Origin of the sequence: Cellulomonas gelida (genome assembly GCF_006538725.1) — a bacterium.
Classification (GTDB): Bacteria; Actinomycetota; Actinomycetes; order Actinomycetales; family Cellulomonadaceae; genus Cellulomonas; species Cellulomonas gelida.
In genome coordinates this window covers 1-114267 of the sequence record NZ_BJLQ01000010.1, presented here as the reverse complement: position 1 = coordinate 114267, position 114267 = coordinate 1, and the positions used below count along the sequence as shown (strand labels likewise).

99 protein-coding genes, 1 tRNA gene and 1 pseudogene (1 of these 101 only partly in view) are annotated in these 114267 nt (G+C 74.6%); 44 read left to right on the top strand and 57 right to left on the bottom strand.

From position 1 onward, the window contains the following. Window positions 1-56, top strand: partial view of an ArsR/SmtB family transcription factor gene (locus CGE01nite_RS06820; protein ID WP_141369806.1) — the 3' portion only. It extends 547 nt beyond the left edge of the window; only the last 56 of its 603 coding nucleotides appear in the window; its start codon lies off the left edge, out of view; the stop codon is at window positions 54-56. Between the two features lie 19 nt (window positions 57-75). On the opposite strand, the gene CGE01nite_RS06815 is transcribed toward CGE01nite_RS06820, so the two are convergent. The 10 genes from CGE01nite_RS06815 to CGE01nite_RS06770 form a co-directional block, all read right to left on the bottom strand. Next, complete coding sequence (locus CGE01nite_RS06815; RefSeq protein ID WP_141369804.1) at window positions 76-1989, bottom strand: FtsX-like permease family protein; 1914 nt, start codon at window positions 1987-1989, stop codon at window positions 76-78. Next, window positions 1986-2729 (bottom strand): ABC transporter ATP-binding protein, encoded by a 744-nt coding sequence (locus tag CGE01nite_RS06810; RefSeq protein WP_048343579.1) that lies wholly within the window; start codon window positions 2727-2729, stop codon window positions 1986-1988. Before CGE01nite_RS06810 ends, CGE01nite_RS06815 begins: the two co-directional genes overlap by 4 nt. A gap of 119 nt (window positions 2730-2848) precedes the next feature. Next, window positions 2849-3511 (bottom strand): response regulator, encoded by a 663-nt coding sequence (locus tag CGE01nite_RS06805; protein ID WP_082156434.1) that lies wholly within the window; start codon window positions 3509-3511, stop codon window positions 2849-2851. Between the two features lie 65 nt (window positions 3512-3576). After that, window positions 3577-4860 carry a sensor histidine kinase gene (locus CGE01nite_RS06800; protein WP_141369802.1) on the bottom strand — a complete coding sequence of 428 codons (1284 nt, stop codon included), beginning with the start codon at window positions 4858-4860 and terminating at the stop codon, window positions 3577-3579. Window positions 4861-4946: 86 nt separating this feature from the next. After that, window positions 4947-6134, bottom strand: coding sequence for a galactokinase (gene galK, locus CGE01nite_RS06795; RefSeq protein WP_229747375.1), 1188 nt, complete (start codon window positions 6132-6134; stop codon window positions 4947-4949). Beyond that, the gene (galT, locus tag CGE01nite_RS06790) at window positions 6131-7309 is read right to left on the bottom strand and encodes a galactose-1-phosphate uridylyltransferase (RefSeq protein WP_141369800.1); all 1179 of its coding nucleotides are present in this window, start codon (window positions 7307-7309) and stop codon (window positions 6131-6133) included. Before galT ends, galK begins: the two co-directional genes overlap by 4 nt. Next, a complete protein-coding gene (locus CGE01nite_RS06785) occupies window positions 7306-8202 on the bottom strand; it encodes a DeoR/GlpR family DNA-binding transcription regulator (RefSeq protein WP_141369798.1) in 897 nt (298 codons plus the stop codon). Before CGE01nite_RS06785 ends, galT begins: the two co-directional genes overlap by 4 nt. A gap of 82 nt (window positions 8203-8284) precedes the next feature. Further along, window positions 8285-9433, bottom strand: a complete 1149-nt coding sequence (locus CGE01nite_RS06780; protein WP_141369796.1) for an Mrp/NBP35 family ATP-binding protein — start codon at window positions 9431-9433, stop codon at window positions 8285-8287. 125 nt (window positions 9434-9558) lie between these two features. Next, complete coding sequence (locus CGE01nite_RS06775; RefSeq protein ID WP_048343585.1) at window positions 9559-10128, bottom strand: DUF1003 domain-containing protein; 570 nt, start codon at window positions 10126-10128, stop codon at window positions 9559-9561. Further along, entirely contained in the window at window positions 10121-11443 is a 1323-nt protein-coding gene (locus tag CGE01nite_RS06770; protein WP_048343586.1) for a magnesium transporter MgtE N-terminal domain-containing protein, read from the bottom strand. The genes CGE01nite_RS06775 and CGE01nite_RS06770 overlap by 8 nt, the downstream gene beginning before the upstream one ends. Window positions 11444-11667: 224 nt before the next feature. On the opposite strand from CGE01nite_RS06770, the gene CGE01nite_RS06765 reads away from it, so the two are divergent. Next, on the top strand, window positions 11668-13608 hold the full coding sequence (locus CGE01nite_RS06765; RefSeq protein WP_229747376.1) for a pectate lyase-like domain-containing protein: 1941 nt from the start codon (window positions 11668-11670) through the stop codon (window positions 13606-13608). Between the two features lie 206 nt (window positions 13609-13814). Beyond that, entirely contained in the window at window positions 13815-14510 is a 696-nt protein-coding gene (locus CGE01nite_RS06760) for a YflT domain-containing protein (RefSeq protein ID WP_229747377.1), read from the top strand. A gap of 3 nt (window positions 14511-14513) precedes the next feature. Here CGE01nite_RS06760 and CGE01nite_RS06755 read toward each other — a convergent pair whose 3' ends face one another. Continuing rightward, window positions 14514-16112 (bottom strand): aminopeptidase P family protein, encoded by a 1599-nt coding sequence (locus CGE01nite_RS06755; protein ID WP_048343589.1) that lies wholly within the window; start codon window positions 16110-16112, stop codon window positions 14514-14516. A gap of 48 nt (window positions 16113-16160) precedes the next feature. Here CGE01nite_RS06755 and CGE01nite_RS06750 point away from each other — a divergent pair, with 48 nt between their 5' ends. Both CGE01nite_RS06750 and CGE01nite_RS06745 read left to right on the top strand, forming a co-directional pair. Beyond that, window positions 16161-17000, top strand: coding sequence for a PHP domain-containing protein (locus CGE01nite_RS06750; protein WP_141369794.1), 840 nt, complete (start codon window positions 16161-16163; stop codon window positions 16998-17000). Between the two features lie 33 nt (window positions 17001-17033). Continuing rightward, the gene (locus CGE01nite_RS06745; RefSeq protein ID WP_048343591.1) at window positions 17034-17654 is read left to right on the top strand and encodes a MarC family protein; all 621 of its coding nucleotides are present in this window, start codon (window positions 17034-17036) and stop codon (window positions 17652-17654) included. An 82-nt stretch (window positions 17655-17736) separates the two neighbouring features. Here the strand turns inward: CGE01nite_RS06745 and CGE01nite_RS06740 are convergent, their stop codons facing one another. After that, complete coding sequence (locus tag CGE01nite_RS06740; RefSeq protein ID WP_371857573.1) at window positions 17737-19563, bottom strand: DEAD/DEAH box helicase; 1827 nt, start codon at window positions 19561-19563, stop codon at window positions 17737-17739. A gap of 338 nt (window positions 19564-19901) precedes the next feature. On the opposite strand from CGE01nite_RS06740, the gene CGE01nite_RS06735 reads away from it, so the two are divergent. Next, complete coding sequence (locus CGE01nite_RS06735) at window positions 19902-20672, top strand: ferritin-like fold-containing protein (RefSeq protein ID WP_141369792.1); 771 nt, start codon at window positions 19902-19904, stop codon at window positions 20670-20672. 81 nt (window positions 20673-20753) lie between these two features. On the opposite strand, the gene CGE01nite_RS06730 is transcribed toward CGE01nite_RS06735, so the two are convergent. Both CGE01nite_RS06730 and CGE01nite_RS06725 read right to left on the bottom strand, forming a co-directional pair. Beyond that, window positions 20754-20978, bottom strand: a complete 225-nt coding sequence (locus tag CGE01nite_RS06730) for a DUF3107 domain-containing protein (RefSeq protein ID WP_048342481.1) — start codon at window positions 20976-20978, stop codon at window positions 20754-20756. 148 nt (window positions 20979-21126) lie between these two features. Then, window positions 21127-21792, bottom strand: coding sequence for a TetR/AcrR family transcriptional regulator (locus tag CGE01nite_RS06725; RefSeq protein ID WP_053071590.1), 666 nt, complete (start codon window positions 21790-21792; stop codon window positions 21127-21129). Between the two features lie 48 nt (window positions 21793-21840). On the opposite strand from CGE01nite_RS06725, the gene CGE01nite_RS06720 reads away from it, so the two are divergent. The 3 genes from CGE01nite_RS06720 to CGE01nite_RS06710 all read left to right on the top strand — a co-directional run bounded on the left by CGE01nite_RS06720 (window position 21841) and on the right by CGE01nite_RS06710 (window position 29559). Continuing rightward, the gene (locus CGE01nite_RS06720) at window positions 21841-22797 is read left to right on the top strand and encodes a DUF3152 domain-containing protein (RefSeq protein WP_141369790.1); all 957 of its coding nucleotides are present in this window, start codon (window positions 21841-21843) and stop codon (window positions 22795-22797) included. 91 nt (window positions 22798-22888) lie between these two features. Next, window positions 22889-26122 (top strand): UrvD/REP family ATP-dependent DNA helicase, encoded by a 3234-nt coding sequence (locus tag CGE01nite_RS06715; RefSeq protein WP_229747378.1) that lies wholly within the window; start codon window positions 22889-22891, stop codon window positions 26120-26122. Window positions 26123-26214: 92 nt separating this feature from the next. Beyond that, on the top strand, window positions 26215-29559 hold the full coding sequence (locus CGE01nite_RS06710) for an ATP-dependent DNA helicase (protein ID WP_443090453.1): 3345 nt from the start codon (window positions 26215-26217) through the stop codon (window positions 29557-29559). A gap of 96 nt (window positions 29560-29655) precedes the next feature. On the opposite strand, the gene CGE01nite_RS06705 is transcribed toward CGE01nite_RS06710, so the two are convergent. Continuing rightward, window positions 29656-30639, bottom strand: a complete 984-nt coding sequence (locus CGE01nite_RS06705; protein WP_141369786.1) for a phosphotransferase — start codon at window positions 30637-30639, stop codon at window positions 29656-29658. A gap of 234 nt (window positions 30640-30873) precedes the next feature. Here CGE01nite_RS06705 and nudC point away from each other — a divergent pair, with 234 nt between their 5' ends. Then, window positions 30874-31914 (top strand): NAD(+) diphosphatase, encoded by a 1041-nt coding sequence (gene nudC / locus CGE01nite_RS06700; RefSeq protein ID WP_141369784.1) that lies wholly within the window; start codon window positions 30874-30876, stop codon window positions 31912-31914. A 66-nt stretch (window positions 31915-31980) separates the two neighbouring features. Here nudC and CGE01nite_RS06695 read toward each other — a convergent pair whose 3' ends face one another. Next, window positions 31981-32241, bottom strand: a complete 261-nt coding sequence (locus CGE01nite_RS06695) for a mycoredoxin (protein WP_048343358.1) — start codon at window positions 32239-32241, stop codon at window positions 31981-31983. A gap of 149 nt (window positions 32242-32390) precedes the next feature. Between CGE01nite_RS06695 and CGE01nite_RS06690 the strand changes: the two genes are divergently transcribed. From CGE01nite_RS06690 to CGE01nite_RS06680, 3 genes are all read left to right on the top strand, one after another. Then, window positions 32391-34421, top strand: a complete 2031-nt coding sequence (locus tag CGE01nite_RS06690) for an ATP-dependent helicase (RefSeq protein WP_141369782.1) — start codon at window positions 32391-32393, stop codon at window positions 34419-34421. 209 nt (window positions 34422-34630) lie between these two features. Continuing rightward, window positions 34631-34828: a hypothetical protein gene (locus CGE01nite_RS06685; RefSeq protein ID WP_141369780.1), complete on the top strand. Its 198-nt coding sequence runs from the start codon at window positions 34631-34633 to the stop codon at window positions 34826-34828. Between the two features lie 133 nt (window positions 34829-34961). Next, on the top strand, window positions 34962-35294 hold the full coding sequence (locus CGE01nite_RS06680) for a WhiB family transcriptional regulator (protein ID WP_141369778.1): 333 nt from the start codon (window positions 34962-34964) through the stop codon (window positions 35292-35294). Here CGE01nite_RS06680 and CGE01nite_RS06675 read toward each other — a convergent pair. Beyond that, a complete protein-coding gene (locus CGE01nite_RS06675; RefSeq protein WP_141369776.1) occupies window positions 35227-36474 on the bottom strand; it encodes a TOMM precursor leader peptide-binding protein in 1248 nt (415 codons plus the stop codon). The genes CGE01nite_RS06680 and CGE01nite_RS06675 overlap by 68 nt on opposite strands. A gap of 147 nt (window positions 36475-36621) precedes the next feature. Further along, window positions 36622-36780 carry a DUF5679 domain-containing protein gene (locus tag CGE01nite_RS06670; protein ID WP_013883019.1) on the bottom strand — a complete coding sequence of 53 codons (159 nt, stop codon included), beginning with the start codon at window positions 36778-36780 and terminating at the stop codon, window positions 36622-36624. 273 nt (window positions 36781-37053) lie between these two features. Here CGE01nite_RS06670 and CGE01nite_RS06665 point away from each other — a divergent pair. Continuing rightward, window positions 37054-37638, top strand: a pseudogene (locus CGE01nite_RS06665) (SprT-like domain-containing protein); the annotation flags it as partial. Between the two features lie 157 nt (window positions 37639-37795). Here CGE01nite_RS06665 and CGE01nite_RS06660 read toward each other — a convergent pair. Then, window positions 37796-39178, bottom strand: coding sequence for a zinc-dependent metalloprotease (locus CGE01nite_RS06660; RefSeq protein WP_082156316.1), 1383 nt, complete (start codon window positions 39176-39178; stop codon window positions 37796-37798). A gap of 125 nt (window positions 39179-39303) precedes the next feature. On the opposite strand from CGE01nite_RS06660, the gene CGE01nite_RS06655 reads away from it, so the two are divergent. Further along, window positions 39304-40401, top strand: a complete 1098-nt coding sequence (locus CGE01nite_RS06655; RefSeq protein WP_141369772.1) for a Rossmann-fold NAD(P)-binding domain-containing protein — start codon at window positions 39304-39306, stop codon at window positions 40399-40401. 74 nt (window positions 40402-40475) lie between these two features. Beyond that, window positions 40476-41693, top strand: coding sequence for a YlbL family protein (locus CGE01nite_RS06650; RefSeq protein WP_229747380.1), 1218 nt, complete (start codon window positions 40476-40478; stop codon window positions 41691-41693). Window positions 41694-41721: 28 nt separating this feature from the next. Here the strand turns inward: CGE01nite_RS06650 and CGE01nite_RS06645 are convergent, their stop codons facing one another. Next, entirely contained in the window at window positions 41722-42291 is a 570-nt protein-coding gene (locus CGE01nite_RS06645) for a PPA1309 family protein (RefSeq protein WP_141369770.1), read from the bottom strand. Window positions 42292-42485: 194 nt separating this feature from the next. On the opposite strand from CGE01nite_RS06645, the gene CGE01nite_RS06640 reads away from it, so the two are divergent. The 4 genes from CGE01nite_RS06640 to CGE01nite_RS06625 all read left to right on the top strand — a co-directional run bounded on the left by CGE01nite_RS06640 (window position 42486) and on the right by CGE01nite_RS06625 (window position 48512). After that, the gene (locus CGE01nite_RS06640) at window positions 42486-45512 is read left to right on the top strand and encodes a UPF0182 family membrane protein (RefSeq protein ID WP_141369768.1); all 3027 of its coding nucleotides are present in this window, start codon (window positions 42486-42488) and stop codon (window positions 45510-45512) included. A 233-nt stretch (window positions 45513-45745) separates the two neighbouring features. After that, the gene (locus tag CGE01nite_RS06635) at window positions 45746-46756 is read left to right on the top strand and encodes a metal ABC transporter solute-binding protein, Zn/Mn family (protein ID WP_141369766.1); all 1011 of its coding nucleotides are present in this window, start codon (window positions 45746-45748) and stop codon (window positions 46754-46756) included. 2 nt (window positions 46757-46758) lie between these two features. Then, on the top strand, window positions 46759-47553 hold the full coding sequence (locus CGE01nite_RS06630) for a metal ABC transporter ATP-binding protein (RefSeq protein WP_218022605.1): 795 nt from the start codon (window positions 46759-46761) through the stop codon (window positions 47551-47553). 53 nt (window positions 47554-47606) lie between these two features. Beyond that, window positions 47607-48512 carry a metal ABC transporter permease gene (locus tag CGE01nite_RS06625; protein ID WP_048343208.1) on the top strand — a complete coding sequence of 302 codons (906 nt, stop codon included), beginning with the start codon at window positions 47607-47609 and terminating at the stop codon, window positions 48510-48512. A 15-nt stretch (window positions 48513-48527) separates the two neighbouring features. Here CGE01nite_RS06625 and CGE01nite_RS06620 read toward each other — a convergent pair whose 3' ends face one another. Further along, on the bottom strand, window positions 48528-48932 hold the full coding sequence (locus CGE01nite_RS06620) for a Fur family transcriptional regulator (RefSeq protein ID WP_287892768.1): 405 nt from the start codon (window positions 48930-48932) through the stop codon (window positions 48528-48530). Window positions 48933-49010: 78 nt separating this feature from the next. Then, window positions 49011-49544, bottom strand: coding sequence for a type 1 glutamine amidotransferase domain-containing protein (locus CGE01nite_RS06615; RefSeq protein WP_048343206.1), 534 nt, complete (start codon window positions 49542-49544; stop codon window positions 49011-49013). Between the two features lie 119 nt (window positions 49545-49663). On the opposite strand from CGE01nite_RS06615, the gene CGE01nite_RS06610 reads away from it, so the two are divergent. Continuing rightward, the gene (locus CGE01nite_RS06610) at window positions 49664-50497 is read left to right on the top strand and encodes a hypothetical protein (RefSeq protein ID WP_141369762.1); all 834 of its coding nucleotides are present in this window, start codon (window positions 49664-49666) and stop codon (window positions 50495-50497) included. A 45-nt stretch (window positions 50498-50542) separates the two neighbouring features. Here CGE01nite_RS06610 and CGE01nite_RS06605 read toward each other — a convergent pair whose 3' ends face one another. Genes CGE01nite_RS06605 through CGE01nite_RS06580 form a run of 6 tightly spaced genes read right to left on the bottom strand, consistent with a single transcriptional unit; the run spans window position 50543 to window position 58315 of the window. Next, on the bottom strand, window positions 50543-51238 hold the full coding sequence (locus CGE01nite_RS06605; protein WP_048342066.1) for a response regulator: 696 nt from the start codon (window positions 51236-51238) through the stop codon (window positions 50543-50545). Then, window positions 51235-53751, bottom strand: a complete 2517-nt coding sequence (locus CGE01nite_RS06600; RefSeq protein WP_141369815.1) for a DUF4118 domain-containing protein — start codon at window positions 53749-53751, stop codon at window positions 51235-51237. The genes CGE01nite_RS06605 and CGE01nite_RS06600 overlap by 4 nt, the downstream gene beginning before the upstream one ends. A gap of 32 nt (window positions 53752-53783) precedes the next feature. Further along, a complete protein-coding gene (gene kdpC, locus CGE01nite_RS06595; RefSeq protein ID WP_141369761.1) occupies window positions 53784-54431 on the bottom strand; it encodes a potassium-transporting ATPase subunit KdpC in 648 nt (215 codons plus the stop codon). A 1-nt stretch (window position 54432) separates the two neighbouring features. Next, window positions 54433-56562: a potassium-transporting ATPase subunit KdpB gene (gene kdpB / locus CGE01nite_RS06590; protein ID WP_141369760.1), complete on the bottom strand. Its 2130-nt coding sequence runs from the start codon at window positions 56560-56562 to the stop codon at window positions 54433-54435. Beyond that, window positions 56559-58220 carry a potassium-transporting ATPase subunit KdpA gene (gene kdpA, locus CGE01nite_RS06585; RefSeq protein ID WP_229747381.1) on the bottom strand — a complete coding sequence of 554 codons (1662 nt, stop codon included), beginning with the start codon at window positions 58218-58220 and terminating at the stop codon, window positions 56559-56561. The genes kdpB and kdpA overlap by 4 nt, the downstream gene beginning before the upstream one ends. Before the next feature lie 2 nt (window positions 58221-58222). Continuing rightward, window positions 58223-58315, bottom strand: coding sequence for a potassium-transporting ATPase subunit F (locus tag CGE01nite_RS06580; protein ID WP_141369758.1), 93 nt, complete (start codon window positions 58313-58315; stop codon window positions 58223-58225). A gap of 344 nt (window positions 58316-58659) precedes the next feature. On the opposite strand from CGE01nite_RS06580, the gene CGE01nite_RS06575 reads away from it, so the two are divergent. Beyond that, complete coding sequence (locus CGE01nite_RS06575) at window positions 58660-59484, top strand: alpha/beta fold hydrolase (RefSeq protein ID WP_048342085.1); 825 nt, start codon at window positions 58660-58662, stop codon at window positions 59482-59484. Window positions 59485-59539: 55 nt separating this feature from the next. Here the strand turns inward: CGE01nite_RS06575 and CGE01nite_RS06570 are convergent, their stop codons facing one another. From CGE01nite_RS06570 to CGE01nite_RS06545, 6 genes are all read right to left on the bottom strand, one after another. After that, window positions 59540-59782 (bottom strand): hypothetical protein, encoded by a 243-nt coding sequence (locus CGE01nite_RS06570; RefSeq protein ID WP_048342063.1) that lies wholly within the window; start codon window positions 59780-59782, stop codon window positions 59540-59542. A gap of 90 nt (window positions 59783-59872) precedes the next feature. Continuing rightward, entirely contained in the window at window positions 59873-61240 is a 1368-nt protein-coding gene (locus CGE01nite_RS06565; protein WP_141369757.1) for an alpha-amylase family glycosyl hydrolase, read from the bottom strand. Window positions 61241-61331: 91 nt separating this feature from the next. Then, entirely contained in the window at window positions 61332-63482 is a 2151-nt protein-coding gene (locus tag CGE01nite_RS06560; RefSeq protein ID WP_141369756.1) for an alpha-glucuronidase, read from the bottom strand. A 150-nt stretch (window positions 63483-63632) separates the two neighbouring features. After that, entirely contained in the window at window positions 63633-64391 is a 759-nt protein-coding gene (locus CGE01nite_RS06555; protein WP_048342061.1) for a hypothetical protein, read from the bottom strand. After that, a complete protein-coding gene (locus CGE01nite_RS06550) occupies window positions 64388-64954 on the bottom strand; it encodes an RNA polymerase sigma factor (protein ID WP_229747382.1) in 567 nt (188 codons plus the stop codon). Before CGE01nite_RS06550 ends, CGE01nite_RS06555 begins: the two co-directional genes overlap by 4 nt. 70 nt (window positions 64955-65024) lie before the next feature. Next, window positions 65025-65723: a TetR/AcrR family transcriptional regulator gene (locus tag CGE01nite_RS06545; protein ID WP_141369754.1), complete on the bottom strand. Its 699-nt coding sequence runs from the start codon at window positions 65721-65723 to the stop codon at window positions 65025-65027. Window positions 65724-65891: 168 nt separating this feature from the next. Between CGE01nite_RS06545 and CGE01nite_RS06540 the strand changes: the two genes are divergently transcribed. Next, on the top strand, window positions 65892-68438 hold the full coding sequence (locus tag CGE01nite_RS06540) for an MMPL family transporter (protein ID WP_141369753.1): 2547 nt from the start codon (window positions 65892-65894) through the stop codon (window positions 68436-68438). 23 nt (window positions 68439-68461) lie between these two features. Here the strand turns inward: CGE01nite_RS06540 and CGE01nite_RS06535 are convergent, their stop codons facing one another. From CGE01nite_RS06535 to CGE01nite_RS06510, 6 genes are all read right to left on the bottom strand, one after another. Beyond that, window positions 68462-68824, bottom strand: a complete 363-nt coding sequence (locus tag CGE01nite_RS06535; protein ID WP_048342083.1) for a PRC-barrel domain-containing protein — start codon at window positions 68822-68824, stop codon at window positions 68462-68464. Further along, window positions 68811-69227, bottom strand: coding sequence for a hypothetical protein (locus CGE01nite_RS06530; protein ID WP_229747383.1), 417 nt, complete (start codon window positions 69225-69227; stop codon window positions 68811-68813). The genes CGE01nite_RS06535 and CGE01nite_RS06530 overlap by 14 nt, the downstream gene beginning before the upstream one ends. Further along, the gene (locus CGE01nite_RS06525; protein WP_048342056.1) at window positions 69224-70453 is read right to left on the bottom strand and encodes an Nramp family divalent metal transporter; all 1230 of its coding nucleotides are present in this window, start codon (window positions 70451-70453) and stop codon (window positions 69224-69226) included. The genes CGE01nite_RS06530 and CGE01nite_RS06525 overlap by 4 nt, the downstream gene beginning before the upstream one ends. A 31-nt stretch (window positions 70454-70484) precedes the next feature. Beyond that, a complete protein-coding gene (locus tag CGE01nite_RS06520; RefSeq protein WP_141369751.1) occupies window positions 70485-70946 on the bottom strand; it encodes a hypothetical protein in 462 nt (153 codons plus the stop codon). A gap of 66 nt (window positions 70947-71012) precedes the next feature. Continuing rightward, on the bottom strand, window positions 71013-71870 hold the full coding sequence (locus CGE01nite_RS06515; protein ID WP_141369749.1) for an SDR family oxidoreductase: 858 nt from the start codon (window positions 71868-71870) through the stop codon (window positions 71013-71015). A gap of 202 nt (window positions 71871-72072) precedes the next feature. Continuing rightward, on the bottom strand, window positions 72073-72243 hold the full coding sequence (locus CGE01nite_RS06510; protein WP_048342054.1) for a CsbD family protein: 171 nt from the start codon (window positions 72241-72243) through the stop codon (window positions 72073-72075). A 228-nt stretch (window positions 72244-72471) separates the two neighbouring features. On the opposite strand from CGE01nite_RS06510, the gene CGE01nite_RS06505 reads away from it, so the two are divergent. Continuing rightward, entirely contained in the window at window positions 72472-74601 is a 2130-nt protein-coding gene (locus CGE01nite_RS06505) for a SpoIIE family protein phosphatase (RefSeq protein WP_141369747.1), read from the top strand. A gap of 54 nt (window positions 74602-74655) precedes the next feature. Here CGE01nite_RS06505 and CGE01nite_RS06500 read toward each other — a convergent pair whose 3' ends face one another. Together CGE01nite_RS06500 and CGE01nite_RS06495 are read right to left on the bottom strand one after the other, a co-directional pair. Continuing rightward, window positions 74656-75231 (bottom strand): TetR/AcrR family transcriptional regulator, encoded by a 576-nt coding sequence (locus CGE01nite_RS06500; protein WP_141369745.1) that lies wholly within the window; start codon window positions 75229-75231, stop codon window positions 74656-74658. 1 nt (window position 75232) lies between these two features. Further along, window positions 75233-76216, bottom strand: a complete 984-nt coding sequence (locus tag CGE01nite_RS06495; RefSeq protein WP_141369743.1) for an NAD-dependent epimerase/dehydratase family protein — start codon at window positions 76214-76216, stop codon at window positions 75233-75235. 169 nt (window positions 76217-76385) lie between these two features. Here CGE01nite_RS06495 and CGE01nite_RS06490 point away from each other — a divergent pair, with 169 nt between their 5' ends. Genes CGE01nite_RS06490 through CGE01nite_RS06475 form a run of 4 tightly spaced genes read left to right on the top strand, consistent with a single transcriptional unit; the run spans window position 76386 to window position 79525 of the window. Next, window positions 76386-76874: a toxin-antitoxin system HicB family antitoxin gene (locus tag CGE01nite_RS06490; RefSeq protein WP_141369741.1), complete on the top strand. Its 489-nt coding sequence runs from the start codon at window positions 76386-76388 to the stop codon at window positions 76872-76874. Window positions 76875-76885: 11 nt separating this feature from the next. Then, window positions 76886-77725: a DUF4097 family beta strand repeat-containing protein gene (locus tag CGE01nite_RS06485; RefSeq protein ID WP_141369739.1), complete on the top strand. Its 840-nt coding sequence runs from the start codon at window positions 76886-76888 to the stop codon at window positions 77723-77725. 34 nt (window positions 77726-77759) lie between these two features. Then, on the top strand, window positions 77760-78740 hold the full coding sequence (locus CGE01nite_RS06480; RefSeq protein WP_141369737.1) for an ATP-binding cassette domain-containing protein: 981 nt from the start codon (window positions 77760-77762) through the stop codon (window positions 78738-78740). Then, window positions 78737-79525, top strand: a complete 789-nt coding sequence (locus tag CGE01nite_RS06475; protein ID WP_141369735.1) for an ABC transporter permease — start codon at window positions 78737-78739, stop codon at window positions 79523-79525. Before CGE01nite_RS06480 ends, CGE01nite_RS06475 begins: the two co-directional genes overlap by 4 nt. 33 nt (window positions 79526-79558) lie before the next feature. Here CGE01nite_RS06475 and CGE01nite_RS06470 read toward each other — a convergent pair whose 3' ends face one another. Together CGE01nite_RS06470 and CGE01nite_RS06465 are read right to left on the bottom strand one after the other, a co-directional pair. Then, the gene (locus tag CGE01nite_RS06470; protein ID WP_141369733.1) at window positions 79559-79816 is read right to left on the bottom strand and encodes a type II toxin-antitoxin system antitoxin; all 258 of its coding nucleotides are present in this window, start codon (window positions 79814-79816) and stop codon (window positions 79559-79561) included. Further along, window positions 79813-80769: an SPFH domain-containing protein gene (locus CGE01nite_RS06465; RefSeq protein ID WP_048342048.1), complete on the bottom strand. Its 957-nt coding sequence runs from the start codon at window positions 80767-80769 to the stop codon at window positions 79813-79815. Before CGE01nite_RS06465 ends, CGE01nite_RS06470 begins: the two co-directional genes overlap by 4 nt. 119 nt (window positions 80770-80888) lie before the next feature. On the opposite strand from CGE01nite_RS06465, the gene CGE01nite_RS06460 reads away from it, so the two are divergent. Then, window positions 80889-81503 carry a DNA topoisomerase subunit B gene (locus CGE01nite_RS06460; RefSeq protein WP_141369731.1) on the top strand — a complete coding sequence of 205 codons (615 nt, stop codon included), beginning with the start codon at window positions 80889-80891 and terminating at the stop codon, window positions 81501-81503. Between the two features lie 584 nt (window positions 81504-82087). Here CGE01nite_RS06460 and CGE01nite_RS06455 read toward each other — a convergent pair. Both CGE01nite_RS06455 and CGE01nite_RS06450 read right to left on the bottom strand, forming a co-directional pair. Beyond that, window positions 82088-82161 (bottom strand) — tRNA-Met (locus CGE01nite_RS06455). A 19-nt stretch (window positions 82162-82180) separates the two neighbouring features. Then, window positions 82181-83191, bottom strand: a complete 1011-nt coding sequence (locus CGE01nite_RS06450; RefSeq protein WP_229747384.1) for a DMT family transporter — start codon at window positions 83189-83191, stop codon at window positions 82181-82183. 70 nt (window positions 83192-83261) lie between these two features. Between CGE01nite_RS06450 and CGE01nite_RS06445 the strand changes: the two genes are divergently transcribed. After that, window positions 83262-84185 (top strand): LysR family transcriptional regulator, encoded by a 924-nt coding sequence (locus tag CGE01nite_RS06445; protein ID WP_082156210.1) that lies wholly within the window; start codon window positions 83262-83264, stop codon window positions 84183-84185. A gap of 11 nt (window positions 84186-84196) precedes the next feature. Here CGE01nite_RS06445 and CGE01nite_RS06440 read toward each other — a convergent pair whose 3' ends face one another. The 3 genes from CGE01nite_RS06440 to CGE01nite_RS06425 all read right to left on the bottom strand — a co-directional run bounded on the left by CGE01nite_RS06440 (window position 84197) and on the right by CGE01nite_RS06425 (window position 87929). Beyond that, window positions 84197-85741, bottom strand: coding sequence for a DUF2079 domain-containing protein (locus CGE01nite_RS06440; protein ID WP_229747385.1), 1545 nt, complete (start codon window positions 85739-85741; stop codon window positions 84197-84199). 91 nt (window positions 85742-85832) lie between these two features. After that, window positions 85833-86825, bottom strand: a complete 993-nt coding sequence (locus tag CGE01nite_RS06430) for a hypothetical protein (RefSeq protein ID WP_048342034.1) — start codon at window positions 86823-86825, stop codon at window positions 85833-85835. Between the two features lie 147 nt (window positions 86826-86972). Further along, window positions 86973-87929, bottom strand: a complete 957-nt coding sequence (locus CGE01nite_RS06425; protein ID WP_141369723.1) for a DUF4349 domain-containing protein — start codon at window positions 87927-87929, stop codon at window positions 86973-86975. A gap of 489 nt (window positions 87930-88418) precedes the next feature. Here CGE01nite_RS06425 and CGE01nite_RS06420 point away from each other — a divergent pair, with 489 nt between their 5' ends. Continuing rightward, on the top strand, window positions 88419-88850 hold the full coding sequence (locus CGE01nite_RS06420; RefSeq protein WP_141369721.1) for a hypothetical protein: 432 nt from the start codon (window positions 88419-88421) through the stop codon (window positions 88848-88850). Here CGE01nite_RS06420 and CGE01nite_RS06415 read toward each other — a convergent pair. Continuing rightward, the gene (locus CGE01nite_RS06415) at window positions 88783-89847 is read right to left on the bottom strand and encodes a DNA-3-methyladenine glycosylase 2 (RefSeq protein WP_141369719.1); all 1065 of its coding nucleotides are present in this window, start codon (window positions 89845-89847) and stop codon (window positions 88783-88785) included. The genes CGE01nite_RS06420 and CGE01nite_RS06415 overlap by 68 nt on opposite strands. Before the next feature lie 35 nt (window positions 89848-89882). Between CGE01nite_RS06415 and CGE01nite_RS06410 the strand changes: the two genes are divergently transcribed. Further along, window positions 89883-90392: a DsbA family protein gene (locus tag CGE01nite_RS06410; protein WP_141369717.1), complete on the top strand. Its 510-nt coding sequence runs from the start codon at window positions 89883-89885 to the stop codon at window positions 90390-90392. A 208-nt stretch (window positions 90393-90600) separates the two neighbouring features. Then, entirely contained in the window at window positions 90601-91407 is an 807-nt protein-coding gene (locus CGE01nite_RS06405) for an SDR family NAD(P)-dependent oxidoreductase (protein WP_229747386.1), read from the top strand. Here the strand turns inward: CGE01nite_RS06405 and nhaA are convergent. Further along, window positions 91380-92906, bottom strand: coding sequence for a Na+/H+ antiporter NhaA (gene nhaA / locus CGE01nite_RS06400; RefSeq protein WP_082156208.1), 1527 nt, complete (start codon window positions 92904-92906; stop codon window positions 91380-91382). The two genes, CGE01nite_RS06405 and nhaA, sit on opposite strands and share 28 nt — an antisense overlap. Beyond that, window positions 92903-93763 (bottom strand): polyphosphate kinase 2, encoded by an 861-nt coding sequence (ppk2, locus tag CGE01nite_RS06395; RefSeq protein WP_048342029.1) that lies wholly within the window; start codon window positions 93761-93763, stop codon window positions 92903-92905. The genes nhaA and ppk2 overlap by 4 nt, the downstream gene beginning before the upstream one ends. Before the next feature lie 174 nt (window positions 93764-93937). On the opposite strand from ppk2, the gene CGE01nite_RS06390 reads away from it, so the two are divergent. The 6 genes from CGE01nite_RS06390 to CGE01nite_RS06365 all read left to right on the top strand — a co-directional run bounded on the left by CGE01nite_RS06390 (window position 93938) and on the right by CGE01nite_RS06365 (window position 102974). Further along, a complete protein-coding gene (locus CGE01nite_RS06390) occupies window positions 93938-94342 on the top strand; it encodes a TOBE domain-containing protein (protein WP_141369713.1) in 405 nt (134 codons plus the stop codon). After that, on the top strand, window positions 94339-95205 hold the full coding sequence (gene modA / locus CGE01nite_RS06385; protein WP_141369711.1) for a molybdate ABC transporter substrate-binding protein: 867 nt from the start codon (window positions 94339-94341) through the stop codon (window positions 95203-95205). The genes CGE01nite_RS06390 and modA overlap by 4 nt, the downstream gene beginning before the upstream one ends. Next, window positions 95202-96029, top strand: a complete 828-nt coding sequence (locus CGE01nite_RS06380; protein ID WP_082156140.1) for an ABC transporter permease — start codon at window positions 95202-95204, stop codon at window positions 96027-96029. The genes modA and CGE01nite_RS06380 overlap by 4 nt, the downstream gene beginning before the upstream one ends. Further along, complete coding sequence (locus CGE01nite_RS06375; protein ID WP_141369709.1) at window positions 96026-97285, top strand: ATP-binding cassette domain-containing protein; 1260 nt, start codon at window positions 96026-96028, stop codon at window positions 97283-97285. The genes CGE01nite_RS06380 and CGE01nite_RS06375 overlap by 4 nt, the downstream gene beginning before the upstream one ends. Before the next feature lie 138 nt (window positions 97286-97423). Next, window positions 97424-98812: an MFS transporter gene (locus CGE01nite_RS06370; RefSeq protein WP_048341518.1), complete on the top strand. Its 1389-nt coding sequence runs from the start codon at window positions 97424-97426 to the stop codon at window positions 98810-98812. Between the two features lie 10 nt (window positions 98813-98822). Then, window positions 98823-102974 carry a bifunctional nitrate reductase/sulfite reductase flavoprotein subunit alpha gene (locus CGE01nite_RS06365; RefSeq protein WP_141369707.1) on the top strand — a complete coding sequence of 1384 codons (4152 nt, stop codon included), beginning with the start codon at window positions 98823-98825 and terminating at the stop codon, window positions 102972-102974. A 21-nt stretch (window positions 102975-102995) separates the two neighbouring features. Here CGE01nite_RS06365 and CGE01nite_RS06360 read toward each other — a convergent pair whose 3' ends face one another. After that, window positions 102996-104606 carry a molybdopterin-dependent oxidoreductase gene (locus CGE01nite_RS06360; protein ID WP_141369705.1) on the bottom strand — a complete coding sequence of 537 codons (1611 nt, stop codon included), beginning with the start codon at window positions 104604-104606 and terminating at the stop codon, window positions 102996-102998. Between the two features lie 207 nt (window positions 104607-104813). Here CGE01nite_RS06360 and CGE01nite_RS06355 point away from each other — a divergent pair, with 207 nt between their 5' ends. After that, entirely contained in the window at window positions 104814-105281 is a 468-nt protein-coding gene (locus tag CGE01nite_RS06355) for a hypothetical protein (protein ID WP_141369704.1), read from the top strand. Window positions 105282-105298: 17 nt separating this feature from the next. Here the strand turns inward: CGE01nite_RS06355 and CGE01nite_RS06350 are convergent, their stop codons facing one another. The 4 genes from CGE01nite_RS06350 to CGE01nite_RS06335 form a co-directional block, all read right to left on the bottom strand. Further along, a complete protein-coding gene (locus CGE01nite_RS06350) occupies window positions 105299-105745 on the bottom strand; it encodes an HIT family protein (protein WP_141369703.1) in 447 nt (148 codons plus the stop codon). 29 nt (window positions 105746-105774) lie between these two features. Further along, window positions 105775-107010 (bottom strand): ABC transporter permease, encoded by a 1236-nt coding sequence (locus CGE01nite_RS06345; protein ID WP_141369701.1) that lies wholly within the window; start codon window positions 107008-107010, stop codon window positions 105775-105777. After that, on the bottom strand, window positions 107007-107987 hold the full coding sequence (locus CGE01nite_RS06340; protein ID WP_048344300.1) for an ABC transporter ATP-binding protein: 981 nt from the start codon (window positions 107985-107987) through the stop codon (window positions 107007-107009). Before CGE01nite_RS06340 ends, CGE01nite_RS06345 begins: the two co-directional genes overlap by 4 nt. 64 nt (window positions 107988-108051) lie before the next feature. Continuing rightward, window positions 108052-108597 (bottom strand): DUF1697 domain-containing protein, encoded by a 546-nt coding sequence (locus tag CGE01nite_RS06335; protein ID WP_141369699.1) that lies wholly within the window; start codon window positions 108595-108597, stop codon window positions 108052-108054. A gap of 266 nt (window positions 108598-108863) precedes the next feature. Here CGE01nite_RS06335 and nirB point away from each other — a divergent pair, with 266 nt between their 5' ends. From nirB to CGE01nite_RS06315, 4 genes are read left to right on the top strand one after another with little or no spacing between them, the layout of a single operon-like run. Continuing rightward, entirely contained in the window at window positions 108864-111413 is a 2550-nt protein-coding gene (gene nirB / locus CGE01nite_RS06330) for a nitrite reductase large subunit NirB (RefSeq protein WP_304364754.1), read from the top strand. Continuing rightward, the gene (gene nirD / locus CGE01nite_RS06325) at window positions 111410-111835 is read left to right on the top strand and encodes a nitrite reductase small subunit NirD (RefSeq protein WP_141369695.1); all 426 of its coding nucleotides are present in this window, start codon (window positions 111410-111412) and stop codon (window positions 111833-111835) included. Before nirB ends, nirD begins: the two co-directional genes overlap by 4 nt. After that, window positions 111832-113112 carry a uroporphyrinogen-III C-methyltransferase gene (gene cobA / locus CGE01nite_RS06320; protein WP_048344297.1) on the top strand — a complete coding sequence of 427 codons (1281 nt, stop codon included), beginning with the start codon at window positions 111832-111834 and terminating at the stop codon, window positions 113110-113112. The genes nirD and cobA overlap by 4 nt, the downstream gene beginning before the upstream one ends. Then, the gene (locus CGE01nite_RS06315; RefSeq protein ID WP_141369692.1) at window positions 113109-114251 is read left to right on the top strand and encodes a uroporphyrinogen-III synthase; all 1143 of its coding nucleotides are present in this window, start codon (window positions 113109-113111) and stop codon (window positions 114249-114251) included. The genes cobA and CGE01nite_RS06315 overlap by 4 nt, the downstream gene beginning before the upstream one ends. Window positions 114252-114267 lie beyond the last annotated feature (16 nt).

Below are 114267 nucleotides of genomic sequence, written 5' to 3'. Positions count from 1 at the left end.
TCTCGATGCACGAGGACGTGCAGCGACGGCGGGAGCCGGGTCCGCTGCCCGGCTGAGGCGACGGACCCGGAGCGCTCACGAGTCGTCTCGCCCTCCCGCGAGCGAGTCCGACCGTTGAGCCCGTGCGACGGTCGCCAGGGTGCACACCACGGGGATCGCGAGCACCGCGGCGGACAGCAGGCCGGTCGTCGCCAGGTCGACAGCGGGCAGCGCCGGTCCGAGCAGCCCGAACGTGGCGCCGAGCACCGCCGGCAGCACGGCCAACGCCCCGATGGTCCACGCGCTCGCACCCGTGACGACCGCCTCCAGGAAGGTCGTGCCGAGCAGCTGGCGCCGGGTGGCGCCGGTCCGGCGCAGGAGCAGCAGCTCGGAGCGGCGCCCGGCCGTCGCGAGCACGACGGCGTTCGCCGCACCGATCCCTGCGAACGCGAGCAGCAGGAGGACGAGCACCGACGAGAGCCGGGTCCCCGCCGCGGACGCGTCGGCTACGGCCTGGACGTAGGCGTCGACGTCCTGCACGAGGAGCCCCGTGCCCGCCAGCGCTCCGACGACCGACTTCGGGGCACGCGTCCCGAGGAGCAGCGCGTCGGGCGTGGTGGTCACGCCGGCCTCCCGCAGGGCCTCGTCGGAGGCGAGCAGCGGTCCGAGCGCGAGGCCGCGATCGTAGACGGCGACGACCCGCGAGGTGTGCACGGTGCCGTCGTGCCGCCACGTGAGGGTGCCGCCGAGGCGCACGCCGAGCTCGAACCGCGCGTCGGTGCTGACCGCGACCGTCCCGGGCTCGGCCAGGTCGGCGAGCGAGCCGTCGACCATCCCCGGGTCGAGCACGTCCGGGCTCGTCGCTGCGGGGAGCACGCGCATGCCGGTCGACTCCCACGACAGCGCCGAGCCGAAGGTCTCGTCCTCCTCGGTACGCACCTGCGCGGGCACAGCGGACAGGGGCGTGACGGTGACGTCGTCGAGCGCGCCGACGGTGGCGACGTCGGCGGGCGTCAGCCCCGCCGGACCGGTGACGACGAGGTCGGCGCCGACGGCCTGCGTGAGCTGCTGGTCGGTGGCGAGCGTGACCGCCTGGTTGACGCTCGTCTGCACGGTGCCGACCGCGAGCATGAGCGCGAGCGGCACGACGACGGTCGTCAGGCGGCGCGAGAACCCGCGGACGTTGGCGAGCGCAAGCCGGGTCGTGGCACTGGTGCGTCCGCCGCTGCCCAGCCCGGACACGCGGTCGAACGTCCAGGCCACGAGCACGGGGCCGGCGAGCGCGGCTGCGGCGACGAGCAGGAAGGCCGAGGTCGCAGCGGTCGCGGCCCCCATCGTCCCGGGGATCAGGACCGGGGTGCACGCGACCACGACGCCGCCGAGAGCCAGCACGAGCGCGGCCGTGCGGCGCACCCGGCCGACCTCACGCGACTCGACGCGGCTGTCGCCGACGGCGGCCGTCGGTGACAGCCGCAGGGACTCGCGCGCGGCGATCCGCGCGGCACCCAGCGCGGTGGGGACGAGCAGCAGCGTCGCACCGAGTACCGGGAGCGGTGCGAGCAGCGGGTCGACGTGCGGCACGACGAACCCCGCGTCCTCGAGCACGGGCCTCAGGAACCACGCGAGCGCGATCCCGGCCGTCGCGCCCACCGGGGCGGCGACGAGCGTGACGGTCAGCACCTCACCGTCCACCAGGCGCCGCACCTGACGACCGGTCGCGCCGACCGCACGCAGCAGCGCGAGCTCGCGACGACGCTGGCGCAGCGCGAGCGTCACGGTGGCCGCGACGACGAGCACGACGAGCGAGAGCGCGGTGCCCGCGAACGACGTCGACAGCGCGACCAGCTCGAACCCGTGCGCGTCGTCCGCACCCGCGGACAGCCCCGCGACCAGGAGCCAGCCGGTCATGGACAGCAGCGCGGCCGCAAGGCCGAGCACGAGGGAGGTGGCGACCATGCTGCCGCGGTGGGCGCGCACCCCGCGCCGGGCGAGGAACCACATGCCGGTCATCGCCCCAGCTCCAGCATGCGCGCGTTGACGCGCTCGGCGGTCGGAGCCTCGAGGACGTCCGCGATGACCCCGTCCGCGATGAACAGCACGCGCTCGGCCGTGGCGGCCACGCGGCTGTCGTGCGTCACGAGCACGACCGTCTGCCCGAGCGAGGCCGCCGTGTCCCGTAGCAGCTCGAGCACCTGGGCGCCGCTGCGCGAGTCGAGGGCGCCGGTGGGCTCGTCGGCGAACACGACGTCGGGCCGGGTGAACAGCGCACGCGCGATCGCGACGCGCTGGGCCTGCCCTCCCGACAGGTGGCCCGGCAGCCGGTCCTCGAGCCCGGCCAGCCCGAGCGCGGCCAGCAGCTGAGCCTGCCAGCGCTGGTCCGGCGCGCGGCCGGCGAGCAGCACCGGCAGCGCGATGTTCTCGGCGACCGTCAGGTGACCGATGAGGTTGTACGACTGGAAGACGAAGCCGATCCGGTCGCGGCGGAACCGCGTCAGCGCGTCGGGCGGCAGGCCCGTGAGGTCCTGCCCGCCGACCGCGACGCGCCCGCTCGTCGGGACGTCGAGGCCCGCGGCGCAGTTCAGCAGCGTGGACTTGCCCGAGCCGGACTGCCCCATGACGGCGGTCAGGGACCCGGCGGGCAGCGCGATCGAGACGCCGCGCAGCGCGTGCACGTCCGTGGCGCCGTGGTAGGTCTTGTGGACGTCGGTGAGCTGGACCGAGACGTCGGTCCTCGTGGTGGTGGTGGTCATCGTGGGCTCCTCGTCCTGCGTGATGTCGCCCTCACGCTAGGAACCGGGAGCCCACCGTCACGAGCCTCCGACGACGGCACTGCGAGGCTTGCATCCTTCGATGCAAGCGCCCGCGGACGTCAGCCGCCGAGCTCGACGATGCCGTTCTGGTACGCCCAGACGACGGCCTGCAGCCGCGACCGCACCCCGAGCTTCGGCATCGCCCGGGCCAGGTGTGACTTCACGGTCGAGACCTCGACGACGAGCGTCGCGGCGATCTCCTCGTTGGACATCCCTTGGGCGAGCAGGAGCAGGATGTCCAGCTCGCGCGGCGTGAGGAGCTCGGTCGCCCGCGCTGCGGTGACCGGCTGCGTCCGCCGCCGCGTGACCACCTCGCGGAGCACGCGCTTGGTCAGCGCGTTGGCGAGCATGCCCTGTCCGGCGGCGACCGATCGCACCGCGTCGACGAGCACCGCGGGCTCGGCGTCCTTGAGCAGGAACCCCGACGCGCCCGCCTCGAGCGCGCCGAACAGGTACTCGTCGACGTCGAACGTCGTGAGGATCAGCACGGGCACGGGGTCCTCGACGTCCGGTCCGCACAGCTCGCGCGTCGCGGTGATGCCGTCCGTGCCGGGCATGCGGATGTCCATGCACACGACGTCCGGGCGCAGCGACCGGGCGAGCTCGACGGCGGTCGCACCGTCGGCGGCCTGCCCGACGACCGTGATGTCCGGTTCGGTGTCGAGCATCGTGGAGAGCCCGGTGCGCACGAGCGCCTGGTCGTCGGCCACGACCACGCGGATCGTGGCCGTCGGGCCGGTCGCGCCGAGGTCGGACGTGAGCACGGTGCGCGCGGCGATCGGGTCGGTCACGGGGCGTCGCCCTCCGGGGTCGTCGTCAGGTCGGCGGACGGTGCGGCGAACGGCACCGTGAGGCGGACCTGCCAGCCGCCGTCGCCCGTCGGACCGTACCGGAGGCGCGCGCCGGTGACCTCGGCGCGTTCGCGCATCCCGACGAGCCCGTAGCCCGGGTCGTGCCGAGGTGGCTCCTGGTCCTGCGGCGGCGGGCCGTTGCGGACCGTCACCTCGAGGCGGTCGTCGGTCCGCGCGTCGAGGTGCACCTCGCACGGTGCCCCGGGTGCGTGCCGGCCGGCGTTCGCGAGCGACTCCTGGACGGTCCGGTAGACGACGAGCTGGGCGAGCGGCCCGAGCGCGCCCGAGGCGGCGAGCTCGTCGAGGGGGCCCTCGCGCCGCAGCGTCACGTCGAGACCCTGTCCATGCGCGGTCGCGACGAGCTCGGCGACGCCCGTGAGCGTCTCCATCCGCACGACGCCCGCCTGCTCGGCCGGTGCGTCGTCGTCGCGCAGCAGCACGACGAGGTTGCGCAGGTCCCGCAGCATGGCGGTGCTCTGCTCGCGGACCTGCGCCACCGCGACCTTCGCACCGGCCGGGTCGACGTCGATCTGGCGGCCGATCGCGCCGCTCATCACGGCGATGCCCGACAGGTGGTGCGCGGCGATGTCGTGCAGCTCGCGGGCCATCGCGGTGCGCTCGCGCTCGACGGCGACCCGCACGAGAGCGTCGTGCTCGCGGGCGCGCGCGGCCAGCGAGTCGGCCTGGGCCGCGCGGGCCTCGCGCCGCGCCCCGACGAACGTCGCGACGAGCACGGGCAGGCCGACGGTCCCCGCCGCCTGCACGAGACCGCCGGTGATCGCGATCGCGACCTCGGTCCCGATGCGCAGCTCGCTGCCGACGACTCCGGCGGCCACGAGCAGCCCGGCGGCCACGAGTGCGGGCACGGTGCGCGACTGCCTCCCGTGCAGCGCGACCTCGTAGGCGGCCACGAGGACGGCCACCAGGCACACGCCGATCCCCTCGCCGAGACCCGCCAGCGCGGGGACGCCGACCGCGACCGCGACGAGCACGCGTGCGTCCGCGTGCGGCCGGGACGCGAGCGCCACCGCCTGCAGGAGCACGACCACGACCGCCCACCACCACAGCGGCGTGCCCAGCGCGGGCATGCCCACGACTCCCGCCGGGTCCGCGGCGTGCAACATCGCCGCCACCACGAGCAGCACCACGGCGATCGCCGCGCACGCCGCCGGGACGGCGAGACGCGCGGGGCGCGGACGGCGGTGAGCGGGGTCGGTCACGGAGTCACGATAGGGGCGCGTGCCGCCCCGGACACCTGCCGCGCGGGGCGAGACGCCGGCCGCACACGGCGAGCAACGGCCGTGGGTCAGGCCACGAACGCCGGCGGGCGGAGCCCCGCGTCGCGGAACGCGGCGTCCACCGCGTCCGCCACGGCCTCGACCGACCCGGCCTCGACGAGCGCGATCGCCGAGCCGCCGAAGCCGCCGCCGGTCATGCGCGCGCCGAGCGCGCCCGCCGCCCGGGCGGCCTCGACCGCGACGTCGAGCTCGCGGCACGAGACCTCGTAGTCGTCGCGCAACGAGGCGTGTGAGGCGTCGAGCAGGGGACCGACGTCGCGCAGGCGGCCCGCGTCGAGCAGCGCGACGAACTCCTGCACGCGCGTGATCTCCGCCAGCACGTGCCGCACCCGGTGCATCCGCACGCCACCCTCGGGGGTGCCGTCGTCGAGGGTCGCCAGCGCGCTCGCGGCCCGCGCGGGTGAGTCCGTCAGCTCCCGCAGCGTGGGAACGCCGAGCAGGGCGGCTGCCTCCTCGCACGTCGCACGCCGGGCCGCGTACTGACCGTCGACGAGTGCGTGCTCGGCCCGGGTGTCGATGACGAGCAGCGCGAGGCCCTCGGACGCGGGGTCGAACGGGACGTGCCGCACCGACTGGTCGCGGCAGTCGAGGAGCAGCGCGTGGCCGGGGACGGTGCGCAGCGCCGCCGCCTGGTCCATGCCGCCCGTGGGCGCGCCTGCGATCTCGTTCTCGGCGCGCACGCAGTCCGCGGCGAGGGCGGCGCGGTCCTGGGCGAGCGCACCGACCGCGTCGAGCGCGAGCGCGACCGAGCAGGACAGCGCCGCTGACGACGACAGCCCCGAGCCGACGGGCACGCACGAGTCGACCGCGACGTCGAAGCCGGGCACCGCCAGCCCGCGCTCGCGCAGCGCCCACGCGACCCCGACGACGTACGCGGTCCAGCCCTCGACGGTGCCGGGCGCGACGCCCGCGAGCTCGACGGTCACCGCGTCCGTCGGGTCCCACGCCGAGACGAGCCGCGCGGTGTCGTCGTCCCGGCGCCGCAGCGCCGCGTACGTGCGGTGCGCGAGCGGGACGGGCAGGCACAGCCCGCCGTTGTAGTCGGTGTGCTCGCCGATGAGGTTGACCCGGCCGGGCGCAGACCACACGCCGTCGGGCGCCGTGCCGTACGACGCGGTGAACGCGTCCGTCGCGCGGTCCCGCCCGGTCGCCTCGTCCCAGGCGTGCACCCAGGTCGTCGCGCGACCCGCCGTCACGCGATCTCCTGCAGCCGACGCGCGATGCGCTCGGGCGTGGTGTCGCAGACCCACGCGGCGACCCCGGACTCGACTCCTGCGAGGTACTTGAGCTTGCCGGGCGCACGCAGCACCGAGAACAGCTGCAGCGACAGACGCCAGTCCTCGCGGCCCTGCCGCGCGGGCGCCTGGTGCCAGCCCGAGACGTACGGCAGCGGGATCGCGGTCTCGTCGTCGACGAAGTACAGGTCGAGCCGCCGCAGCAGCTCGAGGTAGGTCGTCGCGAGGTCGGCGCGCTCGTCGTCGGTCAGCGCCGGCAGGTCCGGCACGTCGCGGCGCGGCACGAGGTGCACCTCGACGGGCCAGCGCGCAGCGAACGGCACGTACGCGACCCAGTGCTCGGACTCGAGGACCACGCGCGTGCCGTGGCGCAGCTCGGCGTCCAGCACGTCGCGGCCCAGGAGCCGGCCCGTGCGCGCGCGGTGCTCCTGCGCGGTCGCGAGCATCGTCGCGGTGCGCGGCGCGAGGTACGGCAGCGCGTAGATCTGCCCGTGCGGGTGGTGCAGCGTGACGCCGATCTCCTTGCCGCGGTTCTCGAACGCGAACACCTGCTCGACGCCCTCGGTCGCGTTCAACGCCTCGGTGCGGTGCACCCACGCCTCGATGATCGTGCGCATGCGTCGCGGGCTCACGGTGCGCAGCGACGCGGTCGCGTCCGACGAGAAGCACACGACCTCGCAGCGGCCCGCGGCCGCCCGGGTCTGCCAGAGCGTCTCGTCGTCCAGGAACGTGACGTCGTCGGACACGCCCGGCACGCGCAGGAGCGAGGGGAAGCGGTTCTCGAACGCGACGACGTCGTAGTCCTCGGCCGGGATCTCGCCGTCCTGGTACGCCGCGCCCGGCTTGGCGGGGGCCAGCGGGTTGGCGTCCGCGGGCGGCAGGAACGTGCGGTTCATCCGCTGCGCGGCCATCGCGACCCACTCGCCGGTCAGCGGGTCGCGGCGCAGCTCCGGGCCGGCCGGCAGGTGGCCGTCGGCGTCGGGCGCGAAGCGGTCGGGGAGCGGGCGAGGGTCGTCGAGCCGTCGCGTCGCCGCGCCCGAGACGTAGGGCTCGGAGTCGTCGAAGTAGAGCAGCTCGCGGCCGTCCGCGAGGCGTGTGGAGGTCACGCGCACGCGCGCGCTCGTGTCGAGGCTCATGCCGGGTGCTCCTGGGTGGCGGGGCGGAGGTCTGCCGTGTTGCCGGGTGCTGCTGTGTCGTCGGGTGCCGTGTCGTCGGGTGTCGTGGCATCGGGCGCCGTGTCGTCGGGTGAGGACGCGGCCGCGACCGTCTGCAGGCGGTCGGTGAGCAGGCGGCGGGCGGCGGCGGGAGCCTCGTCGTCCATCACGACGAGGTCCACCTCGTCGAGGTCGGCGATCTTCGCGAGCCCGACGACGCCCCACTTGGTGTGGTCGGCCAGGACGGTCGTGGCGGCGGCGCAGCCCATGAGCGCGCGGTCGGTCGCGGCCTCCGCGAGGTTGGGCGTGGTGAGGCCGGACTCGTCGAGGCCGTGCACGCCGAGGAACGCGCGGTCGACCCGCAGCAGCCCGAGCGACGCGTCCGCCACGCGTCCGACGAGCGCGTCGGACGGCGTGCGCACGCCGCCCGTCAGCACGACCTCGAGCCCGTGCGGCGCGACCGCCCGGTGCAGCGCGTCGGCGATCCGCAGGCCGTTGGTGACGACGGTGAACGGCCGCAGGCCCGCGTCCTGCGCGATGAGCTCGGCGAGCCGGTAGGTGGTCGACCCCGCGGAGAGTGCGACCGTCTGGCCGGGCTCGAGATCGGCGTGCGCGGCGTGCGCGATCGCGGCCTTCTGCGGGCCGCTGTGCTCGACCTTGACGTCGAAGCCGGGCTCGTCGGACGCGCGCGTCCCCTCGGGGGCGACCGCTCCGCCGTGCACGCGGCGCACGAGCCCGGCGCGCGCGAGCTCGGCGATGTCGCGCCGGATCGTCATGTCGGAGACGCCGAGCTCGACGACGAGGTCGGAGACGCGTGCGGCGCCGTGCTCGCGCACGGCCGCGAGGATCAGCTCTTGTCGTTGAGTCGCCAGCACTCGAACATCGTCGCACATGACCCAACAGAAACAAACAGGACTGCGGTCCCGGGGTGGTGCGCGTCGAGCGAGCGCCCGGGCGTCAGCGGCCCGCGGGGGACAGGCCGAGCGAACGGCCCGCCAGGCCGCGCCGACGCTCGCCGAGCGACCGCGCGATCTGCAGCAGGGCCGCGGCGGCGGGGGAGTCCGGGTCGCTCAGGACGACGGGCGTGCCCTCGTCGCCGCCCTCGCGCAGCGCGACGTCGAGCGGGATCTGACCCAGCAGGGGCACGTCACCGCCCGTGAGCTCGGTGAGCCGCTGCGCGACGCGCGTCCCGCCGCCCGAGCCGAACAGCTCGAGCCGGGAGCCGTCGGCCTGCTCGAGCCACGACATGTTCTCGACCACGCCGACGATCTGCTGGCGGGTCTGCACCGCGACCGAGCCGGCCCGCTCGGCGACCTCGGCCGCCGCGTCCTGCGGCGTGGTCACGACGACGATCTGCGAGCCGGGCAGCAGCTGCGCGACCGAGATCGCGATGTCGCCGGTCCCGGGCGGCAGGTCGAGCAGGAGGACGTCCAGGTCGCCCCAGAACACGTCCGCGAGGAACTGCTGCAGCGCGCGGTGCAGCATCGGCCCGCGCCACACCACGGGCTGGCCGGGTGGCACGAACATGCCGATCGAGACGACCTTCACGTCGTGCGCCACGGGCGGCAGGAGCATGTCGTCGACCTTGGTCGGCGGACGGTCCACGCCCAGCATGCGGGGGATCGAGAAGCCGTAGATGTCCGCGTCGACGACGCCCACGCGCAGGCCGTCGGCGGCCATCGCGACCGCGAGGTTCGCCGTGATCGAGGACTTGCCGACGCCGCCCTTGCCCGACGCGATCGCGAACACCTTGGTCAGCGACGAGGCCTGCGCGAACGGGATCGTCGGCTCGGCGTCCGTCCCGCGCAGCAGCCGGCGCAGCTCGGCGCGCTGCTCGGCGCTCATGACGCCGAGCTCGACCGCCACCTCGGTGACGCCGTCGACTCCCGACGCGGCCGCCGTCACGTCGCGCGTGAGGGTGTCCTTGAGCGGGCACCCGGACGTCGTCAGGTCGAGGCCCACGACCGCGCGGCCGTCGGTGACCTGCACCGAGCGCACCATGCCGAGCTCGGTGATCGGCCGGCGGATCTCAGGGTCCATCACGGAGGCGAGCGCGGCGCGGACTGCCTCGGTCAGCGAATCGTCAGTCAGGGGCACGACGACCATGCTAGGTCGGTCCTGGCGCACCTCGTCCGGGCCGTCCGGCCCTGGTCGGGTACGGCAGCGACCAGGCGGCCCGTGCGGCAGCGACCCGGGCCTCGTGCGGCGAGCTCAGGGGCCGTGCGGCGAGGTCAGGTGCCGCTGCGGCGGCGCTCGGGCTTGCGCTCGTTCCGGGTGCGCTGGTCGGCCTTGTCCGCCGGTGCGGTCTCGTCCGCCTCGTCCTCGTCCTGCTCGGCGACGAGGTCCTCGAGCAGGTTGCGCAGCTCGGAGCGCACGAAGTCGCGCGTCGCGACCTCGCCGAGCGCGATGCGCAGCGCGGCCATCTCCCGGGCCAGGTACTCGGTGTCCGCCAGGTTCCGCTCCGAGCGCTGCCGGTCCTGCTCGGCCTGCACGCGGTCGCGGTCGGTCTGCCGGTTGGCCGCCAGCAGGATCAGGGGCGCGGCGTACGACGCCTGCAGGGACAGCATGAGCGTGAGCGCGGTGAACCCGTTCGCGGCCTTGTCGAAGCGCAGCTCCTCCGGACCCCACGAGTTCCAGCCGAGCCAGACGACGCAGAAGATCGTCAGCCAGAAGATGAACGACGGCGTCCCCAGGAACCGCGCGATGCTCTCCGAGACGCGGCCCGCGGCGTCCTGGTCGGTCGTCGGGCGCGGCAGCAGCGAGCGCCGCGACTCGCGCGGTTGGTCCAGGCGCTCAGCCACGGCCCACCGCCGGCTTGGCCGCGACGTGCCGCGGCGCGAGCTTGCCCACGACCTTCACGCCGTGCTCCTCGTCGTCCTGCTCGCGCCAGTCGGCGGGCAGCAGGTGGTCGAGGACGTCGTCGACCGAGACCGCGCCGAGCAACCGCTTGTCGGCGTCGACGACGGGCAGCGCGAGCAGGTTGTAGGTCGCGAGCTGGCGGGTCACGGCCAGCAGCGGCGCGCCCGCCTCGACGGGCTCGATGTCGGTGTCGACGACCGACCCGATCGGCTCGTGCGGCGGCTCGCGCAGCAGGCGCTGCAGGTGCACGACGCCGATGTAGCGGCCCGTGGGCGTCTCGAGCGGGGGGCGCACGACGAACACCATCGAGGCGAGCGCGGGCGCCAGGTCCTGGCGCCGCACGTGCGCGAGCGCGGCGGCGATCGGCGTCTCCGGCCCGAGGATCACGGGCTCGGTCGTCATGAGGCCGCCCGCGGTGTTGTCCTCGTACGCGAGCAGGCGCCGGACGTCCCGCGCCTCCTCGGGCTCCATGAGCTCGAGGAGCTCGGCCGCCTGGTCCTCGGGGAGCTCACCGAGCAGGTCAGCGGCGTCGTCGGGCTCCATGGCCTCCAGGACGTCGGCGGCGCGGCCGAGCTCGAGGCCCTGCAGGATCGCGACCTGGTCGTCCTCCGGCAGCTCCTCGAGCACGTCGGCGAGCCGCTCGTTGTCGAGCGCCGTGGCGACCTCGAGGCGGCGCGTGGTGCCCAGGTCGTGCAGCACGTCGGCGAGGTCGGCGGGCTTGAGGTCCTCGTACTGGGCGAGCAGCAGCTCGGCGCCCTGCTGCCCGGCGGCGCGTGCCAGGCCCGTGACCTCGCCGATCGTGACGAGCTGGGTCTCCCCGCGGCGGCGCAGCAGGCCCCGGTGGCCGGGCACGACCCGGCGCACGAACAGCTTGGACACGATCCAGTCGTTGTTCCGCTGGAGCTCGATCGCGACGTCCTCGATCGTCGCCGAGCCGGTGCCGTCGACGAGGTCGACGGTGCGGTCCAGGAGCTCGCTGACGACGAGCGTCTCGAACGCGCGCTGCTCGAAGCGCCGCATGTTCACCAGCCCGGTCGAGATGACCTGGCCCGGGTCGATCGCGGTCACGCGGGTCAGCGGCAGGAACACGCGCCTTCGCCCGGGCACCTCGACGACGAGGCCCACCGCCCGCGGCGCCCCCTTGGGGCGGACGAGCACGACGACGTCGCGCACGCGGCCGACCTGGTCACCGAGGGGATCGAACACCGTGGTGCCGGCCAGGCGTGCGACGAACACCCGGGTGCCGACGCTGCTCACGCGGTCAGCCTAGACGCCCGGGCCGCGAGCGCACGCGACGCCGCGACCTGCGGCGCGACGATCGTCGCCCGCGGTTCACCTGCTGGACGACCGCGCGCCCGGCAGCGCGGCGGCCGGTGCGCGGCAACCACGGCACGGACACGTGTCACCTAGGACTTACCGACCGGTCGGTCAGTGTGGTTGGCTCCGGTATGTCCGGTTGAGCTCGACGGAGAGGATCACCCGTGCACCACCACAGCCCTGCGCCCACCCGAGGCCGACGACGTCGTCGGACCGCGCTGGTCGCGATCACCGCCCTCACGCTCGCGGCGACGCTCTCGTCGTCGCCCGCCCTCGCCGGTCGCCCGGGACCCGGTCCCGGCCACGGCCCGACCACGCCCGACCTGGGCCGCAACGTCGTCGTCTTCGACCCGTCCATGCCCGTGGCCGACATCCAGGCGCGCGTCGACGCGATCCACGCGCAGCAGGTCGACAACGAGATGGGCACGGCCCGGTACAGCCTGCTGTTCCTGCCGGGCGAGTACGGCACGGCCACGCAGCCGCTGCAGCTCAAGGTCGGGTACTACACCGAGGTCGCAGGCCTCGGGGCCTCGCCCACCGACGTCGTCGTGCACGGCAAGGTCGAGACCTACAACCGCTGCCTGTCCGACGACCCCGCCAACCCCAACTGCCTCGCGCTGGTGAACTTCTGGCGCACGCTGTCGAACCTCACGATCGACATCGAGGCCGCGGGTCAGGACGGGTGCCGCGCCTCGGCCAACTTCTGGGCCGTGTCGCAGGCGGTCTCGCTGCGGCGCGTCAACGTGCTCGCGGCCGAGGGAGACCCCGGCTTCTCGCTCATGGACTACTGCACCGCCGGTCCGCAGTACGCGAGCGGCGGGTTCATCGCGGACTCCCGGTTCGGCGACGTCGTCAACGGCTCGCAGCAGCAGTGGCTCACGCGCAACAGCGAGGTGCGCAGCTGGTCGAACGCCGTGTGGAACCAGGTGTTCGCGGGCGTCGTGGGCGCCCCGGACGACGCGACGTTCCCCGCCCCGCCGTACACGACGCTCGAGACGACGCCGGTGAGCCGCGAGAAGCCGTTCCTGTTCGTCGACGCGCGCGGTGCGTGGAACGTCCGCGTGCCCGCGGCGGCGCAGGGCACCCGCGGCATCACCTGGGCGAACGGCATGACGCCCGGGCGGTCGCTGCCGCTGCGCGACTTCTACGTCGCCCGCCCGGGGGACCCGGTCCACCGGATCAACGCCGAGCTCGCGCGCGGCAAGCACCTGCTGCTCACGCCCGGCGTCTACGACATCGACCGCAGCGTCGTCGCCAAGCGTCCCGGCACGGTCGTGCTCGGGCTCGGGCACGCGACCCTGACCGCTGCGCGTGGCGCGGTGCCGCTCGTCGTCGAGGACGCGCCCGGCATCGTGGTCGCGGGCGTGACGATCGACGCGGGTCCGACGAAGTCGCCCGTGCTGCTGCAGGTGGGGCGCCACGCCCACGGCCCGAAGCACCATGCGAAGGGCCCCGACCGCGCCGAGGCGCGGCGCGACCCGATCACGCTCAGCGACGTGTACTTCCGCGTCGGCGGGCCGCACCGCGGCAGCACCGATGTCGCGCTGCAGATCGACGCGGACGGCGTCGTCGTCGACCACACGTGGGTGTGGCGTGCCGACCACGGCGTCGAGGGCTTCACCGAGGGCGTCAACGGCGACACCGAGCGCTGGCGCACCAACCGCGGGCGCGTCGGCGTCGTCGTGAACGGCGACGACGTCACCGCGACCGGGCTGTTCGTCGAGCACTTCCAGCAGCACAACCTCGTCTGGAACGGCGAGCGCGGCCGCGTGGTGCTGTTCCAGAACGAGCTGCCGTACGACCCGCCCACCCAGGCCGACTGGACCAAGCCGGACGGCACGCTCGGCTGGGCCGGGTACAAGGTCGGCGACCGGGTCCGCACGCATGAGGTGTGGGGCGCCGGCGTGTACGTCTTCAACCAGAACAACCCCTCGATCGTCACCGAGCGCGGGTTCGAGGTGCCGAGGCGGCCCGGTGTGCGGCTCCACCACGTCATGACGGTCAACCTGAGCGCCGGCACGATCCGGCACGTCGTCAACGACGTGGGCGCGCAGGTCGACAACAGCAACACGGGCACGCCGTCGTTCGTCACCAGCTACCCGTGACCGCCGGGACAGGGCCACGACCGCACCCACCCGTGGCCCTGTCCCACCACCCCCACCCGCCACCCAGCGGTTGCTCGGGCCCCGTGCCCGGATAGCCGGAGCATCCGCTGGGTCGGGCGGTGGGAAGGGGGTGCGCGAGCGGTGCGTGACTGGCGTGTGCCGCGGGCGCCTGGTCAATCCCCAGGTCGGCGGGGGAGGATCGCCCCATGTCGTTCACCGGCCAGTCCCGCATCCCGCGCACGCCGACCCCGCCGCAGGGCGAGACGGTCGCGCGCTACGACACCTACGTGCAGGCGCAGAAGGCCGTCGACCACCTGGCCGACAAGTCGTTCCCCGTGCAGATGGTCACCATCGTCGGGACCGACCTGCAGATGGTCGAGCGCGTCACCGGGCGGCTGTCGTACCCGCGCGCCGCGTCCGGGGGCTTCGTCTCCGGAGCGTGGTTCGGCCTGTTCGTGGGTCTGCTGCTGTCGCTGTTCTCCGAGCCCGGCGGCGCGAGCCTGTTCCTGCCCGCGATCCTGATCGGCGGGGCGTTCGGCCTGCTCTTCTCGGTGCTCACCTACTCGTTCACGCGCGGGCGGCGTGACTTCACCTCGGCGAGCCAGATCGTCGCGTCGTCGTACGCGGTGCTGTGCCACGCCGAGAAGGCCCACCAGGCGCGTCAGCTCCTCGCGGAGATCGGGGGCGTCGTCTCGGGGTGGCCCGCGCGGCCGGTCCAGGACGCGCCCGTGCCGCCGGTGAGTGCGCTGCCGCCGACGACGACCACGCCTACGACGACGACGCCTACGACGACGACGCCCACGACGAGCACGCCTGCGGCGACGCCGCCCGTGAGCGCGCCGCCGCCGGCCACGCCGGACGCGACCGGGGGGACCGGGACGACCGCCGGCCCCACCGCCTGAGCGTCAGCGGCCCAGCAGCCCCGCCATCCACGCCTCGACGGCGTCCGGGTCGCGGGGGAGGGCCGCGGACAGGTTCTCGTTGCCGTCGGGCGTGACCAGGACGTCGTCCTCGATCCGCACGCCGATGCCGCGGTACTCCTCGGGCACCCGCAGGTCGTCGGACTTGAAGTACAGGCCCGGTTCGATCGTGAAGACCATGCCCGGCTCGAGCACGCCGTCCAGGTAGAGCTCGGCCCGCGCCTGTGCGCAGTCGTGCACGTCGATGCCGAGGTGGTGGCTCGTGCCGTGCACCATCCAGCGCCGGTGGTGCTGGTTCTCGGGCAGCAGCGACTCCTCGGCGGTGACCGGCAGCAGCCCCCACTCGTCGAGCCGCGCGGCGATGACCTCCATGGCGGCGTCGTGCACGTCGCGGAACCGGGCGCCCGGCACGGCGACGGCGAACGCGGCGTCGGCCGCGTCGAGCACCGCCTGGTACACCCGGCGCTGGACCTCGGTGAACGTCCCGTCGATCGGCAGCGTGCGCGTGACGTCGGCGGTGTAGAGCGAGTCGACCTCGACGCCGGCGTCGAGCAGCAGGAGCTCGCCCGCGCGCACCTGGCCGTCGTTGTCGATCCAGTGCAGCGTCGTCGCGTGGTCGCCGGACGCGGCGATGGTCTCGTACCCGACTGCGTTTCCCTCCTGGCGCGCGTGCCCGACGAACGTGCCCTCGACCACGCGCTCGCCGCGGGCGTGCTGCTGCGCGGCGGGCAGCGCGCGGACGACCTTCTCGAAGCCCTCGATGGTCGTCGCGACGGCGAGCCGCATCTGCTCGACCTCGTACGCGTCCTTCACGAGCCGCAGCTCGGACAGCGCCTCGACCAGGTGCTCGTCGCGGTCCGTCTGCTCCTGCGCGCCGCGCTCGGCCTCCTGCCGGCGGATCTCGTCGATCACGGCCTCGACGCCCGCGTCGACGTCGGGCACGACGAGGACCTGCACACCACCGTCACCGACGTCCTTGGCGACCGCGTCGCGCAGCTCGTCGATGTGCGCCGTCGCGATGCCCGTGAGCGTCTCGAGGTCCTCGAGCGTCGGCCGCGCTCCGACCCAGAACTCGCCGTAGCGCGAGTCGGAGAAGAACTCGCTCGTGTCGCGGCCTGCGAGCGGACGCATGTAGAGCACGGCGTGATGGGCGCTGCCGTCGTCGCCCGCACCGTCCTCGACGGGGTGCAGCACCAGCACGGCGTCCGGCTCCTGCTCGACGCCCAGGCCGGTCAGGTGCGCGAACCCGGAGTGTGGGCGGAACCGGTAGTCCGTGTCGTTCGACCGCACCTTGAACGTCCCGGCCGGCACGACGAGCCGGCGGCCGGGGAACACGGCGGACAGTGCGCTGCGGCGGGCCGCGGTGTGGTCGGCCGCAGCGGCGCGCGTGACCTGCGACGGCGGGCGGGGCGCCCAGCCGGACGTCACGAACTCGAGGAACGCGGCCGAGCCGGGGCGCTGCGAGCGGTTCGAGCCGCGCTCCTCGATCGGCTGGTCCTCGTTCCAGGTCTCGTCGCTGCTCGGCTCGCTGCTCGTCCGGTCGCTGCTCGTCCGGTCGCTGCGCGCTGCGGTGTCGTCCGTCATGCCGTCATCTTCCCACCGCCCGCGGACGGCGCCGGATACGGTGCCCGTGTGCGCATCGACCTGCACGCCCACTCGTCGGCGTCCGACGGCACCCAGACCCCCGCCGAGCTGGTCGCCGCGGCGGCGGCCGCGGGGCTCGACGTCGTGGCGCTCACCGACCACGACACGACGGTCGGCTGGGACGCCGCCGCGCGCGCCGCGCGCGACGTGGGCATCGCCCTGGTGCGCGGCACCGAGGTCTCCGCGCGGTGGCGCGGGGTCAGCGTCCACCTGCTGTCCTACCTGCAGGACCCCACGCACGAGGCGCTCGTGCGCGAGCTCGAGCGCACGCGCGACGCGCGCCTCGGCCGGGCCCGGCGGATGGTCGAGCTGCTCGCCAGGGACGTGCCGATCACGTGGCAGGACGTCGTCGCGCAGTCGGACGACGCCGTGACGGTCGGGCGGCCGCACATCGCCGACGCGCTCGTCGCGAACGGGGTCGTGCCGACCCGCGACGCCGCGTTCGCGCGGCTGCTGCGCGCCGACGGCCCGTACCACGTGCCTCACTACGCCCCGGACGCGGCCGACGCGGTGCGCGCGATCGTCGCGGCCGGCGGGGTCCCCGTGTTCGCGCACCCGGGCGCCGACGCGCGCGGGCGCATCGTCCCCGACGAGACGTTCGACGAGCTCGCGGCAGCGGGCCTCGTCGGGCTCGAGGTCCATCACCGCGACCACTCACCCGCCCAGCGCGAGCGCCTCACCGCGCTCGCGGGCCGGCTCGGGCTGCTCGTCACGGGTGGCAGCGACTATCACGGTGCAGGAAAGCTGAACGAGCTGGGGGAGAATCTCACCCGGCCGGAGACCCTGGCCGCGATCGAGGAGCGTGGCACGAGTGAAGTCGTCCGGTGAGCAGACCAGCGCGCTGAACAAGGCGGTGCGGTGATGGAGTTCGTCGACCTGAGGTTGTTCTCCTCGGTGTTCATCACGCTGTTCGTGATCATGGACCCGCCCGGGACCGTGCCGATCTTCCTCGGCCTGACGGGCGCGATGACGCGCAAGCAGCGGAACAAGGCGGCCTGGCAGGCCGTGGCCGTCGCCCTCGGCGTGATCGTCTCGTTCGCCGTGTTCGGCCAGTCGATCCTGTCGTACATGCACATCTCGCTCGCGGCGCTGCAGGCCTCGGGCGGGCTCCTGCTGCTGCTCGTCGCGATGGAGCTGCTGACCGGGAAGATGGAGGAGGCCCAGGCCTCCCCGAACAACAAGGTCAACGTCGCGCTCGTGCCGCTCGGCACGCCGCTGCTCGCCGGGCCGGGCGCGATCGTCGCGACGATGGTCTTCGTCAAGCAGACCGACGGCACGGCAGCCGACGTGCTCGCGATCGCGCTCGCGGTCGTCGCCGTGCACGTGTGCCTGTATCTGTCGATGCGGTTCGCCAACCTCATCCACCGGGTACTCAAGGACTCCGGGACCATCCTCGTGACCCGCATCGCCGGTCTGCTGCTCGCCGCGATCGCGGTCCAGCTCATCGCCGACGCGGTCACGGCGTTCATCCAGGACGCCTGAGGCTCGGACCCGAGCCACCCGCGCACGACGACGCCCCCGGGCCGCCAGGCGGCTCGGGGGCGTCGTGGGTTCGTGCGGGGTGTCAGGCCTGCTCGGGCGCCGCAGCGGCGTCGGCGGGGCGACCGCCGCGCGTGCGACGACGGTTGCGCGACCGGGGCGCACGGGCCTCGCCCGAGCCCGGCTCGCCCGCGGCGGCACCGTCGGTCCCCGCCGTCGGGCGCTCGTTCGCGCCGGAGTCGGCGGTCGTCGTGCCGGCGTCGGCGCCGCCGGCCGCACCGCGCCCACGGCCGCCACGACGACGGCGACGACCCTCGCCGGAGCGCTCGCCCGTGCCGTCCTCGCGGGGCTCACGCGGTTCGCGCGGCTCCCGCGGCGCACGTGCCTCGCGCGGCTCGCCCGACGACGACCCACGGCCACCGCGGCCCGAGTCGCGTCCGCGCTCGCCGCTCTGGCCGCGACCGGCCGACGTGCCACCCTGACGGGTGCGCTTGCCGGTCTCGCCGAGGTCCTCGAGCGTCTCCGCGGCCAGGCCCTCGCGGGTCTGCTGCGACTTCGGCAGGCGTCCCTTGACACCCTCGGGGATGTCGAGGTCCGTGTGGATGTGCGGCGAGCTCGAGTACGTCTCGACCGGGTCGGGGATCCCGATGCCGAGCGCCTTGTCGATCAGGCCCCAGCGCGGCGTGTCGTCCCAGTCGACGAACGTGACAGCCGTGCCCTTGTTGCCCGCGCGGCCCGTACGGCCGGTGCGGTGCAGGTACGTCTTCTCGTCCTCGGGGCACTGGTAGTTGACGACGTGCGTGACGTCCTCGACGTCGATGCCGCGCGCGGCGACGTCGGTCGCGACGAGCACGTCGACCTTGCCGTGGCGGAACGCGCGCAGCGCCTGCTCGCGCGCGCCCTGGCCCAGGTCGCCGTGCAGCGCGCCGGCGGCGAAGCCGCGCTCGTTGAGCTCGTCGGCCACCTTGGCTGCCGTGCGCTTGGTGCGTGCGAACACGATCGTCAGGCCGCGGCCACGTGCCTGCAGGATGCGCGCGAGGAGCTCGACCTTGTCGAGCGCGTGCGCACGGTACGCGACCTGCTTGATGTTCTTGACGGTCTGGCTGCCGTCGTCGTCGGGGTCCTGCGCGCGGATGTGCGTGGGCTGCGACATGTAGCGGCGGGCCATCGCGACGACCGGGCCGGGCATCGTCGCCGAGAAGAGCATGGTGTGGCGCGTCGCCGGGGTCGCCGCGAGCAGCGTCTCGACGTCGGGCAGGAAGCCCAGGTCGAGCATCTCGTCGGCCTCGTCGAGCACGACGGTGCGCACGTGCGAGAGGTCGAGGTGGCGCTGCTTGAGCATGTCGATCATGCGGCCGGGCGTCCCGACGACGACGTCGACGCCCGAGTTCAGCGCGTCGATCTGCGGCTCGTACGCGCGGCCGCCGTAGACCTGCACGACGCGCACCGCACGCCGCGCGGACGCGGTCGCGAGGTCGCCCGCGACCTGCACCGCGAGCTCACGCGTCGGCACGACGACGAGCGCCTGGGGCTTGCCCGGCGCGCGCAGCTGGTCGTAGCCCTCCTCGTCGCGCGCGACGATGCGGTTGAGCAGCGGGACACCGAAGCCGAGGGTCTTGCCGGTACCGGTCTTGGCCTGGCCGATGATGTCGTGCCCGGACAGCGCGACCGGCAGGGTCATCGCCTGGATGGGGAACGGGTGCGTGATGCCCGCGTCGGCGAGGGCCTGGACGATCTCGGGCCGGACGTCGAAGTCGGCGAACGAGGCGTCCACGGCCTGCACCGACGACGCGGTGCTGACGAGCGGGCGGGTCGAGGGGGCGGCGAGCGCCGAGGCGTGCTCGCTCGTGGGGGCGCTCTCGGGCGCGTCGAGGGTGCCGAGCTCGTCGGCGGGCAGGTGCGTGTTGGTCACGTTGGACTCTTCGGTGCAGGTGGCGGGCACGCGCGGTCCGGGTCGGGCGTCGCCGTCAGGGGACGGGTCGCGCGCGCCGGGCGCTGCGGAGGCGCCACAGGTGGCCGGCAGCCGATCGCGGATTTCGACTCGCGGACGACGCCCCGAGCGGGGCAGTGCGAGATGGTCGTGGCCGACCGGGCAACCGATGTACCCCACCAGCGTAGCCGACGAGCGTGCCGTCCCGGCCGGTGCCGCTCGTCACACGCCGCGTCGCGGCTGGCCCGTCGTGCGCGTGGGTGACGGGCGAGACACCGCCAACCAGGCCACCCGGGCGCGACCCGCTCTACGATCGACGGATGAGCAACGCCGCCGAGCCCACGCCCACCGACGCGCCGTCGACCTCGTCGCCGCAGCCGGCGACCGCGCCCCAGGCCAGCACGGCGGACGTCCTGGAGCTGCTCGGCCTCGTCGCCCAGCTCGAGCACGTGGCGTTCATGCGCCTCGCGTCGGACTGCGCGATCGCGCCCGACGCCGTGCAGGCGCTCGCCCTGTCCCGGTTCGCCGCCGCGGCCGTCGAGCGCCGCGACCGCGTGCTCGCGCGCGTCAGCGAGCTCGGTGCCGACCCGGCCGCGGTCATGGGGCAGTTCGACGACGTGCTCAGCGAGTTCGACGCCCGCACGCAGCCGAGCACGTGGTGGGAGCGGCTGCTCAAGGCGTACGTGGGCTACGGCGTGGCGGACGACTTCTGCCGGCTCGCGGCGCAGGGTCTCGACGACCGCTCGCGCACCGTGGTGCTCGAGGTCCTCGACGACGCGTCGCACGCCGAGCTCGCAGTCGCCGAGCTGGACGCAGCCGGCTCGGGGGACGGGGCGCTCTCGTCGCGGCTCGCGCTGTGGGGCCGCCGGCTCGTCGGTGAGGCGCTCGGCACGGTGCAGCGACTGCTCACGCAGCGCCCCGGCCTGGAGCGCCTCGTGCGCGCGGGCTCGGTGCAGGAGCCGGATCAGTCCGACGCCGCCCAGCAGGCACAGGTGACCGGTGCGGCCACGCCCAACGCGCCCGCGAAGATCTTCGGCGAGCTCACCGCGCAGCACACGCGTCGCATGAGCCGCCTCGGCCTCACAGCCTGATCGTCCCGCCCCTCGGGGCACGAGCGGTCGTCGGCGGGAGCCCGCCCGAGGGTCCTCGGACGAGCCCCGCCGCAGCGCCCGTCAGATGGAGCCGAAGCCCACGCGCGGCTTGGTCTCGGCGCCGATCTCGACGTACGCGAGCGTCGCGGTCGGCACGACCACGCGACGGCCCTTGCTGTCCGTGAGCTCGAGCGCGGACTTGCCGGCGAGAGCGGCGGCGATCGCGGCGGACACCTCGTCGGCCGTCTGGTCGCTCTCCAGGGCGATCTCCCGCGTCACGTTCTGCACGCCGATCGTGATCTCCACGCCGTTCCTCCCGTCGTCGGCCACCGCGGCCGTACGCCGACGATCCTAGGCCGGTGCGCCGCGCGGCTCGCGCGTGTCCGCGACCAGCGAAAACCGGTGGGTTCGCCGCCTCGTCGTCGGCCCGCGTCCGCGCGTCAGCGGCGCGACGTCACTCGTCGTACTCGAGGTCGGGGCGCAGCAGGCCCTGGACGCCCGCCCACGCGAGCCGCGTCACCAGGTCGACCGCGTGCTCGGGGTCAGGTGCGTCCGGGCTGCGCAGGCGGTGCGTGGCCGCACCCTGCGCGAGCGAGATCAGCGAGACCGCGACGACCGTGCAGTCCTGCGGCGGCAGCCCCGTCACGCGCTCGAGCACCGCGGCGCACCGCTGTGCGGCCACCGACGACGCGTGCTCGACCCGCGCGCGCACGTCGTCGTCGTGCGTCACGTCGGACTCGAACAGCAGGCCCGAGGACTCGCCCGCGACCTCGACGAAGGTCATGTAGGCCCGCACGATCGCGGCGATGACCGCCTGACCGTCCCCGCGGTGCACCGGACCCTGCTCGATCGGCTGCACGGCCTCCTCGACCGCGCCCAGCAGGTCGGCACCGCACCGGTCGACGACCGCGAGGTAGAGGTCGAGCTTCGACGGGAAGTGGCGGTACAGGACCGGCTTGCTCACGAGCGCGCGGTCCGCGATGTCGTCCATCGAGACGTGGTGGAAACCCTCGATCGAGAACAGCTCCTGCGCGATCGCGAGGACCTGAGCACGCCGCTCGCCGCCCGACATCCGCACGCTGCGCGGACGAGGCGTCGAGGCGTTCGAGTGCTCGGCCATGCGGCGCATGCTAGCCATCGAACGTTTCATCAGTGCGACGATGTCCGCATGAGCCAGGCGACCGTGCACCGATCGGGTGACCCGCGCCGCGGCCGTGGACCCACCCGGAGGTCGCGGCGCGCCGCCGCGCGCACCCGTCGTCGGGGTCTGGCCGCGCTGGTCACCGCGACGGCGCTCGTCGCCGGGGCCGGGACGGGATGGGCCGTGGCGGGCTCGTCGCGCGCGGGATCCGCAGCGGTGGCGAGCATCGCCGAGGCGACCTCGCTCGTGGTGGCCGACGACGTGCAGCGGGTGCGCTCGTCCGCGGTCGCGCGCGGCGACGGCCACCGTGACGTCCCGACCGAGCTCCCGACGCCCGTGGCGGCGCCGTCCGACCTCGACGCGTCGCTCAGCGCGGGACGCGAGCCGGTCCCGGCCGTGACGCTGCCGCCGGGGCTCACCGCCGACGACCTCGCGGCCGGGCTGCTGGGGCGCGACGTGCCCGTGAGTGCGTCGGGTGATCTCGTCGTCGTGCCGGGGTCCGCGAGCGGGCCGGGCACCGGCGCGGTCAAGCGCGTGCGGGTCGAGGTCGAGGGCGGGCTCGCGGTCGACGGCGAGCGGTTCGCGGCGTTCGTCATGGCGACGCTGAACGACCCGCGCGGCTGGGGGGCCGACGGCTCGGTGTCGTTCGACCGCACCGACTCCGACGCCGACCTGCGCGTGGTGCTCGCCTCGCCGGACCTCGTCGACGAGCTGTGCGCGCCGCTGGCGACCAACGGCAAGGTCTCGTGCGGCCGCAACGGGCACGCGGTGCTCAACCTGCTGCGCTGGGTCGAGGGGTCGCCGGCGTACGGCGACGCGCTCTCGCCGTACCGGAACTACCTCGTGAACCACGAGGTCGGGCACCTGCTCGGCCACCCGCACCAGCGGTGCCCCGGCCCGGGTCAGGTCGCACCGCTCATGCAGCAGCAGTCGTACAGCGTCACCCCGTGCACGCCGAACCCCTGGCCGCACCCCGAGAGCTAGTGCGCGGCTCGAGTGAGTGGTGCCCGTGCTGCGGTCTGGGTGAGCGGTGCCGGTGCGGTCGGTGTGGGTGGGGCGTGATGGGATGCGGGGCGTGACCACGAACGCGCCCGTGCTGCGCCGGCCCGCGTTCGCGGACGGGCCCGGCTGGGGCCCCGGCGCGTCGGTCGAGCTGGACGAGGTGCAGCGGGCCGCGGTCGCGTGGGCGCGTGACGTGGGCGCCGGCCGTGCCGGGGCGGACGACGAGCGCGCGCTCCTGGTCCTCGGCGCACCCGGCACCGGTCGGTCGACGGTCGCGCTCGAGGCCGCGGTCGCCGCGGTGCACGCGGGCCTGCGCCCCGACGAGCTCCTGGTGCTCGCGGCGACGCGACGCGGTGCGGCGGACCTGCGGGACCGGCTCGCGGCGCGCCTACCGGTCACGTCCGGCCGGCCCCTGGTCCAGACTCCCGCAGCGGCAGCGTTCGCGGTGCTCCGAGCGCGTGCGGTCTGGCTCGGGGAGCACCCACCCACGCTCGTGTCCGGCCCCGAGCAGGACCTGGTGCTCGCCGAGCTGCTCGCAGGGCACGCGGCCGGTGAGGGCGCGGCGATCGACTGGCCGCCCCGTGTGCGCGCCGAGGCACTCGGTGTGCGCGCCTTCCGCGACGAGCTGCGCGACCTGCTGATGCGGGCCGCCGAACGCGGGCTGGGGCCGGCCGAGCTCGACGCGCTCGGCCGCGAGCACGGCCGGCCGCAGTGGTCGGCGGCCGCGCAGGTCTACACCGAGTACCTCGACGTGCTCGACCTGCGTGCGGGCACGCCCGATGCGGGGACGCGTCTCGACCCCGCGGTCGTCGTGGCCGAGGCGGCGCGCGTGCTCGCGTCGTGGGAGCGGGACGTCCCGGGTGCGCGCGCGCCGGGCTGGCGGCTGGTCGTCGTGGACGACCACCAGGAGAGCACCTCGGCCACCGCGGCGTTCCTGTCGGTCCTGGCGGACCGAGGCGCACGCCTGCTCCTGACGGCGGACCCGGACACCGCCGTGCAGACGTTCCGCGGCGCCGAGCCGTCGCTCGTCGCACGGTCCACGTCGCCGCGCGGGCCGGGCGTGGGCGAGCTGGGCGCGCGACGGCTCGTCCTGCCGGTCGCGTGGCGGCACGCCGGCGCGCTGCGCACGGTCGTCGAGCGCGTCGCCGACCGGATCGGCACGGTCGGCGTCGCCGCGCACCGCAGGCCGGCTCCCGGCCGACCCACGGATCCGGCATCGCCCGAGGCCGTGCGGGTCGCGATCCTGCCGAGCGGTGCGCAGGAGGCCGCGTTCGTGGCGCGCGAGCTGCGGCGTGCGCACCTGCACGACGGGGTCGCGTGGGAGCGGATGGCCGTGATCGCGCGCTCGGGTGCGCAGGTGACCGCGCTGCGGCGGGCGCTCGCCGGCGCCGCCGTCCCGGTCACCGTCCTCGGCAGCGACGTGCCCCTGCGCGACGAGCCGGCGGTACGGCCCCTGCTGGACGCGATGGCCGTGGCGTGCGGGACGGCCGAGCTCGACGCGGTGCTCGCGGCCCGGCTCGCGTGCTCGCCCTTGGGCGCGCTCGATCCCGTCGGCCTGCGCCGCGCACGGCGCGCGCTGCGGGCCGAGGAGCTCGCGGGCGGCGGTGGTCGCACGAGCGACGCGTTGCTCGTCGAGGTGCTCGACGAGCCCGGGCGCGCCGCGACCCTGCCGCCGACCGTGGCCGGGCCGCTCGAGCGGCTCGCGCGCGTGCTGCAGGCGGGGCGGGCCGCTGCCGCACGGTCCGGTGCCGACGCCCAGGGGGTCCTGTGGGCGCTGTGGGACGCGGCCGAGTGTGCCGAGCCGTGGCGCCGCGCAGCGCTCACGGGCGGGGCGGCCGGCGAGCGCGCGGACCGTGACCTCGACGCGGTCGTCGCGCTGTTCCGCGCCGCCGAGACGTTCGTCGAGCGCATGCCGCGCACGTCGCCGGGCGCGTTCGTCGACTGGCTGCGGTCGCAGGACCTGCCGTCGGACTCGCTCGCGCCACGGGCACGCCGGGCGGCGGTCTCGGTGCTCACGCCCGCGGGTGCGGCCGGCGGCGAGTGGGACGTGGTCGCGGTCGCGGGCGTGCAGGACGGCGTGTGGCCGGACCTGCGCCTGCGGGACTCGCTGCTCGGCGCCCAGGCGCTCGTCGACGTCGTCTCCGGCAGGTCCGCGCAGGGCTCGTCGGTGCCGGACGCCCGCGCGGCCGTGCTGGCCGACGAGCTGCGCTCGTTCGCGGTCGCCGTCTCGCGTGCACGTCGCTCGCTCGTCGTGACGGCCGTCGCGGACGCCGACCAGCAGCCGTCGCCGTTCGTCGACCTCGTCGAGCCGCCCGGGGCGGAGGCCGACCACCGGCGCACGCAGGTCGAGCCCGCGCTCGACCTGCGCGGGCTCGTGGCACAGCTGCGGGCCACGCTCGAGGCGGCCGCGCAGCAGGGCGTGGAGCCGGACGCGGGGGCCGTGCCGGCGCTCGCGGACCTGGCCGCGCGCGGCGTGCCGGGAGCGGACCCGAGCCGCTGGCACGGGCTCGCCGAGCCCAGCAGCACCGCCCCGCTGTACGCACCCGACGAGCCCGTGCGCGTCTCGCCGTCGAAGCTCGAGACAGCGCACCGGTGCGCGCTGCGCTGGGCGCTCGAGGCCGCGGGCGGCAGCGCCGGGACGAGCGGTGGGCAGTCGCTGGGCACGCTGGTGCACGAGATCGCCCAGGCGCACCCGAATGGCACGCACGCCGAGCTCGCCGCGGCGCTCGACGAGCGCTGGGACACCCTCGGGCTCGGCTCGGGCTGGCCCGCGCGCGCGACGCGCGCGAAGGCGGACGCGATGATCGAACGCCTCGCCGGCTACCTCAAGGGCGCGGGTGAGGCGCTCCTGGTCGAGTCGGACTTCCGGCTGCGCACCGAGCGCGCACTGGTGCGCGGCAGCGCCGACCGCATCGAACGCGACCTCGAGCACCCCGACCAGGTCCGGGTCGTCGACCTCAAGACGGGCGCGAGCCCGCCGTCGAAGGACCAGTCGGCGCAGAACCCGCAGCTCGGCGCGTACCAGCTCGCGGTCGACGCGGGGGCGTTCGCGGCGCTGCCGCCCGGCACGACGAGCGCGGGTGCGCAGCTCGTGTACCTCGGGACCGGCAAGACTGGCGCCGTGCGCGAGCAGGAGGCGCTGGGACCCGAGGAGGACGGGCCGTCGTGGGCGCGCACGCTCGTCGACGAGGTCGCGGAGAAGATGGCGGGCTCGGCGTTCACCGCGACGGCGAACGACCAGTGCGACCGTTGCCCGGTGCGTCGCTCGTGCCCCGTGCGGGCCGAGGGCGGACAGGTGGTCGCGTGACGGACACGACGCAGACCTCGGCGGCCCGGGCCACGGTGCCCGAGGGGCCGGTGCCTGACGGGCCGGTGCGCGAGGGGCTGGCGCACGACGCGCTGGTCCCGGGGCCTCGCGCGCCCGAGCCGGTCGAGACCGGTGTGCCGCTCGTGGGAGCGGAGCAGATCGCGCGCCTGCTGGGACGCGACCTTCCGACCGCGGAGCAGCGCCGCATCATCGAGGCACCGCTCGAGCCGGTGCTCGTCGTCGCCGGTGCGGGCTCGGGCAAGACCGAGACGATGGCGGGCCGGGTCGTGTGGCTCGTCGCGAACGGACTCGTCGAGCCGCAGCAGGTCCTCGGGCTCACGTTCACCCGCAAGGCGGCGGGCGAGCTCGCCGAGCGCGTGCGGCTGCGGCTGCGGCGCCTCGCGCGTGCCGCGGCGGAGGCCGGCGTCGTGCTGCCGGGGCGGGCGCACCTCGACGACGACGTGCTGGGCGGGCGCCCGACGATCTCGACGTACAACGCGTACGCGGCCTCGCTCGTGCGGGACCACGCGCTGCGGCTCGGCATCGACCCGTCCGCGCGCCTGCTCGGCGAGGCCGCGCAGTGGCAGCTCGCGAGCGAGGTCGTCGAGGCGTGGCAGGAGGACCTGGAGATCGACGCCGCGGTGTCGACCGTCGTCGAGGCGGTGCTCTCGCTGTCGGGCGCGCTCGACGAGCACCTGCTCGACCCGGCGGCGGCGCAGGACGGCATCGCGCGGATCTGCGAGGACATCGCGGCGACCCCCGCGGGCGAACCTCCGCGCGCGCCGTACGCGGAGGTGACGCGGCTCGTCGGCTCGCTCGCGCAGCGTTCGCGCCTGCTCGACGTGGTGGCCGCCTACCGGGCACGCAAGCGCGCGAGCGACGCGATCGACTTCGGCGACCAGGTCGCGCTCGCCGCGCGCCTCGCACGTGAGGTGCCCGAGGTCGGCGCCGCGGAGCGCGACCGGTTCGCGGTCGTGCTGCTCGACGAGTACCAGGACACGTCGTACGCGCAGCTGTCGTTGCTGTCGGGGCTGTTCGGCGACGGCCACCCCGTCATCGCGGTGGGCGACCCCCACCAGTCGATCTACGGGTGGCGCGGCGCGAGCGCGGGCGGCCTCGAGCGCTTTCCCACGACGTTCCGGCGTGCCCCGGCCCACGGTGGGGGACCGGCCGAGGTGCTCGCGCTGTCCACGTCGTGGCGCAACGACGTCGCGGTGCTCGACGCCGCGAACCTCGTGGCCGCGCCGCTGCGCGCGGGCGCGACGCGCGTCGCCGTCCCCGAGCTCGCCGCCCGCCCGACCGCGGGGCCCGGCCGGGTCGACGCGCTCCTGACGCCCACGGTCCTGGACGAGGCGCAGGCCGTCGCCGAGTTCGTCGCTGCGCACTGGCGGGCCGCGGGTCACGGCCCGGGCGGCGGGCGGGTCAGCGCCGCGGTGCTGTGCCGCAAGCGGTCGCAGTTCGGCGCGCTGCGCCGGGCGCTGCGGGCCCAGGGGCTGCCGGTCGAGGTCGTCGGGCTCGGCGGGCTGCTGTCGACGCCGGAGGTCGTGGACGTGGTGGCGGCTCTGCAGGCGGCGTACGACCCGTTGCGCGGCGACGCGCTCGTGCGGCTCGTCACCGGGGCGCGCACCCGCCTCGGGGCGTCCGACCTGCACGCGCTCGCGGCGTGGGCCGCCGAGCTCGCGGGGCAGCGTTCGGGCCGGGCACCGGGCGTGGAGGTCGACGTGATCGACGAGCGCAGCATCGTCGACGCGCTCGACGACCTCCCTCGCCCGGGATGGCGCAGCGTGGACGGCCGCTCGCTGAGCGATGCCGGCCGCGCCCGGCTCGGCGAGCTCGCGGCGCTGCTGCGCACGCTGCGCGCGCACGCGTACCTCGCGGTGCCGGACCTGGTGGCCGAGGCCGAGCGCCTGCTGGACCTCGACATCGAGGTCGCGGCGCGCGCGAGAGTGGGTGTGGGCCGCGCGCGAGCGCACCTGGACGCGTTCCGCGACGTGGCGGTCGACTTCGCCCGCTCGGTCGACGCGCCGACCCTCGGGGGCTTCCTGTCCTGGCTCGAGGCCGCCGACGCCCGCGAGAACGGTCTCGAGATGCCGGTCACCGAGCCGGATGCGGACGCGGTCCAGCTCATCACCATCCACGCGGCCAAGGGCCTCGAGTGGGACGTCGTGGCGGTCGCGGGGCTCGTCGACGGCGTGCTGCCCGCAACCGCGACTCAGGGCAAGGAGGGACCGAAGGACTCAGCGTGGCTCGTCGGCCTGGGCGAGCTGCCCTACCCGCTGCGCGGCGACGTCGACGACCTGCCCCAGCTCGCCTACGCGGGAGCGGAGAGCCCGAAGGAGCTCGAGGAGCGCCGCAAGCAGTTCCTGCGCGACGCGGGCGAGCACGAGGTCGCCGAGGAGCGCCGCCTCGCCTACGTGGCGCTGACCCGCGCCAAGAGCCGCCTGCTGCTGACCGGTGCGTGGTGGGGCGACGGCAAGACCGTGCGACGACCCTCGACGTTCCTCCTCGAGCTCGCCGAGGCGGGCCTCGTCGACACCGAGGGGTGGGCGGGGGAGCCCGCCGCGGGCGAGGCCAACCCGGCCGCGAGCCAGGTGGTGACGGGCGTCTGGCCGGCTGACCCGTTCGCGCTGGAGGACGGCCCTGGCCGGCGGCCCGCGGTCGAACAGGCCGCGGGGTGGGTGCGCGCGGCGCTCGCCGACGCGCGTGGGGAGTCGGCGGGCGACGAGCGGTCCCCGTGGGAGACCCTGGCCCGCACGTTGCTCGACGAGCAGCGGGCCGCGCGCCAGTCGTCGGGAGTGGTCGAGCTCCCCTCGCACCTGTCGGCGTCCGCGCTCGTGCGGCTCGGCGCTGACGCGGGCGAGTTCGCGCGCGGGCTGCGCCGGCCGGTCCCGCCCGAGCCGTCCGGCCGCGCGCGGCTCGGCACGCGGTTCCACGCATGGGTCGAGGGCTACTTCGGCGCGGCCACGCTCGTCGACCTCGACGCTCTCCCGGGGGCGGAGGACGACGACCTGGACGGTCCCGACGACGTCGACGTCGACGAGGCGCGCCTGCGCGCTGCGTTCCTCGCCTCACCGTGGGCGGACCGCCGACCGCTGGAGATCGAGGCCGACGTCGAGACGCACGTGGCGGGGTACGTGCTGCGCTCGCGGATCGACGCGGTCTTCCCGGCGGCAGTGGGCGACCCGGTCGATCAGGGCGGCGTCGTCGTCGTGGACTGGAAGACGGGCGCTCCGCCGCGCGACGAGGCGACGCGCGCGGCGCGGGAGCTGCAGCTCGCCGTGTACCGACTCGCGTGGTCACGCCGGTCGGGGACGCCGCTCGACCGGGTCGCCGCCGCGTTCCACTACGTCGCGAGCGGCGAGACCGTGTGGCCCGCGCGCCTGCTCGGCGAGCGCGAGATCGCCGACCTGCTCGTCGCGGTCACGGAACCGGCCTGACGCCTCGCATCACGGCCCTGGGCCGGCCGCATGCGTGAGGCGGGGCCACCTGTGACCGGGACTCACCCGTGAGGCGGGCGCAGCAGTGACGTGGGCTCAGGCGTACGACGAGACCGCGGCGACCGGGGCGGTGGGTGCCTCGTCGTGCCAGATGTTCTCGGCCGGCGTCGTGCGCGTGTGCTCGTCGAGGTCCTCGAGCATGGCCACGGCGTCCGCGACGACGTCCTCGTTGCCTGCCCGCACGCCGTACAGCAGCCACCGCGCCAGCGCGAGCTCACCCGCGAGCAGAGCGCGCTCGGTCAGGTGCGGGTCGAGCAGCTCGGTGCGGCGCAGCTGGTACGCCTCGAGGATCGAGTCCGCGGCGTCCGGCGGCGCGGCGACGAGCAGCCACGACAGGTCGTCGGCGGGGTCGGCCACGCTCGCGTCACCCCAGTGCAGGATGCCGCTGACCTCACCGCCGCGCACGAGGATGCGCTCGTTGGTCAGGTCGCCGTGCACCACCGTGGGACGGAACCGCCACAGCGCGACGTCCTCGAGGCGCTCCTCCCACCGGCGCAGCAGCGTGGGCGGGACCTTGCCGGTGCGGGCGGCCTCGTCGACCTCGGCCTGCCGCCGCTGGCGGTACTCGCCCGCGTCGTAGACCGGCAGGCCGGCGTTCTCGACGACGTTCGTCGGCAGCTCGTGGACCGCGGCGATCGCTCGCCCCAGCGACGCGCACAGGCCCGGTCCGGGCTCGAGGTCGGCCACGTCGAGCGTGTGGCCGGGGATCTCGGCGTGCACCGCGGCGCGGCCGCCCTCGGGCAGGTGCGCGAAGCCGACGGGCGCGGGCACCGCGAACGGGAGGGTGCCGTCGTGCACGGCGCGGTCCAGGCCGGCGAGGAGCTCGACCTCGGCCTCGAGCGCGGCGCCTGCGGCGGCGTGCACGGGGGCCCGCACGACCCAGCGTCCCCGGGCGGCGTCCACGACGACCGCGATGTCGAAGTCGGTCCCGGGGTGCGCGGGTCGCCGGACGTCGAAGGCGTCCAGGCCCGGCACGGCCACCGTGGCCAGGGCGGCGAGGGCGAGCGGGGATCGAGGCACGTGCTCAGCGTAGGCGGCGCGCGGCGCGGACACGTGCACACGCCGCGGCGTGTCCGTCCCATTCGTCCTGACTTGATGATCGCGCGGCCGTAGGTCGTCGGTGCCTCGAGGTCACGGCGTCGCCGGGCGGACGCGGGAGCCGCGCGCGGTGCGCGGGCGCCACGGACGCGCGGCGCCACGACGGGGCCACGGACGCCGCGCGAGGAGGGAGCGGCGCACGCGTACGGTGGCGCGGTGAGGTCGGACGAGCTGCCCCTGTCCCGTGCGGTCGTCGACCGCGGCGCGCACCTGCGCGACGAGCACCACCTGGCCGCGTTCCTGGCCACCAGCACGACGCGCGTGGTGCTGGTGCGCGAGGGCCGTGTCCCCGTGGACGGCACGGGTGCGCTCGTCCTGAGCACGGTCGCCGACGCGCGTGCGACCTCCGGACGCACGGACGAGGACCCCTGGCTGCTCCTGGGCGTCGACGACGAGATCGCCTACCTGGGCCTGCGGGTCGCGGGCAGCCCGGACGAGACCACGGACCTGCCGCGCGAGGGCAGCCCGGCCGATCGCCTGGTCCACGCGACGACCGCATCGACGCACGCCGCGTCCTCGCGGTCCGACGAGCAGCACGCGCACCACGCGCCGCCCGCCGCGCGTGAGGCGGTGCGCTGGGCGTCGCCCCGCGAGATCGGCGCGGCGCTCCCGGCGCGCGACGCGGGGCTCGTCACGACCGCGGTGGCGCTCGACGCGTGGCACGAGCGGCACCCGCGCTGCCCGCGCTGCGGCGGCCCGACCCGCGTGACGCAGGCCGGCTGGGTCCGGGCCTGCACGGTCGACGGCTCGGAGCACTACCCGCGCACGGACCCGGCGGTGATCATGGCCGTCCTCGACGCCGACGACCGGCTGCTCCTCGGGCACGCGCGCGCCTGGGCCCCGGCGCGGTACTCGACGCTCGCGGGGTTCGTGGAACCGGGGGAGTCGCTCGAGCACGCGGTGCGCCGCGAGGTCGCCGAGGAGACGGGCGTCGTCGTCGGCGACGTGACGTACGCCGGGAGCCAGCCGTGGCCGTTCCCCGCGTCGCTCATGGTCGCGTTCGTCGGCCGCGCGCTGACCACCGACGTGCAGGTCGACGGCGTCGAGGTCGAGCTCGCGCGCTGGTTCACGCGTGACGAGCTCGCGCGCGCGATCGTCGACGGCCACGTCATCCCGCCGTCGTCCTCGTCGATCGCGCGGGCGTTGATCGAAGACTGGTTCGGCGGTCCGCTGCCTCACACGACGGCGACGTTCTGACGGTCGCGGACGACAGTCCCCCGTCGTCCGCCACCTCGGCTGCGGCCTCGTCCGCGACCCGCGGGCTCAGGACAGGCGGCTGCGGACCTCGACGAGCGAGGGGTTCGTCGCCGCCGAGCCGTCCGGGAACAGGACGGTCGGCACGGTCTGGTTGCCGTCGTTGAGGGAGGCGACGAGGTCGGCCGCGTCCGGGTGCTGCTCGATGTCGACCTCGGTGTAGCCGATCCCGGCCGAGTCCAGCTGCGTCTTGAGCCGGCGGCAGTACCCGCACCAGGTGGTCGAGTACATCGTGATCGTGCCGGGGGCGGGCAGGGCCTGGGTGGTCATGGGTCCTCGTCGTTCCTCGTCGGGTGGGTCGTCAGGAGGGTGGTGCCGGACACCGTCCACCCGTGCCAACCACGGACGCCCCCGGGGGATTCCGCGGCCTGTGCGTGAGCGCGGCGACGTGTGGGCGACGCCTGCGAGACTGTGCGGCGATGTCCCCCGACGACCTGCTCACCGCGCTCGATCCCGAGCAGCGTGCCGTGGCGACCGCGCTGCGCGGTCCGGTGTGCGTGCTCGCGGGCGCGGGCACGGGCAAGACGCGCGCGATCACGCACCGCATCGCCTACGGCATCCGCACGGGCGTGTATCGCGCCGACCATGTCCTCGCCGTGACGTTCACGGCGCGTGCGGCGGGTGAGATGCGCACGCGGCTGCGCTCGCTCGGCGCGTCGGGCGTCCAGGCACGCACCTTCCACGCCGCGGCGCTGCGCCAGCTCACGTTCTTCTGGCCCAAGGTCGTCGGCGGCGCGCCCCCGCGGCTGGTCGAGGCGAAGGCGCAGGTGGTCGCCGAGGCTGCGCGCCGGGTCGGCCTGCCCGCGGACCGCACGGGCGTACGGGACCTCGCCAGCGAGATCGAGTGGGCCAAGGTCAGCCTCGTCGTGCCCGACGAGTACGCGGTGGCGGCCGCCGCGGTCGACCGGCCGGTCCCGGGCGGGCACGACGCCGCCGCGGTCGCGCGCCTGATGACCGCGTACGAGCAGGTCAAGGACGAGCGCGGCGTCATCGACTTCGAGGACGTGCTGCTGCTGCTCGCGGCGATGCTGGCCGAGCGGCACGACGTGGCGCGCGAGGTGCACGGCCAGTACCGGCACTTCGTCGTCGACGAGTACCAGGACGTGAGCCCGCTGCAGCAGTACCTGCTCGACCAGTGGCTCGGCGGGCGTCAGGAGCTGTGCGTCGTCGGCGACCCGTCGCAGACCATCTACTCGTTCGCCGGCGCGACCCCGCACCACCTGCTCACGTTCGCGCGCTCCCACCCGGACGCCCAGGTGGTCCGGCTCGTGCGCGACTACCGCTCGACCCCGCAGGTGGTGGAGCTCGCCAACCGCGTCATCGCGGCGGCGGGCCGCGGCGCGGTCGCCCCGCTCGAGCTGCGCGCGCAGCGCCCCGACGGCCCGGCCGTGCGGTGGGCCGCGTACGCCGACGACGAGGCGGAGGCCGCGGGCATCGCGACAGCGGCCGCGCGGCTCGTCGCGGACGGCGTCCCCGCGTCGCAGGTCGCGGTGCTGTACCGGACGAACGCGCAGGCGGAGGCGTTCGAGGAGGCACTCGCGACGGCCGGTGTGCCCTACCAGGTGCGCGGCGGCGAACGGTTCTTCGCTCGCCGCGACGTGCGGGAGGCGATCGTGTTCCTGCGCGGCGGCGCGCGCGTCGCGGACGCGCAGGTGCCGCTGGGGCAGGCGGCTCGGGACCTGCTGCGCAACGCGGGCTGGACGGAGCAGGCGCCGCCGACGCGCGGTGCGGCGCGCGAGAAGTGGGAGGCGCTCAACGCGCTCGCGGGCCTGGCCGACGAGGTCGAGGCCCGGGCGCGTCTGACCGGGGGAGAGCCGGCGACGGTCGCGGATCTCGTGGCCGAGCTCGACGAGCGGGCCGCGGCGCAGCACGCGCCCACGGTCGAGGGCGTCACGCTGGCCTCGCTGCACGCGGCCAAGGGCCTCGAGTGGGACGCCGTGTTCCTCGCGGGTCTCAGCGACGGGCTGCTGCCGACGTCACTCGCCGAGACGCCTGACGCGATCGAGGAGGAGCGCCGCCTGCTCTACGTGGGCGTGACGCGTGCCCGCGAGCACCTGCAGCTGTCCTACGCGCGCTCCCGACTCCCGGGCGGGCGGGCCACACGGCGCGCGTCGCGCTTCCTGGAGGCGCTGTGGCCGGGGGCGGCCGGACCGGCGCGGCCGGCGCGCGGGGGCGCCGGCGGGGACGACGAGCTCGACCCTCGCACGCGGGCGGCGCTCGACGCGCTCACGCGATGGCGCGCGGAGCGAGCGCGTGACCTGGGGGTCAGCACCGGGCGGGTCCTCGCGACGCACGTCCTGCACACGCTCGCCCGCCGCCGCCCGGCTTCGCGCGAGGAGCTCGCGCTCGTGCCGGGGATCGGCGCCCAGACGCTGGCCGTGCTCGGCGACGACGTGCTCGCCGTGCTCGCGTCGAGCGCTCCCGTCGCCGGTCCGTACGGCGGCGGCTGAACCGGACGCCCGGGCGTCCGGGACGCACGCGCACGGGCGGTCGGGACCGCCCGTGCCGCGCCGCGCGGGGGACGCCGGGAAACTCGTCGAGAACTCGCCCGTTTATTCAGTTGTCCCGCCTGCGACGACGCGCCTAGGGTGTATCCCGTCCTGGTAAGCAGACGTGCGCCGACGAGGTGCGGGTCGATCCCGAGAGGAGGTGGGCAGCGGTGAAGTTCCAGATCACGATGGCGGTTCGGTCGAGCGATGTGCTCCCGACGCGTTTCCTCGCGCCCACCTATGTCGGGCTCAAGGGGCGTGCTGTGCCCGCTTCGTGGCGCGTGTCGATCTCCGCGTCCCGCAAGCGTCACAACGGGACGGCTCTCGACGTGACGGCACTCGACCCCTCTGGGGCTTCGATGGTCTAGACCTCTCCGGTCTCAGGCCGCGGAAGCCCTCACAGGCTCCGCGGCCTTTCTCTTTCTCCGGTGATCCCGGCGGAGGACGGAACGCGGACGCTGCACCGCAACCCGATCGCCCGCAGGACACCAGGAGGACATCGTGCGGCTCACGACGCTGCTCGACACCAGCGGATCAGGCCCCTGGCCGACCAGCAGCACCGCGACCACCGACGACCGCGCCTTCGACCGACTGGTCGAGGGGCTCATCCCGTGCCGTAACGAGGACCCCGAGCTCTGGTTCGCCGAGCAGACGGCCCGAGTCGAGCAGGCCAAGGCGCTCTGCCGCGAGTGCCCGATCATGGCCGGCTGCCTTGCCGGCGCGCTCGAGCGCGAGGAGCCGTGGGGCGTCTGGGGTGGCGAGGTGTTCATCGGTGGTGTGGTCGTCCCGACCAAGCGTGGTCGGGGCCGTCCGCGCAAGCACCCGGCGGCCTGACGGCCGCAGTCGGACCATCCGGCCTGACGGCCGCCGTCGGACCACTCGGCCCGACGGCCGCCGTCGGACCACTCGGCCCGACGGCCGCCGTCGGACCGCCCGACCCCTGGGCGGTGCACCCGCATGCCGGGTGCGCCGCCCATCGGCGTTCCCGGGGGAGCGCGTCCGGCAGACCGAGCTCGAGGGTCGCGCCGCCGAGCCGGTGCGGCGAGTCGGGTGCGTCGAGGTGCGCGAGCACGGCGGCGGCCGCGAGCCCGGCGGCGACGCTCGCGACGGCAGCGGGCTCGGGCGGCGGGGACGTCGCCGACCCCGCGGCGAGCGCGCCGGCGAGCGAGGGCCACACGGGGTCCGCATCGCGTCGGTGCAGGTCGAGGCAACGCAGGCACGGGTCGCGCCCCGGCACGACGAGCGGTCCGAGGACCGTGTCGGCTTCCCGGAGCACGACGCTCAGGTGCGGTGTCCCGCGGTTGACCAGGCGTGCGGCGAGTGCGGAGTCCACCGCGTCGTCGGAGACGACCACGACGAGGTCGACCATGGCGCGGTCGACCATGGCGCGGTCGACCGCGGCGAGGTCGACCGCGGGCGAGGGCGCTCGCGCGCCGGGGGTCGTGCCGCTCGGCGCCGGTTCCGTCGCGACGGTCGGGGCGATCCCCGCCACGACGTGCACCGCGGCCGGGAGCCTGGGGCGCCCGACGTCCTGCCAGCGGTACCCGCTCGGGCCGACGTCCGCGGACCGGACCGGCCGCGGGTCCTCGAGCACGAGTCGGCCGACGCCGGCGGCCGCCAGCGCGGCCGCGATGCCGAGCCCCGTGCTCCCGAGTCCGACGACCCCGACCGCACGGTCCGCGCGCGCGGCGACCGCAGCACAGCCGTCGCCGTCGGGCCGCAGCAGCCCCAGCACGCGGGCGTCGGCGCCCGCGGGGCCGGTCGTGGTGCGCCGGCTCGCGGGTTCGGTGACGCCCGCCTCCGCGAGCTGGTCGAGCAGGGCAGCCAGCCGGACGGCGTCCAGGCGGGGGTCGGCGGCCAGCGGGCCGAGCGACGCGCCGTCGCCGAGCCCGGCGAGCACGCGTGCCTCGTACGACGTGAGTCCGTCCACGCGCACGGCCCACCGGCGATCGGTGCCGATCTGCACCTCGCCCGGTCCCCGGCGCACCACGCGCATCCCGCTCCGCAGCCTCACGCGGTCAGGCTGCCACCGGTGCGCGCCTCGTGACCCCCGTCGTCCACAGGTCCGGGCCTGTGGCCCGGACAGCCCCCCGGACAGCCCGGACAGCGCGAAGGGCGTCGTCCTGGCCGGACGACGCCCTTCGGACGAGTTCTGCGGAGCTCAGGCCTTGCCGAGGATGCGGTTGAGCTTGGTGCCACAGACGGGACAGATGGCCTTGGCCATCTTGCGCCCCGACTCGGAGACGACGACGTCGCCCTCCGCCTCACGCTTCTCCTTGCACTTCACGCAGTAGAACTCGCCCGCATAGGTCTCAGCCATGTGGTCCTCCTCGCACGTCGTCCGGTGCACCGGGCCACGTGCGGCCGACGGTGGCCGGGCAGAGCGATGGCCTGCCCGAGCGCGAACAACAGTAGTCGGCCGGGCGCTGCGCGCCGTGAGGCGCGCGTGTCGGTGCGCCGCACCGTGCGTCCGTCCGGGTGGTTCCGGAGGGCCCGGCGTCAGCCGTGCGGGTGATGACACGTGTCGGTCGGGCTCCGGGTCGTCCACAGCCCAAGGGTGTCGAGGTGGGCGGGTCGCGCTAGCGTGCGGGCTGTGCACCCGACGTACGACCTGACGCAGGTCGACCAGGAGGTCGAGGTCCGGCGCTCGCGCAAGCGCGTGCGTACGGTCACGGCGTGGCGCGAGGGCGGCCGCACGGTCGTGGCGATCCCCGCGCGGTTCACGCGAGCCCAGGAGGCGGAGTGGGTGCGGCGGATGCTCGTGCGCCTCGCGACGCAGGAACGCCGCAGGCGCCCGTCGGACGACGAGCTCGCGTCCCGCGCCGCGGACCTCTCGTCCCGCTACCTGCAGGGGCGTGCGGTCCCGACGAGCGTGCGGTGGTCGGGCAACCAGGGGCGGCGCTGGGGGTCGTGCACCCCGTCGGACGGCACGATCCGCATCTCCGACCGCGTGCGAGGCATGCCGCGCTGGGTGCTCGACTACGTGCTGCTGCACGAGCTCGTGCACCTGCTGCACGCCGGCCACGGCCCCGAGTTCTGGGCGGAGCTCGAGGCGTACCCGCGCACGCAGCGCGCCCGCGGCTTCCTGGAGGGCTACTCCTACCTCGAGGAGCGCGGTCCCGGTCAGCCGCAGGGCGGCGCCGAGCGCGACGGGGACGAGGACGAGGACGAGCGCGACGAGGACGAGCACGAGCACGACGACGCCGAGCGCGACCCCGAGCGCGACCCCGAGCACGACGCAGTGCCCGGCGCCGAGCACGAGACGGTCACGGTCGGCGACGAGCCGGCCGTCGGCGAGCGCGACGGGGTGACGCTGCGACGCTGACCGGACGCGGTCAGGGCTGCTCGGGCTCCTCGCCGAGGATCTCGGCCAGCGCGCGGTCGAGGTCGGCCGACTCGTCGGCCGCGGTCGTCCGCCGTGCCGCGTAGCCCGCGGGATCGTCGAGGTCCTCGGCCGTGGGCATGAGGTCGGGGTGGTCCCACACGGCGTCGCGGGCGGCGGCGCCCCCGGGACCGCGTGCGATCTGCGCCCACAGGGTCGCCGCGTCGCGCAGGCGTCGCGGGCGCAGCTCGAGCCCGACGAGGTTGGCGAACGTCTGCTCCGCCGGACCGCCGGCCGCCCGCCGCCGGCGGATCATCTCGCGCAGCGCCACGGAGTGCGGCAGGTGCGCGAGCGCCGCGGTGGCGCTGACCTCGTCGACCCAGCCCTCGACGAGCGCGAGCGCCGTCTCCAGACGACCGAGCGCGGCCTGCTGCCCGGGCGTGGTCTGCGGCGCGAACACGCCGCTCGACAGGGCGCCCTGCAGGGCCTCGGCGTCGGTCGGGTCGATCGAGCCGACCGCCTGCTCGAGCTGGTCGACGTCGATCGAGATGCCGCGTGCGTACGTCTCGACGAGGTCGAGCAGGTGCGAGCGCAGCCACGGCACGTGCGTGAACAGCCGGGTCGCGGCGGCCTCGCGCAGCGCGAGGAACAGGCGGACCTCGTCGACCGGCGCGTCGAGCCCCTCGGCGAACGCGTCCACGTTGGCGGCGACGAGCGCAGGCGCGGGGACGTCGAGCAGCGGCAGGCCGATGTCGGTGGTGCCGAAGACGTCGCGCGACAGCGTGCCCGCCGCCTGCCCGACCTGCAGGCCGAAGACGGCCGAGCCGAGACGGCGCAGGAGCTGTCCGGGGGCCAGCCCGCCCGGCAGGCCCATGCCCTCGGGCAGGCCGAGCCCGCGCAGCTGCTCGGCGATCTCGGGGTCGTCGCCCTGCTCGTCGTCGCCCAGCTGGCCGCCGAGCGCGTCGACGAGCGCCGTGGACAGCGACGACGCCACGGGCTCGGTGAGCGTGCGCCACGTCGGCAGGGTGGCCTCGACCCACTCCGCACGGCTCCAGGCGCGTGCGGGCGCGGTCGAGGGCGGCAGCTCGGTCGCGGCGTCGAGCCACAGCTCGGCCACCGAGAGCGCGTCGAGCACCTCGCGCTGGCGCGCGGGTGACAGGGTCGGGTCGCCGCCCACGGCGGCCTGCTGCCGCGCGAGGTCGTGCGCCATCTCCCAGTTCACCGGCTGGTCGTCCCCGCTCGCGAACAGCCGCTGCACCTGGGCGAGCACCTGCTGCATCGCGGCCGGGTCGTTCGGCAGCGTGCCGGCCGCGTCGAGCGCGGCGGGGTCGATCCCGCGCTCCCGCATCTGGGCGATCGCGTCGTCGGCCTGGTCACCCAGCAGGGCGCGCAGCATCTGCTCCCACGGCGGCTGGGCGGGGTCGATGTGGTCCGGGCTCACGTGCGCCTCCTGCGAGGATGACGTCGGGGCGGGAGCCCCGCGTAACCACGACGGTAACCACGTGGTGGAGGTGAACGTCGATGTCCGGTCGCCAGGTTCGCTCAGGGCGCAGCGGTCGCGGGTCGCGTCAGGCGACCGCGACCGCACGGCCGGACGCGCCCGGGGACGCGGGCACGCAGGCGCCCGACGTCGTCGTGGTGGGCACCGGCCCCGTCGCCGCCGGGGTGCTGGCCGCGTGGGGTGCGCGAGGCCGCGCGGTCGACGAGGTGCCCGCGGTCGACCCCGCCTCCGCGCTCACGGGCGCGCACGTCGTCGTGCTCGTCGCGCACCCGGGCGACCTGACGACCGTCGCGGGCCGGCGCGGGCCGGAGGGTCACGCGGCCGCCGTGGCCCACGCGCAGCGCACCCTGGCCGCCGCACGCGAGGTCGGCGCCGCCCATGTCGTCGTCGTGACGTCGGCGATCGTGCACGGCGCGCACCCCGACCGTCCGGTGCTGCACGACGACGAGCCCGTGCTGGCCGGGGCGCGTGCCGTGCCGGACGGGCTCGTCGGCCACCTGCTCGCGGTCGAGGCGGTCGCGGCCCGCGCCGCGCGCCGCCGCGCGCCCCTGCTCACGGTGCTGCGGCCCGCGGCCGTGGTGGGCAGGGGAGTCGACTCGTTCGTGACGCGGCACTTCGAGGCGCCGCGCCTGCTCGTCGTCCGAGGCGTCGAGCGGCCGTGGCAGCTCGTGCACGTCGACGACGTGGGCGCCGCGAGCGTGTTCGCCGTGGAGCACGGTCTGACCGGCCCGCTCACGGTCGGTCCGCCCGACGTGCTCACGCCCGCGCAGGTGAGCGCGGCGGCGGGCATGCGGACCGTCGAGCTCGCGGCGGCGACGGCCTTCGGCACCGCCGAGCGGCTGCACCGCGTGGGCGTGCTGCCGGCGCCCGCGGCCGAGCTCGCGTACGTGGTCTACCCGTGGACGGTCGCGGCCGACGGGCTGACGGCCGCGGGGTTCGTGCCGCAGCGGTCCAGCGCCGACGCGCTCGAGGTGCTGCTCGAGGGCGTGCGCGGTCGCCTCGCGCTGGGTGGCCGCCGCGTCGAGCGGCGTGACGCGGCCGCGCTCGGGGCCGCCGGTGCCGCGGTGGCGCTGCTCGGCACCGCGGCGATCTGGCGGCAGGCGCGCCGCAAGGGCTGAGCCGGGCCCGTACGCCCTGGTTCGTCCCGGCCCGGGCGGATGTCGCACACACCCGCGTGCGGCATGATGCCGACGTGCCCGACGACGACCTCGACCGCAGCGCCCCGCAGCAGCCACCCCGCGATCCGACGACCCCCGGGGGCCCGGGCGCCGACGGCCAGCGGATCGACGGGCAGGGGATCGACGGCCAGGGGATCGACGGGCTCGGGGCGGCCGCGCCCGTCCCTGCGGACCGGCCGAGCGCGCGCGCGATGACGCTGTCCGTGTCGATGCTCGCGACCGCCGTGCTGCTCGCCGCCGTCGCGGTGCTCCCGGCGCCGTACTCCGTGAGCGGCCCGGGACCGACCGAGGACGTGCTCGGGAAGGTCGACGACAAGCCGCTCATCACGATCGACGGCGCCTCGACCTACACGTCCACCGGGGAGCTGCGGCTGACCACGGTCTCGGCCACGGGCGGCCCGGGCTACCCGTCCTCGACGTTGCGCGTGCTGCAGGGCTGGCTCTCGCCGTGGTCACTGGTCCAGCCGCGCGAGATCCTGTTCCCCGACGCCGACCGCACGCAGGACGACATCGACCAGGAGAACTCCGCGCAGATGGTCTCCTCGCAGGAGAACGCCTCCGTCGCGGCGCTCACCGAGCTCGGCTACGAGGTCCCCGCCACGCTCGTCGTCGCGGGCACGGTCAAGGGCACGGGCGCCGACGGCAAGTTCGAGGACGGCGACGTCCTGACCGCCGTCAACGGGACGGATCTGCCGGACTACCTGAGCCTCATCACGACGATGGACGCGGTCAAGCCGGGTGCGAAGGTGACCGCCACCGTGCGGCGGCAGGGTGAGGACGTGGACGTGGTCGTGCCGACGACGAAGGGCGACGACGGCCGCGCGCAGATGGGGGTGTACATCGACCCCGACTTCGACATGCCGGTGGACATCGCGATCGAGGCCGGGCGGATCGGCGGGCCGAGCGCCGGGACCATGTTCGCGCTCGGGATCATCGACCTCATGACCCCGCAGGACGAGGCCGCCGGCCAGGTGATCGCGGGCACCGGCACGATCGACGTGGCCGGGACCGTGGGACCGATCGGCGGCATCCGGCAGAAGCTCGCGGGTGCCGCGCGGGACGGCGCGACGTGGTTCCTGGCGCCTGCGGCGAACTGCGGCGAGGTCGTCGGGCACGTGCCGGACGGGCTGCGCGTCGTGCGCGTCGAGACGCTGCACGAGGCGTACGAGGACGTCGTCGCGATCGGTGCGGGCAAGGCGAAGGACCTGCCGACCTGCGAGGCGGCGTCCTGACCTGACCGCGGCGGTCGCCGACGAGGCGTCAGGCCAGCGTCGCGCGCAGGGCCGAGACGAGCCCGGGCACGACGTCCGGGCCCTGACCGACCTGGTCGTCGCTGTCGTTCGCGCGCGTGCGCACCGCGCACCACGTCGAGCCCTCGCGCAGCACCCCGACGGCGAGCCGGACGTCCTGCCGGTCCGGGTGGGCCAGCAGCCAGGGGAGCGCCTCGTCGGGGTCGGACGGCATCTGCGCCTCGGCGGCGGGCGGGAGGACGACGCGCTCGGCGGTGACCGCGACCCCGTCGACCGTTGCGGGCCAGGACAGGCCCGCGAGGAGCGTCTCGAGGTCGGGGGCCTGCGGCAGGCCCTCCTGCTCGATCGATGTGAGGTGCCAGGACTGCGCCTGGGCGGCGGCGAGCGTCTCGGGCGAGAGCTGGGCGGCGAGCGACGGCTCGGCGTCGAGCGCGGCCTGCGTGCGCACGAGCGCGAACACGCGCACGGGTGCGTCCCAGCCGGCGGTCGCGACGTGGTGCTCGATCTCACGCACCGCGTCGGCGAGCGCACGCGAGGCGGGGGACTGGTCGTCGGACGGGGCAGGTGTGGTCGATGGCACGGCCCCATCGTCGCACCCGGGCACGTGAGGCCGGATATGTGGGGGTCCCGTGTGGGAACCTGGGCATCTCCGCGTGCGTTGGTCGGACGAACCCCCGCTCTCGCAGCGCCGGGACCCATGTGCCAGGCAGACGAGCACGACGCACGAGCACGACGTACGAGCACGACCCACGAGACGACGAGGACCGCACCGACGTGAGCTTCGCCAGCACACCCCGCAACCCATCCGCACCCCGGTCGGGCGACCGGCCCGCCAACAAGCGCCGCGGCGCGCTCGTGCCGACGTTGATCGTCCTCGGCGCGATCGTCGTGCTGGTGGTGATCCTGGCCCAGGTGTGGACCGAGTGGCTGTGGTTCGACCAGCTCGGCTTCATCGAGGTGCTGCGCACCGAGTGGGGCACGCGCGCGGTGCTGTTCGTGATCGGGTTCGTGCTCATGGCCGTGCCCGTGGGCCTGAGCATGCGGTACGCCTACTCGTCCCGTCCCGTGTACGCACCGTCGACGCCGGAGCAGGCAAGCCTCGACCAGTACCGCGAGGCGATCGAGCCGCTGCGCCGTCTCGTCATGATCGTCGGCCCGGCGCTGCTCGGCCTGTTCGCGGGCGCGGCGATGTCCCAGCGCTGGGACACCGTCCAGCTCTGGCTGCACGCCCAGCACGTCGGCCAGGCGGACCCGCAGTACGGCATCGACCTCGGGTTCTACCTCTTCACGCTGCCGGCCATCCGGTTCGTCGTCTCGTTCCTCATGGCGGTCGTCGTGCTGTCCGGGGTCGCGGCGCTGGCTACGCAGTACCTGTACGGCGGGCTGCGGATCGGCGGCAGCAAGGACACGCCGCGCACGACGCGTGCGGCGCGCATCCAGCTCTCGGTGATCGGCGCGGTGCTCATGCTGCTCATCGCGGGCAACTACTGGCTGGACCGCTACTCGATCCTGACCAAGACGGCCGAGAAGTTCGACGGCGCGTCCTACACGGACGTGCACGCGGTGATCCCCTCGAAGGCGATCCTCGCGGGCATCGCGGTGTTCGTCGCGGTCACGTTCGTCGTCACCGCGATCCGCGGGAACTGGCGCCTGCCGCTCATCGGCGCGGGCCTCATGGTCGTCGCGGCGATCGCGGTCGGCGGCATCTACCCGGCCGTGGTCCAGCGGTTCCAGGTCCAGCCGAACCAGCAGGACGCCGAGTCGGAGTTCATCGAGCGCAACATCAACGCGACGCGCACCGCCTACGGGATCGACGACGTCGACGTGCAGGAGTACGACGCGAAGGTCACCGCGGAGTCCCAGGCGCTGCGCGACGACGCGGAGACGACCGCCTCGATCCGCCTGCTGGACCCGCAGGTCGTGAGCCCGTCGTTCAAGCAGCTCCAGCAGGTCACGTCGTTCTACAGCTTCCCGGACACGCTGTCCGTCGACCGCTACACGCTCGACGGCGAGAGCCAGGACACCGTGATCGCCGCGCGCGAGCTCAACCTGAGCGGCCTCGAGGCGTCCCAGCGCAACTGGACGAACGACGTGACCGTGTACACCCACGGGTACGGCGTGGTCGCTGCGTACGGCAACCGGACGGCCGCGCGCGGTGCGCCGTCGTTCTGGGAGAGCGGCATCCCCTCGACCGGCAAGCTCGGCGAGTACGAGCCGCGCCTCTACTTCAGCCCCGGCTCGCCCGCGTACTCGATCGTCGGCGGCCCCGAGGGCGCGGAGTGGGAGCTGGACCGTCCGACGAACGACGGCGGCGGCTCGGTCAACACGCGCTTCCCCACGCAGGACGTCTCGGCGGGCCCGAACGTCGGCAGCGCGTTCAACAAGCTCCTGTACGCCGTGAAGTTCGGCTCGGAGCAGATCTTGTTCTCCGACCGCGTGAACGAGTTCTCGCAGATCCTGTACGACCGCAGCCCGCGTGACCGTGTCTCGAAGGTCGCGCCGTACCTGACGCTCGACGGACGCGTGTACCCGGCGGTCGTCGACGGCCGGGTCAAGTGGATCGTCGACGGCTACACGACGAGCAACCAGTACCCGTACGCGGCCCAGGTGACCCTCGACGACGCGACCGCGGACTCGCTGACGCAGTCGTCGGCCGCGGTGCAGGCGCTGCAGTCGAAGACGGCGAACTACATCCGCAACTCGGTCAAGGCGACGGTCGACGCGTACGACGGCTCCGTGACGCTGTACGCGTGGGACGACCAGGACCCGGTGCTCAAGGCGTGGAGCGAGATCTTCCCGACGTCGCTCGAGCCGCTGAGCGCGATCGACGGCGAGCTCATGTCGCACCTGCGCTACCCGGAGGACCTGTTCAAGGTCCAGCGTGAGCTGCTCACCCGGTACCACGTCTCCGACCCGGCGCAGTTCTTCACCGGTACCGACTTCTGGGCCGTGCCTGACGACCCGAACGCGGCCGGCGCCGTCGCGCAGCCGCCGTACTACCTGACGCTCAAGATGCCCGGCGCTGACAGCGCGAGCTTCTCGCTGACGTCCACGTTCATCCCGTTCGGTCAGCAGGCGCGCAACGTCATGCGCGGCTACGTCGCGGTGGACGCGGATGCCGGCTCGCAGGACGGTACGAAGGCCAAGGAGTACGGCAAGATCCGGCTGCTCGAGCTTCCTCGTGACGGCTCGGTGCCAGGTCCGGGTCAGGTCAACAACAACATGACGACCGACTCGGCCGTGGCTGAGCAGTTCACGCTGCTCGGACGAGGCGGGGCCAAGATCGTCCGCGCGAACCTGCTGGCGCTCCCGGTGGGCGACGGCATGCTCTACGTTCAGCCCGTCTACCTGCAGGCCGAGACGGGGACCACCTTCCCGCTGCTGCAGCGCGTGATCGCCGCCTTCGGCGACGACGTCGAGATCGCCGAGACGCTCGACGGGGCGCTGAACGCGGTCTTCGCGGGCGACGCGGGTGTCGAGCCCGGACCGGACGCCGAGCCGGGACCCGACGCCGAGCCCGGGCCGGGCACCGAGCCCGGAGGCGAGCAGCCGGGCGGCGAGACCGGCCCCGACGCCGAGGCGCGCGCGGACCTCGCGGACGCGCTGGACCGTGCGCGGCAGGCCATGGAGGACGGCCAGGCCGCTCTCTCCACGGGTGACTTCGCCGCGTACGGCGAGGCGCAGGACCGCCTCGACAAGGCGATCGCCGACGCGCTCGCGGCGGAGGCCCGTCTCGAGGGCTCGGAGAGCGGCGGCGGGTCGACCCCCGAGCCGACACCGACGGCCACGGCGGGCAGCTGACCGCGGCACGACCACCAGGGCACCGGCCCCGCACGCTTCGTCAGGTGCGGGGCCGTCGTCGTCCCTGGGCCCAAGCGGCTGACGGGCGGGGCAGTGGGCGGGGCAGTCGGCGGGACTGTCCGGGGTGACGGATGGGTGTGACGGAGCAGGCACGAAGGTCTGGTGCGGGCCCTTATTGGGAACTGCTATCGTTATCGAAGCCGCACGGTGCGGCACCAGGAAGGGGTCCCCGCATGCGTGCGCGCACCGTTGTCGTCTCCGTGGCCTGCGCCGCTCTCGCCCTCGTCGCGTCGGGGTGCTCGCCGTCCGACGGCGCCGAGCAGGAGCCCGGCCTGACGGTCGTCGCGTCCACCAACGTGTGGGGCGACGTGGCGGCCCAGGTCGCCGGCGACCTCGCCCAGGTCACCTCGATCATCGACGACCCGTCCGTCGACCCCCACTCGTACGAGGCCAGCGCGCGCGTCGAGCTCACCATCTCGCGGGCCGATCTCGTGGTCGTCAACGGGGGTGGGTACGACGACTTCGCGACGCAGCTGGTCGACGCGCTCGACACGCCGCCGCCCGTCGTCGACGCCGTCGAGGTCTCCGGTCTCGCCGACGACGGCGACGCCGAGGATGAGCACGCCGAGGACGAGCACGCGGACGACGAGCACGCGGACGGGGAGCATGCGGGCGACGAGCACGCGGACGACGAGCATGCGGGCGACGGCCATGCGCACGGCGAGCTGAACGAGCACGTCTGGTACGACCTGCCGACGGTGCAGGCGGTCGCCCGCGACATCGCGGACGCGCTCGGCCGGGTCGCCCCCGAGCACGCTGAGGCGTTCGCCCGTAACGCCGACGACTTCGCGGCGCGGGTCGGCGAGCTCGAGCAGTCCGCGGCGCAGGTCGCGGCCGAGCACGCGGGCACGGGCGTCGTGGTGACCGAGCCGGTCCCGCTGTACCTCGTCGAGGCGGCCGGCCTCGTCGACCGCACGCCGGCCGCGTTCTCGTCGTCGATCGAGCAGGAGGTCGATGTGCCGCCGGCGGCGATGGACGAGGCCCTCGAGCTCGTGGCTTCGCGCGACGTGGCCCTCCTCGTGTACAACGAGCAGACGACGGGTCCGCAGACCGACCAGGTGCTGCAGGCCGCACGCGACGCGGGGCTCCCCGTCGTGGACGTCACCGAGACGCTGCCGGAGGGTGAGGACTACGTGTCGTGGATGGCGGGCAACCTCGACGCCCTCGCGGAGGCGCTCGCGTGAGCGTGCCTGCGGCGCCGCTCGAGCTCGAGGGCGCCCGGCTCGCGTACGGCCCGCGCGTCGTGTGGTCGGACGTCGACCTCACGGTGCGCCCCGGCGAGTTCCTCACGGTCCTGGGGCCGAACGGCTCGGGCAAGACGAGCCTGCTGCGCGCGATCCTCGGCCTCACGCCGCTCTCGGCGGGGCGGTTGTCGATCATGGGTGCGCCGCCGCGGCGCGGGAGTCGCGCGGTGGGATACATCCCGCAGCAGCGGCTGATCGACCCGGCCACGCCGGTGCGCGCGCGTGACCTGGTGCGGCTCGGCCTGGACGGGGACCGGTGGGGCCTGGGTGGCGGGAGCACGCGTGCCCGGGTCGACGCGCTGCTGGCCGCGGTGGGCGCGAGCGCGTACGCCGATGTCCCGCTCGGCATGCTCTCGGGCGGTGAGCAGCAGCGCGTGCGCATCGCGCAGGCGCTGGGCACCGAGCCGGCGCTGCTGCTCTGCGACGAGCCCCTGCTCTCGCTCGACCTGCGTCACCAGCACGAGGTCACCGCGCTCATCCACGCGATGCGGCGTGAGCGCGGCACGGCGGTGGTCTTCGTGACGCACGAGATCAACCCCGTCCTGCCCTACACCGACCGGGTCCTGTACCTCGCGCCGGCGGGCCACGCGATCGGCGTGCCCGACGAGGTCCTGACGTCGTCGCAGCTCAGCGCGCTGTACGGCACGCCGGTCGACGTGCTGCGCTCGCAGGGCCGCGTCGTCATCGTGGGCGGCGACGACGAGCACGTCCACCACGTCGAGGAGGCCGACGAGTGAGCACCGCCGTGCTGTCCGTCAGTGCCCTGGCCGCGGGTCTGCCGGCGGGCGTGCTGCCCGCGGAGGTCGCCGACGACTGGTGGACCCGGATCTTCGACTTCTCCGACTACGGCTCGCTGATCGCGCTCGTGCAGAACTCGCTGATCGCCGGGGTGGTGCTCGGGCTCGTCGGCGGGCTCGTCGGGGTGTTCGTCATGCAGCGGGACCTCGCGTTCGCGGTGCACGGGATCAGTGAGCTTTCGTTCGCGGGTGCCGCCGCCGCGCTGCTGCTGTCGATCGACGTGATGCTCGGTGCGGTCCTGGGGTCGGTGGTCGCCGCGGTCGTGATCGGTCTGCTGGGCACACGTGCGCGCGACCGCAACTCGATCATCGGCGTGCTCATGCCGTTCGGTCTGGGCCTCGGCGTGCTGTTCCTCGCGCTCTACCCGGGGCGTGCCGCGAACAAGTTCGGTCTGCTCACGGGGCAGATCGTGGCCGTCGACTCGACGCGGCTGTCGCTGTTCCTCGTGATCGCCGCCGTGATCGTCGCGGGGCTCGTCGTGATCTGGCGCCCGCTGACGTTCGCGAGCGTGGACCCGGACGTCGCGGCTGCGCGCGGGGTGCCCACGCGCGCGCTGGGGATCGGCTTCATGCTGCTCCTGGGGCTCGCGGTCGCGCTCGCGGTGCAGGTCGTCGGCGCGCTCCTCGTGCTCTCGCTGCTCATCACGCCCGCGGCTGCGGCCACGCGGGTGAGCGCGTCGCCCGTCGTGGTGCCGCTGCTGTCGGTCGCGTTCGCCGTGACGAGCGCCGTGGGCGGCATCCTGCTCGCGCTGGGCGGGTCCGTGCCGATCAGCCCGTACGTCACGACGGTGTCGTTCGTGATCTACGTCGTGTGCCGGATCGTCGGCAACGCGCGGACGCGGCGGGGCTGGGCGCGCCGCGTCGCGGTGGCGAGCGCGGCCGAGGCGTCGACGGCCTGAGGGGCAGCGGGCCGGTCAGCCGGCCGCGAGCTCCTCGGCGCACGTCGCACAGGTGCCGAACAGCTCGAGGGTGTGGGACACGTCGACGAAGCCCGTCTCGTCGGACAGCGACGCGACGAGTGACTCGAACGCGCTCGCCTGGACCTCGACGGCACGCCCGCAGCTGCGGCACACCAGGTGGTGGTGGTGGCCCTGGCGCTCGCAGCGCCGGTACAGGGTCTCGCCGCTCGCCGTCCGCAGGACGTCGAACTCACCGCTCGTGGCCATGGCCCCGAGCGTGCGGTAGACGGTCGCCAGCCCGATGTCCTCGCCGCGCTGCACGAGGAGCGCGTGGATCTGCTGGGCGCTGCGGAAGTCCGCGAGCTCGTCCATGAGCTGGCCGATCGCGCGTCGCTGGCGCGTCGTGCGCTGACCGATCACGTGCACCTCCCGGGGTCGCCTGATTGTACGTGGTTCTCATGTGCAACAAGGCGGAACGGGCGTGCAGGAACCGACGGGTCAGGCGGGCGCCGCGAAGGCCGTGACGAGCGCCTCGTCGAACGCGGGCAGGTCGTCGGGCGTGCGGCTCGAGATCAGAGGACCGTCGACGACGACCTGCTCGTCGACCCAGTCCGCGCCCGCGTTGCGCAGGTCGGTGCGCAGCGACGGGTAGCTCGTCAGCCGTCGGCCCTCGACCCCGCCGGCCTCGATGAGGATCCACGCGCCGTGGCAGATGACGCCGATGGGCTTGCCCGCCGCGACGAAGTCGCGCACGAACGCCACCGCGTCGGCGTCCATCCGCAAGTGGTCCGCGTTGACGACACCGCCGGGGAGCACGAGGGCGTCGAAGTCGGCCGCGTCGGCGGTCGCGACCGGCAGGTCCACACGCTGCTCGTAGCCCTTCTTGCCCCGCACCGCGACGTCCGCGGGCGAGACGAGCGAGACGCGCGCACCCGCGTCCTCGACCGCGGCCCACGGGCTCGTCAGCTCGCTGTCCTCGAAGCCGTCGGTGAGCAGGAAGGCGACCGTGCGGTCGTCGAGCGTGCGCGACATGGGGACCTCCTCGGATCGGTCCCGCCAGGCTAGGCACGACCGGCGAGGCTCGGCACGCCGAGACGCCCGTGCTCCGGCCCGGCGTGCGCGTGGCGGTGGCGCGTGCCACCGTGGCGAGCATGGCGCTGGGCTCTGGTGGGCTGGGCTCGATGTGGGCGTGGGACAACCCGGTGTCGCCCGACGACGACGCGCGCGGCCGCGGGTACGGTCCGGCCGCGCCCGAGCCGCTGGTCGACTTCGTCGTCGGACACGAGCTCGCGCGCGTGCACCTCGCCGCGCCGTGGGCGGCCGACGAAGGCCCCGTGGGCGCGTGGTTCGCGGCTGCGGCGCGCGCGTTGTGCGACGCCCACGTGGCCGTCGACGCGCTCGGCGGCGACCCCGGCTGGCTCGACGAGCCCGCGCTCGCGGCGACGTGGGCGAGCGCGGCGCTGCGCTCCGCCGGGGCGGCCCTCGACGGCGCGCAGCTCGACGTCGAGCCGTGGACGCTGCCCGGCTGGGCCGTGGACCCCGCGGCCGGTGCGCGACGCTGGCTCGCGGTGCTGGACGCCGTGCGGGAGGCACTCCCGGCCAACCTGACCCTGGGCGCCGACACCCCGTGGTGGCTCACCGCGGTGGCGGCGCCCGACGAGCGCGGGTCGCTGCTGGACGCGGTGCTGCGCCGCGTCGACGCGGTCGTCGTCGTGGCGTTCAGCGACCACGCCGAGGGCACCGACGGGATCGTCGCGCTCGCCCGCCCGGCCGTCGAGGCCGCGCGCGGGGCGGGAGCCCGCTGGACGGTCGGGGTGGAGACGGACACGCCCGAGGTGGCCGGCGGGGCGCAGTACACGTTCGCCGACGAGGGCGCTGCGGTGCTCGAACGCGAGGCCGCGGTGGTGGCGCAGGCGTTCGGGGCAGCGGGCTGCGTGTGCGTCGAGCACCACCGCGCGTGGCGCCGGCTCCTCGAGCTCGACTGACGCAGTCGCCGAGACGGCCGGAGCGGGCCCACGGCCTGGTCGACGCTAGACCTCGAACACGTAGCCCATCCCGGGCTGGGTGACGATGTGTCGCGGGTGCGCGGGATCGTCCTCGAGCTTGCGCCGCAGCTGCGCGGAGTACACGCGGAGGTAGTTCGTCTCGTCCGAGTACGAGGGGCCCCACACCTCCTGCAGGAGCTGGCGGCGCGGCACCAGCCGACCGCGGTTGCGGACCAGGACCTCGAGCATCGTCCACTCGGTCGGGGTCAGACGGACCTCGACCCCGCCGCGCAGGACCCTGCGCCGTGCGAGGTCGACCGTGAGCGCGCCCGCCGTCACCACGGCCTCCGCGTCGTCGGCCGGCGCGGCCGCCCGGCGGACGGCGGCCCGCAGCCGCGCCTGGAGCTCGTTCATCGCGAACGGCTTGGTGACGTAGTCGTCGGCTCCTGCGTCGAGCGCCTCGACCTTGTCCTCGCCGTGCTGACGCGCGGACAGCACGACGATCGGCACCCGCGTCCAGGCGCGCAGCGCGGTGATGACCTCGAGACCGTCGAGGTCGGGCAGGCCCAGGTCGAGCAGCACGACGTCCGGCAGGTCCGCCGCGGCCGCGGCGAGCGCCCCGGCACCGTCGCGTGCGGTGCTGACCCGCCACCCCGCGGCGCGCAGCGTGATGCCGAGCGCGTGCGCGAGACCCGGCTCGTCGTCGACGACCAGCACGTGGTGCCCGACCTGCGGTGTCATGCGCGCCTCCCGTCCGGCTCCGGCGCTGCCACCGGGAGCGTGACGACCATCGTCAACCCGGTCCCCGGGGTGTCCTCCGCGCGCAGCTCGGCCCCCACGGCGCGTGCGAGCCCGTCGGCGACGGCGAGCCCGAGCCCGAGCCCGGCGCCGGACGAGTCGCCGAGGCGCTGGAACGGCGCGAACAGTCGCTCCTTGAGCTCGTCGTCCACGCCGGGTCCGGCGTCGACGACCTGCACCACGACCGAGTCCGCCACTGTCGCCGCCGAGACGGTCACAGGCGCCCCCGGCGGGCTGTGGCGCACGGCGTTCGACACCAGGTTCGCGACCACGCGCTCGAGCAGGCCCGCGTCGGTCCGCACGAGAGGCAGGTCCTCCGGGACCTCCATGCGCACGGCCGACGGCGCGTACCCCTCGATCGCGAGCGGGACCACCTCGTCCAGGCTCGTTGCGCGCAGGACCGGTCGCACCGAGCCGGTCTGGAGCCGCGAGAGGTCGAGCAGGTTGTCGATCAGCCGCTCGAGGCGGCCGGTCGAGTCCGCGAGGGTCTCGACGAGGGACGCGCGATCGGCGGCCGACAGGTGCAGGTCGGCGCTCGTGAGGCCGTCGACGGAAGCACGGATGGTGGCGAGCGGGGTCCGCAGGTCGTGCGAGACCGCGGCGAGGAGCGCGGTGCGGGTCGCGTCGGCCTGCTCGAGGGCGAGGGCCTGCGCCGCCTGTCCTCGCAGGCGTTCCTGCGTCAGCAGGATGCCCACCTGCGACGCGAACGCCTCGAGCACCCGCCGGTCGCTCGCCGGCAGGATGCGCCCCGAGAGCGCGAGCGCGCGCGTGTCGTCGACCGTGAGCACGGTGGACGCCTCCTCGGGTGTGGTGGCCGGGTCCGTGCCGTCCGACGCCAGCACGCGCCAGCCGTCGTCGCGGCGTTCGAGCAGCGCGACCGCCGTGAGCGTGAACGTCTCGCGCAACCGTGCGACGAGCGCCGCAGCCGTGTCCTCTCCTGCGAGCACCGAGCGCGAGATGGCGGCCAGCGCTGACGCCTCGGCGCGCGCCCGGAACGCCTCGCTCGCGCGGCGGGCGGCGAGGTCGACGACCGATGCGACGGCGGCGGCGACGAGCACGAAGACCGTCAGCGCGAGCACGTTCTCCGGGTCCGCGACGGTCAGACGACCCGTCGGCTGCGTGAAGAACCAGTTGAGGAGCACGAACCCGACCACCGCCGACACGATCGCGGGCCACAGGCCGCCGACGATCGCGACGAGCACGGTGAGGGCCAGGAAGAGCATCAGGTCGGACGGGAGGGAGAGCAGGTCCTCGGCGAGGGCCAGGAGCGCGGTCACCGCGACCGGTCCGGCGAGCGCGAGCACCCACCCGGCGAGCAGGCGCCCGCGCGAGAGCGGCGAGCGCCGTGCGGCCGACGTGCGCCGGCCCGCGCGCGCGTGCTCGTGCGTGACCAGGTGCACGTCGATCGACCCGGCGAGCCGGGCGATCTCCGGGCCGTTGCCCTCCACCAGGAGCGAGCGCAGTCGCCCGCGCCGGGACACGCCGACGACGATCATCGTCGCGTTCACGCCCCGGGCGAACTCGACGACACCACTCGCGACGTCCTCGCCGACGACCGTGTGGAACGTCCCGCCGAGCGACTCGGCGAGCCGGCGCTGCGCGGCGATCGTCGCGGGCGTCGTGCTCGGCAGCCCGTCGGAGGGCAGGACGTGCACCGCGACGAGCTCGGACCCCGCGGCGCGCTGGGCGATCCGCGCACCGCGCCGCAGCAGCGTGTCGGTCTCGGGGCCGCCGGTCACCGCGACGACCACACGCTCGCGCGCGGGCCACGGCTGGTCGATCCGGTGCGCCCGACGGTAGGCGGCCAGGTCGTCGTCGACGAGGTCGGCGAGCCAGAGCAGCGCGAGCTCACGGAGCGCGGTGAGGTTGCCGACGCGGAAGAAGGCCGACAGCGACGCGTCGACCTGCTCCGCGCGGTACACGTTGCCGTGCGCGAGGCGGCGGCGCAGCGCCTGGGGCGGCAGGTCGACGAGCTGGATCTGGTCGGCCGCGCGCACGACGGCGTCGGGGACCGTCTCGCGCTGCTGCACCCCGGTGATGCGGGCGACGTCGTCGTTGAGCGACTCCAGGTGCTGCACGTTGACGGTCGTGACGACGTCGATCCCCGCGTCGAGGAGCTCGTGCACGTCCCGCCAGCGCTTGTCGTGCGGCGAGCCGGGGGCGTTGGTGTGCGCGAGCTCGTCCACGAGCACGACCTGCGGCCTGCGGGCGAGCACCGCGGGGACGTCGAGCTCGGTCAGCTGGGTCCCGCGGTGCTCGACGACCGCGCGCGGCAGCACCTCGAGGCCCTCGAGCTGGTGCGCGGTCCCCGACCGCCCGTGCGTCTCGACGAGGCCCACGACGACGTCGGTGCCGCGCGCTCGTCGTCGGTGCAGCTCGTCGAGCGCACCGTAGGTCTTGCCGACGCCGGGCGCCGCGCCGAGGTACACGGTGAGGCGCCCCCGCCGCGCGGTCATGTCCGGCGCGTCGCGCGCGGACTCGGGCTCGGTCACGGGGCCATTGTCCGCAGCGCCAGGTTGAGGCGCAGCACGTTGACCCGCGGCTCGCCGAGGAAGCCCAGGTCACGGCCCACGACGTGGGCCTCGACCAGAGCGGCGACGCGGTCCCGCGGCAGCCCGTTCTCGCGTGCGACGCGGTCCACCTGCAGACGTGCGTACTGCGGTGAGATCTCGGGGTCGAGACCCGAGGCGGACGCGGTGACCGCGTCGGGCGGGACTGCGGCGGGCTCGACGCCCTCGGCCGCGGCGACGCTCGCGCGGCGCTCGGTGATCGTCGCGACCAGGTCCGGGTTGTTCGGCCCGAGGTTGGAGCCTGCCGACGCGAGCGTGTCGTAGCCGTCGCCGGCGACCGAGGGCCGGGGGTGGAACCACTGCGGGCCGTCCGTCACCTGTCCGACGAGCGCCGAGCCGACGGCGTGCGACGGGTCGGTCGTGCGTGCGCCGTCGGCGGTGAGCAGCGACCCGTTCGCCTGCCACCGCATCGTGAGCCAGGACACGCCCGTCACGGTGAGGGGGTAGGCGAGCCCGAGCAGGACGGTCAGGACGACGAGCACGCGCAGGCCCGCCAGGGTCTGCCGCGCGAACGAGATCGAGGTGGCGCCGACGGTCGGACGGCGGACGGGTGCGGTCGTGGTCATGTCAGATCCCCGGGAGGAGGGCGACCAGGAGGTCGACGAGCTTGATGCCGACGAACGGCGCGACGACGCCGCCGAGGCCGTACACGAGGAGGTTGCGCCGCAGCAGCGCCGACGCGGAGCCGGGCGTCCAGCGCACGCCACGCAGCGCGAGCGGCAGCAGCGCGGGGATGACGAGCGCGTTGAAGACCACCGCGGCGAGGATCGCGGACTGCGGGCTGGCCAGGTGCATGACGTTGAGGACCGCCAGCTGTGGGTAGAGCGTCGTGAACATCGCGGGCAGGATCGCGAAGTACTTGGCGATGTCGTTGGCGATCGAGAACGTGGTCAGCGCGCCGCGGGTGATGAGCAGCTGCTTGCCGATCTCGACGATCTCGATGAGCTTGGTCGGGTCGGAGTCGAGGTCGACCATGTTGCCGGCCTCCTTGGCGGCGGACGTGCCGGTGCTCATCGCCACGCCCACGTCCGCCTGCGCGAGCGCGGGTGCGTCGTTGGTGCCGTCGCCGCACATCGCGACGAGCCGTCCGCCGGTCTGCTCGCGGCGGATGAGCGCGAGCTTGTCCTCGGGCGTGGCCTCGGCCAGCACGTCGTCGACGCCTGCCTCGGCCGCGATCGCGCGGGCGGTCGCCTCGTTGTCGCCCGTGACCATGACGGTGCGGATGCCCATCGACCGCAGCGCGGCGAACCGCTCGCGCATGCCGTGCTTGACGACGTCCTTGAGGTGGATGACACCCAGGACGCGCGCGGGACGGTCCCCGAGCTGCTCGGCGACGACCAGCGGCGTGCCCCCGGACGCGGCGATCGCGTCGACCGTGGCGCGCACGTCGTCGCCCGTGTGCCCGCCCGTGGACCGGACCCAGTGCGTCACGGCTGCCGCCGCGCCCTTGCGGACCCGGCGCACGTGCGCGCCCGCGAGGTCGACGCCCGACATCCGGGTGACGGCGGTGAACGGCACGAGCGTCGAGCCGACCAGCTCGCCCTCGGGGCGCTCACGCAGCGCGAACCGTTCCTTGACGAGCACGAGGACGGACCGGCCCTCGGGCGTCTCGTCGGCCATCGACGCAAGCTGGGCCGCGTCGGCGAGCGCGTCGACGGGCACGTCGGCCGCGGGCAGCAGGTCCGCCGCCTGCCGGTTGCCGAGCGTGATCGTGCCGGTCTTGTCGAGCAGCAGGACGTCGACGTCGCCGGCCGCCTCGACCGCGCGCCCGGACATCGCGAGGACGTTGCGGCGCACGAGCCGGTCCATGCCGGCGATGCCGATCGCGGACAGCAGCGCGCCGATCGTCGTCGGGATCAGGCAGACCAGCAGCGCGACGAGCACGACGAGCGACTGCGGCTGCCCCGAGTAGGCCGCGAACGGCTGCAGCGTCGCGACGGCCAGGAGGAACACGATCGTCAGGGTCGTGAGCAGGACGTTGAGCGCGATCTCGTTGGGCGTGCGCTGTCGGTGCGACCCCTCGACGAGCGCGATCATCCGGTCGACGAACGTGTGGCCGGGCTGTGCGGTGATCCGCACGACGATCCGGTCGGACAGGACGACCGTGCCGCCCGTCACGGCCGACCGGTCTCCGCCCGACTCGCGGATCACGGGCGCGGACTCGCCGGTGATCGCGGACTCGTCGACGCTCGCGACGCCCTCGACGACGTCGCCGTCGGACGGGATCGTCTCGCCTGCGACGACGACGACCACGTCGCCGACGCGCAGCGACGACGAGGGGACCTCGGTGGTCGGCAGCGTCGCGAGGCCGCTCGTCTCCTCGAGCACGTCCTGCGGCGCGACGACCCGCCGCGCCGTCGTCTGCCGCTGCGCCGCCCGCAGGCTCGCGGCCTGCGCCTTGCCGCGCCCTTCGGCGACGGCCTCGGCGAGCGTCGCGGCGAGCACGGTGACCCATAGCCAGAAGGTGATCGCCCACGCGAAGACCGACGGGTCGAGGACGGCCAGGACGGTCGTGAAGGCCGCACCCACCTCCACGACGAACAGCACGGGGGAGTGCCACAGGCGGCGCGGGTCCGCGCCCCGCAGGGCAGCGGGCAGCGCGGCCGTGACCTGGCGCGCGGACAGCGCGGACGAGGCGCGCGCGGTCTGGCGCTCGGTCGTGGTGACGGACGAACGGGTGGTCAGGGTGGTGCTCATGCGAGCGACTCCGCGATCGGGCCGAGGGACAGGACGGGGACGAACGTGAGGCCGACGACCACGAGGGTCACGGTCACGAGCAGCCCGACGAACAGGGGTGTGTGCGTCGGCAGCGTGCCGGGGCCGGCCGGGATCGTGCGTTGCGAGGAGAGGCGTCCCGCGAGGGCGAGGACCAGCACGATCGGGACGAACCGGGCGAGCAGCATCACGAGCCCGAGCAACGTGTTCCAGAACGGTGTCCCCGACGTCAGCCCGCCGAACGCGGACCCGTTGTTGTTGCCTGCCGAGGCGAGCGCGTACAGCGCCTCGGACAGCCCGTGCGGCCCGTCTTCCTGGAGCCCGGCGAGCCCCGCCGGAACGACGAGCGCGACGGCGGTACCGACGAGCACGAGCGCGGGCATCGTGAGCACGTTGAGCGCCACGAGCGTGATCTCCTGACGGCCGATCTTCTTGCCGAGGTACTCGGGCGTCCGCCCGACCATGAGCCCGGCGAGGAACACCGTGACGACGGCGAGCAGGAGCATCCCGTACAGGCCGCTGCCCACGCCCCCCGGCGCGACCTCGCCGAGCAGCATCCCGACGAGCGCGACGCCGCCGCCGGGCGCGGTGAGCGAGTCGTGCATGGAGTTGACCGCGCCCGTCGAGGTGCCCGTCGTCGCGGCCGCGAACAACGCCGACGCGGCCTCGCCGAACCGCGTCTCCTTGCCCTCCATCGCGGCGCCGGCCGCGGCGGGCGCCAGGCCCGGACCCGCGAGCTCGGCCCAGGTCAGGAGCCCGGTGGCGACCGTCAGCAGCGTGGCCATGGTCAAGGCGATGGCTCGCCCCTGCCGCAGGTCGCCGACCATCCGGCCGAACGCCCGCGGGAGGCTGAACGGGATCAGCAGCAGGAGGAGCACCTCGAACGCGTTCGTCCACGGGTTCGGGTTCTCGAGCGGGTGCGCCGAGTTCGCGTTGAAGAAGCCACCCCCGTTGGTCCCCAGCTCCTTGATGACCTCCTGCGACGCGACCGGCCCGCCGAGCGCGTGCTGCGCGCCGCCGGCCAGCGTGGTGAGCTCGCTCGGGGCGTGCAGGTTCTGCACGACGCCCGCCGACACGAGGACGATCGCGCCGATCACGCTCAGCGGCAGCAGCACCCGCACGCAGACCCGGACGAGGTCGCGCCAGAAGTTGCCGACTCGGCCGTCCGTCCCGGACCGGGCGAACCCGCGCGCGAGCGCTGCGAGCACCGCGATGCCGACCGCGGCGGACACGAAGTTCTGCACCGCGAACCCGGTCATCTGCAGCAGGTGGCCCGCAGCGGACTCGCCCGAGAACCACTGCCAGTTGGTGTTCGTCGTGAACGACACGGCGGCGTTCCACGCCCCTGCGGGGTCCATCGCCGCCACGCCTGACGAGAGCGGCAGGTGGTCCTGCCACCGCGCGAGGAGGTAGACCGCGAGGACCGAGACGGTCGAGAAGCCCAGCAGCGACAGCGCGTACGCGGACCAGCGCTGCTCGGCGTCCGGGTCGACCCGCATGACCCGGTAGCCCGCGCGCTCGACGGCGAGGTGCCGCTCGCCGGTCAGCGTGCGCCACAGGTGGTCGCCGAGCGGGCGGTAGGCGGCCACGAGCAGGGCCGCGACGAGCGCGGCCTGCGTGACGGCGACGAGGACTGTCACGGTCAGCCCACCTTGTCCGCGCGCACGAGCTGCACGACGAGGTAGACGAGCAGACCCGCGGCCACGACGAGCGCCGCGATGTCGGAGGCGGTCATGAGTGGTCCGCGCGGCGGACCAGGACGGCGAGTGCGCCGAGCACGACGACCGTCAGCAGCAGGTAGGCCAGGTCGGCCATGGGGGGAGTCCTTCGCGGCGTTCGGGCGGCGCCGTGAGGTGCGCGCCGCGCGCCGGGAGGATCGGCGCACCGCCCGGTCTACGCCGCCGCGGGACGCGATCCGGCCCCCTTGACGGATCGTTGACGCTGCAGCGCACGATCTCGACGCGTTCTTGTCGCCCCGGGCTCCTCGCGACGTCACCGGTGCGCGGCCTCGTCGTCGCGGTCGCCCGGTCGTACGGTGAGGGGTGGGGACGTCGTCGTCCCACGGGCGAGGGGAACGCCATGGCCGAGAGCGAGCTGCGCTCCGCGAGGTCTGCCGACGGCACCACCATCGCGTACGAGCGCGCGGGGAACGGGCCGCTGCTGGTCTGCGTGGGCGGCGCGTTCAACACGCGTGACGTCTTCGCGCCGCTCGCGGCGTTGCTGCACGCAGACTTCACGACGCTGCTCGTCGACCGGCGCGGACGTGGTGACAGCGGTGATGCGATCACGGCGCAGGAGGTCGTGACCTACACGGTGGAGCGCGAGGTCGACGACCTCGAGGCGGTGATCGCCGCGGAGGGTGGCCGCGCCGCAGTGCTCGGCTTCTCGTCGGGCGCGACGCTCGCACTGCACGCGGCGGCGGCGGGTGCCGCGATCAGCGCGCTCGTGCTGTACGAGCCGCCGTTCGCGCTCGCGGGCCTACCCGCGCCCGCGCCCGACGCGCCGCGGCGGCTCGCCCAGATGATCGTCGAGGGCCACCCGGGCGACGCGGTCGCGACCATGCAGCGCGAGGTGATCGGGCTGCCCGCGCACGTCGTGGAGGAGGCGCGGCGCTCACCGACGTGGCTCGCGCTCGAGGACCTCGCGCAGACGGTCGTGTACGACGCGACGATCACAGCCGCGCCCAACGTCCCGACCCCGCAGATGCGTGCGCTCGACGTGCCGACGACGGTCGTCTGCGGCGCCGCCACCTGGCCCGGGCTGCGGTCGTCGGGCCGGGCGCTCGCGGGCGAGCTCGCGCACGCGCGCTACGTCGAGGTCGTGGGCGGCGCGGGCCACGGGATCGCGGTCGACGAGACCGCGGCGCTGCTGCGGGCTGGCCTCACGGGCTGGGAACCGGTCTGACGGTCCGCGCGGTGCCTCGTCGGCGCAGGTCGGCCGACGTGCGCCGCGGGGCGGGTCAGGGCGTGCGGCCTGCCGCGCTCGCGTCCGGGGTGGCGTCCTCGGCGCGCTCGACGAGGTAGGAGCGACCGTGGGCGTCCTCGACGCGGACCAGGGTCGTGCGCAGCTCGCGCTCGCGGGCGCGCTCGTCGTCGCTCGCAGGACGCATGGGCTCGCGACCGTTGCCGACCTGCGCGGGGCCCAGAAGGTGCCGTGCGAGCCAGTCGGTGACCCGCCTGTTCTCGCCGCCCGCGCGCGCCATCGATCTCTCCTCGTCGCCCTGATCTCGTCGCCCTGATCCGTCCTGCTGGACCGTGGGTCCCACTATAGGAGCGCCCGCCGGGGCCGGGGCTCACGCCTCGAGCACCGCCCAGCCGCCCGCGGGCAGGTGGACCGTGCCGGCATCGAGGCGACCGTCACCGGCGACGGCCGTGCGGGCGTCGGCGGCAGGCAGGCTCACCGGGGCGTCGTCCAGGTTGAGCGCCGTCACGACCGCGCCGAAGCCCGTCCCGGTGCGCAGCACGAGCGCGCGGTTGTCGAGGTGCAGGACGTCCGTGCGCGCGGTGGTGAGCCACGGCAGGCGGCGCCGCATCGCGACGAGCGCGCGGGTCGCGTCGAGCACTCGACGTGCGGCGGGGTCCAGCTCGTCGGGCGACGGCGGGTGGGGCGGGAACGTCGGGCGGACGGCGTCGTCGCCGCCCTCGCGCTCCTCCTTCACGCCGGTCCACGCGAGCTCGTCGCCCGCGTACAGGCTCGGCGTGCCGGCGACCGTGAGCAGGACGGCGAGCGCGTGCGGCACACGCTCGGGCCCGACCGCCGAGGCGATCCGCGTGACGTCGTGGTTCCCGACGAACGTCTGCGGCACGAACGTCTCGAGGAGGTCGTCGTGCCGCCCGATCGCGTGGGCCAGCTCGTAGAGGTTGCGGTCCGCGATCGCGTGCCAGATGCCCTGCCACAGCTCGTACTGCGTGAGGGTGTCGATGCCCGAGGCCCGCACGATCGCCTGCGCGTCGCCGTGGATGACCTCGCCGAGGAACCACGCGTGCGGGAACCGCGCGCGCACCCGCGGCAGCACCCGCGCCCAGAACGCGGGCGGGACCGCGTACGCCGCGTCGAGCCGCCAGCCGTCGACCCCCCGCTCGAGCCAGTGGCACATCGCCTCGACGACGAGGTCCGCAACCGCGGGGGAGTCGTGGTCGAGCGCGACGAGCGCGCCGTGCCCCTCGAACACGTCCACGCGCACCGGCTGCCCCGCCGCCCAGCCGGTCCAGTCGACTCGGAAGAGCCCCGCGGTGGGCGCTGCAGGCCCCTGCTCCTCGACGAGCCGGAACGCGGGGTGACCGCGGCCGACGTGGTTGAACACGCCGTCCAGCACGACGCGGACGCCACGCGCGTGCGCCGCCCCGACGAGGTGCACGAGGTCGGCCTCGTCGCCCAGGCGCGGGTCGACGCGCAGGTGGTCGACCGTGTCGTAGCCGTGGGTCTGCGACGCGAACACGGGCCCCAGCAGCAACCCGTCCAGCCCGAGCCCGACCACGTGGTCGAGCCACGCCTCGAGGTGCCCGAGCCGGTGCTCGACGGGCCTGGCCAGGTGTGCGTCGGGATCGGCCGGCCGGATCTCCGCGCCGACGAAGCCCAACGGATACACGTGCCACCAGAGCGCGCCAGCGGCCCAGGAGGCGTCACCGCGCGGCGCCGGGCCGCCCTCGTTCGTCGTCATCCCAGGTCACGCTACCCGCCCCACCCAGCGCTTGCTCCGGCTGGTGGCGCTGTTCGCCGGAGCGTCCGCTGGGTCGTCGGGTGGGAGCGGATCAGGGGATGACGCGGTTCTCGGGGTCGGGGATGCCGGACTTGCGCCAGAAGTAGGTGGTGATCTGGTCGCGCCACTCGGCGGCGGAGCGGACCTGCTCGTCGAGCCGCTCCGCGACGCGCGCGTACAGGTCGTCGGGGACGAGGCCGCGCACGTCGCGCCACGTGTCGCGCATGCGCTCGGCGGCCTGCGCACCAGCGACGTGCGTGTCGTAGACGTGCTGCACGACGGTCGCGCCCGAGTGCAGCACGTGGGAGTAGGGGACGTGGTGGAAGAACAGCAGCAGCTCGTCGGGGCACGTCTCGAGCGACTCGTACACGTCGCGCCACGGCGCGGGGAACTGGTCGGTGAAGCCCGTGCCGGTCGCCCGTGTGCGGTCGACGCCGATCCCGTCGCGGTCGGCGAAGTGGTACGTGCCCCACGGCGTGTACTCGTAGCCGTCGACGTCGGGGCCGTAGTGGTGGCCCGGCCGGACCATGAAGCCGATGCCGAGCGGCGCGGTGTAGCTCTCGTAGACGTGCCACGACTCGTCCAGGAGCGCGTGCACCGTGCGCGCGACCGCGGGGTCGGCCTGCGGGAACGTGAGCGCGACCCACTCGTCGAGCAGGGCGGACGGGTCGAGCGTCGGGTCCCACGTCAGGCGCCCGTACGCGTAGAGGTTCGCCTGCGCGAGCGGGTGGCCGGTCCAGAACGGGTCGTCGCCGACGTTGGCGACAGCGACGAGCCCGCCCGGGAGTGCGTCGGTCCCGCGTACGACCTCGGCGACCGTCTGGGCGTCGGGATCGGTGGCGGCGGTGTCCCAGAGCTCGACGGGACCCCACGGCCGGAAGTCGAGCGCCTCGCGCCACAGGGGAGCGAGGTAGCACGCGTGCTGCTGCTGGCCGGTGTACTCCTGCGTGACCTGCAGCTCCATCGCGAGTCGGGTGCGCGGCATCGCGGTCAGCAGGGGCGACAGCGGCTCGCGTACCTGGAAGTCGATGGGACCGAGCTTGACCTGCAGCACCACGTTGTCGTCGAACCGCCCGTCGAGAGGCGTGAAGTGGTCGTACGCTGCGCGCGCCCGGTCGGTGCCGCGGTCGCGCCAGTCCTGGCGGTGGTCGTACACGAACGCGCGCCAGAACACCGTCCCGCCGTAGGGCGCGAGCGCGCGGGCGAGCAGGTTCGCGCCGTCCGCGTGCGAGCGCCCGTACGCGAACGGTCCGGGCCGGCCTTCGGAGTCCGCCTTGACGACGACGCCGCCGAAGTCGGGGATCGTCGCGTACACGTCCGCGAACGTGCGCTCCCACCAGGCGCGCACGTCGTCGTCCAGGGGGTCCGACGTACGCAGCGCGCCCGAGGTGATCGGCGCGGCGAAGTCGACCGCGAGGTAGGTGCTGATGCCCGCCGCACGGAAGATCGCCGCGAGCCGCGCGACCTGCTCGATCCCCGAGGTCAGCAGCGCGGACTCGCGCGCGTGCACGTTGACGTTGTTGAGGCACACCGCGTTGATGCCGGTGTGCGCGAGCAGGCGCGCGTAGTGCTCGACGCGCGTGAGGTCGTCGCGCACGCGCCCGTCGGCGAACCACAGCGACGCGCCCGCGTACCCGCGCTCGACGGGGCCCATCGGGCTGTCCGCGGCGAGGTTGTCCCAGTGGTCGAGCATGCGCACGGCCTGCGAGGGGACGTGCGCGACGAGGTCGCCGGCGGTCGCCCCGGACGCGTCCCCACCCGTGCGGACCAGGTGGTGCCAGCCGGCCAGCAGGCCGCGCGGCTGCGCGGCGACGACGACGAGCGCGCCCTCGTCGTCCGCGACGACGAACCCCTGCGCCCCCAGCAGCCCCGCCAGGCCCGGGCGCTCGGCGAGCGCGAGCGCGTGCTCGGCCGCCGCGCGCAGACCCGGCACCGCGAGCGCGTCGGAGGCGAGCGCGAGGGTGGCCCGCGCGGGCGTCGTCGTCGTGCCCGCCGTCTGCGCGGCGTGGTCGACCTCCGCGCGCACCGTGGTCACCACCGGGTCGTCACCGGACGCGAGCAGCCGGACGCCGCGCGCACCGAGCGGTCGCAGCGCCTCGTCCGGGAGCCACGCAGGGTGCCACGCTGCGGTGCCCGTCGTGCCGCTCGTCGTCGTGCTGCTCGTCGCGCCAGCCGGGCTCCGGTGCGGCGGGCTCACCCTCATGCGTCGCGGTCCTCTCACTTGTCGGCGTCCGCGCCGAACAGCGCGTCAGCGGAGACGCTCCGCGACGGTAGGTTGCCGCACTGCGCGGTCAGATGGAACCTGCTGACCGGAGTGCGGCCTGACGGCGCACGCGTACGACGCGGGGCGTCGTCACGGCTGGTCGGTGGCTCCGCCCTGGTGGAACTCGCCGACGACGGTCTCGCCGTCGGACTCGTACACCGGGATGACGCGCACCTCGTCGCCGTGCTCGGCCATCCAGGCGGCGGCGTCCTCGGGGCTGGTCGGCGTGTACCCGGCGAGCTCGCTCGCGTACACGTAGCCGCTGCGTCCGTTGGTCGCCTCGACCGCGACGAGGTCCGGCTCGCCGGCGTCCGAGCCCAGGACCCCGTACGTGTCGCCGTTCGCGTTGACGCCGAGCGCGGTCGCCGCACGGTGGCTGTAGGTGAACACGCCCTCCCAACGCAGGGTGCTCGACGCGTCGATCGTCGTCGCCCCTGAACCGTCCACCGGGAGCGTGTAGCCGGTCACGTCCCCGTCGTCGCACGTCGCACTGGCGCCGTTCGCGAACACGAGGTGGCCCGGCGTCAGGCACGTGATCTCGACCTCGAGGTGAGTCGCGCCGGCAGGCGGGGCGCCGAGGTCGACGACCCGGGAACCGGTCGCGCGCACGACGACGGCGTCGGCGAGCTCGTCGACCCGGTCGCTGCCGGGAAGCAGGCCGAGGCCGGCGGCCGCGGCGGTCGCGCCGCCGAGAGCGACGGTGAACCCGGCGCCGCCCGCGAACCAGCGCAACGCGCGGCGGCGCGTCGGGGTCTGTGCGCGAGTGTGGGCGGACTCGTTGACGTGCTCGACGAGCGCCGAGCGCAGCGCGGCGGTGTAGGCGTCGCGGGTGTCGGGCGTGACGGTCATGGGGTGACCTCCTCGAGGGTCGGCTGGGGGAGGGCCGCGCGCAGACGGGCGCGAGCCCGGTGGAGACGGGACTTGGCGGCGGGCACGCTCACCCCGACCGCCTCGGCGGCGTCGGTCAGCGAGAGGCCGTCGAGCACGACCAGCGCGACGAGGCGGCGGTCGGTCGCCGACAGCGTGCGCAGTCCGGCGACGAGGCGCGGGTCGGCCTGGCGGTCGAGCACGCCGTCGGCGACGTCGGGTGCGTCGTCGGGGCGCGGCAGCCGCGAGAGGAACGCCTCGTAGCGGCGTGTGCTGCGCGCCGCGTTGCGCGCGAGGTTCGTCGTCGTGACGAGCAGCCACGGCAGCACCGAGCCGCGCACCAGACGCACGCTCGTGCGACGCCGCCACAGCTCGAGGAACGCGCTCGCGGCGACGTCGTCGACGTCGGCCGCGGCGACCACGAGCCGTGCCGCGTGCCGTCGGACGCGGGCGTGGTGACGGTCGAAGATCAGCCCGAACGCTGCTCCGTCGCCCTCGCACGCGGCGCCCCACGCGCTCGTGTCGTCGATCGGTTCGTCGCTCACACCCTGAAGTGTCCGCACGTGGCCGTCCGGTTGCGGCGCACCACGCGGTGCCCGGGCGGGCGGCGGTCGGTCAGGTGGTGCGCGTGCGGGCGCGGGCCGACGAGTCGGCCCAGCCGCGCGAGATCGCGGTGACCTGGTCGACGTCGAGCGGGCGGGACAGGGGGTCGCCGCCGGGGGCCGCGCGCAGCCCGTCGAGCAGCACGGTGACGTAGCGACGGTAGGCCTGCGGGGCGACGTCGGCGGAGTGCTTGGCGAGCTCGGTGACCATCCACAGGATCATCGGCACGTCGTGGCTGTCGGCGCCCTCGCGCAGGTCACCCTCGTCGCGCGCGCGGCGGAACAGGGCGTCGGCCACCTCGCCGACGCCGGCCGCCACGTCGGGCAGGAGCTCGTCGTAGCCGCCCAGGGCGGCGTCCCGCACGCCCATGTTGTCGACCAGCAGGTCGGTCATGTGGGTCACGAGGAGCACCAGCCCGTCCCAGGCGCGCGGCGCGGCGGCGGCCTCGTCGGCCGCGGCGAGCACGTCTCGCAGCGGTTCCTCGAGTGCGGCCTCGAGCAGCTCGGTGCGGTCGGTGAATCGGCGGTACACGGTGCCGACGCCGACGCCCGCCCGGTGTGCCACCTCGTTGAAGCCGACACCGAGGCCGTGCTCGGCGTAGAGCTCGCGGGCGGCGGCGACGATGCGCGCGCGGTTGCGCTCCGCGTCACGGCGCAGCGGCGCGCGCGGCGGGGTGCCGCGCTCGTCACGCGGCGTGAGGTCCTCGGTCATCCGGACAGGGTAGCCCCGAAGCGGATACCTGAGATCAAGTTCACACACGCCCGGCGAGACAAGCGGATGACCCTCATCAACTCTCTGCCTACGATGCCTGCAGAACCCGGGCGCGACGACCCGGCCGAACGTGACGACCCGGCGCGGCCGGCGGGAGGACACCCCCTCATGGCGGAGATGCTCTATCGGCTCGGCAAGTTCGCGGCCCGGCGCGCGTGGCTGGTCGTCGGCGCCTGGATCGCGGCGCTCGGGCTCGCGGTCGGAGCGTTCCTGGCCTTCGGCGGCACCCTCACCGAGGCGATCACGATCCCCGGGACGGCCACCGCTGAGGTGACCGACCGCCTCGCGAAGGAGCTCCCCGCCGCGAGCGGCGCCAACGGGCGCGTGGTGTTCGTGAGCGAGGACGGCTCGGCGCTCACCGCTGAGCAGCAGGCGGGCATCAGCGCCGCGCTCGCGGCCGCGGCCGACGTGGACGGGGTCGTGCAGGTCGTCGACCCGTTCGCCACCGAGGCGCAGCGTGCCGAGCAGGCCGCGCAGGTCGACGCAGGCGAGCAGCAGGTCACCGAAGGTCGCGCCCAGCTCGACGCGGGTCAGCAGCAGCTCGACGACGGCCAGGCCCAGCTCGACGCCGGACGCGCGCAGCTCGAGGCGGCCCAGGCCGAGCTCGACGCGACCGTCGCGCAGGTCGGCGAGAGCGCCCAGACCCAGGCCGGTCAGGCGCAGCTCGACGCGCAGAAGGCCGAGCTCGACGCGCAGCAGGCCAGTCTCGACGCCCAGCAGGCGACGATCGACCAGGGCCGCGCCGAGCTCGAGGCGCAGGCGCCCCAGCTCGCCGACGCCCGCGCGCTGCTCGAGATGGCCGCCGAGATCCGCATGGTCTCGACCGACGGCTCCGCCGCAGTGGGCACGGTCGTGTTCGAGCTCCCGCAGCACGAGATCCCCGACGCCACCAAGCAGGCCGTCGAGGCCGCGATCAGCGACGCCGTCCCCGCGGGCGTCACGGTCGACTACTCCGCCGAGATCGCGCAGGAGGCGATCTCGCTCGGCGGCGCGGCCGAGGCGATCGGTGTGCTTGTGGCCGGCATCGTCCTGGTCGTCATGCTCGGCACGTTCGTCGCCGCCGGCCTGCCGCTGCTCAACGCGCTCGTCGGCGTGGGCGTTGCCGCCGCGGGCGCGATGGCGTTCTCCGGCGCCGTCGAGATGACCTCGGTGACCCCGGTCCTCGGCGCGATGCTCGGCCTGGCGGTCGGCATCGACTACACGCTCTTCATCCTCAACCGGCATCGACGCCAGCTCCGCGCGGGCATGGACGTCCACGAGTCGATCGGCCTGGCGAACGGCACGTCCGGCAACGCCGTGGTCTTCGCGGGAGCCACGGTGCTGATCGCGCTGCTCGGCCTCAACCTCACCGGCATCGACTTCCTGGGCCTCATGGGCACGGTCGCGGCCGCGAGCATCCTGGTCGCGGTGATCGTCGCGATCACGCTCACGCCGGCGATGCTCGGCCTGCTGGGCCGCCGCATCCTGCCGAAGAAGCACCGCGACGAGACCACGGCGCCGGTCGCGCACGAGCCCGCCAAGCCGATGGGCAACGGGCGCGCGTGGCTGTCGATCGTGGCTGGCGTCGGCGTGCTCGTCGTCATCGCGCTGCCCGCGCTCTCGATGCGTCTCGGCCTGCCGACCGGTGCCTCCGAGCCCGTCGACTCCACGCAGTACCGCGCCTACACGGCGGTGTCGAAGGCGTTCGGCGCGGGCGTCAACGGCCCGCTCGTCGTCGTGGCCGACGTGCCCGAGGCCGTGAGCGAGGACGAGCTCGTGTCCGTCCAGGCGCGCATCGGTGGCCAGCTCATGGAGCAGGACGACGTGGTCGCCGTGGCGCCCGTGGGCACGAACGACGAGCGCGACATGCTCGTCTTCCAGGTGATCCCCGCGAACGGCCCGGACAGCGAGACGACGACCGACCTCGTCCACGCGCTGCGCGCGCTGCCCGTCGACGGCGGCGAGGGCACGTTCGCGGTCGCCGGCAACGCGAGCGCCGACATCGACATCTCCGAGAAGCTCGCCGACGCGCTGCCGATCTACCTCGCGGTCGTCATCGGGCTGTCGATCTTCATCCTCATCGCGGTGTTCCGCTCGTTCCTCGTCCCGATCGTCGCGACCGGTGGCTTCGTGCTGTCGCTCTTCGCGGCGATGGGTGGCGTGACCGCCGTCTACCAGTGGGGTTGGCTCTCGGACGTGTTCGGCGTCTCGAACCCCGGCCCGGTCCTCAGCTTCCTGCCAACGCTGCTCGTCGGGATCCTGTTCGGCCTCGCGATGGACTACCAGCTGTTCCTGACGTCGGGCATGCGTGAGGCGTACGCGCACGGCGCTCCCGCGCGCAGCGCCGTCATGGAGGGCCTGCACGCCGGCCGGGCCGTCGTCACCGCAGCCGGGATCATCATGATCTCCGTGTTCGGCGGGTTCATGTTCTCCCACCTCGCCGTCATCCGGCCGCTCGGCTTCGCGCTCGCGTTCGGCGTGCTGCTCGACGCGTTCGTCGTGCGCATGCTGATCATGCCCGCGGTCCTGCACCTCGCCGGCGACAAGGCCTGGTGGCTGCCGAGCTGGATCGACCGCGTCATGCCGGACGTCGACGTCGAGGGCGCCAAGCTCGAGCGCCGCCACCCGGGCGTCCCCGGCGGCACCGCCGCGCCGCAGCCCGCGCAGGTCGACTGACCGAGGCCCCCGCGCTCCAGGACTCACGGTCGGGGCAGCGCGGGGTCCCAGCGGTGGTACCCGCCACGCAGCGTCACCGCTTGCTCGTCGTCGCGTGGCCCAGGGGCGTGGTCCGGTCGCACGACGTCCGACCACAGGACGAGGAAGGTGCCGCGGTGGCGGTGGCGTAGCCAGCGGGCGAGCAGGGCGGGGGAGTTCTCGTCGGTGCGTTCGTAGCCGAGGAACGAGGTTCCGGTGCGGGGGCTGACGAGCAGGCCGTGCAGGCGGGGTGCGGCCAGGACACCGTCGAGGGGTCCGTCGAGCACGAGTCGCACGTCGACGACGTAGCCCAGGGCGCGGCCGTCGCTGTCGCGCACGGGTGCGTCGAGCAGGTCACTCAGGAGCATGGCGGCCTCCGGGGATGCGGCCGATGACGTGGTCGCGCAGCCACCGCTCGACCCACAGGACGTCGAGCCCGTCGCCGCGGATGCCGAGCCGCACGACGGTGCCGACGTCGGCGACGTGCCGCCAGGCGACGCGGTGCCACCGGTCGCGGGGCGGGCGTCCGCCGAAGATCCGCGTGGCGAGCACGGGTCCGCTGAGGAGGTGGACGACCGTCGTGACGCCGTCGGCGTCGGTCTCGAGCTCGAGGTCGTCGATCGTCATGACCGGGGTGCCGTCCACGTCGTCGAGCTGGCGGTCAAGCAGGTGCAGGCGCGCGTCGAGCACGAGCCCGGCCGGCCGCGGCGGGTGGGGCAGCTGCGCGTCGGGCGGGAACGGGCGCTCGTGGCGCCGCAGCCGTGGGCTCATCCGCCTGCTCCTGTCGCGATCATCAGGGGGATCGCCGCCAGGGACGCGACGACGATGATGACGAGGTAGACCAGTCCGAGCGCGTTCGTCGTGCGGCCGTTGACGTGCTCGCCCATGTACTCGCGGTCGTTCGCGACGACGAGGATCGGCAGGTACGTCAGGGGCAGCGCGATCGCGGAGAACACGACGGAGTACTCGGTCACGGCGATCGGGTCGACGTTCGTCAGCAGCACGAGCGTGCCGACGACGACCGCGACCAGCATCGCCGTGTGGAAGCGGGTCGCCTCCGCGGGCCGGCGATACTTGCCCCACGACCAGCCGAGGAACTGCGCGAGCGTGTAGCCGGTCGACAACGCCGTCTCGAGGGCGGCGCCGAACGTCGCCGCGACGATCCCGAGGATCGCCAGGGCGAGCAGCAGCTTCCCGCCGGCCATCGCGACGGGCAGCGTGATCTGCGACAGCGACGTGACGTCCACCTCGCGCGGCAGGAACACCACCGCCGCGCACCCCGCGATCGCGACGGACAGCAACCCGCCGAGCGGGAAGCCGACGAGCACGTTGAGCCGCGACTGCGACACGTCCTTCGCCGTCCACTTCTCCTCGCGGGCACCCGAGGAGAAGAAGAACACCTCGTACGGCGTCATCGCGGCGCCGAACAGCGCGACGGCGTAGTACCAGTACGTCGGCACGCCCTCGCCCTGGGGCACGGTCGGACGCACGGCCTGGTCGACGAGCTCGCCCCAGTCGGGACCGAGCTGGAACAGCGCCACGGCGAACACGACGAGGGTCAGGCCGAGCAGTCCGGTCACGTTCTCGAGCACGGAGAACTTGACCCGCCACAGCACGAGCCAGACCGCGAGCCCCGCGAACGGGATCCACAGCCGCCGTTCCACGCTGCTGGCCAGCTCGAGCGCGAGCGCGATGCCCCCGATCTCGGCGGTGAGCGTGAGCACGGTGACGAAGAACGAGGCGACGAGGTTCGCGCCGCCGATGCGCGGTCCCAGGCGCTCGCGGATGATCTCGAACGTCGCCCGGCCGCTCACGGCGGCCACCCGCCCTGACATCTGCGCGAACAGGCAGATCCCGACGACACCCACGAGGACGACCCACACGAGCGACATGCCAAACCGGGCACCGACGACGGCGTTGGTCACCAGGTCGCCGATGTCGACGAACCCGCCGATCGCGGTGAGCACGCCCAGCGCGACCGCGAAGATCTTCTTCATCGGCGGCCACGCGGTCCGGTTCGAAGCGCTCTCATCCGCCCAGCTCCTGCGTCGCGGCGTCGATCGCCTCGCCCGCCGCGTCGAGGGCGGCGGCGACCTGCGGGCCGGTGCTGGGCGAGACGCCGTTCACCCAGGAGCGCGCGTCCGCGACGGCCGAGACCGCGTCCGCGACGGCCGCCAGTGCCTGCTCCCGGGCCGCGTGCTGCGCGAGCTCGGGGACGTCGCGGGCGAGGGCGTCCTGCGCGCCGCCCACGTCGGCGAGCGCGTCGCGCAGCGTGACGTCCGCGACGGGCGTGACCGTCCGGTCGTCCTCGACGAGCCCGACGACGAGCGAGGCGACCTCGACGCCCGACGCGGCCTCGTCGAGCGCGGCCGCGAGGTTCTCCGCGGCGCGGTGGTCGGCCGACGACGGCCCGTACGCGCACCCGCCGAGCACCACCACGCACGAGGCGACGCCGACGACCCGGCGGGCGCGCGGGCGGTGCGAGGGCATGACGGCATCGTGGGCCGCGAACCCTCGCACCGCACGCCGAGCGGCGATCCCGGCGGGCGGGCCCGGTCAGAAGACGGGCTTGCCCCCGGTGACGCCCAGGACGGTGCCCGAGACGTACGAGCCCGTAACCGACGAGGCCAGGAAGACGAACGCGGCTGCCACCTCGGCGGGTTCGCCCGCCCGGCCCAGCGGCGTGTCCTGGCCGAACGTCTCGACCTTCTCCGGCGGCTGGGTCGCGGGCTGCAGCGGCGTCCAGATCGGCCCGGGCGCGACCGCGTTCACCCGGATGCCGCGCGGCCCGAGCTCAGCCGCGAGGTTGACGGTCATGTTGTTGATCGCGGCCTTCGTCGACGCGTAGTCGACCAGCGACTGCGACGGCTGATACGCCTGGATCGACGAGCAGTTGACGATCGCGGAGCCCTCGCCGAGGTGCGGCAGCGCTTCCTGGGTGACCCACACCAGCGCGTACAGGTTCGTCTTCATGACGCGGTCCAGGTCGTCGGTGGTGACGTCCGTGAACGCGTCGCGACGAGCCATCTGGTATCCCGCGTTGTTGACCACCAGGTCCAGGCCGCCCAGGCCGTCCACGGCGCGTCGGACGACGTCGCGCGCCGTCTGCTCGTCGCGGAGGTCGCCCGGCACGAGCACGCACGAGCGCCCGGCCTCGCGCACCCAGCGCGCGGTCTCGTCGGCGTCCTCCTGCTCCTCGGCGAGGTAGCCGATCGCGACGTCCGCGCCCTCCCGGGCGAAGGCGATCGCGACGGCCCGGCCGATCCCCGAGTCGCCCCCGGTGATCAAGGCTCGTCGGCCGAGGAGCAGGCCGTGCCCCTCGTAGCTCTGCTCGCCGTGGTCCGGCTGGGGTGTCATCGGGGCGGTCAGGCCAGGGGGGTCCTGCTGCTGGGCAGGGCGTGCGGCGTCGTTCATCGTCGTCTCCTCGGTCGTCACAGGTGCGGAGATGGCGAGACCCGCGCGGCACGGGTGCGGACATGGCGAGACCCGCGCGCGGCGGTCAGGCTCGCCCGCACAGGGCGTCCCTGACCGGCTTCGGCGAGCTCTCGCATGCCGCCGCCGCTCGCGGGTCTCCGGTATGCCGCGACTCAGACGCGGCTCGCCCCGATCCCTCGTGTCAGCGGAAGGCGTCCTTGACGTCGTCGCCAGCCTGCTTGAGCTTGGCGGCGGCCTGGTCGCCCTTGCCCTCGGCCTCGAGGTCACGGTCGCCGGTGACCTTGCCGGCAGCCTCCTCGACCTTGCCCTTGACCTCTTCGCCCTTGTGCTCGAGCTTGTCGTCGATCCCCATCGCATCCACCCTTCGTCGTCCATGCCGAACCGCACGTGCCGCGGCGGCGTGGGAGCGCCGACGGTCCATGACGCGCCGGCCTCTCGACCATAAGCACGTCCCGCGGCGGTCGCACCTCGAGCGCAGAGGTCATCCACCCGCGGCGGGCCGAGGGGGCGTTGACCTCGGGAGCTGCCCGCGCGGCCCTATCCTGCTCGTGGTGACACGCACCGGCGAGAGGGTGAGCAGGTGACGGAGCAGCTCGACCCCGACCGCGCCGAGCACTCCGTCGAGGCGGAGGCGGCTCTCGCGGCGCTGTCCGCACGCTACGAGACCGATCGGCTGCGGTGGCAGCTGGCCGTCAGCGCGGGTGGGGTCGGCAGCTTCGACTGGGACCTGCGCACCGGCAGGCTCGACTGGGACGACCAGCTGCTCGAGGTGTTCGGCGTGACCCGCGAGCAGTTCGGCGGGACGATCGAGGCGTTCGACGCCCTCGTGCACCCCGACGACCGCGCACGGGTCCAGGCGGCGCTCGACGCGGCGATCGAGTCGGTCGCGATGTACGTCGCCGAGTACCGCGTGTTGCGCGGTGACGGGACGCTGCGGTGGGTCAAGGCGCGCGGACAGGCGCTCGCCGGGCCGGATGGTCGGACGGTCCGCCTCCTCGGGGCGGCGTACGACACGACCGGCGAGCGAGACGCCGAGGCGCGCGTCGACCGCGTGCTGGAGACCATGCCGGGGGCGTTCTTCCTGCTCGACGACGAGTGGCGGTTCGCCTACGTGAACACCGCGGCGCAGAAGATGCTCGGCGTCCCGCGTGACGACGTGCTCGGCGGTGTGCTGTGGGAGCTGTTCCCCGCCCTGTCCGGCTCGGTGTTCGACGAGCAGTACCGGGCTGCCGCCGCCGACGGTGAGCCGCGCGCGTTCGAGGCGTACTACCCAGCCCCGCTGGACAGGTGGTTCGAGGTCCGGGCGTGGCCTGGTCCCGACGGCCTGTCCGTCTACTTCGACGACGTGTCGGCCCGGCATGCCGCACAGGACGAGGCGCGCGCGGCCCGGGAGCTCGCGGAGGCTTCGTCGCGCCGGTTGTCCTTGCTGGCCGACGTGGGCAACGACCTGAGCTCCACGCTGGAGACCGAGGAGGCGGTGCGCAGGCTCGCACGTCACCTCGTCCCGACGTTCGGCACGTGGTGCCTCGTGACGATGTCCGAGGACCACCGGCAGCTGCGCGACATCGCAGCGTGGCACCAGGACCCCGAGCGCCGCGAGACCGTCACGTCGTACGCCTCGCTGCGGATCGACGCGCTGGCTCCCGAGTCCTACCTGTTCCGCGCGCTGCGCACCGGCGAGCCGGTGACGGTCGAGGACGCCACGTCCGCGATCAGCCAGGTGCTGACCGGTGCCGCGCGGGACGTGCTGCGCGAGCTCGCCCCGCGCACCGCGTACGCGGTCCCGATGCGTGCGCGCGGGCGCACCGTCGGCGCGATCACTCTCTTCCTCGACGAGGACAGCCCGGACCTGGCGCCGGACGACCTCACGCTCCTGGTCCAGCTCGCCGACCGCGCGGGCATGGCGCTCGACAACGCCCGGCTCTACCAGGGGCAGCGCGCGATCGCGGCGGGGTTGCAGCGCTCCCTGCTCGCCGCGCCGGCCGAGCCCGACGACCTGCACGTCGTCGCGCGCTACGTGGCGGCGGCTGAGGCGGCGCAGGTGGGCGGGGACTGGTACGACGCCTTCGTCCAGCCGTCCGGGGACACCGTGGTCGCGATCGGCGACGTGATGGGCCACGACACCCCCGCCGCCGCTGCCATGAGCCAGGTCCGGACCCTGCTGCGAGGCATCGCGCACACGTCGGGCGGCACGCCCGCGGAGGTGCTGCGCGCGCTCGACTCGGCGACCAAGGCGCTGCACATCGACGCGATGGCCACCGCCGTGCTGATGCGCCTCGAGCAGTCCGACGAGCAGCGGCGGCGGGGAACGACCACGCTGCGCTGGACGAACGCCGGGCACCCACCCGCGGTGCTCGTCGCGGCGGACGATGCCGTCTCGCTTCTCGAGTCGCGGCCCTACGAGCTCGTGCTCGGTCTGGACCCCGCGACCCCACGGACCGACCACGTCATCGAGGTGGCGCGCGGCTCGACGGTCGTCCTCTACACCGACGGCCTGATCGAGCGGCGTGGCGAAGGCCTGCTCGCGGGGATCGACCGTCTCCTGTCGACCGTGCGCGAGGTGCTGCCGCGCGCGAGAGCGGCTGCGCGCGGTGACTCGCTGCTCGACCTGGACCTCCTGGTCGACCTGCTGCTCGAACGCCTCACCCCGGGCGGCGAGCCCGACGACGACGTCGCGCTGCTCGCGGTCCACCTGGCGCCGCAGGCCTGACGTCCGGACGCGACTGCCGGTCCGAGGCCGAGGCGACCTGACGTCGTGACGAGGTCAGCGCCCGGGCACAGGCGCTGCCGCGACGTCGGGGAGCCCGAGGAGCCGGCGCCCGGCGGACCGGATCGCGGCCTCGAGGGCGTCGTCGTCGAGCGCGGCCACGGCCGGGTCGACGGCCGGGCCGACGAGCCCGGACAGGAAGATCGCCGCGCGGACCAGCGCGCCGGCGTCGGCCTGCGGTCCTGTGAGCGTGTCGCGCAGCCGGTCGAACAGCGCGGCCTGCGCCGCGGACCGGCGGCCCAGCTGCGCTGCGGCGACGTCGCGCAGCACCACGGAGTACAGCGTGCGGTGCTGCACCGCCTGGTGGGCCAGGCCGTCGACGAGCAGCGCCGCGCGCTGCGGCTGCGGGTAGCGCTCGACGTCGTAAAGCAGGTCGGCGAACCCGGCGAACGCCGGGGCGAGGACGGCGTGCACCACCGCTTCCTTGGTGCGGAAGTGGTAGTACACGGCCGCCTTCGTCACCCCGAGGTCGTCGGCGATCATCTGCAACGAGGTGCCAGCCACCCCGTGCCGGGCGAACAGCTCCAGTGCGCGGGCGACGAGCCGCTCCGGCGCGGCGTCCCCGCGCGGCACGTCAGGCCGTCCGCGGGTGCTGCACGCACCACTGCAGGGACTCGCGGATGGCGGCCGGGACGTCGTCGGGCTCGATGCCCAGTACGGCGCTGAGGGCCGGGTCGCTCACCGCGTCGCGGTCCTGGAACCGCGCCGAGTCCGGCAGGTGGATCCCGTGCTCGACGCCCGCGGAGGCAGTCTGCTCCTGCGCCGCCTCGTAGGCGGGCAGCACGGCCTCGAGTGGCACGACGACGACGTCCTTCGGGTCGCGGCCGAGCGCCTCGCAGCACATCTGGTGGAACTCGAGGTAGGTCAGGCCGTAGGCGTTGATGGGGTAGCGGCCGCCGTGCTCGCCGTGCTCCATCGCGCCGACCGCCGCCTGGGCGACCTGGCGGACCGTGACCGAGGACGTCGACCCGCCGAGCACCGCGATCGGGCCCTGCTGCGCGGCGTCCATGTCGAGGAACATCTGCCACAGCGGACGTTGACCGGGGACGAGCCCGAAGATGTAGGGCAGACGCAGGCTCATGACGTCCATCGCGCCGTCGCCCTCGAGGTAGGCGACCTCCTCCTGGGCGAGGCGCGTGCGCGGGTAGCCGTTGCGGCCGCGGTAGTCCAGGTCCGGCCACTGCTCGGCCCACTGCGCGGTGTACGACCCGTACAGGACGAACTTCGCGACGCCCGCCTGGCGGGCCAGGCGCGCGACGCGCTGCGTCGGGACGACGTTCGCCTCGTAGAAGAACCGGGCTGCGGGGGCCGGGGGGATGACGCGCTCGTCGGAGCCGAGCGCGTAGAACACCGCGTGCTTGCCGCGCAGCAGGTCGAGCACCTCGTCGTCGGACAGGTCTGCGACGTCGGCCCAGTGCGCGTCGACCTGCTCGGGCAGGAACGAGTCGCCGTCGAGCGGCAGCGAGAGCGTCGAGACCGCGTGGCCCCGCGCGAGCAGCTCGAGCGTCGTGTGGTAACCCAGCAGGCCGGTGCCGCCCAGGACAAGCGTGTCGTTCATGATCGCCTCATCGTGTCGTCGTCGCGTGTCAGTCACGCTAGGACCGCGGTTCGGGGCACCCCCGGGAGCAAAGTCCTAGCCGATCGGCTAGGAGACCCCTCTCTGCTGCGCCGTGACGTCGACACCACCATGGCGTGACATGACGCCATAGTGGTGTCACTATGGCGTCATGCAGATCACGCATCACGTCGAAGAGCTCCAGAGGCAGCTCGTGGCCGCGGGCGCGGCGGGGGACGCCGCCGCACAGGGGCAGGCCGAGCGACTCGTCACCGCGCTCGAGCCCGCCGCGCGCCTCGCGATCCTGGAGGCGCTGTCCGAGGCGGCGGGGGAGATCACCCGGGAGCTCGCGCCGGGCTCGGTCGACGTGCGCCTGCGCGGCCGCGAGGTCCAGTTCGCGGTCACCAGGCCCGCGTCCGACGAGGGCCCGGGCGGTGTCCCGTCCACGACGCCCACCCCGCCCGACGAGCCCGACGACGGCTCCACGTCCCGCACCACGCTGCGCCTGTCGGAGACGCTCAAGGCGCGCGCCGAGGCGGCGGCCGCCGCCGAGGGGATCTCGCTCAACACCTGGCTCGTGCGCGCGGTCAGTCTCGCGCTCGAACCCCGCCCGGCCGTGCGCGAGTCGCGCGGCACGTCGTTCACGGGGTGGGTCCGTTGAGGTCGTTCCCGGTGGACGGCCCTGCTGAGGTGCGCGTCGAGATCCAGATGGGGCGCATCGACGTCGTCGCGAGCGACCGGTCGGACGTGACCGTCTCGGTCTCGCCGTCGAACCCGCGACGGTCGGGCGACCGTGCGGCGGCCGAGGGCGTCAAGGTGAGCCGGGTGGGGGACCGCGTGGTGGTGACCGGGCCGTTCCGGCTCGCCATCTTCGGTCCCGGTGACTCGGTCGACGTCGTCGTCGAGGTGCCGGAGGGATCGGCCGTCGAGACCGCGAACAAGTACGGGGCGACCCACTTGTCGGGGCGGCTCGGCGCGGTGCGCGCTGACGTCGCGTACGGCGAGCTCGCGGTCGACTCAGCCGAGCGCCTGGCCGTGGTGGGCGGGCACGGCGAGGTGCGCGTGACGCACGTCGCCGGCGACGCCGAGGTGTCGTTCAAGTCCGGCTCCGCGCACATCGGCCGGGTCGACGGGTCGCTGCGCGTGACCGGGTCGGACGGCCCGGTCGTCGTCGACGCGGTCGGGGGTCTCGCCGAGCTCGCCTCGTCGAGCGGGTCGATCGAGCTGCGCACGGTCGGAGCCGGAGCGACGATCCGCTCCGCCTACGGCGCGGTGCGGGTGCGGGAGGCCGCGCGCGGCGTCGTGCAGGTCGACGGCTCCTACGGCGACGTCTCGATCGGCGTCCGGCGCGGCACGGCCGTCTGGCTCGACGCGTCGTCGCGGCACGGCGTCGTCCGCACCGCACTGGCCAACGACTCGGGCCCGGCGCCCGACGAGGAGGCCCTCGAGGTGCGCGTGCGCACCGGCTACGGCTCCATCACCGTCGACCGCTGCGACCCGCAGACCGCATGAGGCGACCACCAGACCACACGAGAGGACCTCCACCATGACCCCGGCCATCCAGATCCAAGGCGTGCGCAAGTCGTTCGGCGACACCGTCGTGCTCGACGGCATCGACCTCGACGTCGCCGCGGGCACCGTCCTCGCGCTGCTCGGCCCGAACGGCGCCGGCAAGACGACGACCGTCCACATCCTGTCCACGCTCCTGCGGCCCGACGCCGGCACCGCTCGCGTCGCCGGTCACGACGTCGTGCGCGAGCCCGCCGCGGTGCGCGCCGCGATCGGCGTCACCGGCCAGTTCTCGGCGGTCGACGCGCTGCTCACGGGCGAGGAGAACCTGCGCCTCATGGCGGACCTGTGTCACCTCGGCAAGGTCGAGGGACGACGCCGCGTCGCCGAGCTCATCGAGCGATTCGACCTCGGCGAGGTCGCGCGCAAGCCGCTCGCGACCTACTCCGGCGGCATGCGCCGACGCCTCGACCTGGCGATGACCCTCGTCTGGCGCCCGCAGATCGTCTTCCTCGACGAACCCACGACCGGGCTCGACCCGCGCAGCCGCGCCGAGATGTGGCAGATCGTGCGCGAGCTCTCCGCCGCGGGCACGACGATCCTGCTCACCACCCAGTACCTCGACGAGGCCGACGAGCTCGCCGACCGGATCGCGGTGCTCGACCGTGGCGTGATCGTCGCGCAGGGCACACCGACCGAGCTCAAGCGGCTCGTGCCGGGCGGCCGGATCCGCCTCGAGTTCGACGACCAGGACAGTGTGCGCGCCGTGGCCGGCGCCCTCGGTCACGCACCGCGTGACGACGAGGGCCTCGCGCTCGAGATCCCCAGCGACGGCAGCCTCGCCTCGCTGCGCGCCGTCATGGACGAGCTCGACCGCAGCGGCGTCGAGGCGCGCTCGCTGTCCATCCACACCCCGGACCTGGACGACGTGTTCTTCGCGCTGACCGGTCACGACGCCACCGTCCCCGACGCCACCGTTCGCGGCGAGAACGCCGCCCGAGAGGAGGTCGCGTCATGAGCGCGATCGCACCAAGCCTGACCGACGCGACCACGATGCTGCGGCGCAACATCCGCCACGCCGTGCGCTACCCGATCATCACGTACCTGATCGCCCTGCCCGTCGTCTTCCTGCTGCTGTTCGTGTACGTCTTCGGCGGCACGATGGGCGCCGGGCTACCCGCCGGCGACACCGCGTCCTACCTGCAGTACGTCGTGCCGGGCGTCCTGCTCCTGACGGTCGCCGGCGGCGCGACAGGCCCGGCCATCTCGGTGGCGCAGGACCTGAGCGAGGGCATCATCACGCGCTTCCGCACCATGAACATCTCCCGCTCGGCGGTGCTGATGGGTCACGTCCTCGGCAACACGATCCAGCTCATGATTGCGACCGTCGCGGTCCTGCTCGTCGCGCTGCTCATGGGCTTCCGTGCGCCGGCGAGCGTCTGGGGCTGGCTGGGCGCCGCGGGGCTGCTCACGCTCATCAGCTACGCGCTGTGCTGGCTGGGCGTCGCGTTCGGCGTCTACGCCCGCGGGGTCGAGAGTGCGAGCAACCTGCCGATGCCGATCATGATCCTGCCGCTGCTGAGCAGCGGGTTCGTGCCGACGGAGTCGATGCCCTCGTGGATGCAGTGGTTCGCCGAGCACCAGCCGTTCACGCCGTTCATCGAGACCCTGCGCTCGCTGCTGTTCGGCACGCCCGTCGGGTCGGACGCGTGGATCAGCCTCGCGTGGATCGTCGTGATCGGCGTGGGCGGCTGGCTCTGGGCCCGCCGCCTGTACGAGCGCAAGACGCTGCGCACCCCCTGACGCTGCGCGCGGGCGTCGGTGCGAGGACCGCGCTCAGTCGGCGTCGCGCGGGGATGCGGCCGGTCGGCCGGGAGGTCGGGGTGCACGGGCGTCGCGCGGCATGCGGTTCGCCTCGGTCAGCGCGCGCCGCAGCAGGAGGTCGACCTGAGCGTTGAGCGAGCGCAGGTCGTCGGCGGCCCAGCGGGCCAGCGCGTCGTGCACGGCGGGGTCGAGGCGCAGCAGCACGGACTTGCGCTGGCGTCGGGCGGGGGTGGCCCCGCCCGACGCGAGCGCGTCGGCGTCGTCCGTCACGCGTACAAGCTGCCCGTGTTGACGACGGGCGTCGCTCGGCTGTCGCCGCACAGCACGACGAGCAGGTTCGAGACCATGGCCGCGCGGCGCTCGTCGTCGAGCGAGACGACCCCGTCGCGCTCGAGGCGGGACAGCGCGTCCTCGACCATCGAGACCGCACCCTCGACGATCCGCTCGCGCGCGGCGATGATCGCGCCCGCCTGCTGCCGCTGCAGCATGGCCTGGGCGATCTCCGGGGCGTACGCGAGGTTGGAGATGCGCGCCTCGATGACCTCGACGCCCGCGATGACGACCCGCGCGGCGACCTCGGCGGCGATCTCGGCGGAGACGACCTCGGTCGCCCCGCGCAGCGACTGCTCGCCGTCCTCGGCGTGGTCGTACGGGTGCGCCATCGCGACGTGTCGCAGGGCGGACTCCGACTGCACGCGCACGAAGTCGGCGTAGTCCTCGACGGCGAACGTGGCCTTGGCGGTGTCCGCCACCTGCCAGACGACGATCGCGGCGATGTTGATCGGGTTGCCGTCGGCGTCGTTGACCTTGAGCTCGTTGGTCTCGAAGTTGCGCACGCGCACCGAGACGCGCCGCTTCGTCGTCAGCGGAACCGTGAGGACGAACCCGGTCCGCCGAACCGTGCCGAGGTAGCGCCCGAACAGCTGGACCACCTTGGTCTGCCCGGGGGAGACGATCGTCAGACCGGAGAACCCGAGTACCGCGAGCAGCAGGGAGAGCACCCCGACGAACCCGAGCGCGCCCGCTCCCGCGTCAGCGGCGGCGAAGAGCGGCATGGAGGCGACCACGAGGCCCAGGGACAGCAGCAGGACGAGAGCGGCGCCGCCCGAGCCGACCGTCCATGCCGACCGCTCCTCGACGCCGACGCGAGCACCCGCGTGGCCGACGGGCCTGCCTGCGGGGTCGCCGCCCTCGGAGCTCTGCGGGGGGACGGTGTCGGTCATGGGGCTCTCCTCGAGGTCGATCGCCGGGCCATCCGTGCGATATCAAAGTGATATCACATTGGGGCGCACGGGCCTGAACGGCCCAGGTGGCGTCACCCGACCGTGCCACGATGCGCCTCATGCCGACCTCGGACCCCGCGACCTGGGTGACCACGACCCACGAGTGGGCTGTGGCCGTGGACCACGCTCACCTGGAGGCGATCCGCTGCGACCCTCAGCGGTACGCACCCGGCGGGGCGCTGCACCTCGTGCTCGAGGTCATGGCCTACGCCGACGAGGAGGCCGCCGCGTGTGGACGGCGCGGCACGTGCGTCGTCACGCGGCACGCGGACGGGTCGGTCTCGGTCGTCGACGACGGGCGGGGGACGGACACCCGGCAGCAGCGCGACGGCGCGCCGATCAGGAAGCCCGTCATGGCGACGCGCGACGTGCGCTTCTTCGACGGCGCCCACGACGTGCTGCTGCCGGACGGCTACCCTCGGCGAGGCATCTCCGTCGTCGCCGCACTGAGCACATGGCTCATGCACACGAACCGTCGCACGAACGGGGCGTGGACCCAGCGCTACGAGCACGGCATCCCGACGAGCGGCCTGGTGCCGGTGGAGCCCACGGGGGAGACGGGCACGGCGGTGCGTTTCAGCGTCGATCCCCGGCTGTCCGTCGACGACCTCACGGGACGACTGCGAGCGCTGCCCGGGTTCGGGTGGCTGACCACGACCCTGGAGTCTCAGTAGCCGTCGTGCGTCTGTAGCCGGGGCAGTGTGTGATCTCAGGACATCCAGGACGGTGTCTCGCGTCATTTCGGACAGCGTGTCCCGAGTCATCGCGGACACGTCGAGGGTCACGATGGCCGGGCATGTCGAAGGCTCGTCTGGTCATCACCGCTGTCGTGCTCGAAGGTCGCCCGGTCGCGCAGGTCTCCCGCGACTACCGAGTCGCCCGCTCGTGTCTACAAGCTGCTCACGCGCTACCGAGTGCACGGGGAGGCAGCGTTCGAGCCTCGTTCGCGACCCCCGCACAGCTCCCCGCACGCCACGCCCGGCCCGGTCGTCGAGCTCATCGTCGAGCTCCGCAAGGACCTGACGGCCCGAGGCCCGGCCGCCGGCGCGGACACCATCGCCTGGCACCTGCACCACCACCACGACATGGTCGTCGCACGCGCCGCAGCGACCGCCTACCGGGCGAGATCCTGCGCGAGCTCACCCTCGACCCCACCCGCGACTACCAGCCACAACACCCACGAACCCGGAAATGACGAACGCCCGAACCCACGAAACGCAGGTTCGGGCGTTCTCGATGTCCTGAGACACCACACTTGTAGCGGGGGCAGGATTTGAACCTGCGACCTCTGGGTTATGAGCCCAGCGAGCTACCGAGCTGCTCCACCCCGCGTCGGCTCGCCAACCATACGTCAGCCGCGGCTGGTGTCCAAATCAACCGGATGTGACGCCCGCCGCACGGGCCGGCGCAGCGCGCCCTGGGCGACGACGACACCGACGACGACGAGCGCCCCGCCCACGGGCTCGTACCACTCGAGGTGCTCGCCGAGCACGGCCGTGCCGAGCGCGACGCCCACGACCGGCGTCAGGTACGTGACCGTCGAGGCGCGCTGCGCACCCCACGTGGCGACGACCTGCGTGTTCCACACGTACGCGATGCCGGTGCCCAGCACGCCGAGCAGGACGAGGCTCGTCACGACGGAGGTCGACAGCGTCACGGGCTCGCGCGCGACGAACGGCGCGAGCAGCAGCATGACGACCGCGGCGGACCCGACCTGGCCGGCGGCGACGGTCTCGGCCGGCAGATGCAGCGGGGTCACGAAGCGACGCAGATAGGTCATGCCGAGGCCGTAGCAGGCGGTCGCGCCGAGGCACGCGAGGACCGCGGGCAGGGGAGCGGACTCGGCCAGGTCGCCCAGGTAGGTCCACGGGCCGACGATCACGACGACCCCGACGATGCCGAGCGCGAGGCCGAGCCCCTGACGGCGGGTGAGGCGCTCGGCGGGCAGGAGCGCGGCTGAGGCCGCGGCGGTCATCAGCGGGGTCGTGGCGTTGAGGATCGACGACAGCCCCGAGGCCAGGTGCTGACCGGCCCACGCGAAGGCGAGGAACGGCAGCACGCACAGCAGCAGCCCGGTCACCGCGAGGTGGCCCCAGGCGCGGGGGTCGCGCGGCCAGCGGCGGCGGGTCACGGTCGCGACGGCGAACAGGGCGAGCCCGCCGAGCACGATCCGGCCGAGCGCGACCTGCGTGGGGGCCAGGCCTTCGAGCGCGACCTTGATGAGCAGGAAGCTCGAGCCCCAGATGAGGGCGAGCGCGACGTACTTCACGACGATGCGCCCGGCGGCCGGTGCGGGGCCGGGCGTGGGAGCCGACGCGGTCGTCGGACCGGCGGGCGGGACCGTGGTGGGGGACGGGGTCACGGCACGACGATCCTGGACCGCGCCCACATGAGGCAAGCGAATGTCGTTCATGTGCTCATAGACTCCGTTCATGCCGACGCTCGCACAGCTCCGGGTGCTCGCCGCGGTCGTCGACCTCGGCTCCTTCACTGACGCTGCAGCGGCGCTCGACGTGAGCCAGTCGGCCGTGTCACACGCCGTCGCCGCGCTCGAGAAGGAGGCCGGGGGTCGGCTGATCGAGCGTGGCACGCCCGCCACCGCGACACCGCTCGGGACCCGCCTGCTGCCGCACGCGCGCGCCGCCGTCGCGTCGGCCGACGCCTACCTCGCCGACGCGGCGACGGGTCGCCACCGCGGCACCGTCCGCCTCGCGGCGGTCCCGACCGTCTGCCAGGGCCTCATGCCCGCACTCCTGAAGCACTGGTCGGCGCGGCTGCCCGACGTGCACGTCCAGGTATTCGAGGGCGACGACGACGAGATGCCCCAGTGGCTCGAGGGCGGCATCGTCGACGCCGCCGTGCTCGTCGACCCCGACGTCGGCCATCCGGGCGGGGTGCTGGTGGGCCGGGACGACTTCCGCGCCGTCGTGCGCTCGGACCACCCGCTCGTCGCCGAGCCCGCGATCGACCTGGCCGAGCTGCAGGAGGACGGCCTGCTCGTCTCCGGAGGCGGGTGCGAGGCGCAGGTCCGCCGCCTGCACGCCGTCGCCGGCCTGCCGTACCGCGCCGACCAGCGCGTCCGCGAGCTCGCGACGATGGTGCGCATGGTGGCCGAGGGGATCGGCGTCTCGATCATGCCGAGCCTCGGGGGAGGGCTGCTCCCGCCCGGCGTGGTGATGCGCCCGCTGACGCCCAGCGCGACGCGCGACCTGGTGCTGACGGGTCCCGCGCGCCGTCCGTGGCACCCGCTCGTGCGCGCGCTGGTCGAGGCGACGGACCCGCTCGTCGTCCCAGGGCACCCGGCCGACGAGCGCGCCGGCACCCGGCACGACAAGCACGCGACCGCCCGGAGCTGAACCCGCGGGGGTCAGCTCGTGCGCTGCGCGAGCTGGAACCCGCCGGCGTCGTACACGATCCGGAACGTCGTCCCGGCGAAGCGGTCCTGGGCGTACTGCGCGGCGTCGTTCGGGGCCGGGTTCCACCCGCCGCCGTACTGGTCGATCAGCACGTAGTCGGGCACGGGGTTGTTCGCGTTCCCGACGTAGAACACGTCCGTGCGGTCGACCAGGTACGACATGAGCCCGATGTCGGTCTCCACCGTGGCGTCGTCGGGGATGGTCGCGAGCACCTGACGCGCCTCGACCGCGCGGTCGGACTGCGCCCACAGGTCGTCGGGCCGTCCCAGCCGCGCGACGTCGAGCTGCGGGACGAGCATCGCCGCGACCGCCACCGCCACGGGGGCGGCGGCGAGCGAGTACCGGCGCAGCCATGGACGGGGCGAGCGGCGTGCCAGCAGCACGCCGTCGAGCAGCGCCGCGAACGCGACGGGCATGAGCACCGCGCTGTAGTGCCACGTGTGGCCGTAGTAGTAGCCGTTGTCGGCGTAGAAGCGCCACATGATCGTCGGCAGTGCGACGAGCAGGATCGGGGACCGCACGCCGATGAACCCGGTGATCGCGACGAGCAGGAGCAGCGTGATGATCTTGCTGCCGTCGTCGACGAGGAGCGTGATCGCCGTCCACGGGTGGGTGGCGATGCCGACGACGTCGATCCGGGAGCCGTAGTCCCACTGGTCCTGCGTGTTGAGCGCGGGGATCAGCACCGCGGTCGACAGCACCGTCCACCCGAATCCCCACCCGGTGAGCCACAGGCCCAGCGAGGGCCGCTGCGTGTCCCGGCCGCGCATCTTCCACCACAGCACCAACCCCAGGGCCGCGACCGTCAGGCCGAGGTCCTCCTTGACGAAGACGAGCGGAGCGGCCCACAGGGCGGCGGCGAGCCAGCGCTCGCGGAGCAGCGCGACGAGCGACAGGGCGAGCAGCGGGACCGCGAACGCGATCTCGTGGAACTGCGCGGCGACCGCGCCGACCAGCCCGAAGCTCACCGCGTACGCGGCACCGACGAGCGTGCCCTGCAACGCGCCGAGCAGGCGCACCGCGTGCCGGCCGACGACGTACGTGGACGCCGCGAACAGCAGGCCCTGGACCACGAGCAGCGTGAGCGCGTGCGGGAACAGCCGGTACGGCACGCCCAGCACGGTGAGCAGCGGGTGGAAGTGGTCGCCCAGGAGGTTGAAGCCGTCGCCCTTGATCGTGACGATCGGCGCCTCGAGGTGGGCGTACCGCCGGGCGAGCTGCGTGAAGATGCCCAGGTCCCACGACGGCGACTCGAACCGGCGCCACTGCAGCACCGAGTACGTCACGTAGGTGGCGGCGGCGAGCAGTGCGACGACGAGCGGACCGGCCCACGCGGCGACGCCCCGAGGCTCCGGCGGGGCGAGCGGCTCGCTGTCGACCACGGGCGCTGCGGCCGTGGCCGTCGCGTCGGTGCCGTCCGCACCGTCGGGCTCCGTGGGCTCGGCGGGGGCGGGCGCCCCGTCGGGTGTCTTGGTCGTGTCGTCGGTCACAGCCACCGGGGAATCATGACAGCCCACGCTGTCCTCGGGAGCCGCGACGGCTCGCGGAGGTGCCGTGACTCGCGAAGCTCACGTGGTCGGCCCAGGGCTACCGCAGGGCGGGCCGCCGCGGGCTCGGCAGGTCGGGAACAGGCACGCCCTGCGCCTTGAGGAGCTCGGCGACCACCGCACGCCAGCACTTCTCGGCCTCGTGCAGGTGCCGCGCGACGTCGTCGGGCGCGACGTGCCCCGCGACCCCGAAACCGTCCGCCGCGTCGAGCGCGTCCTGAGCCCGGTAGAACGCGGCACGCGCGGCCCGGTACTGCGGGGTCGTGTGCGCCCACGGCGGGGTCGCGACCTCGAGCGCGCCCGCGGCCTCGTCGAACATCGTGCGCACGAGCGCGACGGCGTGCGGACGCTCGGCCAGACCGAGTCGGTCGGCCCCCGCGGCGACGGCGGACACGACGCCCGACAACGCCAGGCGCTGGACCGTGACGTGCAGGGCGGTCGGGTCGATCCGCTGCGCGAGCAGGAGCGACAACGTGCGGCCGAGGGTCGCCTCGTCGAGCTCGCGGCGGCGCCGTCGGGCCCGGTCGGCGGCCTCCTGCGCCTGCTGGGCGCGCAGCGCCGCCGCGTGGGCCTCGCGCTCGCGGCGCTCCGCCTCGTGCCGCAGCGCGCTCTGGTGGCGCGTGACCACGTCGGCGGCCAGCCGCACGTGGTGGGCGCTCTCGGCCTGCGCGCGCGTGACGAGCTCGGACGCGTACGAGCTGAGCGGCGCGGCGTGGCCCACGTCGGTGTAGCCGAACAGCGCGACGCGATGCTCGTCGGCCCACAGGACCGCCGTCTTGCTGTACCCGGCGCGCGAGTAGCAGACGGCCGTCCGTCCGCCCGCCGCGCGGTGCAGGCGCTCGACCGTCTCGCGCGAGACGGGCGAGCGGTAGTGCTCGACGAACGCCGCGAGGTCCTCGCCGACGAGGTCCAGGGCACCGTCCTGCGGCGCGGTCGTGACGTGCGCGTCGAGCCGGGCGAGGACGATCCGCGCGTGGCGTTCGGCGAACTTCTCCGCCTCCCGCCACCGCGGGTCCTTGCTCACGGTGCTCACGTCCCAGGCCCTCCCGCCGGTCCGCTCGACCGTACGGCCGGCCGGGCGTCCCCCGCGCGGCCCGCACGAGTGATCGTTCGGGTGACCGGGTGCCAGGACCTCGCCCGTGCGGGCGACACGTCCGGGTGACGCCGACGGCCGGACGGCTCAGTCCTGGTGCGGAGCCTCGTCGCCACCTGTGCCGGGGGCGGCGACCGTGACGGGCTCGCGCTCGGGGGTCGTGGCGACCGTCCGGCGCCGCCGCCGGACGGCGAGCACCACGAGTCCGAGCAACCCGACGACGACGAGCCAGGGCAGCATCGCGCCCAGGACGACCATCGTCACCGAGATCGTGGAGACCAGGGCGTCCCACCCCGCCTCGAGGCCCGACAGGAACGTGCCGGAGCTCTCGGCCGTCTCGACCGGCAGCGTGCCCGGCCCGGAGACGGTGACGTCGATGGTCGACAGCGACACCTGCCCCTGGAGCCGTGCGCGCTGCGAGCGCAACGACTCGAGGTCGCCCTGGCGCGAGGACAGCGCGGCCTCCGCGTCGAGCAGGTCCTTGGTCGTCGTCGCGGAGGTCATGAGGGCCTCCATGCGCGCCACCGAGAGCTCGAGCGCGTGGATGCGGGCGTCGAGGTCCTGCGCGGCGTCGGTCACGTCCTCGGCCCGCAGGTCCACGTTGCTGACCCGGCCGAGCTCGCCCAGCTCCTGGATCGTCGCGGAGACCTTGGCCGCCGGGACGCGGATGGTGAGCGACGCCGTCGCCACGGCGTCGGCGCTCGCGGCCGACTCCGAGCGCGCGTCCACGCGGCCGCCCGAGCGCTCGACGTAGGTCGCGAGCTCGCGCGCCGCGGCGAGCGGGTCGTCGGCCTCGACCCACACGGACCCGGTCTGCACCACCAGCCGCGCCTCGTTCGGTGACGACGACCCGTCGTCGTCCGCCTTCCCGCCCGACTCGTCGGCGGCGCTGTCGCTCCCGGCATCGACGGCGGCGGGCGCCGCGCCGCCGTCGGCCGCGTCGTCGGCGCTCGCCGAGCAGCCGGCGAGCAGGAGCCCGACGAGCATCGCGGCGGATGCCCAGGTCAGCGCGGACGGGCGGAGGCGACGAGACAGCGTGGTCATGCTGCGACCGTAGGGACTCGGACCCGGCGCCGGGGTGGACGTGGTGCAATCGTGACGTCGTCGTCACCGGATCGCAGCCCGCGGCGGCGCCCGGTGCTCGTGGCGGAGCGTGCGCACCGACGGTGGTCGAGGCGTGAGAAGGCTCGCGAAACCGGTTGACCGGCTTCCTGGGCGGACGTACGGTCGCGCTCGACGGGTCGATCCAGACCCGAACCGCGGAGGTAGGCGCCATGCACGGACGACGGGGACATCCCGCGCGTTCCCGTGCCGTACGCGCGTGGTCGATGGATCTCGAGTCGCGATACCTCTGCGCGTTCCGCTGTCCGCGCTGACCGGAACGCGCCACCCCCGCCCGACCAGGCCGCCGATCCCGGCGCCCGTCGGCCCCGTCCGGCCCTCTCCGGCCGACCCCGCCATTTCCTGATCGTCCGCGCACCGCTCGCGACCGTCGCGTCGTCGCCCGGTCCGTGCCGTGCTCGAGGAGTACCCGTGTCCCTGGTCCTGGACCTCCCCGTCCGAGCGACGCCCCTGCTGGGCGTCGCGCCGGCCGACGGCCTCGGCGGGGCCCCACGCGGGGCGCCGGAGGACGACGTCGTCGTCGTGTTCGAGCACAACGTCCCGGTCGCAGGCGGCTCCTTCCATGCGCTCGCGCCCGCGGCGACGCACGCGGACGGCGCTCGCGTCGCTGAGCTCACCGGCGTGTGGGCGGTCCCCGGACGCCACCGCCGCGACCGGATCCGGCGCGCGCTCGCGGTGCTCGAGTCCACGGCCGCGACCGCGGGCTACGCACGCCTGCAGGTGGCGGTCGACCCGTCGCGGACCGACGCCCTCGCGCTGCTGCGCGAGCGCCGATTCACCCCGGTGGTGGCTCCCGACGAGCCGTCGAGCGACGTCGAGCTGGAGAAGCGGCTGCGCGCGTGAGCCGCTCGAGCACCGTCCCGGACCACAGGTGCTGGGCGGCGTACGCACGCCAGGGCGACCAGCCCTGCGCCCGCGCCTCGACGTCGCGCGGCTTGTCGAGCCCGAGCGCCTGACGCAGCACGAGGTCGCCCGCAGGGAACGCGTCGCGCAGGCCGGTGGCGCGCAGCGCGAGGTAGTCGGCCGTCCACGGGCCGATCCCGGGCAGCGCGACGAGCGCCGCGCGCGTCGCGTCCGGGTCGTCCGTCGCGCGCAGGTCGAGGCCGTCGGCGCACGCGCGGGCCAGGCCGACGAGCGTGCGGGCGCGGCTCGCGGGGACGCGCAGCACCTCCCGCAGCGCGTCGGGGTCGGCCGCGGCCACGTGCGCCGCGCTGGGGAACAGCGTGAGCCCGTCGGCCCGCACGGGTCCGAGCGCGTCCGCGAGGCGGCCCGTGAACGTGCGGGCCGCGGCGAGCGAGACCTGCTGGCCGAGCACCGTCTGCGCCGCGACCTCGAACGCGTCGACGTGCCCGGGGACGCGCAGGTGCGGCCGGGCGGCGACGAACGGCCCGAGCACGTCGTCGTCCCGCAGGTGCTCGACGACCGCCGCCAGGTCGTCGCCGAGCCCGAACCACTGGTCGAGCAGCTCGACGACGCGCGCGCTCGACGTCGCGCCGGCTCCCGGCGGGCGCGTCCCGATCCCCGGAACGGGCACGAGACGCGCGCTGACCTCGTCGTCCGCGAGGTGCACGACGAGACGCAGGAGGCCGCCGTCGTCGTCGGGGACGAGCCGCTCGACCGTCCCGCTCGAGGCCGTCGCGCTCGAGGCCGTCCCGGTCGGCGCCGTGGCGTCCGTCGTCAGGGTCTCGACGCCGGGCACCACATGCGTGGCGAGGTAGGCGAGCGCCGCCCGCGCGTCGAACGGGACCCGCACGACGACCGCCCCGTCCTCGGCCGGCGGCGCGAGAGCGGGCACAGTGGCGGGCACAGCGGCGGGCGCATCGGCGGGCACGGAGGTCATCGCTCGCCACCGTAGCTGGCCCTACCGTGGGGTCCGTGCCCCAGGACTCGCCGCTCGACCCGCACCGCCACTCCTACGGCTCGCCCACGGCGCCCGTCACGATCGTCGAGTTCGGCGACCTCGAGTGCCCGTACTGCCGCGCGGCCGCGCCGGTGCTGCGCGACGTCGTCGCGACGTCCGACGGTCGGGTCCGCCTCGTCTGGCGGCACTTCCCGTTGTTCGAGGTGCACCCGCACGCGCTGACTGCGGCGCTCGCCGCGGAGGCGTTCGCCGCGCACGGCCGGTTCTGGGACCTGCACGACGCGGCGTTCGCGCACCAGGACCGCCTCGCCGACCCGGACCTGCGTCGGTACGCGAGCGAGGCGGGGATCGACCCCGACGAGGTCGTCGGCGAGGCGGTCCAGCGCTGGGCGCCCGCGGTCGAGGCGGACTACCTCGAGGGCCTGTCCCACGGGGTCGGCGGGACCCCGACGCTGTTCATCGACGGCACGCGCTACACCGGCCCGATCACCCCCGACGCCCTCCGCGCCGCCACCACCACCTGACCCGCCCCCCACCACGCCCACCCAGCGGTTGCTCAGGCCTGGGGCCGCCCAAGCCGGAGCGAACGCTGGGTCACCGGGGTGCGGTGGGGCTGGGCCGCGGCTACCTCCACGGTGAGCCAGCGGTTGCTCAGGCCTGGGGTCGTCAGAGCCGGAGCGGACGCTGGGTCGGCGGGGTGGTCGGGTGGGGTGGGCGTGGCAGGGTGGGAGCGTGAGTTCCACAGCGTTGGTGACAGGGGCAGGCCGGGGGATCGGGCGGGGGATCGCGGTCGGGCTCGCGCGCTCCGGGTACGACGTGGCGCTCGTCGGGCGGACGCGTGCGCACCTCGACGAGACCGCGGCGCAGGTCGCGCAGGAGGCGCCCGACGTCCGCGTGGTGGTCGCCGCCGCGGACCTCGTCGACGCGACCGAGGTGGCCGACGCGGTCGCGCGCGCGGAGGACCGCCTCGGCCGGATCGACCTCGTCGTGAACAACGCGGGCGTGATCGAGCACGACGAGACGGACTTCGTCTCCGACGACGTCGAGGACTCCTGGCGCGTCGTGGAGACCAACGTGCGCGGCCCGATGCTCGTCGCGCACGCCGTGCTGCCCGCGATGCTCGCGCGTGGCGAGGGCCGGCTCCTGCAGATCAACTCCGGCTCGGGCTACAACCGGCAGACCCAGTACACGGGCTACGGCATCAGCAAGGGCGCGCTCGCGCGGCTCACGACGCTGCTCGACGCGCAGTACCGCGACCGGGGGATCCGCACGCTCGACCTCGCGCCGGGCGTCGTCGCGACCGACATGACCGCCGCGATGCCCGTGCACGCCGACCGCACCGCGTGGACGTCGGTCGACGCCGTCGTCGCCTTGGTGCGCGCGTTCGGCGACGGCGAGCTCGACGCGCTGTCGGGCCGGTTCGTGCGTGCGGGCGCGGACACGGTCGCCTCGTTGCGAGCGGCCGCAGCCGAGATCGTCCGCCAGGACGCGCGCCGGATCCGGGTCCCGGCCTACGGACCCGACGACCCGCTGGCCTGACCGTCCGCGCTCGTCGACTCGTCGGGGCCGACCGACGGCTCCCCGATGCCTGACAGCTCCGACGAGGCCCCGGTGCCCGACGAGGCCCCGGTGCCCGGCGGTTCACCCGTGCCCACGGCTGACTCGGGTGCGCGCCAGGGCAGCGGCGGGAGCGACGTCGGGGCCGCGCGCGGCGGTGAGCACAGGGGCAGCCGTTCGCCCAGCCAGCGCAGCAGCACCGACCCGGTCGCGGCGGCGAGCAGCGAGCCCGCGAGGATCCCGACCTTCGCCTGGCTGAGGTGCTCCTCGTCGTCGAACGCGAGCTCGGCGATGAACAGCGAGATCGTGAACCCGATGCCCGCGAGCACCGCGCCGCCCAGCAGGTGCCCATAGCGCACGCGACCGGGCAGGTCACCCATGCCGAGCCGGATCGCGAGCGTCGCGGCGCCCGTGATGCCGATCGCGTTGCCCACGACGAGGCCCACCACGACCGCGAGCGTCAGACGCGAGTGCGCAGCCTCCGACAGGGCCTCGGAGTCGAGCCGCACGCCGGCATTCGCGAGCCCGAAGAGCGGGACGACGACGAACGCGCTCCACGGGTGCAGCATCCGCTGCAGCCGGTCGCTGGCCGGGACGGCCGCGCGCGCGGCGAGCTCGGCGAGGTGCTCGCGGTCGGCGGTCGTCTCCTCGACGAGGTCGCGCGCGTACCCGCGGACGGCCTCGACGTCCTCGCGGCGCGGCGCGGTGGCCGGCACGATCAGCCCGACCGCGACCCCGGCGAGCGTCGCGTGCACGCCCGACGCCTGCACCGCGACCCACAGCGCGAGGCCGCACAGCGCGTAGGGCAGCAGCCGCCACACCCGCAGCCAGCGCAGCACGAGCAGCGTCAGGACGAGTGCGCCGGAGATCGCCAGCGCCACCAGGTTCACGTCCGCGGTGTAGAAGACCGCCATGACCGTGATCGCGCCGATGTCGTCCACGATCGCGAGCGTCAGCAAGAACAGGCGCAGCCGGTCCGGGCACGCGGGGCCGAACAGCGCGAGGATCCCGACGAGGAACGCGGTGTCGGTCGACATCACGACGCCCCACCCGTGCTGCACGTCGGTCCCGGTGGTGATCGCGAGGAACAGCAGCACGGGGACGACGAGCCCACCGAGCGCGCCGAGCGCGGGCACGGCGACCGTGCGGCGGTCGCGCAGCTCGCCGCGCGTCGCCTCGCGGCTGATCTCGAGCCCGACGACGGTGAAGAACACGGCCATCGCGGCGTCGTTGACCCAGCCGTGCAGCGTCAGGTCGAGCCCCCACGTGCCGACGTGCAGGCCCGCGGTGGTGTGCCAGAGCTCGTCGTACGACGCCGACCACGGGGAGTTGACCCAGACGAGCGCGACGACGGTCGCCGCGAGCAGGACGAGCGCCGAGCCGGCCTCGGTGCGCAGGAAGTCCCGCACGTTGGGCGTCAGCGTGGGCACGCGGACGCGCAGCGCAGGCCCGACGCCCGCACTCGTGGAGCTCGCGGTCACAGGTCTCGCTCGACGTCGCCGCGCAGCGCGGCGACGTGGTCGGGCACGTACGTCGAGAGCTCCCGGGGCGGGCGCTCGTAGCCCGACGAGGGTGCGGGGCGGTCCGGCAGGACGACCTTCTCGTGCGGCACGTCGGTGTACGGGATGGTCGACAGCAGGTGCGCGATCATGTTGAGCCGCGCGTGCTTCTTGATCTCGCTCTCGACGACGAACCACGGGCTCGCGGGCACGTCGGTGTGGACCATCATCTCGTCCTTGGCCCGCGAGTACTCCTCCCACTTGGAGATCGACTGCAGGTCGGTGGTGGACAGCTTCCACTGGCGCAGGGGGTCCGCGAGGCGCGAGCGGAAGCGGCGCAGCTGCTCGGCGTCGGAGACCGAGAACCAGTACTTGCGCAGCAGGATCCCGTCCTCGACCAGCATCTGCTCGAAGATCGGCGTCTGCCGCATGAACTTCGCGTACTCCTGCGGCGTGCAGTAGCCCATGACGCGCTCGACGCCCGCCCGGTTGTACCAGGAGCGGTCGAACAGCACGATCTCGCCCGCCGACGGCAGCTGCGCGACGTAGCGCTGGTAGTACCACTGCGTCTTCTCGCGCTCGGTGGGGGTCGGCAGCGCCGCGATGCGTGCGGTCCGGGGCGACAGGTACTCGGTGATCCGCTTGATCGTGCCGCCCTTGCCGGCGGCGTCACGTCCCTCGAAGATCACGGCGATCCGCGCGCCGGACGCCCGGGTCCACTCCTGGACCTTGACCAGCTCGGTCTGCAGCCGGAAGAGCTCGGCCTCGTAGACCGAGTTCGGGATCTTGTCCCGGTCCCGTTCGCCGCCCTTCCTGGACTTCTTCGCCTTCGTCCCCATGCGGGGACGCTACCGCGCCGTCCCGTTCGCAGGGAGGTGGGAGAGCTTCGTGGTCGAGCGGCCCCCGGTGGTGCGACGACCGACAGTCGAGCGCGGGGCGGTGCGCCTCCTCTGTCGCGGAATCGTCGACGAACGGGGCCTCCAGACCGCATCTGCGGTCCTAGAGTGCTCTCCGTGGCGCATTTCCGGATCAGCGAGGCGGCCGAGCTGCTCGGCGTGAGCGACGACACCGTGCGTCGCTGGGTCGAGGCGGGGGCGCTGCCCGCGACCACCGACCCTGCGGGACGGGCCGTGGTCGTCGGCGCGGACCTCGCGGCGTTCGCGGTCGGGCGCGCGGCCGCGCCCGACGACCCGGCGGCGCACCGCTCGTCGGCCCGCAACAGGTTCGCCGGGCTCGTCACCGCGATCACGGCCGACACGGTCATGGCGCAGGTCGAGCTGCAGTGCGGGCCGTTCCGCGTGGTCTCGCTCATGTCGAGCGAGGCGGTCCGCGAGCTCGGCCTCGAGGTCGGCTCACGCGCGTCGGCGGTGGTCAAGGCCACGACGGTGCTCGTCGAGACGCCCGGGGGTGCCCGGTGACGCGCCCCGTCGGCTCGCGCGGCGTGGTCGCGACGATCGCCGCGGGCGTCGCGCTGCTCGCGCTCGCGGGCTGCGGCTCGTCGGCGGGCGGCGTCGGTGGCGAGGCGACGCCCGGCGGTGGCGCGCGTGCTGCGGCGTCGTCCGCCTCCGCGACCGCCTCCGCCGACACGCTGTCCGGCGAGGTGACGGTCTTCGCGGCCGCGTCGCTCGAGCCCGTGCTCGACGAGCTCGCGGCGGCGTTCGTGGCCGAGCACCCGGCGGTGACGTTCGCACCCGTCACCTACGACGGCTCCTCGACGCTCGCCACGCAGCTCGCGGAGGGCGCCCGCGCGGACGTGCTCGCGACGGCCGACCGCGCGAGCATGCAGGACGTCGTCGACGAGGGGCTGGTCGAGGGCGAGCCGACCGTCGTCACGACCAACACGCTGCAGATCGTCGTGCCCCCCGGCAACCCCGACCACGTGGGCTCGCTCGCCGACCTCGGCGCGCTCGCCGGGGCCGGCGGCAAGGTCGTGGTCTGCGCGGCCGAGGTCCCGTGCGGCAAGGCCGCGGCCGCTGTCCTCGACGCGGCGCACGTCGCGCTCGCGCCCGCCAGCCTCGAGCAGAACGTGACCGCGGTGCTGACCAAGGTCCGCGAGGGCGAGGCGGACGCGGGGCTGGTCTACCGCACGGACGTGCTCAGGGCCGGCGACGCGGTCGAGGGCGTCGACTTCGCCGAGTCCGCGGACGCCGTCAACGAGTACCCGGTCGCGGTGCTGCGAGGCGCCGCCGCACCCGGCGCCGCGGCGGCGTTCGTCGACTTCGTGCTGTCGTCCGAGGGTCAGGCGCTGCTGACGGCGCGCGGCTTCACACCGGCACCGTGACACCTCGCGGCATCGACGTGCGGCCCACGACGAGCGCACCCCGCCTGCTGTGGGTGCCCGCCGCGCTCGCGGTCGCGCTGCTCGTGCTGCCGGTGGTCGCGCTCGTCGTGCGCGCCGACTGGTCGACGCTGCCCGCCGACGTCACCTCGACCGCCGCCCGCCAGGCGCTCGCGCTGTCGCTCGGCACCTCGCTCGTCGCGACTGCGTGCTGCCTGCTGCTGGGCGTGCCGCTCGCCCTCCTGCTCGCGCGGGCGTCGGGCTGGGGCGCCGACGTGCTGCGCGCGCTCGTGACGCTGCCGCTCGTCCTGCCGCCCACCGTCGGGGGGATCGCGCTGCTGTACCTGCTCGGGCGGCGTGGCCTCGTCGGGCGGTCGCTCGACGCGTGGTTCGGCGTCACGATCCCGTTCACGACCACGGCCGTGGTGATCGCGCAGGTGTTCGTCGCGATGCCGTTCCTCGTGCTCGGGCTCGAGGGTGCGCTGCGCACCTCGGGCACGCGGTACGAGACGGTCGCCGCGACGCTCGGCGCGGGGCGCTGGACGACACTGCGCCGCGTGACCCTGCCGCTCGCCGCGCCGGGCCTGCTCGCCGGGACCGTGCTGTGCTTCGCGCGGGCGCTCGGCGAGTTCGGGGCGACCGCCCTGTTCGCGGGCAACACCCCCGGCGTCACGCAGACGATGCCGCTCGCGATCTACGCCGCGTTCAACGGCGCGGGCGTGACGCAGGGCGCGGCAGTCGCGCTGTCGCTGCTGCTCGTGGTGGCCGCGGTCGCGGTGCTGCTGGTCGCGCGCGCGTGGCGGCCGGGCCGGATGGGCAGCGCATGAGGCGACTCGACCGGCCACGCCGTCACGCCGCACGCTCCCGCGAGCCGGGGACGCTCGTCGCGGACGTCGGCGTGCGTCGCGGCTCGTTCGAGCTCGCGGCGGCGCTGACCGTCGAGCCCGGGCGGGTCACCGCGGTGCTCGGGCCGAACGGAGCGGGCAAGTCCACCCTCCTGGCGCTGGTCGCGGGCACGCTGGGGGTCGAGAGCGGCCACGTGAGCGTGGGGGGCCGGGTGCTGACTCGGGGCGGAGCGGGTGCCGGCAGGACCGGGGCCGCAGCTCCGGACGGTCTCGAGCCTGCCGTGCAGGTGCCCGTCGCTCGGCGTGCGGTGGGGCTGCTGGGCCAGGACCCGCTCGTGTTCCCGCACCTGGACGTCCTGGAGAACGTCGCGTTCGGGCCGCGGGCCGCGGGGATGCGTGCGGGCCCGGCGCACGACGAGGCGCGTGGGTGGATCGAGGCCGTCGGCCTGGGGACGTTGCAGCGTCGTCGGCCCGACGAGCTGTCCGGGGGCCAGCGGCAGCGTGTGGCCCTCGCGCGCGCGCTCGCGGCCCGCCCGGACGCGCTGCTGCTCGACGAGCCGTTCGCCCAGCTCGACGTGCGCACCGCGGCGGAGCTGCGCGACGTGGTCCGCGAGCACGTGCGCGCGACGCGCGTCCCGACCGTGCTGGTCACGCACGACGTCGTGGACGTGCTCGCGCTCGCCGACCACGTCGTCGTGCTGCACGACGGCATCGTGGTCGAGCAGGGCGACCCGGTCACGGTCCTGACCGACCCGGTGCACCCGTTCACCGCCGCCCTCGCCGACCTCAACCTGCTGCGCGTCACGCTGACCACCCCGACCACCCCGGCCGCCGCCGGCCCCACCACCCGCGCGGGCGCGCCCCGGCTCCTTCGCTCGCCCTCGCTCGACCTCACCCTCAGCGGTGGCGGTATGGCGCAGTGGGTGGAGAAAGCGTCGCCTGGCGTGACTTTCTCCACCCACAGTGAGCTGCAGCTCACGTTCTCGCCCGGCGACGTGCGGATCGTGGGGAGCGGAGCGACCGGGTCCGCCGGTGACGAGGGCGGCGGGGCGGGCGGGCTGGTGTGGTCCGCCGTGGTGGTGGACGTCGAGCGGGGGCCACGCGGGCTGCGCGTACGGACCACCGACGACGTGCTGGTCGACGTCGCGGCGGCGAGCGCGGTGGCGCTCGACCTGCGGCCGGGCACCGCGCTGACCCTGCGCGTCGACGCCGCGGACGTGCGCGCGCGGTCCGTCTGACGCCCGACTTCTCACACGCGCACCGCCCGACTCGTGCGCGAAAGGTTCCCGCGACGCAACAGCGGGACCACCGGGGCCGAAACATCCTGTTCCTAGCGTCAGGGACGTCCGAGCCCCCACCGAGCCCCGGAGGCCCCCATGGCGCAGCCGCTCGTGACCGTCGACCCGCAGGCGTCGACTCCCGCACCCGTCCCGCCCGGCGTCGCCGCACCAGGCGCCCCGCTCGTCCACCGTCCCGGCCGCTGGATCGACGGCTGGAACCCGCAGGACGAGGGGCAGTGGACGGCCGTCGGTCGGTTCGTCGCCCGGCGGAACCTGGTCCTGTCGATCTTCGCCGAGTTCCTCGGCTTCGCCGTCTGGGCGCTGTGGAGCATCGTCGTGCCCCAGCTCCCCGAGGCCGGGTTCGTGCTCAGCGTCGACCAGATGTTCTGGCTCATCGCGGTGCCCAGCCTCGTGGGCGCCACGCTGCGCATCCCGTACACGTTCGCGGTGCCGGTGTTCGGTGGCCGCAACTGGACGATCGTGTCCGCGCTGCTCCTGCTCGTCCCGACGATCAGCCTCGCGGTGGTCGTGCAGAACCCGGACACGTCGTTCGGCGTGCTGCTGGGCGTCGCGGCGCTCGCGGGCGTGGGCGGCGGCAACTTCGCGTCCTCGATGGCGAACATCTCGTTCTTCTACCCGGACCGTGAGAAGGGCCGCGCACTCGGCTTCAACGCGGCGGGCGGCAACCTCGGGACCGCCGCGGTGCAGCTCGCGGTGCCGCTCGTGATCGTGGCCGGAGCGGGCGTCGCGCTCGAGCGCGCGGGCCTGATGTTCGTGCCCCTCGCGATCCTCGCGGCCGTGCTGGCCTGGCGGTGGATGGACAACCTGTCGAGTGCGAAGTCCGACCCGCGCTCGTACGGCGTGGCCGCGCGGCAGCGGCACACGTGGATCATCTCGTTCGTCTACATCGGCACGTTCGGCTCGTTCATCGGCTTCTCGGGGGTGTTCCCGACGCTGCTCAAGGGCACGTTCCCCGAGGTCACCGCGTCCGTCGCGTTCCTCGGGGCGCTCGTCGGCTCGGTCGCCCGCCCGCTCGGCGGCACGCTCGCGGACAAGCTCGGCGGCGCGCGGGTCACGATCGCCGCGTTCGCGGTCATGGCGGCGGGGGTCGTCAGCGCGATCTTCGCGCTGCGCTCGCACAGCTTCGGGGCGTTCCTCGCGTCGTTCCTCGTGCTGTTCGTCGCGACGGGGGCCGGCAACGGGTCGGTCTACCGCATGATCCCGGCGGTCTTCCGGCACGGCGCCACGGACGACGAGGACCGGACGCGGCGCGCACGGGCCGCTGCGGGATGCCTGGGCATCGCGGGTGCCGTCGGGGCGTTCGGCGGGTTCCTCATCCCGCGCGGCTTCGCGATCTCGACCTCGGCGACCGGCAACATCCAGGCCGCGCTGTGGGTCATCGTCGGGATGTACGCGGTGATGGCGCTGGTGACCTGGGCGGTCTACTCGCGCCGCGGGTCCGCGTTCGGCCGGACGAGCATCTGAGAGCCGGCACTTGACGACCACCACCACCGCTGCGCGGGGGAGCACGCCGTCGCTCGAGCAGGTCGCGACGGTGTGCTCCTACTGCGGTGTCGGCTGCGGCATCGTCCTCGACGTCGCGTGCGACGACGAGGGCAACCGCGTGGCGCGCGCGGCACGCGGCGACCGGTCCCACCCCGCGAACGCCGGCCGGCTCTGCACCAAGGGCGCGACGAGCGCGGACATGCTCGCCGCGGGCGGCCGCGCGACGACCGCGCTGGTCCGGCCGGAACGCGGGGCCGCGCTCGAGAGCGCCGACCTCGACGACACGATCGAGCTCGTCGCGCGCCGGCTGCGCGACGTGGTCGAGACGCACGGCCCCGACGCGCTCGCGTTCTACGTCTCGGGTCAGATGAGCCTGGAGGCGCAGTACCTCGCGAACAAGCTCGCGAAGGGGTGTGTGCGCACGCACCAGATCGAGTCGAACTCGCGGCTGTGCATGGCCAGCGCGGGCACGGGGTACAAGCTCTCGCTCGGCGCGGACGGGCCGCCCGGGTCGTACGACGACCTCGATCACGCCGACGTCTTCCTCGTCATCGGCGCGAACATGGCCGACTGCCACCCGATCCTGTTCCTGCGCCTGCTCGACCGCGTCAAGGCGGGCGCGAAGCTCATCGTCGTCGACCCTCGCCTTACGGCGACGGCCGACAAGGCGGACCTCTTCCTGCAGGTGCAGCCCGGTACCGACATCGCGCTGCTCAACGGGCTGCTGCGGCTCGTCGTGGAGGCCGGCGGGCTCGACGAGGAGTTCGTCGCCGAGCACACGGACGGCTGGGACGCGCTCGAGGCCCTGCTCGAGGACTACCCGGCCGACGAGGTCGCGCGGCTGACCGGCGTCGCCGAGGCGGACCTGCGGGCCGCTGCCGCGATGATCGCGGGCGCGTCGAGCTGGGTGTCCTGCTGGACGATGGGCCTCAACCAGTCGACGCACGGCACCTGGAACACGAACGCCCTGGTCAACCTGCACCTCGCGACGGGCGCGATCTGCCGCACCGGGTCCGGCCCGTTCTCGCTGACGGGTCAGCCGAACGCGATGGGCGGCCGCGAGATGGGCTACATGGGTCCGGGACTGCCGGGTCAGCGCTCGATCCTCGACGCCGACGACCGGGCCTTCGTCGAGGACGTGTGGGGGCTCGCCCCCGGCACGCTGCGGGCCGACTTCACCGGGCGCGGGACGGTCGACCTGTTCGAGCGCATGGCGGCGGGGGAGATCAAGGCGTGCTGGATCGTGTGCACCAACCCGGTCGCGTCGGTCGGCAACCGGCGCACGGTCATCGAGGGGCTCGAGCGCGCCGAGCTCGTCGTCACGCAGGACGCGTTCGCCGACACCGAGACCAACGCGTATGCCGACGTCGTGCTGCCGGGTGCGCTGTGGTCGGAGTCCGACGGCGTGATGGTCAACTCCGAGCGCAACCTCACCCTCGCGCGCGCTGCGCTGCGCCCGCCGGGCGACGCGTTGCCGGACTGGCAGCTCATCGCTCGCGTCGCGACCGCGATGGGCTACGAGGGCTTCGACTACTCGTCGTCCGAGGAGGTGTTCGCCGAGCTGCGCCGGTTCGCCAACCCACGGACCGGCTACGACCTGCGCGGCGTCACGTACGAGCGCCTGCGCGAGGGCTCGGTGCAGTGGCCCGCGGCGCCCGACGCGCCACGTCGGAACCCGATCCGGTACCTCAACGACGGCGTGAGCCAGCCGCTGCTCGAGCGCCCCGACGGCACCCGTCCTCGCCTGCACTTCCCGACCCCGACGGGCCGTGCCCAGTTCCACGCGCGGCCGCACCTGCCCGCCGCCGAGCTCCCGGACGACGACTACCCGTTCGTCCTCAACACCGGTCGCGTGCAGCACCAGTGGCACACGCTCACGAAGACCGGCAAGGTCGCCAAGCTCACCAAGCTCGCGCCCGGCCCCTTCGTCGAGCTGCACCCGTCCGACGCCGAGGCGCTCGGCGTGCACGACGGCACGCAGGTGGAGATCGCGTCCCGACGAGGGCGCGCGGTGCTGCCCGCGGTCGTCACCGACCGGGTGCGACCGGGTGCGCTGTTCGCACCGTTCCACTGGAACGACCTGTTCGGGGAGTACCTCGCCGTGAACGCCGTGACCAGCGACGCCGTGGACCCGTTGTCGTTCCAGCCCGAGCTCAAGGTGTGCGCGGTCGCCGTCACGCCCGTGGCGGCCCCGCCGGGCGAGCCTGCCGACACGGTGACGCGGGGCGGCCTCACGCCGGGCGCGGTGGCGATCCGTGCGCTGGGCGCGGCGCTGGGCCTCGACGGTCTCGCCCCGCCCACGCTCGGCGACGACCAGCGCCGCTACCTCGCCGGCTTCCTCGCGGGGCTCGGCGGGGGAGCGCCCGGCACCCCGGTGCTCCCGACGACCGCGCCGCTCGACCCCCACCAGGCCCTGTGGGTGGACGGCCTGCTCGCGGGCCTGTTCTCCCGCACCCCGGACGCGCACGCACGCCGCACCGGCGACGGCGGCGGCGACGCTGCGCGGGTCCGGCAGGTCGTCGTGCTGTGGGCGTCGCAGACGGGCACCGCCGAGGACCTCGCGGCGGCCGCCGCCCAGCGGCTGGGTGCGGCGGGTCTGGCCCCCCGTTGCCTCGCGATGGACGACTGCCTGCCCGCCGACCTGCCGACCGGCGCGGACCTCGTGCTGGTCACGAGCACGTTCGGCGACGGCGACGCACCCGACAACGGTGCCGCGTTCTGGGAGGCGGTCGCGTCCCCCGACGCACGCCGGCTCGACGGCTCGCGGTTCGCGGTGCTCGCGCTCGGCGACTCGAGCTACGACCGGTTCTGCGGCCACGGGCGCCGGCTCGACCACCGGCTGGAGGAGCTGGGGGCGACGCGGCTCGTCGACCGCAGCGACGTCGAGCCCGGCGACGACGAGCGCGCGCACGCCTGGATCGACGCGGTCGTGCACGCCCTGGCCGGGGAGGAGCCCGCATCGCCGGAGCCCGCGCGCGCCACGCCGGGCGTGGCCACGCAGGCCCCGGCCGCGCCGGCGCGTGCGACCCGGCAGCGACCCGGGGTCGCACGACTCGTCGGGAACCGGCTGCTGTCAATGCCTGGCTCGGCCAAGGAGGTGCGCGAGATCGTCCTCGACGTCGCGGACAGCCCGCGCGAGGTCAGCTATCGCGCGGGAGACGCCCTGGCGGTCCGTCCGACGAACGCGAGCGCGCTCGTCGACGAGTGGCTCGCGGTCACGGGCTGGGACCCGGACCAGGACGTCGAGGTCGAGGGGCGCGCGCTGCGCCTGCGGGACGCGCTGACCAGTGAGCTCGACATCAGCCGCGTCTCGCACGACCTGCTCACGCTCGTGGCCGAGCACTCCGGGAGTGCCGAGCTGCGGCGCCTCCTGCGGCCGGGCAGCGGCAGCGACCTCGCCCGGTGGACCTGGTGCCGGCAGGCGGTCGACGTCGTCGCCGACCTCGCGCCGGACGTCGCCGCGGCGGACCTCGTGGGCGCCCTGCGCCGGCTCGCGCCGCGGCAGTACTCGATCTCGTCGAGCGCGCGGGTCACACCCGGGCGCGTGACGCTCACGATGTCGGTGGTCCGCTACGCGTCCCCATCGGGGGCCGCGCGCGGGGGTGTCTGCTCGACGTTCCTGGCCGACGCGCCGCTGGACACGCTCGTCCCGGTGCACGTCCAGCCGAGCGCGCACTTCCACCCGCCCGCGGCGGACGTGCCCGCGATCATGGTCGGCCCGGGCACGGGTGTCGCGCCGTTCGTCGGGTTCCTCGCAGACCGTGCGGCGGCCGGGCACACGGGCCGCAACTGGCTGTTCTTCGGCGAGCAGCACCGCAGCACCGACTTCTACTACCGCGACGAGCTGTCGCGGCACGTGGCGGACGGCACCCTCGACCGGCTCGACACCGCGTTCTCGCGGGACCAGCGCTCGAAGGTCTACGTGCAGGACCGGATGCGCGAGCACGGCGCACGACTGTGGGCGTGGCTCGAGGACGGCGCGTCGTTCTTCGTGTGCGGGGACGCCTCGCGCATGGCGAAGGACGTGGACGTCGCGCTGCGGGACGTCGTCGCGACGCACGGGGCGATGAGCGAGGAGGCCGCGGCGGCCTACGTGAAGGACCTGACGACGACGCGCCGCTACGTGCGGGACGTGTACTGACGGCGGCAGGGCGCCGCGCGGTCAGCCCACCGACACCTGGACGAAGTCGTACCCGGTCGCCCCGTCGGGCACCACGTCGGCGACCGCACCCGTCTGCGGGCCGTCGGGGTCGAACGCCCGGACGCGCAGCTCGTGCCGGCCCGGCTCGTCGACCGTCCACCTCCAGCTCCACTGCCGCCACGAGTCGATGCCGCCGGACTCGGCAAGGGTCGCGTCCTGCCACGGTCCGCGGTCCACCTGCACCTGCACGCGCGTGATCCCGCGGTGCTGCGCCCACGCCGTCCCGGCGACGACGACCTCGCCCGCGTCGAGCTGGGCCCCGTCGCGCGGCACGTCGATGCGCGACTGCGTCTTGACCGGCCCGCGCGGCGACCACCCGCGGTCCGTCCAGTACGCCGTGGCGTCCGCGAAGCGCGTCACCTCGAGCTCGGTGACCCACTTCGTCGCGGACACGTACCCGTACAGGCCCGGGACGACGAGCCGCACGGGGAACCCGTGCTCGACGGGCAGCGGTGCGCCACCCATCCCCACCGCGAGCAGCGCGTCGCGCTCGTCGGTGAGGGCCGTCAGCGGCGTGGACGCGGTCCAGCCGTCGGCGCTGCGGGACAGGACCATGTCGGCGTCGCCGGTGGGTCGGGCGCGGGCCAGCAGCTCACGGACGGGCAGCCCGAGCCACTTCTGGTTCCCGACGAGGTCGCCGCCGACCGGGTTCGACACGCAGCACAGCGTCACCCACGCCTCGACGAGGTCGGACGCGAGCAGCTCGTCCCACGTGAGCTCGACCTCCCGCTCGACGAGCCCGTGCACGCGCAGCGTCCAGGTGGTCGGGTCGACCTGCGGCACGACGAGCGCGGTGTCGATCCGGTAGAAGTCGTCGGGCGGCGTGGCCCACGGCCCGACGCCCTCGACCTGCACGCCCGCGGGGACGGGGGCCGCGGTGACGCGCGCCGCGGGGAGCCGGATCGTGTCCCGCACCGCGGTCACGGCGCGGCCCGCGGCACCCGCGACCCGCCCGACCGCGACGCCGACGAGCCCGAGCGCGGTCGCCGCGCCCGCCGCCTGCAGGAACCGGCGCCGGTCGGGCCCGGCCGCACCGGCCCGATCGCCCGGGACCTCACCGTCCGTCGCCCCACGGCGCGTCCCCCGGGCCGCTTCACGCGGGAGGCGGTCGACGAGGGCCTTGAGCGTCCACAGCCCGGCGACCGTCCCCGCGAGGGACGGCACCATCGCCGTCCACGACGCGTCCGGCCGCCCGAGCGCCGCCGCCATCGCGACGAGCCCCAGGACGACGACCACCGCGGCGCCCCACACCCACCGGCGCGCGGCGAGCACCCCGGCGAGCGCCGCCAGGGCGGCCAGCACGACGACCTCGCCGATCATCAGCACGGCCTTGTCCGCGGTGCCGAACGTCGAGGCCGCGAAGTCCTTGAGCCAGGTGGGGGTCTCGTCGACGAACGCGGAGCCGACGGCGACCAGAGGGTCGGTCGACGCCCCGGCGACGACCGCGACGAGCGCGCCCACCCCGACGGTCACGATCCCGGCCGCCAGCCCCGCGAACGCGGCGGCCCAGACCGGCGCGTGCCGCGGCCCGGCCGGAGCCCGCGTCGGCCCGGGCGGTGCCGCTGTCGTCATGCCCTCATGCTCCGGCGAGAACAGCGCGAAGGCCAGGGGTTCGCGGGTGCCGATCTCCGGACGCACGGTGGTGCGGACGGGCGGTGGTGCGGACGGGCGGTGGTGCGGACACGCGGTGGTCCACGAGCTGAGAGCGAGACGGAGTGTGAGCGGAGTCGCGTCGCGAACGGGCAGACGCCGTACCGCGGGGGCCGCCAGGATGGCGACATGAGGCAGCGGCGCACGCGACCGGACCGACCGACCACCCGCGCGCTCGCGGCCGACGGCGCCAAGCACGCCGTGGCGCTCGGGCTGAGCACTGGCGCGTGGCTGACGGCCATGGGCTCGTTCGCGGGCTCGACGTGGGACCTCGACGCGTGGGTGGGCGTCGCGCGCGGCCTCGCGTGGCTCGTCGTGGTCGTGCTCGTCGGGCACGTGCTGCCGACCGCCCTGCTGCGCCAGGTGTCGTGGCTGTGGAGCTCGCTGGCGACCCTCCTGGCGTGCGCCGTGCTCGCCGTCGCGTCGGCGGGCCCGGGCGCCCCCGCGGCGCTCGTGGAGGTGCCGGCCGGGATGCTGCTGCTCGCGCTGCCCGTCCTGACCGCGACGATCGTCCTGCGCTCGGTGGTCGGCTCGCTGCGCCCGACGCTCGCCCTGCGCACCCCGATCACACCCGTGACGGCTCACGCCCGGTCCTGACCGGGCCGCGGGTCGGGTCAGAGCGCGGGTGACCCCAGCGCGCGTGGGACGTGCGCGCCCTGCCCGGCCGACCGCAGCGCGGTCCGCACGCGCTCGGCCGCGGCGTCGAGCGCGTCCGCCGGGACGTCGGTGCGCGCGTTGGCGAACGTCAGGCTGGCCTCGTCCCACGCCGGGAGCACGTGCAGGTGCAGGTGCGGGACCTCGAACCCCGCGACGAGCAGCGCGGCCCGCGGCGCGTCCCACTCGGCCTGGAGGGCCGAGCCGATCGTGCGTGCGACGACCGCGAGGTGCGCGAGCACGTCGTCCGGGGCGTCCGTGAGCTCGACGATCTCCGCGCGCGGGACGACGAGCACGTGGCCGTCGGTGATGGGCGCGATCGTCGCGAACGCCACGCACACGTCGTCGGCCCACACGAACCGTCCGGGGATGTCGCCGTCGATGATCTTCGAGAAGAGCGTCGCCATGGGCTCAAACTAGCCCGCGCGGCAGGCCGTCAGGCGCGGCGCAGGGCCTCCCGGACCTTCATGCGGCCACCCGAGTGGAGCACGGCGCCCGAGTAGATCCGCCCGGCCAGCCAGACGAGCACGGGCACCAGCGCGATCGACAGGCCGAGCGCGAGCAGCACCTCCCACGTCTCCGCCACGCCCAGCGCGATGCGCATGGGCATGAGCATCGGCGAGCAGAACGGCACGTACGACAGCGACGTGGCCAGCGAGTTCGTCGGGTCCCACGGCAGGATCGAGATGCCGATGACGTACGGGACGATCATGAGCGTCGTGACGGGCCCGATGACCGAGCCGACGTCCTCCTGGCGCGAGACGAGCGCGCCGAGCGCCCCGAGGACGAGCGCGTACATCGCGAACCCGACGACGAACCACACGAGGGCCCAGAGCGCGGTGGTGCCCAGGTCGAGCGACGACGAGTCGAGCAGGCCGAGCGCCGTGGCCGTCCCCGCGCCCGCGGCGACGACCAGCGCGACCTGCAGCAGGCCGACCACGCCGATGCCGAGCACCTTGCCGGCCATGAGCTGCGCGGGGCGCAGGGTCGCGAGCAGCAGCTCGACGACCCGGCTCGACTTCTCCTCGACCACGCCCTGCGCGACGAGCTGGCCCGCGGTCATCAGCGAGATGAACAGCAGGATGCCGGCGAGGTAGCCCGCGACGATCTGGCCGCCGTCGCGCGCGGGCTCGGGTTCGAGCGCCGAGACCTGCGGGGCCGCCTGCGCGATCTGACCGGAGACGTCGGCCGGGTCGCCGCCGAGGTCGGTGACGGCGGACGCGAGCGCCAGCTGCTGCGCGAACGCCGCGAGCACGGGCTGCATCGTCTGGTCGACGGCGGCCTTCACCTGCACGTCGAGCGTCGGGTCGACAGCCGTCACGACGAGGTCGAGGTCGCCGTCGCGCAGGCCCTTCTCGGCCGCGGCGGCGTCGGCGACGTCGCTGGTCTCGACCGTCACGCCCATCCCGGTCGCGGTCGCCTCGAAGGCGCTCGCCGCGGCCGAGGCGTCCGGGGTGAAGCCGACGTGCGTGGCGTCGGGCCCTTGGCCGCTGACGGCGTTGAGCAGCACGCCGCCCAGCACGACGGCGACCACGAAGAGTGCGGTCGTCCACAGGAACGCCTTCGTGCGGACCCGGGTCGAGATCTCCCGGCCGGCGACGAGCCGGATCGCGGCGCCCGTGCTGAGCTCGCCGGTCGTGGCGGGCGACGGGCGCGTGGAGGGCGTGCTCATGCGGTCACCTCGGCGGGGGTGCGGTCGGACGCGGCGGGGGACTCGTCGCTCGAGACGACGTGCCGGTACAGCTCGACGAGGGACGGACGGACGCGGGCGAACTCGCGCACCGGACCGGCGGCGAGCGCGGCGGCGAGGAGCTCCTGGTCGACATCCGCGAGGTCGGGGTTCGCGACCTCGACGACGCTGCGTCGCGCTGCGCCGGTGCCGGCCGAGGACCCCGACGCGGGCTCGGAGGACACCAGGCGCGCGGCGGGCACGCGCGCGAGCCAGTCGTCGGGCGCAGGCCCGTCGACCTCCCACCTGCGCTCGGGCGTGCTGCGCAGCTCGTCGATGCCACCCACGGCCACCATCGAACCCGCGCGCACGATCCCGACGCGGTCGCACAGCCGCTCGACGAGCTCGAGCTGGTGCGAGGAGAACATCACCGGGACCCCGGCCGCGGCCTGGTCGCGCAGCACCTGGCTCATGACGTCGACCGCGACGGGGTCGAGGCCGGAGAACGGCTCGTCCAGCACGAGGATGTCGGGGGAGTGCACGAGCGCCGCCGCGAGCTGGACGCGCTGCTGGTTGCCGAGCGAGAGCTTGAGCACCTCGTCCCCGCGGCGCGCGTCGATGCCCAGCACGTCCGTCCAGTGCTCCATCGCCGCGACGGCCGCGGTCCTCGACATCCCGTGCAGGCGTGCGAGGTACACCAGGTGCTCGCCGACGCGCATCCGCGGGTAGAGCCCGCGCTCCTCGGGCATGTACCCGATGCGCCGGCGGACGTGCAGGTCCAGCGGGCGCCCGTCCCAGCGCACCTCGCCCGAGTCGGCGGCGAGCACGCCGAGGACGATCCGCATCGTCGTCGACTTGCCTGCGCCGTTGGACCCGACGAAGCCGAAGATCTCGCCCGCGCGTACCTCGAACGACATGTCGCGCAGGGCCTGGACCGGCCCGTACGCCTTGGACAAGGAGTCGATGCTCAGCTGGGACATGGCCTCGATCCCATCAGACGACCGCCGCGGATGCCAAGGCAGCCGGCCGCGGCGCGTCCCCAGGTCACACCCGTTCCTGGGCGAGCGCGTCGAGCGCGAGCACGGTGTTCCAGTTGCGCGCGGTCCCGCGCCGACCGGCCGCCTTCTCGAGGACCGGCAGGGTCAGCTTGGACCGGCCCTGGCCGTCGCAGTAGTGCGCGTACAGCTCGCTGTCCCGCCACTCCAGACGCTCGCGGCCGTACCGCGTCGCGTCGAAGTCCGCCGCGGTCGCGGCCACGGGCCCGTCCCAGGTCACCAGGACGACGTGCGTCGGGTCGTCCGTCGCCTCGTCGCGCAGCGGCAGCGCCTCGACGATCGCGTGCCACTGCTGGGCGGTGCGGGTGATCACCGGCACGGCGAAGCCCGCCTCGGCGGTGAGCGCCGCGCCGAGCTCGTCGGCGACCTGCGCGGCGCCGTGCGGCGAGACGAGCACGACGTTGCCCGAGTTCACGTACGTCTTCACCTCGGTGTACCCGAGCCCTTCGGCCGTCCCGCGCAGCTGCGCGGAGGTCAGCTTGCGCCCACCCACGTTCACGGCCCGCAGCAGGCCCACCACGACCTCGTGCTCCACAGCCGTCCTCCTCGTCCTCGGCACCACCCGCGCCCCCGCCAGGGCGACGATACGCAGCCGTGCCGTACCGGTCACCCGGCCGCGGCCGTCGCGGACGGACGCCTCGTCTCACACGGCGACCGCCGCGGGTGTGCGAGAAAGGTTGCGGTGGGGAAACGCGTGGACACGTCTGCCGGAAACACGCCGTTCGTACCGTCGGTGAGGTAGTCGTCACCCGTCGGACGGAGCCCCTCGTGAGCAAGCACCTCGTCGTCGTCGGCGGCGGCATGGTGGCGCAGCGCCTCGTCGAGGCCATGCGCGACCGTGACGCCGACGGCCGCTGGCGCATCACCGTCCTGGCCGAGGAGCCACGCCGGCCGTACGACCGCGTCGCCCTGACCAGCTACTTCTCGGGCCGCGACGCCGACGACCTGGCGCTCGGCGACGCGACGCTGTGGGACGACCCGCTGGTCTCGCTGCGCCGCGACGACAAGGTCGTCGCGATCGACCGGGTGGCCAGGACCGTCACCACGCAGCGCGGCCGCACCGAGCACTACGACCACCTGGTCCTGGCGACGGGCTCGTCGGCCTGGGTGCCGCCCGTGGAGGGCGCGGACCTCGAGGGCGTGTTCGTGTACCGCACGGTCGACGACGTCGCGGCGCTGCGCGGGTACGTCGAGAAGCTCCGCGCGACGAAGCCCGTCGTGCGGGGCGCGGTGCTCGGCGGCGGGCTGCTCGGGCTGGAGGCCGCGGGCGCGCTGCGGGCGCTGGGTGCGCAGGCGACGGTGCTGCAGGTCGGCACGCACCTGATGTCGACGCAGATCGACCTGGGCGGCGGTGAGGCGCTGCGTCGGCTGATCAACGGCCTGGGCGTGGGCGTGCGGCTCAACGCCATGACGACGCGGATCCGCGCGCACCGTCGCGGCGGGGTCGGACGTCTCGACCTGGCCGACGGGGGCCGCGTCGACGCGGACGTCGTCGTGGTGGCGGCCGGGGTCCGGCCGCGTGACGAGCTCGCGCGGGACGCGGGCCTGCTGATCGGCGAGCGTGGCGGTGTCGTCGTCGACGACGCGTGCCTCACGAGCGACCCGGACGTCTCGGCCGTCGGCGAGGTCGCGTGCATCCAGGACCAGTGCATCGGCCTGGTCGCGCCGGGCTACGCGATGGCCGAGGTCGCGGTCGACCGGCTGCTGGGCGGCGCGGCGCAGTTCCCCGGTGCCGACACGGCCACCAAGCTCAAGCTCGCGGGCGTCGACGTCGCGAGCTTCGGGGACGCGTTCGGCACCACGCCCGGCGCGCTCGAGGTCGTCTGGGCGGACCCGGTCGCGGGCGTCTACAAGAAGCTCGTCCTGTCCGACGACGCGCGCACGCTGCTCGGCGGCGTGCTCGTCGGTGACGCGTCGGCGTACGCGAGCCTGCGGCCGATGCTCGGCCGTGAGCTCCCCGGCGACCCGGCGGCATACCTGCTCCCCGAGGGCGGGGGCGCACCCGACCTGGAGCTGCCCGACGACGCGAGCGTGTGCTCGTGCAACAACGTCAGCGCGGGTGCGATCCGCGGCGCGGTGACCGAGCACGGCTGCACCGACGTGGGTGCGGTCAAGGCGTGCACGAAGGCGGGCACGTCGTGCGGCTCGTGCCTCCCGCTGGTCAAGAAGCTCGTCGGCACCGAGCTCGCGAAGCAGGGCATCACGGTCTCGTCGGCCCTGTGCGAGCACTTCGCGCTGTCCCGCGCACAGCTCTACGACGCCGTCCGCGTCGCCGGACTGGTCTCGTTCACCGAGGTCGTCGCGCGGTTCGGCACGGACGCGGCCGGCCGCGGGTGCGACATCTGCAAGCCCGCGGTCGCCTCGATCCTCGCGACGACCGCACCCGCGCACGTCCTCGAGGGCGAGCGGGCCGCGCTGCAGGACACCAACGACCACGTGATGGCCAACCTCCAGAAGGACGGCTCCTACTCGGTGGTCCCGCGCATCCCGGGCGGTGAGGTCACGCCCGAGGGGCTGATCGCGATCGGCGCCGTCGCGCAGGACTTCGGGCTCTACACCAAGATCACGGGCGGCCAGCGGATCGACCTGTTCGGCGCGCGGATCGACCAGCTCCCGCTCATCTGGCAGCGCCTCGTGGACGCGGGTTTCGAGTCCGGGCACGCGTACGGCAAGTCGCTGCGCACCGTGAAGTCCTGCGTGGGCTCCACGTGGTGCCGGTTCGGCGTGCAGGACTCGGTCGCGCTCGCGGTCCTCCTCGAGCTGCGCTACCGGGGGCTGCGCAGCCCGCACAAGATCAAGCTCGGTGTCTCGGGCTGCGCGCGCGAGTGCGCCGAGGCGCGCGGCAAGGACGTCGGCGTGATCGCCACGGACAAGGGCTGGAACCTGTACGTGGGCGGCAACGGCGGGTTCACGCCGCGGCACGCGCGCCTGCTGGCCGAGGACCTCGACACCGAGACGCTGATCCGGACGATCGACCGGTTCCTGCTGTACTACGTGCGCACCGCCGACCGGTTGCAGCGCACCGCGCCCTGGGTGGACGAGGTCGAGGGCGGGCTCGACGGCGTCCGCGCGGTCGTCCTCGAGGACTCGCTCGGCATCGCCGCGGATCTCGACGCGCAGATGGCCCGGCACGTCGAGGAGTATGAGGACGAGTGGCGGGCGACCCTGGAGGACCCCGAGAAGCTGCGCCGGTTCGCCTCGTTCGTCAACGCCCCGCAGACCGCCGACCCCTCGTTGGCCTACGTCCCCGAGCGGGGCCAGGCCCGGCCCGCCACCGCCGACGAGCGCGCGGCCGCGGACCGCGGCGAGCCCGTCCTCGTCGCCGGAACCACCTTGGAGGTGCGCGCATGACCGTCCTGGACACCCTGCCCACGACGACGACCTGGACGGCGGTGTGCCGCCTCGAGGACCTCGTCCCCGAGCGCGGCGCTGCGGCCCTCGTCGGCGACGACCAGGTCGCGCTGTTCCGGCTGGTCGACGACACGGTGCTGGCCGTGCAGCAGCAGGACCCGTTCTGCGGCGCGTACGTGCTCTCGCGCGGCATCGTCGGGACACGCCACGTGCACGACGAGGTCGTGCCCACCGTCGCCTCCCCGATGCACAAGCAGGTCTTCGACCTCCGGACCGGTGCGTGCCTGGACCCGGTCGGCAAGAGCCCCGTCCGCGGCCTCGCCCCGGACCTTCGGGCCTGGGCCGTCCGGGTGGTCGATGGGATCGTCGAGATCGGCGAGCCGGCCCCGACCACCGGCCAGGCGGCAGGGGGTGACGCATGACGACGATGCTCGGGCTGGACCTGACGGGCCGCCGTGTCCTCGTCGTCGGCGGCGGTCCCGTCGCCGCGCGCCGGGTGCAGGCGCTCGTCGCCGACGGCGCGCGCGTGCTCGTCGTCGCGCCCGCGCTGTGCGAGCCGCTGCGCGACGCGCACCGCTGGGGCCAGGTGGAGTGGAAGTCGCACGAGGTCCGCGAGCAGGACCTCGACGACGCGTGGCTCGTGCTCACCGCCACGGGGGACGGCGCGACGGACGACCAGGTGGCCGAGTGGGCCGCGCAGCGACGCGTGTTCTGCGTGCACGCGGGCCGCGTGGCGGGCGGCACCGCGCGCACCCCGGCGACGACGAGCCTCGGCGACGTCCTCGTGGGCGTCGTCTCGACCGGTGCGCCCGACCCGGGTCGCACGGCGGCGGTGCGTGACGCGCTCGCGGAGAAGGTCCGCGACGTGCTGGCCGACCACCTGCGCGAGGGTCATGTCGACGTCCGGGGCAGGCGCGCGCGCGACGCCGGTCGCGTGGTGCTCGTCGGCGGGGGACCCGGCGACGTCGGGCTGCTCACGCTCGCAGGTCGGCGCGCGCTCGCGGAGGCCGACGTCGTGGTGACCGACCGGCTCGGGCCGGTCGAGGTGCTCGACGAGCTCGCGCCGGACGTCGAGATCATCGACGTGGGCAAGACGCCTGGGCACCACCCGGTGCCGCAGCACGAGATCGGGCGGATCCTCGTCGAGCAGGCGAAGCGCGGGCGGGTCGTCGTGCGGCTCAAGGGCGGCGACCCGTTCGTCTACGGACGCGGGGGCGAGGAGGTCCTGGCGTGCCGCGCGGCGGGCGTGCCGGTCACGGTCGTCCCGGGAGTGAGCTCGGCGCTCGCGGCGCCGGCCGCCGCGGGGATCCCGCTCACGCACCGCGGGACCGTCGGCGCACTGCACGTGATGAACGGGCACGACGGGTGGTCGCAGGCCGCCCTGGTGGGCCTGCGCGACGCGACGTGCACGGTCGTCGTGCTCATGGGCGTCTCCGCACTCGGTGAGCTCGCGGGACGCGCGCTGGAGTTCGGTGTCGCGCCGACGACGCCGGTGGCGGTCGTCGAGCGCGCCACCACGCCCACGCAGCGCGTCACGAGGGCCACGCTCGCGACCCTGGAGGCCACCGCGCTCGCGGAGGGCGTCAAGGCCCCGGCGGTGCTCGTCCTGGGTGAGGTCGCGGCCGAAGGGCTCCTCGAGCCCCGGCCCGTGGACTCACCCGGTGCACCCGACCTCACAGACCGCACAATGGCGTGGTGAGCGCCGCGACCACGAGCACGACGACCGACCCCGGGATCGACCAGACCCTGGCCGGCTGCGTCGTGCTCATCACCGCGGACCGCCGCTCGAGCGAGCTGACCGCAGCCCTGACCCGGCGGGGCGCGAGCGTCCGGCACGCCGCCGCGCTCGGGATGATCCCGAACATCGACGACGCCGCGCTCCTGGCGGCGACGCGGGACGTGATCGCGGACCCGCCCGACACGGTCGTCGTGACGACGGGCATCGGCTTCCGCGGCTGGGTCGAGGCCGCGGACGCCGCGGGTCTCGCCGACGAGCTCGTCGAGGCGCTGCGCGGCGCGCGGATCGTCGCGCGTGGCCCGAAGGCGCGCGGCGCGATCCAGGCGGCGGGGCTCATCCCCGACTGGGTCGCCGAGTCAGAGACGAGCGCGGAGGTCGCCCAGGTCCTGCTCGACGAGGGCGTGACCGGCCGGGACGTCGTCGTGCAGCACCACGGTGCGGGGTCCGACGGGCTCGACGCGGCGTTCGCGGCCGCGGGCGCTCGGGTGCGCAGCCTCGTCGTCTACCGGTGGGGGCCGCCGCCTGACCCGGCCGCCGTGGCGGCGTCCGTCCGGGCGGTCGCCGTCGGGGAGGTGGACGCGGTCGCGTTCACGTCCGCGCCGGGGGCGGCCGCGTGGCTCGCCGCGGCCGACGAGCAGGGCGTGGTCGAGGCCGTCGTGGAGCGGTGCCGGGAGGGTTCGGTCGTGATGGCGGCGGTCGGGCCCGTGACCGCGTTGCCGCTGCAGGAGCGCGGGATCGAGCCGCTGATCCCCGACCGTGGCCGGCTCGGCTCGCTCGTGCGGCTCATCGTCAACCACTACGGCGGGCTCGAGGCGCTCGAGACGATCGCTGGCCCGCTGCGCGTCTATCGCGGCGCGGCCGTGCTCGGCGACCGCGTGCTGCCCCTGACGCCCACGGGCCTGGAGATCCTGCGGCTGCTCGCGCACGCGCGCGGTTCCGTGGTCCCGCGCGACCAGGTGCTCGCGGCGCTGCCGGGCGACTCGCGCGACCCGCACGCCGCCGAGGTCGCGATCGCCCGGCTGCGCGAGGCGACCGGTTCGCGCGGACTGATCCGCACGGTCGTCAAGCGCGGCTACCGGCTCGAGCTGGCGGTCTCGTGAGCGAGACGCCACCCGC

Excerpts from the sequence above, each read along its gene's own strand:
- CGE01nite_RS06815 (WP_141369804.1), bottom strand. The coding sequence starts at position 1,989 with ATGACCGGCATGTGGTTCCTCGCCCGGCGCGGGGTGCGCGCCCACCGC.
- CGE01nite_RS06810 (WP_048343579.1), bottom strand. The coding sequence starts at position 2,729 with ATGACCACCACCACCACGAGGACCGACGTCTCGGTCCAGCTCACCGAC.
- galT (WP_141369800.1), bottom strand. The coding sequence starts at position 7,309 with ATGAGCCTCGACACGAGCGCGCGCGTGCGCGTGACCTCCACACGCCTC.
- CGE01nite_RS06780 (WP_141369796.1), bottom strand. The coding sequence starts at position 9,433 with ATGGTCGTCGTGCCCCTGACTGACGATTCGCTGACCGAGGCAGTCCGC.
- CGE01nite_RS06760 (WP_229747377.1), top strand. The coding sequence starts at position 13,815 with ATGTCGTTCACCGGCCAGTCCCGCATCCCGCGCACGCCGACCCCGCCG.
- CGE01nite_RS06755 (WP_048343589.1), bottom strand. The coding sequence starts at position 16,112 with ATGACGGACGACACCGCAGCGCGCAGCGACCGGACGAGCAGCGACCGG.
- CGE01nite_RS06745 (WP_048343591.1), top strand. The coding sequence starts at position 17,034 with ATGGAGTTCGTCGACCTGAGGTTGTTCTCCTCGGTGTTCATCACGCTG.
- CGE01nite_RS06735 (WP_141369792.1), top strand. The coding sequence starts at position 19,902 with ATGAGCAACGCCGCCGAGCCCACGCCCACCGACGCGCCGTCGACCTCG.
- CGE01nite_RS06725 (WP_053071590.1), bottom strand. The coding sequence starts at position 21,792 with ATGGCCGAGCACTCGAACGCCTCGACGCCTCGTCCGCGCAGCGTGCGG.
- CGE01nite_RS06720 (WP_141369790.1), top strand. The coding sequence starts at position 21,841 with ATGAGCCAGGCGACCGTGCACCGATCGGGTGACCCGCGCCGCGGCCGT.
- CGE01nite_RS06695 (WP_048343358.1), bottom strand. The coding sequence starts at position 32,241 with ATGACCACCCAGGCCCTGCCCGCCCCCGGCACGATCACGATGTACTCG.
- CGE01nite_RS06690 (WP_141369782.1), top strand. The coding sequence starts at position 32,391 with ATGTCCCCCGACGACCTGCTCACCGCGCTCGATCCCGAGCAGCGTGCC.
- CGE01nite_RS06670 (WP_013883019.1), bottom strand. The coding sequence starts at position 36,780 with ATGGCTGAGACCTATGCGGGCGAGTTCTACTGCGTGAAGTGCAAGGAG.
- CGE01nite_RS06660 (WP_082156316.1), bottom strand. The coding sequence starts at position 39,178 with ATGCTGCGCGCCCTGCTGGGTGACCAGGCCGACGACGCGATCGCCCAG.
- CGE01nite_RS06655 (WP_141369772.1), top strand. The coding sequence starts at position 39,304 with ATGTCCGGTCGCCAGGTTCGCTCAGGGCGCAGCGGTCGCGGGTCGCGT.
- CGE01nite_RS06635 (WP_141369766.1), top strand. The coding sequence starts at position 45,746 with ATGCGTGCGCGCACCGTTGTCGTCTCCGTGGCCTGCGCCGCTCTCGCC.
- CGE01nite_RS06615 (WP_048343206.1), bottom strand. The coding sequence starts at position 49,544 with ATGTCGCGCACGCTCGACGACCGCACGGTCGCCTTCCTGCTCACCGAC.
- CGE01nite_RS06610 (WP_141369762.1), top strand. The coding sequence starts at position 49,664 with ATGGCGCTGGGCTCTGGTGGGCTGGGCTCGATGTGGGCGTGGGACAAC.
- CGE01nite_RS06605 (WP_048342066.1), bottom strand. The coding sequence starts at position 51,238 with ATGACACCGCAGGTCGGGCACCACGTGCTGGTCGTCGACGACGAGCCG.
- CGE01nite_RS06600 (WP_141369815.1), bottom strand. The coding sequence starts at position 53,751 with ATGACCGCGCGGCGGGGGCGCCTCACCGTGTACCTCGGCGCGGCGCCC.
- kdpC (WP_141369761.1), bottom strand. The coding sequence starts at position 54,431 with ATGACCACGACCGCACCCGTCCGCCGTCCGACCGTCGGCGCCACCTCG.
- kdpB (WP_141369760.1), bottom strand. The coding sequence starts at position 56,562 with ATGAGCACCACCCTGACCACCCGTTCGTCCGTCACCACGACCGAGCGC.
- CGE01nite_RS06580 (WP_141369758.1), bottom strand. The coding sequence starts at position 58,315 with ATGACCGCCTCCGACATCGCGGCGCTCGTCGTGGCCGCGGGTCTGCTC.
- CGE01nite_RS06575 (WP_048342085.1), top strand. The coding sequence starts at position 58,660 with ATGGCCGAGAGCGAGCTGCGCTCCGCGAGGTCTGCCGACGGCACCACC.
- CGE01nite_RS06570 (WP_048342063.1), bottom strand. The coding sequence starts at position 59,782 with ATGGCGCGCGCGGGCGGCGAGAACAGGCGGGTCACCGACTGGCTCGCA.
- CGE01nite_RS06565 (WP_141369757.1), bottom strand. The coding sequence starts at position 61,240 with ATGACGACGAACGAGGGCGGCCCGGCGCCGCGCGGTGACGCCTCCTGG.
- CGE01nite_RS06560 (WP_141369756.1), bottom strand. The coding sequence starts at position 63,482 with ATGAGGGTGAGCCCGCCGCACCGGAGCCCGGCTGGCGCGACGAGCAGC.
- CGE01nite_RS06555 (WP_048342061.1), bottom strand. The coding sequence starts at position 64,391 with ATGACCGTCACGCCCGACACCCGCGACGCCTACACCGCCGCGCTGCGC.
- CGE01nite_RS06545 (WP_141369754.1), bottom strand. The coding sequence starts at position 65,723 with ATGACCGAGGACCTCACGCCGCGTGACGAGCGCGGCACCCCGCCGCGC.
- CGE01nite_RS06540 (WP_141369753.1), top strand. The coding sequence starts at position 65,892 with ATGGCGGAGATGCTCTATCGGCTCGGCAAGTTCGCGGCCCGGCGCGCG.
- CGE01nite_RS06535 (WP_048342083.1), bottom strand. The coding sequence starts at position 68,824 with ATGCTCCTGAGTGACCTGCTCGACGCACCCGTGCGCGACAGCGACGGC.
- CGE01nite_RS06530 (WP_229747383.1), bottom strand. The coding sequence starts at position 69,227 with ATGAGCCCACGGCTGCGGCGCCACGAGCGCCCGTTCCCGCCCGACGCG.
- CGE01nite_RS06525 (WP_048342056.1), bottom strand. The coding sequence starts at position 70,453 with ATGAAGAAGATCTTCGCGGTCGCGCTGGGCGTGCTCACCGCGATCGGC.
- CGE01nite_RS06520 (WP_141369751.1), bottom strand. The coding sequence starts at position 70,946 with ATGCCCTCGCACCGCCCGCGCGCCCGCCGGGTCGTCGGCGTCGCCTCG.
- CGE01nite_RS06515 (WP_141369749.1), bottom strand. The coding sequence starts at position 71,870 with ATGAACGACGCCGCACGCCCTGCCCAGCAGCAGGACCCCCCTGGCCTG.
- CGE01nite_RS06510 (WP_048342054.1), bottom strand. The coding sequence starts at position 72,243 with ATGGGGATCGACGACAAGCTCGAGCACAAGGGCGAAGAGGTCAAGGGC.
- CGE01nite_RS06495 (WP_141369743.1), bottom strand. The coding sequence starts at position 76,216 with ATGAACGACACGCTTGTCCTGGGCGGCACCGGCCTGCTGGGTTACCAC.
- CGE01nite_RS06490 (WP_141369741.1), top strand. The coding sequence starts at position 76,386 with ATGCAGATCACGCATCACGTCGAAGAGCTCCAGAGGCAGCTCGTGGCC.
- CGE01nite_RS06480 (WP_141369737.1), top strand. The coding sequence starts at position 77,760 with ATGACCCCGGCCATCCAGATCCAAGGCGTGCGCAAGTCGTTCGGCGAC.
- CGE01nite_RS06475 (WP_141369735.1), top strand. The coding sequence starts at position 78,737 with ATGAGCGCGATCGCACCAAGCCTGACCGACGCGACCACGATGCTGCGG.
- CGE01nite_RS06465 (WP_048342048.1), bottom strand. The coding sequence starts at position 80,769 with ATGACCGACACCGTCCCCCCGCAGAGCTCCGAGGGCGGCGACCCCGCA.
- CGE01nite_RS06460 (WP_141369731.1), top strand. The coding sequence starts at position 80,889 with ATGCCGACCTCGGACCCCGCGACCTGGGTGACCACGACCCACGAGTGG.
- CGE01nite_RS06445 (WP_082156210.1), top strand. The coding sequence starts at position 83,262 with ATGCCGACGCTCGCACAGCTCCGGGTGCTCGCCGCGGTCGTCGACCTC.
- CGE01nite_RS06425 (WP_141369723.1), bottom strand. The coding sequence starts at position 87,929 with ATGACCACGCTGTCTCGTCGCCTCCGCCCGTCCGCGCTGACCTGGGCA.
- CGE01nite_RS06415 (WP_141369719.1), bottom strand. The coding sequence starts at position 89,847 with ATGACCTCCGTGCCCGCCGATGCGCCCGCCGCTGTGCCCGCCACTGTG.
- ppk2 (WP_048342029.1), bottom strand. The coding sequence starts at position 93,763 with ATGGGGACGAAGGCGAAGAAGTCCAGGAAGGGCGGCGAACGGGACCGG.
- CGE01nite_RS06375 (WP_141369709.1), top strand. The coding sequence starts at position 96,026 with ATGAGGCGACTCGACCGGCCACGCCGTCACGCCGCACGCTCCCGCGAG.
- CGE01nite_RS06370 (WP_048341518.1), top strand. The coding sequence starts at position 97,424 with ATGGCGCAGCCGCTCGTGACCGTCGACCCGCAGGCGTCGACTCCCGCA.
- CGE01nite_RS06360 (WP_141369705.1), bottom strand. The coding sequence starts at position 104,606 with ATGACGACAGCGGCACCGCCCGGGCCGACGCGGGCTCCGGCCGGGCCG.
- CGE01nite_RS06355 (WP_141369704.1), top strand. The coding sequence starts at position 104,814 with ATGAGGCAGCGGCGCACGCGACCGGACCGACCGACCACCCGCGCGCTC.
- CGE01nite_RS06350 (WP_141369703.1), bottom strand. The coding sequence starts at position 105,745 with ATGGCGACGCTCTTCTCGAAGATCATCGACGGCGACATCCCCGGACGG.
- CGE01nite_RS06345 (WP_141369701.1), bottom strand. The coding sequence starts at position 107,010 with ATGAGCACGCCCTCCACGCGCCCGTCGCCCGCCACGACCGGCGAGCTC.
- CGE01nite_RS06340 (WP_048344300.1), bottom strand. The coding sequence starts at position 107,987 with ATGTCCCAGCTGAGCATCGACTCCTTGTCCAAGGCGTACGGGCCGGTC.
- nirB (WP_304364754.1), top strand. The coding sequence starts at position 108,864 with ATGGTGGCGCAGCGCCTCGTCGAGGCCATGCGCGACCGTGACGCCGAC.
- nirD (WP_141369695.1), top strand. The coding sequence starts at position 111,410 with ATGACCGTCCTGGACACCCTGCCCACGACGACGACCTGGACGGCGGTG.
- cobA (WP_048344297.1), top strand. The coding sequence starts at position 111,832 with ATGACGACGATGCTCGGGCTGGACCTGACGGGCCGCCGTGTCCTCGTC.